Consider the following 115,343-nt stretch of genomic DNA (forward strand, 5'->3'; position numbering starts at 1 on the left):
ATTATTTTTGAGTTACAAAGTTTTAAAAGATAAATTTAGCCACTCAATTCTATATTATGGCTTGTAAATTGTTGATTTACTATGTTTTGCGTGTAATTATAGATCTAATAAGTCTGGTCTTCTGTTTTTTGTATGTTCATAAGCCATGTCTTCCCTCCATTTTTCAATTTTAGCAAAATGACCACTTAACAGTACATCAGGAACTTTCCATCCGTTGTATTCAGCAGGACGGGTATAGATTGGTGGAGATAATAGATTGTCTTGAAAAGAATCGGTTAAGGCAGAAGTTTCATCACTTAAAACGCCAGGAATTAAACGAATAATAGCGTCTGATAATACAGCAGCGCCCAATTCTCCTCCTGATAAGACATAATCACCAATTGAAATTTCTTTAGTAATGAAATGGTCTCTTACACGCTGATCGACTCCTTTATAATGACCACATAGAATAATGATGTTTTCTAGCATTGACATACTATTAGCCATACCTTGATTTAGTGTTTCTCCATCAGGAGTCATGTATATAATTTCGTCATACTCACGTTGACTCTTTAGGGCTGTAATACATGCATCTATGGGTTGTACCATCATTACCATTCCAGCACCACCACCAAATTGATAGTCATCTACACTTTTTTGTTTATTTGTAGTGTAATCTCTTAGATTATGAAGATGGACTTCAACAATCCCTTTATCAATTGCACGTTTCAATATAGAAGCTTCAAAAGGGCTTTTTAATAATTCGGGTAATACGGTAATAATATCAATGCGCATAACTATCTTTTTAAAGCTGCAAAGGTAGTCTAAAATATAGAATTTGTTAACGATCTATTTTTTCCAATTCATATGCTTTTTTCAATACTTTTCGGCCTCCTTTAATATCGCGAATAGGAGGGCTAACATTATAGAGTATAATATCTTTTTTATTATCAGCATATTTCCATCCATATAATAATGTACGTGGAAAGAAATAGATGGCATTCATTTTGGCATCGGTATCAATCATTTCTGCACCATCGCCAGAATAGGGAAGTTCATAAAAATTATAGGGTTTAAAGTTTTCAATACCACCCTCTTTATTAAACTTAATTATTTTTCCTTCAGCTTCTTTAGGAAAAGTAATTTTATAGGATCCTACAAGTACTGCCTGATTTAGCTTTTGATTAAAATTAGAGGACTTTACCTTGATGAATTTAGAATTAGTAGCAACAGTAGTGTAAAGACTATCTTTTGATATAAATGTACTGTCTGTAGTAGCTTTAAGAATGAGGTCATTGATTTTACCATCATTTTGAAAAGCATCTTTTATAGTGTAAATGTTTTTATTTCGGGTGTAAGGTAGTTTATAGGTTTCATAACCGTTTTCTATTTCTACGCTATCTTTTATGAATGTAATTGAAGTACAATATTGAGGGATATAGTTTAGAGGAGAATTTTTTACTTGATCCAAAAAAGATTGATTCACAAAACGACCCTCTAATTGAATGGAACTATTGTTTCTTTTCTGGCAAGAAAAGAATACTACTAGTCCAGTAATAATTAAAAGAGATAATTTTTTTAAATTTTTCATGAGGAGCGTTTTAATTAATGAGAAGTTGTTTTTGAGAATACATTGATAATAATTACACCAGATATGATTAATAATAAACCAATAACTGCGGGTAAGTCCGGGATTTCTTTATAAATAAAAATTCCAGCAATGGTAATCAATACTATTCCTACACCAGACCATATTGCATAAGCTATTCCAATGGGTATACTTTTTAAAGTAAGACTTAAAAAATAGAAAGCGGCTACATAACCAATTAAAACAATAATTGTTGGAATGAGTTTTGTGAACTGATCGGATGCTTTTAAGGCAGATGTGGCTACTGTCTCAAATAGAATCGCGATGAATAGAAATATGAACTTCTTCATTTTAGGTTTTTTGTTACTATACTAGGATAGCACTGATTTAGTGCAATACAATAATGCTAAAGAATTCATTTTCACTTTGGTAAGGAGTGAAATGTTCTATAGAGGTCTATTTTGGGGTTATTATTAGTTTTATCCTACATTCATCAAAAGATATGCCAATAAAGAATTTAATTTTTTTAATTATATAAAAACAGTTATTATTCAGAATTTCAATAGGATAGCATGGATCGCGTGAGTAATATTTAATAGATATGAGAATATAGTAAAAGGATGATTGCTTTTTTATAAATACAGGGGTAGCATTGAAATATTTTAGATTTAAATAAGTAAGAATACATGGTAAAAACGAACATTAGAATTAGCTTTGCAGGAATTTTAGAAACTTCTAGAAAAAGCACTTCCAATTATTTTCATTAAGATGTTTGCTAGAGGGCAATAATCTATACTGTTTTTCATGGAATCTAAAATTAATTGTAATATAGAATTGAATATTTTTTTGCTTTATGAGTTTATCTAAATCGAATGTAGCTTTCATGGCTATATGTACTGGTCTAATCGTGGCTAATTTGTATTATTGTCAACCTTTGATTATACTAATTTCAAATGAGTTTCAGATTCCTGAAGATCAGGCCGGAACAATAACATACCTTACTCAGGCAGGTTATGCAATAGGAATGTTTTTTATGGTGCCACTAGGCGATAAAGTAGAGCGTAAAAAACAAATACAATTTACGACACTAGCTGCTGTATTGGCTTTGATTTTGGCGGCTATGGCAAAAGATTTTATTGTTTTGCAAATCGCTTCATTTTTATTAGGAGCCTCCTCTATAGTACCTCAATTAATTTTGCCCTTGGCGGCTACTTTAGCGGCACCAGAACAAAGAGGAAAGGTAATTGGGACTGTAATGAGTGGTTTGTTAATTGGTATTTTAGTTTCTAGAACAGTTAGTGGATTTATAGGAGTATGGCTCGGTTGGAGAGGAATGTTTTGGATTGCATCTGGAATTTGTCTTTTAATCTTCTTTATTGTTCAGAAAAGAATTCCTGTCAATAAACCAGACTTCAAAGGATCTTATCTAGAGTTACTACGATCGCTTTTCTCCTTAATAAAGGAACAGCCCATTTTAAGAGAAGCAACAGTAATCAATATGCTTTGTTTTGCACAATTTGGGGCTTTCTGGACTACTATGGTTTTATTACTATCCTCTACACCATTTAATTATGATAGTGCAATGATTGGTTTATTTGGAATTGTTGGAGCTTCTGGAGCACTAGCAGCACCATTAGTTGGTAAACTAGGAGATAAAGGAAATCCAAGACTAGTGATAGGTTATGGATGCGTTCTATTACTAATTAGCTTTATAGTTTTTTACTTCTCATCAACGAGTGTTATTGGGATATTATTAGGGATAGTTTTCATCGATGTAGGATTGCAATCCGTTCACGTGTCAAATCAAACAAGAGTATATGCAATATTACCAGAAGCTCGAAATAGGATGAATACAATATTCATGTCTTTTAGTTTTATGGGAACAGCTGCAGGATCCGCTTTAGGCTTATGGCTTTGGGAGTTTGGGAAATGGCATGCAGTATCTATTGGAGGAGGAGTTTTGTCCTTATTAGCATTGGGAGTATATGCTCTTACTTATAAGAAAAAATAATACTTTAGAAAGAGATCTTTTGAAGTATACTTTTTTAGGCTTATAAAATATTTTATCTTTACAACATATTTATTAAAAAATTCAACAAATGGAAAACGGAATTTACGCTAAATTTAATACAACAAAAGGAGTTATTTTGGTGAAATTAACTCACGATAAAACTCCAGGGACAGTTGGTAACTTTGTAGGTTTGGCTGAAGGAAATCTAGAGAATAATGCAAAGCCACAAGGGAAACCTTATTATGATGGATTAAAATTTCACAGAGTAATTCCTGATTTTATGATCCAAGGTGGTTGCCCACAAGGAACAGGAACAGGTGGACCTGGATATCAATTTGACGATGAGTTTCATCCAAGTTTAAAACACAGCGGACCAGGTGTATTGTCTATGGCAAATTCAGGACCAGGATCAAACGGAAGTCAATTTTTTATTACACATATCGCTACAGATTGGTTAGATAACAAACATACTGTTTTTGGAAATGTAGTAGAAGGTCAGGACATTGTTGATGCAATTGCTCAAGGAGATTTGATTGATTCTCTTGAAATTGTAAGAGTAGGAGAAGAGGCAGAAAAATGGAATGCAATTGAAGCTTTCAGAACATTTGAAGGTTCAAGAGAAAAGCGTCTTTCAGAAGCAAAAAAAGAAGCAGCAGCAGCAATTGAGAAATTAGCAGCAGGTTTTGATGCTACAGAAAGCGGTTTACGTTATAAAATGATTCAAAAAGGAAGTGGTGTTAAAGCAGAGAAAGGTAAAACAGTTTCTGTACACTATACAGGTCAGTTGGAAGACGGAACTGTTTTTGACTCATCATACAAAAGAAAACAACCTATTGAATTTCCATTAGGAAAAGGAAATGTAATTGAAGGATGGGACGAAGGTATTGCTTTACTACAAGTAGGGGATAAAGCTCGTTTTGTAATTCCATCTCATTTAGGATATGGTTCTAGAGGAGCTGGAGGAGTTATACCACCAGATGCAACTCTAATTTTCGATGTAGAGTTGATGGCTGTAAAATAATAGTTACGATCATATGATATTAAAAAGCACCCTATATAGGGTGCTTTTTTTGTATCTAATTAATAATGAATGAATTAAAATGGGTTTTAAAGCAAGATAATTCTGTTAAAATGAGAATTAAGACTAGATTTTAAGTAGGATTAATTGGATAATGAGTATCATGAATTCACTGAATTGCAAAAATAAAGAGAATGAGATGTTTTACTTATAGCAAGTGTGGTTGTTGGGCATCATGTGATTATTGTTTTGTTTTTTTTAAATAAAATTGTATTAATATTCGCGTTTCGTGATTAAAAAAAAAATAAGTCCATAAAATTTTAAGAAATATTCTGTATCTTGGACTCATCATTATGTAACTATTAACCATAATGTGCTAAACTTTTTATTAATCCCTAAATTAACAATTATGAAAAATGACAAAAATTTAAAGAAGCCATTCTTTGCAAACTTTTTAGAAAATCAATTATCTGCTGAGGACAAAACAGAAGTTCAAGGTGGTGCAGGTGACATGATGGTTACATTAAAATACCCTTCTGATGGAGAAGATGGACCTGGAACACAAATTACATTGAAATACCCATCAGATAGTGATGAGTCTGGACCAATAACTGTTCCTTCAAGAGATGTTCTTCATACAATGAAGTATCCGTCTGATAGTGATGAATCAGTTTTATTATCTGATATATAATTGTCTAATCAATATCAAATCAAACCTAATTTATGAAAAGTAATAAAGATTTAAAGAAACCTTTCTTTGCAAATTTTTTAGAGAACCAATTGGAGTCTTCTGATAAAAAAGAGGTTCAAGGAGGAGTGATTACACAAAAGTACCCATCGGATAGCGATGAGTCAGGTACATTAACTCGTCCAGAATTTGATGAGGCACATACAATGAAGTATCCTTCTGATAGTGATGAGTCAGGGCCTTTTCAACCAAACTTGACATAAATTATTGATTAATAGATCAGAAATTATCAGATTTATGAAAAAAGATAAAAATCTAAAGAAGCCGTTCTTTGCAAATTTTTTAGAGAACCAATTAACAACTAATAGTAAAACAGAAGTTCAAGGTGGTGCTCCGATTATTAATGTTACATTAAAATACCCTTCTGATGGAGAAGATGGACCTGGTGGTACAACGCATCCTGATTTAGACTGTGTATTAACAGCAAAGTACCCTTCAGATAGTGATGAAGCATCATCTATCTAAATAAAGTTTAAGCAATAGTACAAATTCTTGTGCTATTGCTTTTTTTAATCTCAAGCACATTTATAAATGATTTTATGTCTTACCCATAGTAAGGACTACTATACTATTGATATTGTTCTAAATAAATTAAGAGCGTTAGGTAAAGAAGCGTATCGAATTGATACGGATCTTTTTTCCGATCAGCTTATTTTTGATTTTAATGGAGATAATAACACATTTAATTCCACCATTCAGACTGAGAATTATTCTTTTTCTTTAAAAGATGTTGAAGCAGTTTGGTATAGAAAATTGTGGGCAATAACTCCGCCATCAGAATTAGATCCCGCTTTTAGAGAAATATTTACACAAGAATATATTACAATGCGGAATATATTTTTTGAATCATTACAAGATGTTCCTTGGATGAATCCAATGATGATTGATCATGAAATTGGGAATAATAAATTGATTCAGTTAAAAATCGCAGCCCAAAATGATATTCATATTCCCGAAAGTTTGTTTACAAACGATTCGAGTAAAGTAAGAGAATTTTTTCATGAAAAATGCAACGGACAGATGATTGCAAAATTACATGGCGCTCTTACTCGAAGCATGTCTGGTGATGTTCCTTTTTTTCCTACGACTTTAATTACAGAGGATAATTTGGATCAATTGGATACTTTGCGTTATTGCCCTATGATTTTTCAAAAGTTAATTGAGAAGAGTTATGAATTGCGTATAGCTTATGTAGATGGAGTATTTTTTGCAGGAAAAATTAATACAGAAGAATCCATTCGTGGTAAAACAGATTGGCGTGTGGCCAGTGATATTACTTTTTTTTGGGAGCATTATGAATTACCTGTTGCGGTTGAGAATGCTTTAACAAAAATGATGCAACAAATGGGGCTCTTTTTTGGAGCCATTGATATGATGCGCCACAAAGATGGACGTTATATTTTCTTAGAAGTAAATCCTCAGGGAGAATGGGGCATGCTTCAACGAGATTTGAATTACCCTATAGGGGAAACTATTGCCGAGAAACTAATAGCAAGAATTGCTTAAAAATAAAGAACAACTATTAACCATTAAAGAGTACTTATTAATTGTTTTTAATAATGATTGCTCATCTTTAAATGTTTATGAAAAAAGTATTGATAATTACGCACTCTCAAGATAATGAATGTATAAATACGGTGTCAAAATATCTTGAAGAATATGGAGCAGAAGCGATCCGATTTAATGTAGATAAATATCCATTAGAATATAGCTTGAGTAGTAACTACGAGAATGGTCAATGGCAAGTATTTCTTGATTATGAAGGTAAACGTACTTCGATTCATGATATTGAATCATTATGGTACAGACGTAGTCATAACTTAGCAAGCGGCCTTAATGAAATCTTAGAAGGAGAATTCTTGTCTAGTGTGCATGGTGAATTAAGAGCTACGCTGTTTGGAATGTTTGAAAGTATGGATTGTTTCCAAATCGGAAAATTTAGCCAATACAGACGTTTAGACAGTAAAGAAGAACAAATGAAAATTGCTTCTACTATTGGTCTAATGGTACCGGAAACATGTATTACGAATAGCCCAGAAGAAGCCAAACGTTTTGTGAAAGCACATCCAAAAGGAGCCATTGCAAAAATGCAAAGCTCATTTTCAATCTTACGTGAAGGAGTAGATCATGTGGTATTTACGAATGTAATAACTGAAGATAATTTTGATCAAATCGATAGCTTACAATATTGTCCTATGCAATTTCAGGAGAAATTAGAAAAAGCAAAAGAACTACGTATTACAGTAGTAGGAGATGCTATTTTCTCATTTGCAGTAGATTCACAGAAGATTGATAATGCACAAATTGATTGGAGAAGAGAAGGATTACAGCTTTTAAATCAGTGGGAGCCGTATGAATTACCAGAAGACGTTAGTAGTAAAATACTGGAAATGATGGATATCTACCAGATTAATTATGGTGCAATTGATATTATTGTAACGCCAGAAGGAGATCACTATTTCTTAGAAATAAATTCTGCAGGAGAGTTTTTCTGGTTGGATTTTGCTGTAGAAGGTGAGATTTCAAGACAGATTGCAAAAGTCTTAACGAATAATGCTTATCGTAGATATACACCAGTTTTTGCTCCAGTTTTGAAAGAATAATAAATTAATATATTTAAGATAAAAAGACGGAATGATTTACTAGATTTGGCATCTACGTTACTTTATCCAATGAAAAATATAGAATTAATGCGTTTTTTAGTATTGTTTTTTTTGTTTGTTACTTCGGCATATGGACAACAACATTGTGGTTATGATTTTACATCACACATTGTAATCGATGTCCACGAAAATGGCAAAACAGTAAATATCCAGAATTTGAAAATAACAATTGTAGATAGTTTAGGCAATGCTGTAATTAATGAAAATAATCGATATAGTTTTAAGCAGAATAATGCACCGCTTATTTTTGTTGAGAATTACAAAATAGAAGAAGCAAAAAGTGCTAGTAGTTTAGCTATTGAAAATAAAGCTCCTCGATGGTTTTATTCTTTTGCAAAAGACAATTATATATTGGTTGTTGTGAATGAATTTCCAATTGACCGTTTTCAGGTGAAAATTGAAGATATTGACAAGGAAGAGAATGGTGGGTATTTTAATACTGTTTTTGTGCCATTAAATTCCAGTAACCTATATGTGTTGTGCTCAGATAAGAATAAAGCAAGTGCAATGCAATTCGGTAGAAGGCTAAATAAACCTGTATCTGTAGTGCTAGAAAAAGGATAAATATTTAGCTAGAATATAAAAAGAGCGGCTGTCTTGTGTAAGACAGCCGCTCTTTTGTATTTATTGTATTGGTAAAACTAGTTGAATCGAACTGATTTTTCCTGATCTTTTTTAGTTTCAAAATAAATCTCAGCAAAACTCTTATTGATGTCCTTATCTGTTTTCTTGTAGAACATTTTAGGATTAATTTGTTTTGGTGTTTCACAGCCACAAGCACCGATGAAATCTGCTAAAGCCTTCATTGTGTTTTTATGGAAGTTTGCTACACGTTCACTCTTATCTGTAATGTCAATACCTTTGTATAAGTTTCTGTCTTGAGTTGCAATTCCTACAGGACATTTACCGCTATCACAACGTAAAGCTTGGATACATCCTAAAGAGAACATCATACCACGAGCACTGTAACAAGCATCAGCTCCCAATGATAATGCTTTTGCTAAGTCGAATGCTGTAATTACTTTTCCAGATGCAAGAACTTTTATTTGATCACGTACACCATATTCTTTTAATACTTTCGTAGCAAATACTAAAGCATCAGATAACGCCATACCCATATAGTCAATAAACTCTAATGGAGCGGCTCCGGTACCACCTTCTGCACCATCAATAGTAATGAAGTCAGGAATAATACCTGTTTCAAGCATTGCTTTTGCGATATCAATGAATTCATCTTGACGACCGATACATATTTTGAATCCTACAGGTTTACCATTTGATAATTTTTTCAAATTATTAATGAAGTAAAGCATTTCGATAGCATTGTTAAAAGCGCTATGAGAAGAAGGAGAGTGAACGGTTGTGAATGGTTTTATATGTCTGATTGCAGCAATTTCTGGTGTATTTTTTTCAGCAGGCAATAATCCTCCATGTCCAGGTTTAGCACCTTGAGAAAGTTTTACTTCGACCATTTTGATATTTGGTTTTTCCGCATTTTTAGCGAATAATTCTCCAGAGAATGTTCCGTCTTCATTTCGACAACCAAAATATCCTGTACCAATTTGCCAAATTACATCTGCACCTTGTAAATGATACTCACTAACTCCACCCTCACCAGTATTATGGGCAAAGCCACCTTTCATGGCTCCTTTGTTAAGAGAAGTGATAGCTGTTTTACTTAATGCTCCGTAACTCATTGCGCCGATATTTAATATACTAGCGTTATAAGGTTGCTTACATTGATTGTTACCAATTGTAATACGGAAATTGTTATAATCAGCATGCTTTGGGTAAATTGAGTGAGCAACCCATTCGTAACCAACGCGGTTTGGATCATCCTGCATACCAAAAGAAATGGTTTGTTTATCATTCTTTGCTCTTTGGTATACGATAGAACGCTGGCGTCTGTTGAATGGTTTCCCATCTAATTCTCCTTCAAAGAAATATTGTCTAAATTCTGGACGAACAGATTCAAATAAGTAACGTAATTGCCCAATAATCGGGTAGTTTCTTCTAATGGCATGTTTGCTTTGCATGGTATCGTAAGCAACCAAGACAATAATCATTATAGGAAGTATAAGCCAAGCTGGGGATAATCTATTGTTGAAGACTAATAAAGCAAAAAGCGCAAAAAATGCAATTGTAATAGCCCATGTAATTTGCCGTACCGAAAGGTTTTGGATTTTAATACTCATTGTGAATGAAGAATTAAGTTTGAAAATTTTTAGTTTAAGTTTTATTTAGAAATATACATCAATCAATAAGCATGCCTATTGTGGCTATAGAATTATATAATTGATAATTTTTTATATTGTTTTTTTAGAATTCCCCTTTTTTAGAAGTATGGGGATTAATAGTTGAAGATTTTATTATTTGAGAATAAAACAGAGAATTTAGTCTCTCTATTGAAAGCTGAAATGCTACTACTAGTAATCATTGCAATAAATGTTGACATTTTATTTTTAGTAAAAATTTCAGCGCAAAATTAATAAATATATTCTATAAGAAACAAAATTAAATCTTAATATATTAAAAATTAAAAAGATGTCGTTTTTGAGTGTTTAAAGTTACTCATAACGAGTTACTTCCATTTAATTCCACAGCCAACACTTGGTTTTTGGATATCATTAATGGAGCGATTATAGAGTAATGCGTCAATGGCTCCTCGCAAATCACTTCCGCTTAACGGAATATTATTGCCAGGTCTTGAGTCGTCTAATTGACCTCTATAGACTAGTTTGTTTTGTTGATCGAATAGAAAAAAATCAGGAGTGCAAGCTGCGTTGTATGCTTTGGCAACCTCTTGCGTTTCATCATATAGATAAGGAAAGTCTATTTTGTGTTGAAAAGCAAATTCGGTCATTAGTTCAGGACTGTCTTGCGGATATTTCTCAACATTATTACTGCTGATGGCTATGATGCCAATACCTTGAACACGATAATCGTTTGCTATTTTTACAATTTCTTCAATGACATGAATCACAAAAGGACAGTGATTACAGATAAACATTACAAGCGTGCCTTTACTTCCTTTCAGGTCATTAAAAGAGGGAATGTCATTTGAATTTGTATCTTTTAAAGTGAATTGAGGAGCTATTGTTCCTAGTGGTAGCATTGTAGAAGCTGTTTGTGCCATTTGAATTTTATTTTTACCAATTTACAATAAATTGGAAGTAGAACCTAGTGATTAGAGTATAAAAAAAAGACTGTCTAGTAAGACAGCCTTTTTTATTAAATATCGTCAAAGCTTATATCGGTAAAGCTCTCTGTTGATGGAATACCATCTTCATTTTTTTCACCATAATATTCTTTTTTGAAATCTTTTTGGTGTCTTTCTGAGATTACCTCTTCTCCCTTGTGATTTAAAACATACGAAGTCATTTCTTCAAGAATCTCACCAAAGGCAGCAAAATCTTCTTTATATAAGTAAATCTTGTGTTTTTTAAAATGGAAAGACCCATCTTCTTCTGTGAATTTTTTGCTTTCTGTTATTGTAATATAATAATCATCAGCCTTAGTAGCTCTTACATCAAAGAAATACGTTCTTCTGCCAGCTCTCAATACTTTAGAAAAAATCTCTTCTTTTTCTAACATTTCTTTTTCACTCATAATCCTTCTGTCAATTAAAATTGTGTTAAGTAGAAATCAAAAATCTAAAAAAAAATGGAACAAAGCAACATTTAGGTTAATTCTTTTTCAGAAAGTTGTTTCAAAAATAGTTCTTTATAATACCCCTCTTGGTTTACTAATTGATTATGAGAACCTTGTTGGATAATTTTTCCGTCCTCTAGAATAATGATTTTATCAGCATTTCTAGCTGCAGAAACTCGGTGACTTACGATAATTGTAGTCTTGTCTCTACAAAATTGTAATAAGTTGTTTAAGATCATTTCCTCCGTCTCAGTATCGACAGCAGATAAGGAATCATCCAGTAATAATATCGCTGGATTTTTAATTACTGCTCGAGCAATTGAAACGCGTTGTTTTTGTCCTCCAGAAAGTGTAATTCCTCGTTCTCCTAATATGGTTTCGTATTGAAGGTTAAAGTTAACGATATTATCGTGTACAACTGCAATTTTTGCAGCTTCAATTACTTCAGTATCAGTAGCATCTTCTTTTCCGAATTTGATGTTGTTTTTGATGGTGTCAGAGAAAAGAAAAGCATCTTGCGGTACAACTCCAATGCTGTTTCTTAAATCATGTAGGTTTAAGTTGCTTATTTCCTGGTCGTCTATACTAATCTCTCCTTTATTTACTTCATACAGTCGGCTAATTAGTGATAAGATGGTAGATTTACCAGATCCAGTTTTCCCTAAAATGGCCAATGTTTCTCCTTTTTGAATTGTGAAAGAAACATTCTTTAAAGCTTCAATTTGAGTATCTTCATACGTGAAGGAAACATCGTTGAAAGCAATACGTCCTTCTATTGTTATAGGTTCGTTTGTTTTTGTTTTGATTTCAGGCTCTATTTTCAGGAATTCGTTGATACGTTTTTGGGAAGCTTCAGCTTCTTGTACCATTGACGACACCCATCCAAGAGAAGCGACAGGCCAAGTTAACATGTTTACATACAATATGAACTGAGCAATAATACCAATATTGGAAATAGAACCATTAATGTACATCATACCACCAACATATATTACTACAAGGTTACTTAAGCCAATAAGAAGTAACATCAATGGGCCAAATAAAGCATTTACTTTGGCAAGTTCCATGTTTTTTACTTTACTTTCTTCTGACAGCTCAAGGAAGTCATTTTGTTTTTGTTTCTCTATGCTGTAGGCTTTAATTACTCGGATTCCAGAGAACATTTCTTGCGAAAAAGTAGAAAGCTGCGATAAGTTTTGTTGGTATACTGTACTGCGATTATTAATCTCTGTGCTTAATTTGAATATAATATAAGAGAGAAGTGGTAGTGGTAATAGTGTATATAGAGTAAGTTTTGGTGAAACATTATACATATAGACGATTACGACAATAAAACGAATTACGGTATTTAAAGAGTACATTACAGCTGGGCCAACATACATTCTAACTTTTCCAACATCTTCACTAATGCGGTTCATTAAATCTCCAGTTCGGTTTCTCTTATAGAAATTCTGAGATAAGTTTTCATATTGACGGAATACCTCATTTTTTAAATCAAATTCTACATGACGGGACATTACAATCAAGGTTTGTCGCATTATGAACGTTAGCAAGCCAGCAATAATAGTAGTGATAATAATTATGAGAATATTCTTTAATAAGTGTGCTTTAATTACAGAAGTGCTGATACTAGGGTCTTTAGCGAAAGTTTCAATTGCTCTAATAGAGTCGCCAACTAATTGCGGAGTTACTAAAGAGAAGAATTGAGCTACAATTGTAATGATTATACCAATAAGGAAACGATATTTATATTTTATAAAATATTTGTTTAAATACTGAAGTTCTTTCATTGTTTTGTATAATGTGTGTTAAATAATTGTTGTTTTTTGTTAAAATAGGAGGTTTTGTGTAATTAAATTAAAATCATTAATAGCTTAATTTTATTATTGTATTACTAATATATTTGAAATATATTGCAATGTTTTGAATTTAATCATAAATTTGTATAACCTTTTTGAAAAAGTGATAATAATATAATCAAAATATTTCAACATGATAACAGAAATTACAACTGCGAAGGACCTGCATAAGATCGACCCAGTCTTTGGGCAGCCTTCATTCAATGACCATGAGCAAATCGTATTTTGTCAAGACAAAGATACTGGTTTAAAAGCAATAATTGGTATTCATAACACAGTTTTAGGACCTGCATTAGGAGGTACAAGAATGTGGAAATATGCGAATGAGTGGGAAGCGTTGAATGACGTTTTAAGACTTTCTCGCGGGATGACATACAAGTCTGCAATTACAGGTTTGAACCTTGGAGGAGGAAAAGCAGTTATTATTGGAGACTCAAAAATTGATAAAACACCAGAAATGATTACTAAATTTGGTGAATATATCAATTCATTAAGTGGTAAATATATTACAGCGGAAGATGTAGGAACAACAACGCAAGATATGGATTTGATCAGAGATGTTACTCCTCACGTGACAGGTATTTCTGAGTCTAGAGGTGGTTCTGGTAACCCTTCTCCTGTAACGGCTTACGGTGTTTTCATGGGATTGAAAGCTGCTGCAAAATATCAGTTTGGTACTGATGTCCTTGATGGTAAAAAAGTTCTTGTACAAGGAATTGGACACGTTGGAGAAACTCTAGTAGAGTATTTAACAAAAGAAGGAGCAATTGTACAGATTACAGATATCAACGAAGGAAAATTAAAAGAAGTTGAAGCAAAATACGGTGCTAAAATCTTTACTGGTGATGATATTTATAGTGCAGATGTGGATATTTATTCTCCATGTGCATTAGGAGCAACTCTTAATGATGATACTGTAAATAAAATTAAAGCTAAAGTTATTGCAGGTGCTGCAAATAATCAATTGGCAAATGATGCTGTTCATGGTCAAATCTTGAAAGATAGAGGTATTCTTTATGCTCCTGATTTCTTGATCAATGCAGGTGGAATTATCAATGTTTATGCAGAAATCGTAGGATATGATAAAGCAGAAGCAATGAGAAGAACAGAGAATATTTATAACACTACATTGGAGATTTTCAACTTTGCAGATGTGAATAAAATTACTACACAACAAGCAGCAATGTCAATGGCGCAAAACCGTATTGACACAAGAAAAAAAGAAAACGCTAAATAATTTCTTAGCATTTCAATATTATTCTTATTTTTGTGGAGCGAAAGATACCTTTCGCTTCACTAATTTTAAATGTTCTTACAGCAGTGTTAAATAGAAGACATATACGTGTTAAAGTGATGCAATCGATTTATGCGATGTATCAAAATAGTTCAGATAATCTTGAAAAAGAGGAGAAGTTCCTATTTCAAAGTATTGAAAATATTCAAGATTTATACCTTATCATGCTTTCTTCTTTGATAGAGATAAGAACTCTTGAAGAAGATTTTCTAGAAAAATCCAGTAAAAAACATCTTGTAACCAAAGAGGAACGTAACCCAAATAAGAAATTCGTTAATAACGAAGTGCTTCAAATTTTGGCGGAAAATAATGCGATAAGCATTGCCTTGGCGGATAAGAAAATCGATAATTGGAAATTAAACGATGATTACATCATTATACTATTAAATGAGGTTAAGAAAAGCAGCATTTATGAAAAGTATATGACTACTCGTGTTAATGACTTCAAAGAAGACAAACAATTTATTGTCGATCTTTTTACAGAAGTGATTGCTCCTAATGAAAAATTATACGAGTATTTAGAAGATCATAAGCTAACTTGGATTGATGATATTCCTTTAGTAAATACGGCTATTGTTAAGCAATTAAAACAAATCAAACAGTCTGACGATAATTCATTCTTAGTATCTAGATTATACAAAGATTCAGAAGATAAAGAATTTGTACGCAATCTGTTTAGAAAAACAATTTTGAATGCAACTGAATTATCAAGAGAATTTATTGATAAAACACCAAACTGGGATGCAGAAAGAATTGCTGAAATTGATACTATTATTTTAAAAATGGCAATCTGTGAGTTTTTAAAGTTTCCTTCAATTCCAGTAAAAGTGACAATTAACGAATATTTAGAAATTGCAAAAGAATATTCTACTCCAAAAAGTAGTATTTTTATCAACGGAATTTTAGATAATCTTATTAAAGAATATCAAAATGACAATAAATTGAACAAAACCGGCAGAGGTTTAATGTAAAACATCTAATATTTAAAAGTTATGATTAAAAAGATTTTTTGTTTAGCAACAGTTGCAACCCTGATGTTAACTGTTTCTTGTAAAAAAGAAGATGCAGCAGCTAAAGTTAATGAAGAGAACTTAAAAGTTTCTCAAGCAACTGGAGAGCAAGCAGGCAAATTACCTACAATTAAGTTTGAAGAAGAAACACATGATTTCGGAACAATTAATGAAGGTGATAAAGTTGAAACAGTGTTTAAATTCAAAAACGAAGGTGAAGCAAATCTTTTAATTATTGATGCAAAAGGTAGTTGTGGATGTACGGTTCCTGAATTTCCAAAAGAACCAGTTGCTCCAGGGCAAACAGGAGAGATTAAAGTATCTTTTGATTCTCATGGTAAACCAGGACAACAACAAAAAACAGTTACTTTAACAACAAATACTGCCAAAGGTAGTGAGCAAATTAATATTAAAGCTAGTGTAACTCCAAAAGCTGGAGGAGCAACAGCTACTAACTAAAAATTACTATGGAACAAATTACACAGTTCGCCCCATTCTTATTGATGTTTGTCGTTGTTTATTTCTTTATGATTAGACCACAACAAAAAAGACAAAAATTAGAAAAGCAATTTGAAAATGAATTAAAAGTTGGTGATAAAATCATCACAAAAAGTGGTTTACACGGTAAAGTTGCTGAAATGGCTGACCAAACATTAGTGATTGAAACAATGGCTGGAAAATTAAAAATTGAGCGTTCTGCAGTTTCTATGGAAATGAGCAGTAAGTTGAATGCACCAGTGGTTAAGAAATAAGAAAATAATGTTGTAAGTATAAAAAAAGGCTGTCTAATTCTAGACAGCCTTTTTTGTATGTAAATAATTCAAGCACATTTATCATTGTAATGCGCTTGAACTTAATTTGAATTATTTTTTAAGAGCAGTTAATTCTGCAATTTTCACAATTACCTGTGTTGCTTTTTCCATGCTCTCTACAGGAACATATTCGTATTTCCCATGGAAATTATGTCCACCAGCAAAGATATTTGGACAAGGTAAGCCTTTGTATGATAATTGACATCCATCGGTACCACCACGAATCGGTTTGATGATTGGTGTAATACCTAATTCTTTCATTGCTTGTTCAGCAGTATCAACAATATGCATTACAGGTTCAACTTTTTCTTTCATATTGTAATACTGATCATGAATTTCAGCTGTTACGATATCAGAACCAAATTGTCTTGCGTATTTTTTATTAAGCTTCTTCGTTATTTTACCAATAAGCTCTTTACGTTTTTCAAATCTTTTAAGGTTATGGTCACGAATGATTAATTCAATAACAGTCTCCTCAATACCACCTTTAATATGGTTTACGTGGAAGAAACCTTCATATCCTTTAGTTAATTCAGGAACTTCTTCAGCAGGTAAATTCTTGATGAATTTATTTGCAATCAAAATTGAATTGATCATTTTTCCTTTAGCATAACCAGGGTGTACACTTTTACCTTGGATAGTGATTTTTGCACCAGCAGCATTAAAATTCTCATATTCTAATTCACCTATCTGGCTACCATCCATAGTATAAGCCCAATCAGCACCGAATTTCTCAACGTCAAATTTATGTGCTCCACGTCCAATTTCCTCATCAGGAGTAAAACCTACTCTGATTCTTCCGTGTTTTATTTCTGGATTTTGGATAAGATGCTCCATTGCAGTAACAATTTCTGTGATACCTGCTTTGTCATCCGCTCCTAATAAAGTAGTACCATCGGTAGTGATGAGTGTTTGTCCTTTATATTGAAGTAAATCTTTGAAATAGCTTGAAGATAAAATAATATTTTGTTCTTTATTCAATACAATATCTCCACCATCATAATTCTTGATAATTTGAGGTTTTATATTAGCTCCAGTAAAATCTGGAGTAGTATCAAAATGTGAAATGAAACCAATTGTGGGAACATCATGGTCTACATTACTTGGTAGTGTAGCCATAATATAGGCATTCTCGTCAATAGTAACTTCCTGCATTCCAATTGCTTTTAGTTCTTCAACCAATTGATTGGCTAAATCCCATTGTTTTGCAGTACTTGGTGTGGTATTCGAGTTTGGATCAGATTCTGTATCAACAGTAACATAGCTTATAAAGCGATCTATAATGTGTTGCATAGTTTAATTTTTAATTTCCACAAATGTACAAATTTGAAAAATTAATCTCTTTTATATTATGCAAGTTTTTGAACTCAATTTCACTATAATTGACAAGGTAATAGGATGTATTTCTTTATTTTTGAAAAATAATTTAATCACCTACTTTTTAAAGATTCATAAATGAAAACATTATTCAGCTCCTTAGCCTTACTATCCGAGAAAGAATTGGATCGACTGGATGGAGTGTTGACGCATAAAATTCTCAAAAAAGGAGAATATCTCATTGAAGAGAATCAAATTTGCAATGAAATTGTGTTTATAAAATCGGGAGCATTACGTTCTTTTTATCGCAATAACGATGGGGATGAAATTACAAATTGCATTACTTTTGAAAATGAACTCATGGCAGCATTCTCAAGTTTTGTAACACAAAATCCTACCAATGAGAATATTCAGGCGATTTTTGATACAGAATTACAAGTTTTACATCGAGATGATCTTGAGAAATTTTATGAAAATAGTATTGAGTGGCAAAAATTAGGTAGAACACTTTCTGAAATACAATATGTAGCTTTAGAAAAAAGAATAGCTTTATTTCAGAAATTCTCAGGAAAAGAACGCTATGAAGAGCTTTTTAAGCTCCATACAAAATATATTCAATTTATTCCACTACAATATCTGGCATCCTTTTTAGGAGTTACACCAAGACATCTAAGTCGTATTAGAAAATCTATAATATAATATCATTAAAAGAAAAACAGTTGATTTTTTGTTCAAGTGGTCAGATGAATTTTGATGTTAGCGTTTTATGACATTAGTGTAAGTATCAATCCAATCTTCAGGGGTGATTTTTGATACTAATTCAGCAATTAATTCATGAGGTATTTGGTCAATTTTTTTAAATCGAATACAACTTTTTCCCATATCCAATTTAGATTTAGAGTGTTTAGCATATTCAATGGTAAACCACTCTAATAATTTTGGATCAGAATAAATACCCATATGATACAGCGCAATAAAGTTTTTTTGAGACGCAATACTAATGAAGGGAAGTGGCGTTTTAGGATCACAATGGTATCCTTCTGGATACAATGAATGTGGTACAACATAGCTCAACATTCCGTAGCCCATCGTTTCAGAATAACCTTTTGGTAGGTTCTCTAATATTGTTTTTCGGAGTTTCTGCATCGCATTTTTTCGATCCTCTGGAAGTTCGTCAATGTAATCTTGGGGTTGGGTAGCTGTTGATCGCATTATTATTAATTAAAAATAAGAGTGTATTTTTTGTTAATTCCTTATTAAAGGGTCTCAAATTTAATTAAATGATTCGATGTATTTACGATTCGATGAAATTTTATGATATTGAAGTCATTGTGAAATAATCTAACCTGCTATTTTCTATAACGTAAATCAGATATGGAGAACTTATTCTTGAAATAATAGTGCTACTTATAAAATCATTATAAAAATCAGATTATTTCAATTTCAATAGTAAATTCTTTATTTTTGCCGAAACAACACACTATCCATATGTACAAACTGATTGTTCGTCCAATTTTTTTCTGTTTTGATCCAGAAAAAGTACACTATTTTACATTCTCTCTAATTCGCTTTTTGAATAAAATACCAGGTGTTTCTTCTATTTTTAGAGGAATGTATGAGGTGAAAGATGCCCGATTAGAGCGCGAGGTTTTTGGTTTGAAATTTAAAAATCCTGTTGGGATCGCTGCTGGATTTGATAAAGATGCGAAACTATATCAGGAATTATCAAATCTTGGATTTGGTTTTATTGAAATAGGTACTCTAACACCAAAAGGACAAGAAGGAAATCCCAAGAAAAGACTATTTCGTTTGAAAGCTGATAGTGCTATTATAAATAGAATGGGATTTAATAATGGAGGAGTAGTAGAAGCGGTAGAAAGGTTGAAGAAAAACAAAGGTGTTTTAATCGGAGGGAATATTGGAAAGAATAAACTAACCCCGAATGAAGATGCGGTATTAGATTATGAAATTTGTTTTGATGCTTTGTATGATTATGTAGATTATTTTGTGGTGAATGTGAGTTCTCCGAACACACCCAATTTAAGAGCACTACAAGATAAAGAACCTTTAACGCAATTATTGCAAACACTTCAGGATAAAAACCTAACCAAACCAAAAGCAAAGCCCATCTTATTAAAAATTGCACCCGATTTGACAGATGAACAATTATTAGATATTATTGATATTATCAAATCAACGCAAATCGCAGGAGTAATTGCAACCAATACCACTATTTCAAGAGAAGGATTACAATCTGAAAATAAAGAAGAAATGGGTGGACTAAGCGGAAAACCTTTAACAAAAAGATCCACTGAAGTCATTCGATTTCTATCTGAAAAAAGTAATAAAGCATTTCCAATTGTAGGAGTAGGAGGAATACATACTGCGGAAGATGCTATTGAAAAACTAGAGGCAGGAGCAAGCTTGATTCAATTGTATACAGGGTTTATCTATGAAGGGCCAGCATTGGTGAAAGAAATCAATAAGAAGATTTTAAAAAACATTTAATGATTACCCTTCCTGTAGTAGATAATGTAACATACGATCGGGATCATCCAGAAACGATTTAGTGACTTTGTAAGGTTCGCAGTCTTTATAAGAAACCTCTGTAATACTACTTCCAGAAACCTCATAAATAGTAGCCTTAGGGAATGCTAGAAGAATGGGAGAATGTGTGGCAATGATGAATTGGGATTTGTTTTTAATCAGACGATTCATTTCACACAAAAGTGTCAACTGTCGGGTAGGAGATAGTGCTGCTTCGGGTTCATCTAGAATATAGAGACCTTCCCCTCGAAATCGATTTTGTATTAATGCCAGAAAACTTTCCCCATGAGATTGATCATGCAATGATTTTCCACCATAATATTGCTGAGAATGCAAACGATCAATTTCTGAAGCGACATTGTAAAAACTTTCTGCTCTTAGAAAAAAATGATCCTTTTCTCGGTTAGTCGACCGAATAGGCGTCATGTATTTATAAAGCTCAGAGTTTGTAACTTGAGTAGCAAAATTAAAATCTTTGGAACCTCCTTCGGCATTTAATCCACAGATAAGTGCTATAGCTTCCAAAATTGTTGACTTCCCACTACCATTTTCTCCCACAAAAAAAGTAATATTTTCATCCAACTTTAGTTCTTTAATTTCAAGAAGATTCTTTACAATAGGTAGTTTTGAAACATAAGTTTGATCTTCAATAATTGTAGAATTAATTTTAATACTATTAATATACTGCATGTAGGTTCATTATAAATTTGGATAGTTAAATTCAAAAACTATACCATGATAATTTGGAGTGTATCAAGTAGTAAAGGATTGAAAATCAAATAATATTTCAGAATAAAAATGAAACATTAGATGATTGAAGTTATTTCGTTAAAAAAATACAGAATTTTAGTATATTTTTAAAAGAAAACGATTTCGTAAAATCCAATTCTTTCTTATCTTTGAAGTTCTATGGAACCAGTAAAAATTATAGAATGCCCTCGAGATGCCATGCAAGGTATCAAGATGTTTATTCCTACGGAAAAGAAAGTACAATACATACAATCGCTTCTGCGTGTAGGTTTTGATACCTTAGATTTTGGTAGTTTTGTATCGCCAAAAGCCATTCCACAAATGGTTGATACGGCAGAAGTGTTAGCGCAATTAGACTTATCCGATACAAAGAGTAAGTTACTGGCGATTATAGCAAATACGCGTGGAGCAGAGCTTGCTTCAGAACATGCACCCATTCAATATTTAGGATATCCATTTTCAATTTCAGAAAATTTCCAGATGCGTAATACGCATAAAACGATTGCAGAATCTCTGGTAACGTTGCAGGAAATTCTAGAAATTGCAGATAAAAGCAATAAAGAAGTAGTTGCCTATTTATCAATGGGATTTGGTAATCCATATGGAGATCCATGGAATGTAGAAATTGTGGGAGATTGGACTGAAAAATTATCCAATATGGGAGTTAAAATACTGTCATTATCAGATACTGTAGGTAGTTCGACACCCGATGTTATTGAATATCTATTTTCGAATTTAATTCCGAAATATCCGGAAATTGAATTTGGAGCCCATTTGCATACGACACCCGATAAATGGTTTGAAAAAGTAGATTCAGCCTATAAAGCAGGATGCCGCAGATTTGATGGAGCAATTCAAGGTTTTGGTGGATGCCCTATGGCAAAAGATGACTTAACAGGAAATATGCCTACGGAAAAAATGTTATCCTATTTTACAACGGTAAAAGAAGATACAGGAACAAGTCCAATGAGTTTTGAATCTTCCTATAACGAGGCGACAAAATTATTTGGAGTATACCATTAATTTTTCAAATACTTTTATGGAACGCCCCATTCTGTAATCATAAATTATATTAATCATAAGACCTTTAGATTTATGAAATTATATCCACAGTTTGGGAAAAAACCTTCGGGAGAAAGATTAGAAAAAATTAAAGCCTCAGTAAATTACAAAGACGGAGCTTTCCAAAATTTAGAATTTACACCCACTTTAACAGAAGGCTATACGTATGGCGCATTACTAAAAGCCTATATATCACCTACAGCGAAACACCCAGTGCCAAAAGATGTTTTGCCTTTTGTGAAAACAGATTTAAAAACAGATATAGAGTCAAATTCTATAGTTTGGTTTGGACATTCTTCCTATTTATTACAATTAGATACTCTTACAATATTAGTAGATCCTGTATTCTCAGGAAATGCATCCCCTTTTTCTTTTTTAGTAAAAAACTATCCTGGAAGTAACGAATATAGTGTTGTCGATTTACCAGAAATTGATGTATTGATTATTACACACGATCATTATGATCATTTGGATTATAAAACCGTAACTGCATTACAGTCAAAAGTAAAATTAGTAATTACAAGTCTGGGGGTAGGATCACACTTAGAATATTGGGGGTATCCGTCGGAAAAAATTATTGAATTGGACTGGCATGATTCCTATACGATTAATGCAACAACCCAAATAACAGCTACACCAGCCCGACATTTCTCAGGAAGGGGAATTAAAAGGAACCAAACTTTATGGTCTTCCTTTATAGTAAAGAATGAAGACTATAATTTGTTTTTAGGAGGAGATTCAGGATTTGGAACACATTTCAAAGCAATAGGAAATCAATACGGACCTTTTGATTTGGCTATTCTAGAATGTGGGCAGTACAATGTTTCTTGGAGAAATATTCATACACTACCAGATGAAATAATACAAGTGGCGGAAGATTTACAGACCACAAAAATTCTTCCAGTACATTGGAGTAAATTCAAATTGGCCTTACACGATTGGAATGAACCAGTGACTGATTTATTAAAGGATAACGAATCTAAAAAGATTACTATTTTAACTCCCATGATTGGAGAGCAATTTTCGTTAGAACAAACCGATTCATTTCCGCATTGGTGGGATACGGTGAAATAAGAAGTTGTTTTTAAGGATAGTTAAAAATAAGCTCTTTTTAAAATTATAAAAATATTAACGTTAAATAACTAGTGATCTAATTATATATTCTAATCTAATTTGCTTATATTTGCATGCAATTTAACTACAAATTGCAACATGAAAGCACACAGCTCAAAAATTGTCGGTGAAGGATTAACTTACGACGATGTACTTTTAGTACCTAACTATTCAGAAGTTTTACCACGAGAAGTTAGCATTCAATCAAAATTTTCAAGAAATATTACACTTAATGTTCCTATAGTAGCCGCTGCAATGGATACTGTAACTGAAAGCGCTATGGCTATTGCTATGGCTCAAGAAGGTGGAATTGGTGTTCTACATAAAAATATGACCATCGAGCAGCAAGCTGCAGAGGTTCGTAAAGTAAAAAGAGCAGAATCAGGAATGATCATTGATCCGGTTACTTTACCATTGACAGCAACTGTTGCAGATGCAAAACAATCGATGAAAGAATTTGGAATTGGAGGTATTCCGATTGTAGATGAAAATAAAACATTAAAAGGTATTGTTACAAATCGTGATTTGCGTTTTGAGAAAAATAATGGACGACCTATTATTGAAGTAATGACCAGTGCTAACTTGGTTACTGTTGCAGAAGGTACTTCATTAGAAGAAGCTGAAGTGATTCTTCAAGGACATAAAATCGAAAAATTACCAGTAGTTAATTCAGAAAATAAATTAGTTGGATTAATTACTTTTAGAGATATTACTAAATTAACTCAAAAACCAATTGCAAATAAAGATGTATTTGGCCGCTTGAGAGTAGCAGCAGCTATTGGTGTAACAGGTGATGCAGTAAATAGAGCAGAAGCATTAGTAAATGCAGGCGTTGATGCTTTAATCATTGATACTGCTCATGGACATACACAAGGTGTTGTAGATGTATTAAAAGAAGTAAAAAGTAAATTCCCAACGGTAGATGTAGTAGTAGGTAATATTGCTACTCCAGAAGCTGCTTTGTATTTAGTAGAACACGGTGCAGATGCTGTAAAAGTAGGTATTGGGCCAGGATCAATTTGTACAACACGTATTGTGGCAGGTGTAGGTTTTCCTCAATTTTCAGCAGTATTAGAAGTTGCAGCAGCAATTAAAGGAACTGGAGTTCCGGTGATTGCAGATGGTGGAATACGTTATACAGGAGATATCCCAAAAGCAATTGCAGCAGGAGCAGATTGTGTAATGTTAGGATCACTTTTAGCAGGAACTAAAGAATCTCCAGGAGAAACAATTATTTTTGAAGGTAGAAAATTCAAATCATATAGAGGAATGGGATCTGTTGAAGCGATGAAAGAAGGTTCAAAAGATCGTTATTTCCAGGATGTAGAAGATGATGTGAAGAAATTAGTTCCAGAAGGAATTGTAGGACGTGTACCATACAAAGGAGAATTAAATGAAAGTATGTTACAATTCATAGGTGGTTTAAGAGCAGGAATGGGATATTGTGGTGCTAAAGATGTACCAACATTACAAGCGACAGGACGTTTTGTTAGAATCACAGCAAGTGGTATTAACGAAAGTCACCCACACAATGTGACCATTACCAAAGAAGCACCAAACTATTCTAGATAATATTTTAAGATATAGTAAAAAAAAATCCCTTCTGATACTTTCAGAAGGGATTTTTTTTACTCATCGATATTTCTTTTTAGAAGTTGACTATCCCAAGAGTGATCTGTGGCACTTATTTGCCCCAGTAAATCACTTTTTAGAAGTTGTTCCTGTATTTCCATTTCTTCTAGAGTACTAACCATATACGCCATTTTATCATGACGTTTTTTGGCTAATCGGCGGATAGTAGCTTCATCATATTTGATAAATTGCTGTCCCTGTCGAGTAGCAGAATATTTTCGGTGCCCTAATTCTACAAGAGCATCAACACCCATATTTACTGCAGAATAAAGTGTTTCTCTATAAATATGATCTACTCCTTGGTCAATCAATTCATAGGCATCGATTCGGTTACGGGCACGGGTCAATATTTTTAAAGTTGGAAAGTGTTTCTTTAAAGTTTCGATGACAGTAAGGTTCACCGATGGATTGTCTATAGCAGCAATAAAAAGTTTAGCCGAATCAGCTCCCGCAGCTTTTAATAATTCTAATCGTGTAGCATCACCATAATATACCTTGAAACCCATTTTACGAAGCAATTCGACACGTTCTGCATCATGATCTAAGATTGTAGCTTTAATGCCGTTGGCTTTAAGTAAACGTCCTACCGTACTTCCGAAATGACCAAAACCAGCAATCACAACTTCATTTTGTTCATCGATATAATCATCGTCTTTCTCTTTTTCCTTCTCTACATAACGAGGGATAATCCATTTTTCATTAATTAACATTAAGAAAGGAGTAAGTAACATACTGATGGCTATGATGGCCATCATTTGATTGGCTAGTATTTTGGGTAAAAGGTCCAATTGAGTAGAAAAACTTAGAATTACAAAACCAAATTCTCCTGCCTGACTTAATCCAAAAGCAAATAGAAAATTTTGCTCATTTCTTATTTTATAAACTTTACCAACAATAAATAGAACACCAAATTTAACCAGTGTTAAGGCTAGAACAAAAAGAAGGATAAAGCTCGGATTGTCAATTACCAATCGGAAGTTGATCGAAGCACCAACACCAATAAAGAATAACCCTAATAACAACCCCTTGAAAGGAGCAATATCACCTTCCAGCTCATGTCGGAATTCACTATTTGCTAAAACGACACCCGCCATAAAAGCACCCAAGGCAGGGCTGAGTCCAACTAATCCCATGATATAGGAAACACTGACCACTACTAATAGGGCAGAAGCTGTAAAGAGCTCTTGTAATCTCGTTTTGGCTACAAAACGTAATAAGGGAACAATAAGATATCTACCGGCAAAATAAACGATGGCTATTGTGCCTACAACTATTAAGGTTTGAATTCCCCCAGGAAAATCGGAGATTAATGATTTTTGGATGTTTTCTATGTCTTTATTCGCTACTGCAATTAAAGGTAAAAAAGCTAAAATAGGAATTACGGCAATATCTTGAAATAGGAGTACAGCAAAAGAAGCTCTTCCCATTGTAGTTTGCGATAATTGTTTTTCTTTTAGTGTTTGCAGTACAATTGCGGTAGAGGATAGCGATAATGTTAATGCAACAGTTATTGTGGTTTGCCAAGACCAATTAAAGGTGTAATAACAGGCAAAAAATACAATGAAAGTAGTTCCTACAATTTGGAGTGAACCCATTCCTAAAATGAAACGCCTCATTTTCCAAAACTTATAAGGATCTAATTCCAAACCAATAAGAAATAACATCATGACGACGCCAAACTCTGCAAAATGCATAATATCTTCCCCTTCTTCTCCAATGAAACCGAGTAGAAAAGGACCAATGATGATACCTGCAAAAAGATAGCCTAGGATAGAACTCATCCCTAATTTTTTAGCAATCGGAACGCAAATGACAGCCGAAACTAAATAGATTATAGCCTGATAGAGAAAGTTATTGTCCATTGGTATCTGTTTTTAGTGTGGAAAACCAATCGTTTAAATAATAATGGTCATGAATTTCTGTACTTGGTGCAGTATCGATAAGGAAAGTTAATAGCTGCTGATATAGAAGACCATTTTCCTTATAACCCTTGTCGTCCATTTCATGAGTGCCATGGACGACAAAAGGAGGTAAGTAATTCATTTTACATACCTGTGCCGTTTGATTGAAAGGTTCTAGTAGTTCAGGAATAGAAAAACGATCTTTTCCTTCTCTACAATAATTTTCACGCGGACCACCGGTTGTAATAACTTGAAAAAGTATTTTGTCCTTTAATGCATTTCCTTTTTTTCCATAAGCCCAACTGTGTTCAAGCACCATATCAATCCATTGTTTGAGCAATGGGGGACAACTGTACCAATAAATGGGATGGTGCCAGATAATAATGTCATGTTGCGCTAATAATTCCTGTTCTCTTTTGATGTCAATATCAAATTGTGGATATTCCTCATAGAGATCATGAAATGTAATATGCTCAGAATTGGGTATATGATTTACTAATGCTTTGTTTGCATTTGATTTTTCAAAAAGCGGATGTGCGAATAATATTAGAATTCGGTTTTTTTGCATCTAAAGTTTTTATACGATTCATTTAGTTTATTCCTAAATAGTTGCTTGGCGTAATCTGCAACAGCTCTTTTTTGATATCATTAGATACCACTAATGTTTCGATAAAATTATGAATAGCTTTTTTGTCTATAGCTTCATTCGTACGTGTTAAACCTTTCAAAGCTTCGTATGGATTTGGATAACCCTCTCTTCTTAGAATTGTTTGTATCGCCTCCGCTACTACAGCCCAGTTTTTCTCTAAATCCTCTGCAAATTTATCAGCATTCAATAATAATTTATTCAATCCCTTCAAAGTTGCTTCAAATCCAATTAAAGTATGGCCTAATGGAACACCAATATTTCTTAAAACAGTACTATCAGTTAAATCACGTTGTAATCTAGACAATGGTAATTTTGCAGATAAATGCTCAAAAATAGCATTAGCAATTCCTAAGTTTCCTTCTGAGTTTTCAAAATCAATAGGATTTACTTTATGTGGCATGGCAGAAGAACCGATTTCTCCCGCTTTAATTTTTTGTTTAAAATATTCCATTGATACATACGTCCAGATATCACGATCTAAATCGATAATAATAGTATTGATACGTTTTAAAGCATCAAAAAATGCAGCAAAATGATCGTAATGCTCAATTTGAGTAGTTGGGTAAGAATGGTGTAATCCTAAAGTAGCTTCTACAAAATTATTACCAAAAGCTTTCCAATCAATTGCAGGATAAGCTACATGGTGCGCATTGTAGTTACCCGTTGCACCACCAAATTTTGCAGCAAAAGGAACATTGAACAATAAACGCATTTGCTCTTCTAATCGTTCAACGAATACTCCAATTTCTTTTCCTAAACGGGTAGGAGAAGCAGGTTGACCATGTGTTCTTGCAAGCATTGGAACATTTGCCCACTCCACGCTTAATTCTTTTAGTTTAGCAATTAAACCAATTAGCGATTTAATGTACACGTTTTCAAACGCTTCTTTCGTAGAAAGTGGAATTGCCGTGTTGTTAATGTCTTGAGAAGTTAATCCGAAATGGATGAATTCTCTATAAGTTGATAATCCTAATTTTTCAAAAGCATCTTTAATAAAGTATTCTACTGCTTTCACATCGTGGTTTGTAGTCTTTTCAGTTTCTTTGATCGCAGTAGCATCTGCTTCGGAAAAATTGATATATATGTTTCGTAAAGAATCAAAAAGAGAATGATCCACACCTTTTAATTGTGGTAAAGGAATTTCGCAAAGTGCAATGAAATATTCAATTTCTACTTGAACTCTGTATTTAATTAATGCTTGTTCAGAAAAATAGGGAACGAGTGAAACAGTTTTACTTCGGTAGCGACCATCAATGGGCGAAATAGCGTTTAATTCGTTTAGTGACATAGTGTGTAAGTGTTGTTTTTTATAATAATGCGAATATAAGCTATCTGAGCGAAGAATGAAAGTGTAGCGTTTTGATATTTTTCATAAAATTTGAACCATTTTTCAGTCCTAAATGAGGTTAAAGTCAACTGTATTCTTACAAAAAAACAAAAGAGCCAATACTCAGATAACTTGAGATTAGCTCTTTCTCAATAATAGCATTTCTAGTTGTGGTATTAGTATATAATATACTGTTTATACAAAAGCACTATGCCCAGTAATTGCTTTTCCTACAATTAGTGAATTTACTTCTTTCGTTCCTTCATAAGAATATATAGCCTCTGCATCGGCTACAAATCGAGCGATATCATACTCTAGTAAGATTCCATTACCGCCAAATAATTCGCGAGAATGACCTACAATGTCCCGCATTCGGGAAGTACAAAATACTTTGGCAAGTGAGGCATGCTCGTCGGCTAAATCACCATTGTCCTGCATAACCGATAATCGGTATACCATGGCTTGCATGGCTGTTAAATCGCCGAGCATAGAAACCAATAATCCTTGTACCAATTGGAATCCTGCAATTGGACGGCCGAATTGTTCTCGTTCTCCCGTATATTTCAAGGCCAGTTCATAAGCACCTCTAGCACATCCTACAGCTTGCCATGCTACACCTGCTCTGGTCATGCGGAGTACTTTTGCTGTATCTCTAAAAGAGTTAGCCTCCTGCAGCCTATCTGTTTCAGGAACAATACAATTCGTTAATGTAATTAATCCATTTTGGACCGTACGCAAAGCCATTTTATCCCTCATTTTCTCTACAGTAAAACCAGGATTTTCCTTTTTGACAATAAAACCTTTTACTTTACTATCGTCTAAATCTCTTGCCCATATAATTGTAATATCAGAGAATGGAGAGTTACCAATCCATTTTTTCTGACCGTTTAATACCCATTCATCTCCTTCTTTTTTACAAGTAGTAGTTAATCCACCTGCAGTACCAGATCCCACTAATGGTTCAGTGAGACCAAAGGCACCAATGATTTCCATTTTTTGCATTCTTGGAAGCCATTCTTGTTTTTGTTCTTCTGAGCCACAGAGATAAATAGATCCCATTGCTAAGCCACTTTGTACGCCAAAAAAGGTAGAAATAGAACTATCAACTCGTGCCATTTCCATGGCTAGAAAGCCTTCCAATAAAGCAGAATGACCCGCACAACCATAACCTTGATAAGTAAGTCCGGCAATGTTTAATTCGGCCATTTTTGGGATAATATGCATCGGGAATTCAGCCTTATTCCAATATTCATTGGCAATAGGCTGAATTTCTTCTTGCATGAATTTTCTAACTTTTAATAATATCTCTCTTTCGTTAGGAGGTAATGTTGTCCCTAGTTCATAAAAATCACCATTAATTTCAGGGATTTCTGGTTTTTTACTACCCGATCCCATCATTTTCATCATCTTCGCTAAATCAGCATCGCTCATTTTAGAGAAAGATTCCATTAACTTGTTTAAATCTACTTTTTGTGAAAGCTCATTTAATTTTTCAAAATCAAGATGTGTGACAATATTTTTTAGTGTTGAAAAGGATTTTAATAAACTCATAACGTTTTGTTTTTTAGAAGATGTTCTAAAGTACAAAATATTTTTTGAGGACTATTAATTTTATAATAACGTTATGATTTTCAATCGTTCAATGCTTTTACAAAAAAAGTAGTTTTATGTGTCTGTTTTATTTGTGAATAGAATGAATTAATTCGTTCTGAAATATTTCTAAACCAGCCGTAGCAACATCGGTTATGATGGTGATATCATTCTTAGGATTTAGAATTGGTGAAGGATTGTTATCCACATAATAGACCGCAGCTGAAGTCTTAGCATAATCAATTAAACTTGCAGCAGGGTAAACCTGTAGTGATGTTCCTATGATTAAAATTACATCAGCCTTCTTTGTGATTTTAATTGCTTTTTCTATGGCAGGTACGGCTTCGCCAAACCAAACAATATGAGGCCTTATTTGACTTTTTTTCTCGCATAAGTCACCGATGTGAATATCTGTTTTACATTCATAGACCAGATGCTCATCAAGTGAGCTTCTGGATTTCAATAGTTCCCCGTGTAAGTGTAGGATATTAGTACTGCCTGCACGTTCATGTAAATCATCAACATTTTGAGTGATGATGGTAACATCAAACAATTGTTCCAGTTCAACTAATATTTCGTGAGCTCTGTTGGGTTTGACTGTTAGTAATTGCTGTCTTCTTTTGTTATAAAAATTGAGTACCAATTTAGGATCGTTTTTCCAACCTACAGGCGAGGCTACTTCCATGATATCATGTCCTTCCCATAAGCCATCACTATCTCTAAAAGTTTTGATACCACTTTCTGCGCTTATTCCTGCGCCCGTTAGTACAACTAAACTTTTTTTCATAAAACCATTTTTATACTTTTCCTAATGTATATAATTGTTCAAGTGTTGGAGTGGGGCTCCCTCCCTCAGGTTCTAGCGTAATTCCAAATGCTTCTGCACTGGTTACCTTATCTACTGTGAACATACGTCCGTTATCGGCAGTGAAATTGTTTAATAACCCTACGCTAGTAGGTGTTAATGGATTTAATTTCAATGCCCATACTTGATACACTTTTCCTGCTGGGGGTTCAGGTAATTGCGAAGCATCTACATAGGCTACTTGGGTTGATTTATTCCAGTATACTTTTGCAAAAGCATCTGGGGCAACTTGCTGGCCTTCTAATTGTATTACGGAATTATTCTTGTCACGAATGATTCCTAAAATCGATTCTTTTTGTTGGTTTTTTGTTTCTAAAGCCACAACGTTTTCTTGTAGGTGTACTTTTTCTGATTCTATAGTTGTAATTTGATTTGTAGCTGTATTTAATTGATAGTATTGATATCCTACACCCAATAAAAGAATGATGGCTGCTGCCCAACCTAAATATTGAGACCAATTTGTTTTAGGTTGTAAGTCAATTACTTTGGTGTTCTTCTCTAATAACTGAGCTTTTATTCGGTTATAATTTTCGGCAGAAATATGAGGAGAGAAGCTATACGATAGATTCATCATCGCACGTTCTATAGATTCAATCTCTTGTTTTATCTCTGGATTTTTCTCTGCCATTAATGCAATCTCTTTATTCTCAGCATCTGTTAATTTGCCGTAAACATAAAGTTCTAAAATTCCAGATTCGATGTATTCGTTAGTTTCCATTATACTTGTAAAAATTTTCGTAATTCATTAATGCAACTTCTGTTTTGAGTTTTTACGGTTCCTAAAGGAATTTCAAGTTCATCTGATGCTTCTTGTTGGGTATAACCTTGAAAAAAAAGCAATTCGATTAACTCGATGCATTTGGGTTTTAGTTTTTTTACAAATGCTTGAATTCCAATAGTGTCAATCTTATTTGTCATCTTATTGGTATCGTCAAGTATATGTACGAAATTATCGGTAGATAAGTTTTTATGACTATTGTTAAAACTTTTAGAACGTAATTTATCAATGGCAGTATTGCGGGCTACATTGAGAATCCAAGTAAAGAATCGTCCTTTGCTTTCATTGTAGCTTTCTATATTTTTCCATATTTTAATAAATACTTCTTGTAAAACATCTTCAGATTCTTCCTTGTCTTTTAATAGATTAAAAATGATTCCATAAAGACTTTTAGAATACATATCGTATAAAACAGTGAAGGCTTTATCGTCTTTTTTGTAGATTAGCGGAAGTAATTCTTCTTGTGTCATTTGAGGTGGGGGATAATGTATACTAATGTAGTAAATCTTATTATAATTTTAATGAAAAATGGGTAAAATAGTTAACGATTTTGATTATCTCAGTTATTTGGAGGAATTCATTACAGAAAATCGAAGTCAGAAATTTATTAATGTATTAAAACAAAGGACTAATCATTTTACAGTAGCGATTGAAGATGTTTTTCAATTGCACAATACGAGTGCAGTGATGCGCAGTTGTGAGGTATTTGGTGTGCAGAATCTTCATGTAATTGAACAACTTTATGGTAAAAAAATCGATAAAGAAATTGCAATGGGGGCACAAAAGTGGGTGGATGTAAATCGATATAATCATATTGATGATTGTATTGATGCTCTAAAAAATAAGGGCTATCAGATTATAGCGACCACACCGCATGAAAACGATTGTTTATTGGATGATTTTGATATTAGTAAACCATCTGCTTTGTTCTTTGGAACAGAACGTTTGGGTTTGTCAGAAGAAGTAATTAAAAGGGCAGATGGATTCTTGAAAATTCCAATGAATGGTTTCACAGAAAGTTTAAATATATCGGTATCTGCGGCAATTATACTTCAAAATATAATGAGTCGTTTGCGAAAATCTGAAGTGAACTGGCAGTTGAGCGAGTCTGAGATGATTGAAAAACGATTGGACTGGGCTAAGAAGTCCATAAAAGATATTGTTCGTATAGAAGAACGTTATCTTGAGAACTTGAATCAGGAATAATATATCTATAAATGTTGTTATAAGTCTTTGCAAAAAGGCTTATAGCATCTATGTACTGATATAATTAAGATTGTATTACGTAGTTTAGTTACGTTTCAAAATTTTGTACTCTTCATAACATCCGCTAATAGCGTCCATGATTTGTAAATCATTTGCTGTTTTAATGAATGCTTCAGAGTAGTTGCAACGTTCTAAGATGTCTGCAATGTCTTTTTTGCTTACACCCAATAATGCTGCTAATGTTTCGCGGTCGAATTTAGATTGTAATAGGTTTCTAACGGTATCATCCTTTTTCATCTCTTTCAGCTTCTTTAATTCAGCTGGTTTTTTACCAAAAACATTATACAGTAAATCGGCAGGGTTGAAAATAGATCCAATTACTTTAGAGAATGCACCAGGAGCATATTCTCCAGCTTCATAGCCTGCTGGTAACCCAGAGATGCTGAAACGGTAATTCTCTTTTAAAGGAATAAGTTTAGAATCGACTTCAAGGTATCCTGTTAAGTCGTAAGGTTTAATAATTACCTCTTCAAGAGCATAAGCTCTTTCTGTAATTCTAATTTTGGCAGTTTTGGCTTTCATCCAGTCATTTGTAACTCTGACTCTGATGGATTGGAAACCGATAAATGAAATGTGTAGTGTATCATTTACGCGAGCTTCAAGTTCAAAATTACCTTTTTCATTACTAATTGTTCCTTTAACAAGGTTTAAATTAATAATGTTCACGTTCCCCATGGGAAGTGAAGTGTTGTCATTCACGATTGTACCGGAAATTGTTTCCTGAGAAAAAACAGTTGCTGACAGGAGTAAAAAAAAGAAAACTACAAAATATCTCATAACCTTATTAGAAGGTCTAAAAGTAATAAAACTTATGATGATATTTTGTAGTTCAGTATTAAATTATAAGAAAATTAACAATAAATGTTAGCTTCTTCTTGGACGTCTTGGCGTTGAGCTTCTTGGTGTTTCACCACCTCTAGATCCTTCAGATCTTCTGTCTGAATATCCTTCTCTTGGAGCTCTGTCTGAAAAACCACCTTCTCTTCTTGGAGCAGAACTTCTGTTCCCAGAGAAACCACCTTCTCTTCTTTGACCTCTATCACGGTCTCCACCGCGATCATTTCTAAATCCACCACCACTTCTTCCGTTGTGATCTCTACGACTGTTGCTTCTTCCGCCACCGTCATTTTTAGAAATTTCAACGTTGATTTTTCTTCCTTCTAATTGAACGTTGTTCAATACTTCCATTACTTTATCAGTATGTTCAGGATCTGTATTGAAGAAAGAGAAACCTTCTTTTACGTCTACTTTGAAAACATCATCACGACCTAATTCTAATGTGTCTCTTAAGTAGTCTTTTAATGTCATCCAGTCAAAATTATCTCTTGACCCGATGTTTACGAAATAACGTGTAGCGCCACCGTTGTTCTCTCTAGGAGCACCAGTACTTTCACGTCTGTCATTACCACTTGCTTGGTTAGATAAATCTCTAGTTTTTTTGTAGTAGTTGATGAATCTGTTGAATTCTACAGAAACCATTTTTTTGATCAACTCTTCTTTCGTTAAGTCTTTCATTACGTCATAAATAGCAGGAAGATAGTTGTCGATCTCATGATCTACTTCAACATCTTTAATTTTGTTTGCTAAGTGAAATAATTGGATTTCGCAGATTTCAATACCAGAAGGGATCGTTTTTTCTTCAAACTTTTGTTTGATGATTCTTTCAATTGAAGAGATTTTTCTCAACTCACTTTTAGTGATAATTACAATTGAAGTTCCTAATTTTCCAGCTCTACCAGTTCTACCACTTCTGTGGTTGTATGTTTCGATTTCGTCAGGTAGTTGATAGTTTACAACATGTGTAATATTATCAACGTCAATTCCACGTGCAGCAACATCGGTTGCAACAAGCATTTGGATTTGTCTACCACGGAAAGATTTCATTACTGAGTCACGTTGTGCTTGCGATAAATCTCCATGTAATGCAGCAGCGCTGTATCCATCTTCGATTAATTTTTCTGCAACAGCCTGTGTATCTCTTTTTGTACGACAAAATACAACAGAGAAGATATCAGGGTTAGCATCAGCTAAACGTTTTAATGCTTCATAGCGATCACGAGCATTCACTAAGTAAAATTCGTGAGATACAGTAGAAGAACCAGAGTTTTTAGCTCCAACAGTAATTTCTAATGGGTTTCTCATGAATTCACGAGCGATTCTAGCAACTTCTTGTGGCATAGTTGCGGAGAATAACCAAGTGTTTTTCTCATCTGGCGATGTAGATAAAATAGCAACGATGTCTTCATAGAATCCCATGTTCAACATTTCATCTGCCTCATCTAGTACGCAAAATTGAATTTTTGAAATGTCAACCAATCTACGGTTGATCATATCTTGCATTCTTCCCGGTGTTGCAACAATAATCTGAGCTCCTCTTTTGATTTCTCTTGCTTGTTCAGTTATACTAGCACCACCATATACAGCTACCACGTTAACGCCTTTTTCGTACTTAGAGTACTGTTTAATCTCGTTGGTAATTTGTAAACAAAGTTCTCTTGTAGGAGATAATATTAATGCTTGTGTATTTCTATCATTAGCGTCAATCTTCTGGATAAGCGGAAAACCAAAAGCGGCGGTTTTTCCTGTACCAGTCTGTGCTAATGCAACAATGTCAGTGTCTTGTTCCAATAATAGGGGAATCGCTTTTTCCTGTACTTCGGTCGGATTTTCAAATCCTAGATCTAAAATCGCCCTCAGTAGCGACTCACTCAATCCTAATTGTTCAAATTTATTCATATATGTATTTAAAAATAGGGCGCAAAGGTACTGTTAAATTTTAAGAATAACTAATGCTTTTGCTACTTTTATTTTTTTATTACAATTTGATAATCAGAAAGTTACTTTTTTATAAACTGGATTAATTGCGCTGTGGCTTTGCTACGGTGGCTAATCTTACTCTTTTCTTCTAAAGAAAATTCTGCGAATGTACGGTCGAATCCTTCTGGAAAAAATACAGGATCATATCCAAATCCCTGATTACCTTTCTTTTCAGTTCCAATAGTACCTTTGATAATACCTGTGAAAAGATGTTGCTCACCATTTAAATTAAGGGCAATTACCGTTTTAAATTGCGCCTTACGATTGGGGTTGTTCTCTAGAACGCGTAGTAATTTGTCGGTATTGTCACTATAGCTTCGTTGTGGTCCTGCATATCGTGCAGAATAAACACCAGGCGCTCCATGAAGAGCATCGACTTCCAGTCCAGAATCATCTGCAAAACAATCATAACCGTAGTTTTGTGTTACGTAATTTGCTTTTAAAATAGCGTTTCCCTCAATGGTTTCTGCTGTTTCTTCAATGTCTTCTAAACATCCGATATCCTCTAGTGTTAAGATCGTAATATCTTCTGGTAGAAGCTTTTGTATTTCAATTATTTTATCTTGGTTGTTTGAAGCAAATACAATTTTCATTATAAATAGGGTAAGTAATTAAAAAAAGAATAGAAGCAAAGTTACATTTTTTGGGTAATCTTAACTTCAAATGTGTTTGTGTTTTTATGGAACTAGTTTTTAGTCACATTTGTTAAGTTGTCAGGAAAATACAAATCGGATAAATGGGAAAATTCATCTCCACGCATAAAAATATTAATATCAACATCGGAGAAACGTGTTTTTCCAGCAGCTGCTAATAATTCGTTGGCTGCATGCAAGGTGTTTTTATGGAAATAATATACACGATCTGATTTATCAGTAACCACTAAACCTTTCATTAGCATTTTATTTTGAGTGGCTACACCGGTTGGGCATTCGTTGTTGTGGCAACGTAAGGCTTGGATACAGCCTAAAGAAAACATAAATCCTCTAGCGCTATTACACATATCAGCACCAAGGGCAATGGCATGTAAAATTGAATATCCTGAAATGATTTTACCACTACCAATTATCCTTACTTTATCTCTAATGTTTAAGTCGACCAAGGTTTTGTTTACAAAAATAAGAGCTGGTTCAAATGGCATACCAACGCCATCTGAAAATTCTAGTGGTGCAGCTCCTGTACCACCTTCGGCACCATCTACAGTTATGAAATCAGGATAACAATCTTGAGCAATCATTTCATGGCAGATGTTTTCAAACTCTTTTGTGTTTCCAATACAAAGCTTGAATCCAATTGGTTTTCCGTTTGATAATTCACGTAAGTGAGCAATAAATTCAATTAGTCCTTTGATGTCTGAGAAAGCGCTATGTCCTGGGGGAGATAAAACTGTGGTATGCGGTTGGATACCTCTTATTTTTGCAATTTGTTCGGTGTTCTTAGCAGCAGGAAGTACACCCCCATGTCCTGGTTTCGCTCCCTGTGATAACTTGATTTCGATCATTTTTACATTTGGAAGTATTGCTTTTTCTCTAAATTTTTCAGCATCAAAATGACCATTTGTGTCACGACAACCAAAATAACCAGTTCCAATTTGCCATGTAATATCGCCACCAGCAGCAAGGTGATATTCTGTAAGTCCGCCTTCGCCTGTGTTTTGATAAAAATTCCCTTTTTGAGCGCCAGTGTTTAAGGCACGAACCGCATTTTCACTGAGTGAACCAAAACTCATGGCAGAGATATTTAATAAAGAGGCTGAATAAGGTTGTTTACAGTCTTTTCCTCCTACAAGTACACGAGGTGCTTCTGGATTTACTTTGGCTGGGAAAATAGAATGTTTTATTCCTTCGTAACTGTCTTGGTTAAGATTTAATTGTGTTCCGAAAGGAGAATTAGAATCGATGTTTTTTGCTCTTTGGTATACTAAAGAGCGTTGGTTTCTTGAAAAAGGTTTTCCGTCAGTTGATCGTTCAATAAAATATTGTTGAATCTCTGGGGCAATCATTTCAAAAAGATATCTGAAATAACCCAAAACTGGGAAGTTTCGTAAGATGGCATGCTTCTTTTGAGTGGTGTTATAGTAGCCTATAACGAGTAATATTGGGAGGATTATTAAAAGTAAACGCCCCAGTTTAAAATAATGGTAAATTGCAATCGTGATTAAAAACGCAATGAATCCGAATATGAAGAATTTTTGTCTCATGCTTTTAATATTTAATTTATAAAATTGCGAAATGTGTTTTAGCTAAATTTCAAACGTACGTAATTGTGTTTGATTCCTTTTTTATCAGAATCTCGTTCATCTATTTCAAGAATAGTAGTTAAGGACTTTAGCATAGGTGTTAGTTTCGAAAAACCGTAATTTCTTGGATCGAATTCAGGTTTCTTTCGTACAATCAGGTTTCCAACATCTCCTAAAAATGCCCACCCATCATCATCGGCAATATCTTCAATCGTTGATTCAATTAGCTCAATGGTTTGTGCGTCAATACGATTCAGGGATTTTTCCTCTTTCTTTTTCGGGTCAGTAGTAGTTTGTTTTGGTGTAGTCTTTTTTGTTGCACCATCAATAACCTCAATATAGATAAATCGATCACAGGCAACGATAAAAGGGTTTGGTGTTTTCTTTTCTCCAATACCAATTACTTTCATGCCCGATTCGCGAAGTCGAATGGCTAATCGCGTAAAATCACTATCGCTGGATACAATACAGAAACCGTCTACTTTGCCAGAATACAATAAATCCATAGCGTCGATAATCATGGCTGAATCCGTCGAGTTTTTCCCAGTTGTATAACCGTATTGTTGGATAGGGGTGATGGCGTGTTCTAGTAATACACTTTTCCACCCTTTGTCTGGAAGGGTAGTCCAGTCACCATAAATTCTTTTAGTCGTTGGTGTTCCGAATTTTGCAATTTCCTGCATCATTCCTTTTACATTACTATAAGGGACATTATCGGCATCGATTAATACAGCTAATTTTAATTCGTTTTTGTTGTTTGGATTCATGGAGTTAGGTTTCTGATTTTCAAAGATAAACGATGTATGCTTGAAAGTTTGTTTATGATGCGTTAATTAATTCCAATTTTACAGGATTATAGGTATGTTATTACTTTGGTGTTGCCGATCCTGAAATTAAAATAGCTTAAATGGATAAAGTAAATCTAAAATATTTATTTTGAATAGGAGAGTAAAACGCGAAAAATTGCAAGAATAGTCTTTATTTTTATGGATACTGAATTTTTATGAGCCTCTCAACATTAGAATTCTAAAAAATAAATTGGAAGGCATCAATATAATGAAATAATTATGATTAGAATAAATTAATAAGTAATTTTGTCCCGTTTTTAAAACATTGAAATTTACATTATTAAAAATATGGTAAAAGATTTATTTGAGAGAATTCAAAATAATAAAGGTCCTTTAGGGAAATGGGCTTCACAAGCTGAAGGATATTATGTTTTCCCTAAATTAGAAGGACCACTTTCTAACAGAATGCAATTTCATGGTAAGGAAGTGATAAACTGGAGTATAAATGATTATTTAGGTTTAGCAAACCATCCTGAAATCAGAAAAGTAGATGCTCAAGCTGCTGCAGATTATGGATCAGCTTACCCAATGGGAGCTAGAATGATGTCAGGACATACTACTTTACACGAGCAATTACAAGATGAATTAGCTGCTTTTGTAAATAAAGAAGCTTCTTATCTTTTAAATTTTGGATACCAAGGTATGGTGTCTATTATTGATGCTTTGGTAACTAAGAATGATATTATTGTATATGATGTAGATTCTCATGCTTGTATTATTGATGGAGTTCGTTTGCACATGGGTAAACGTTTCACTTATAAGCATAATGATATTGAAAGTATTGAGAAAAACCTTGATCGTGCAACAAAAATGGCTGAAACTACAGGTGGAGGTATTTTGTTGATTACAGAAGGTGTTTTCGGTATGCGTGGACAACAAGGTAAATTGAAAGAAATCGTTGCTTTAAAAGAAAAGTACAATTTCCGTTTACTGGTAGATGATGCACATGGTTTTGGTACTTTAGGACAAACAGGAGCAGGAGCAGGAGAAGAGCAAGGAGTTCAGGATCAGATTGATGTATACTTTTCTACATTTGCCAAATCTATGGCGAGTATTGGAGCATTTGTTGCTGCAGACAAGGATATTATTGATTTCTTGAAATATAACTTACGTTCTCAAATGTTTGCAAAATCTTTACCAATGCTTTTAGTCGTTGGTGCTTTAAAAAGATTAGACATGTTGCGTTCTATGCCTGAATTGAAAAATAAACTTTGGGAGAATGTAAATGCATTGCAAAATGGATTGAAAACTAGAGGATTCAATATTGGTGATACAAATACTTGTGTCACACCTGTATATTTAAATGGTAGTATTCCTGAGGCAATGATGCTGGTGAATGACTTGAGAGAGAATTATAATATTTTCTTATCAATTGTAGTATATCCAGTAATTCCAAAAGGTATTATTTTATTAAGAATGATTCCTACGGCTATGCACACAATGAATGATATTGATGAGACATTGGCAGCTTTTGAAGCAGTAAGAGAGAAATTAACAAATGGTACATATGCTAAATTGGCTGGAGAAAGAACAGTAGATGTAAGCTAATAAAACTATTGTTTTATATAAAAAAAGTCCCAATCATTGATTGGGACTTTTTCTTTTATTATAAATCTCGCTTTACAGTCATTCTTCTTTTGTGACGTACTGGATCAAAGTTTTTCCATAGTAATCGGATTTTTTGATTCTCTTCAAGTTGTGGATTCGTTTCGATGTATTTGATTCCTCTCTTGTCGAATACCTTGTGCATTTCTCTAAAAATAAGCGCTGTAACACCTTTGTTTTGATATTCGGGATCTACACCAATAAGATAGAATTCGGCATATTCATTCTTTTTCATAGCTCGTAACAAATGGATAAATCCAAAAGGGAAAAGTTTTCCATTGGCCTTTTGAAAAGCTCTTGAGAAAGAAGGCATTGTGATACCAAAGGCTACTAATTTCCCTTCTTCATTCACAACACAAGAAATAAAATCTGGGTGAATGAAAGAGATGTATTTTTCTTTGTAATGATCAATTTGGAATTGTTGAATGGGTACAAAACTTTGTAGTTCTGCATACGATTTATTCAGTAAACCAAACATTTCATCTACATATGGTAGAATTTCTTTCGTTGATTTAAAGTTTAATGCTTTGACTTTGTATCGTTTTTCGATTAATAAAGAAATTGGAATTACATTGTCGATAATAATATTGGCAAAATCAATTTTGTATTCATACCAACCGGCTTCTTTTTCAAATCCAAGAGTTTTTAAATGCTCTGGGTAATACGCGAAATTATAGATTCCAATCATGGTAGCAATCTCTTCAAAACCTTCAGTGAGCATTCCGGCTTTATCCATGTTTGAAAACCCCATAGGGCCTTCAATATATTCTAATTGATTTGCCTTTCCTATAGACACAACAGTGTCAATTAAAGCTTTTGTAACTTCGATATCATCAATAACATCAAACCATCCAAAACGGATTTTTGGTTTGCCTAATTCTTTTACTTCAGTCCAGTTTATAATAGCGGCAATTCGACCTACAATTTTTCCGTCTTTGTAGGCAATGAAATATTGCGCATCAACGCTTTCGAAAATAGGATTCTTTTTGTCGAAACTTTTTAATTCATCCTTGATGAAAGAGGGAACCCAATATTTGTTGTTTTTGTATAGGGAAAAAGGAAATTTTATAAAATCTAATAATTCTTTTTCAGATTTTGCTTCTTGTATTGTAATCATTTATAATGTTAGTTAGCTGGGGCGGCTTCAATTTCGTCCACTCTTTTGTTCTTTTTGTCTTTTTCGCCTTTAGACTTTTTATCAGTTTTGGTTTCTTTACCGCCTTCGATAATGATGTCTTTGTAGTTTTTGTCAAAACGCCAAGATATTCCAATTCCTCCATATAATATAGAAGGAGTATCCTTTATGTTTTTACTGATAGAAGCGTCAATTTGAATATTTTCTTTGATCAAATATGCAGCTCCACCTCTAAAGATGGCATCACCATAAAAATCACTTTTGTATCCTTGATTTTCTAAGAAACCAGACCATTTTTCATTAAATCCACGTGTTAATGTAATGATATATCCATAGCTAGGATAATCAGTTCCTATTTTGTCTGCGATAATATTCGTTACAAATACCCATTTCCCAGCAAAATGATTTTGAGTAATCAACATCACTTTTGGACTGAATTTTGGATCAGTAGGGAAGGTGTAAGGATTGTCAGAGAAATTAACGTTAGCACCTGCATATACAGAAACAGCAGGGATTAAGCTTCTCCATTTGAATTTTTGATTGGCTTTCCAGCTGTAGATATTGATTTTTTCTTTGTAGTTTTTAAAAGGATCATAGATTAAATACTTGGCTCCTATAGTGGTGCTTTTTAAAGCACTTCTTTTCGTTTCTTCATTGCCTTGTGTTAATTTGTCATTTACATATTGCATATCGGCAATAAACTCTAGTTGTTCTAGGAATGCACCATAACGAAGGGATAAGTCAAATCCAAAACCATTGGCATCATAATCTTTTACATCGTGAGATTGTTTTATGGCAAATATTCCAGCTTCCGTTTGAAAAACAGTTTTACCTACTGAGAAAGCAGACATTGAAGCTCCAGGTCTATTTGAATTAATAACATCTGTAAATTGAGCATAAATACTACTTGAGGTGATGACTGCTACGAACAGAAGAAGTGACTTAAATTGAGACATAGATTCCGATTTTATTTAAAAATGTACTACTAAAACCCAAAAGTAGTATATTTTATTATTTATTTAAGAGAGTTATTTTAATTTTAAATCACAGATTTATTAAATTTGACAAAAAATAGTATACAAATGCAACTAGCTTCATTTACAGGTTTTATTAAAACGATATTAATTCTTGTTTTTGTTTATTACGGGTTCAAAATTTTATTTAGAATTTTTGCTCCTGTTCTGATGCAACATTTAGTGAGAAAAGCAGAAAGTAACTTCAGACAAAATCAAGGCGCTAATTATCAGCAAAATAACGGAGGTGATTCTTATGATACACCGAAACCATCACGACCTAGAGAAACTAAAAAAGTTGGGGAGTATGTGGATTATGAAGAGATTGAATAAATTTCTATTCAAGACTTCACTTCATTTTCTATAAATAGTTATATCTTCACACTTTATTTATTAGTTTCAATTCATATTCCATGAAATGCCCCAAGCTAAAACTTTAGTTCTCTAAAGTGGAGTTTAGGGTTTTCGTGTAATATATAAAGTCAACAAACATATATATGAAAGTAATCAACAGATTCTATCCTCATGCGCTAGCAGTTCTTGGATTCATTTTGATCTCATTAATTTATTTTTATCCAGTTTTACAAGGAAAAAAGATATTCCAATCTGATATTGCTCAATATACTGGTATGGCCAAAGAGCAAAATGATTTCAGAAAATCAGAAGATTTAGAGCCGTATTGGACAAACTCTGCTTTTGGAGGGATGCCTACCTACCAGTTAGGGGCACATTATCCTCATGATTATGTGAAGAAGATTGATGGAATGATTCGTTTTTTACCGCGTCCAGCCGATTATTTGTTTGTTTACTTCTTAGGCTTTTATGCCTTATTATTAGTCTTAAAAATAGATCCATTGAAAGCCTTTATTGGAGCTTTAGCTTTTGGATTTTCAACCTATTTAATTATTATTCTCGGTGTAGGCCATAATGCCAAAGCCCATGCGATTGCGTATATGCCTTTAGTTATAGCAGGAGTATTGCTGGTTTTTCAGAAACACTATATTAAGGGGGGATTACTCACAATGTTTGCCGTTGCCTTAGAAATCAATGCCAATCACTTTCAGATGACTTTTTATCTATTGATTCTTCTATTGATTTTGTCAGCTTATTTTGCGGTCAAATTGATTAAAGAAAAAGATTATAGAGCATTACTGACTTCTATTGGTGTATTTGTTGTGGCAGGTATATTGGCTTTAGGGGCAAATGCAACAAATTTATTGGCAACATCAGAATATGCTAAATTCAGTACACGTGATAAAAGTGAGCTGACATTTAATCCTGATGGAACACCAATGACATCAAGTTCTGCGATGACGTATGAGTACATAACTGAATACAGTTATGGAATTGCAGAATCATTCAACTTAATAGCTCCAAAGCTTTTTGGAGGTTCAAACCATGAAAGTTTAGATGCTAATTCTAGTATGTACAACTTCATCTCTTCACAAGGAGTACCACCTGCGCAAGCAAGTGAAATTATAAAAACTATGCCTACGTACTGGGGTGATCAACCTATAGTAGCGGCACCAGCCTATATTGGAGCAATTGTTTTCTTCCTATTTATATTAGCTTTATTTGCTGAAAAGCGTAAACTTAAATATGCATTTTTAGCAGGAGCTATAGTATCATTATTATTATCATGGGGTAAAAATTTCCCATTACTAACCGATTTGTTTATCGATTATTTCCCAATGTACAATCGATTTAGAGCGGTTTCCTCAATCCAAGTGTTGTTAGAGTTGTGTATTCCTGTTTTAGCGATTATGGGACTGTATTCGTTCTTTAAATTGGATAAGGAAGCACAATGGAAGGCCTTGTGGAAATCGGGAGCGGTGAGCCTTGGTGTTGTAGCATTCTTATTTATCATTAAAGGATTCTTTAATTTCTCAGGTGGTAATGATGCCTTTTACTCAGAAAATTACGGACCAGAGTTTGTAAGAGCCTTAAAAGAAGATAGAGCCAGTATGTATACTTCGGATTTATTACGTACAGGATTCTTAATATTATTATCTGCGGGAGTTCTATGGTTTTTTGTTAAAGACAAATTATCACAAACGGTTACGATTATCATTGTAGGGGTTTTGATGGTTTCAGATTTAGTCTTAATTGATAAAAATTATGTAGACAGTAAAAGCTTCGTTAGTGCTTTTGAAGTGGATCGTCCTTTTAAAGCGACACCAACAGATTTAGAGATTTTAAAAGACACAACCCATTACCGTGTTTTTGAAGTACAAGGAAATATGTCTAGTGCAAGAGCTTCCTATTTCCATCATTCATTAGGAGGATATAGTGCAGTAAAACCAAGAAGAATTCAACAATTATTTGATTACCAAATTGCCAAAAATAACAGACAGGTACTGGATATGTTGAATGTGAAGTACGTTATTCAAACAGGAGAAAAAGGAGAGGAATTCCCTGCGACAAATCCAGGTGTTAATGGAAATGCATGGTTTGTAGAGCAAATTGTATGGGCAAATTCTGCTGATGATGAAATGAAGGCCTTGGATAAAATTAATACGAAGAAAACAGCGGTCATTAATAAAACGGATTTTGGTTCGGTGATTAAAAATGAAACGTTTACAAAAGATAGTTTGGCAACCATTACACTTGAAAAATACAAACCAAATTATTTAAAATACAACAGTACAAACACACACGATGGTTTAGCTGTTTTTTCTGAAATCTATTATAAAAATGGATGGAACGCCTTTATCGATGGTAAAGAAGTTCCCCATGTAAATGCCGATTATGTATTGCGTGCATTGGAAATTCCTGCGGGGAAACATGTTATTGAATTCAAATTTGAACCAAAAGTGATTAAAACAGGTAGTACCATAGCTTTAATCAGTACGATTGGAATGATTCTATTACTTATTGTAGGAGCTTATTTTGAACGAAAAAGATGTGGCAGCTGTAGCAAAGAAAAAACAGTCTAGTAGTTGATATATTAGGAAATATGTCGAGGTTTTACATTTAAATAATTGATTGCAATGAAGAAGGTTCTTATCATTACTTACTATTGGCCACCCGCTGGCGGACCTGGAGTACAACGATGGTTAAAGTTTGTAAAGTATTTACCTGATTTTGAAATCGAACCCATTGTTTATGTTCCAGAGAACCCGACTTACCCGATTATTGATCAAAATTTACTAGCCGAAGTCAATGATAAGACGACTATAATTAAACATAAAATTATAGAACCTTATGGATGGGCATCGTTTTTTTCTAAAAATAAAACCAAAAAAATTAGTTCAGGGATTATCCCGAAAAGCAGGAAGCAGTCTATGTTAGAACGTCTGTTTCTCTGGGTACGTGGTAATTTATTCATCCCAGATGCTCGTAAGTTTTGGATTAAACCATCCGTGCGCTATTTGAGCCAGTACATTGCAGAACACAATATTGATACGGTGATTACTTCTGGACCACCACATAGTTTACATCTTATAGGATTAGCCTTAAAGAAGAATCTAAATGTAAAATGGTTTGCAGATTTTAGAGATCCTTGGACCACCATAGGATACCATAAATCCTTGAAACTATCTGCTTCAGCGGAGCAAAAACACAAAGATTTAGAACGTGAAGTATTACAAACAGCCGATGTTATTATTGTAACCAGTAAGACAACCAAAGCTGAATTTTCTGCTATTACAGAAAAGCCTATTGAAATAATTACCAATGGATATGATATTGAAAAAGTAGATAAATATCCTTTGGATGAAAAATTCACATTAGCACATATCGGATCCTTTTTATCAGAACGTAATCCAAGAATATTATGGAAAACGTTGGCTGAATTAGTGAAAGAAATCCCAGGTTTTAAAGATAATTTTCAACTGAAATTGATAGGTGCTGTAAGTCAGGAAATTTTAGATGCGATTACAGAGTTTCGTTTAGATCCTTACTTAAATAATTTAGGATATGTTTCCCATAAAGAAGCCATTGAACATCAAAAGAAATCACAAGTTTTATTGTTGATTGAAATAAATTCAGAAGAAACAAAAAGTATTATTCCCGGTAAACTATTTGAATACATGGTTTCAGAACGTCCTATTATTGCTATAGGACCTGAGGATTCAGATTTTGCTGAAATTATACAATCAACCAATACGGGAAGCTTTTATAATTATTCCGAGAAAGAACAATTAAAAGAAGGGATTGTAAAAGCATACGAACTGTATTTGGATAAAAAATTACAATCTTATCCTGTAGGATTACAACAATATAGTCGAAAAAAACTAACGGAAAAATTAGCGAAGCTATTAAAATAATTCCATGGGAATCGTACTCAACCAATCCATAAAGAACACGGTTATTACCTACTTAGGGTTTGGTATAGGAGCAATTAATGCTTTGTTTTTGTATACCAATTTTTTAGGGAAAACACATTATGGTATTGTTGCTTTCTTACTTTCTGCATCGGGTATCATGATGCCATTAATGGCTTTTGGAGTACATAACACATTAATACGATTTTATTCAAAATATAAAACGGAAGCTGAGCGAGAAAACTTTTTGAGTTTTATGCTTTTCATGCCTTTGCTATTGATTATTCCCATTAGTATCATTACAGTCTTTGGTTATGATCAGATAGCCTTTTTACTCACAAAGAAGAATCCAGAAATCCGACCTTTTTTATGGTTAATTCCTATAATAGGACTTGCTATGGGGTATTTCGAAATTTATTATGCGTGGGTCAAAGTACACATGCAATCCGTATTTGGAAACTTTATTAGTGAAGTAGTCGTTCGTGTTATCATTCTTCTTTTGCTCTTTGCAGTACATTGGGAATGGATAGGGAAAGATACATTTATCTATGCTCTTTCAGGAGCGTATTTGGCACAATTATTAGCGATGAAGGCGTATGCAATGTATGTTAAACTGCCTATTTTTAGAGTTAAGGTACCTAAGAATATCAAAGAAATTGTAACCTATTCTCTATTCGTTGTTTTGTCTGGGGGAATAGCAGTGTTTTTAATTGAATTTGATAAAGTGATGATTGCCTCTTATATCGATATCAGTAATAACGCTCTATATTCTGTAGCTATTTTTATTGCGACAGTGATAGCTGTTCCTAGTAGAGCTATGCAGCAGATAGTGTATCCGATTACGGCAAAATTAATGGCAGAGAATAAACACAATGAATTAAATGATTTATATAAAAAAAGCGCGATCAATTTACAAGTAATTGGAGGTTTGGTGATGCTCTATGTTTTCTTGAATATCAATGAATTGTATAAGCTAATTCCACACGATTATAGTGGAGGAGTTTTGGCTGTTTTCCTGATTGGGCTATCTAAATTTTATGATGTAATACTCGGGAATAATAATGCCATTGTATTCAATTCAAAATATTACCGAATAATACTAGTTTTCGGATTAGTCTTGGTTTTTCTAATGATTGGGCTAAACATGGTTTTCATTCCACTGTATGGAATTGAAGGAGCAGCGCTAGCCACCTTATTATCGATTATGGTATACAATACCATCAAATTACTCTTTGTCGTTAAGAAAATGAATCTCTATCCATTTTCCATTAATACAGTGAAGTCGTTTGGGATAATAGCATTAGTATTTGGATTATTTTACTTTTGGGAATTTCCATTCAACCCCATTATCAATATCGGATTAAAGTCGATTCTGATTACCTTGATTTATGTTTTTCTGAATTATAAATATGCCATTTCAAATGAAATCAATCAGATATTGAATAAATATTTGAAAATGATTCAACGATAAATTTATATCTTGTTTTTTTAGATTCTACAGTAGCATAGTTTAAAAAGTAATACTATAAACCACTATTGCTACTGTTGTTGAAGCCATTCTTCACGAGTGATTTTTAACCAATGATGAGGGATACCATCTTCTAAAAAAGATTCAATTACAGTTAAACCTGCTTTTTCCAGTACATTTTTTGAAGCGACATTCTCTATGTCAACTGTGGCAAAAATTTCGTTGAGATTCAAAGTTGTAAAGCCATATTCCAAAGAAGCTTTAGCTGTTTCTGTTGCATAACCTTTGCCCCAGTGTTTTTTAATGAATCGATAACCCAAGTCGTAATAATTGTTGTGATTATTTGTTTTTTCAGTCATGTATTTAAAACCACTCCAACCCACAAATTCATTAGTTTCCTTTTCTATAACTGCCCAACGGCCAATTCCATGGTCAATATATTGTTGACGAATGAATTGAATAACGGCTTTAATTTGTTCTGTATCCTTAACAGGAGTTTGTCCTAAATACCGATGTACATCTGGATCAGAATCCAGTTCAAAAAGACCATTTTCATCCAAAGGAAGAATTTCCCTTAAAATAAGTCGTTCAGTTTCTATTTTTATTGGACTATTATTCATGTTTGAAATTTAAAAATTGCCATGATTCAAAGTTAAATAAATAATTGAATTTGATCTTTCAAGTGCGTAAATTTTATAGGCTAAAACATTATATTTGATTTTAATCTAACATTGTAATTATGTACATAAATAAAGGTTTGTTTTTGCTCCTTACAATCCTAATGATTGGAAGCTGTGGCTCAAGTTCAAAATTAGTGAGTAAGTCAACCCTTATTGGAACTTGGCAATTCGATCCCAATAGAGAAGATGCAGCTTGGGAACAAAATGAATGTTCAATAAAATCAGGAATGCGATTTGATGAAAATTTGACAATCGAATCCAGATCTTTTAAAAATAATGGAGGTGAATGTGTACTCACAAAGAAAACTACCGATAAGTATACAATAAGTGGAAATATGCTAACCTTCATCTATCCAAAAATGGCAAGTGATGGAGGAGATCTCTTGATGACTTTCAAAATATTGGTGCTCGATGCAGAGCGACTAAGAATAGAGACCTATTCTGAAAAAGATGGGAATAAGGCCGCCAACATATTTAAATCGAAAGATAATCTAACAGACGATTATATTCGAGTAAAAGAATAATGAAATGAATAAAAATTATATAAAAAGGGCTCTACAATGTAGAGCCCTTTTTATATATACTATAATTGATTAATGGTAAATTGCTACAGCAAAAGAAATACCACTGATAACTAAACAAAGTGGAGTATAATAAGCTGTATCTTTTTTTGCAAATGGCGTATTCTTTATGATTTTAAATAACCCAATAAATTTGAAATCCCCTATAGCACGAAGTAGAAATATACAACCAATAACATACGTTCCAATCGTAATACTTCTTTGTGGGATGAAAGCCTCAAAAAGGGCCAAATTTCCCAAGGTAACCAAAGCAAAAAGCAATAATCCTAGACCAACAATGAAAGTGCCAAATGCACTAGGGCGAATTACTTTTTCTTTCTGAGTACGTGTAGGTACTGCTACATTTATTCCCCATTTTCCGCCGGTGGCCCAATAAATATGTAATAAAGAAAGGAATGTAAAAATAATCGCATTAAGAACAATTAAGAAGCTCATATTAATTAAAATTTTAGAGTAAATATAAAACTATTTATACAATTTTCAATGATGAAAACAGAGGACTTTTTGTCCCATTAGTTTTTAATTTCATTTTTTAAAGTACTGGGTAATATCCCATATTTTTTCTTGAAAGCAGTAGTAAAATGGGTTGCATTTTTATATCCTACTTGCTCAGCAACCTGAGTAACCGATAAACCTTGTTCGATTAGCATTTTCTGTGCTTTAGCCATCTTTGCATCATTTAGATAACCAAAAACTGTATTCCCGAAAATGGTTTTAAATCCCTTTTTTAAAGTGAATTCATTGGTGCCAACCTGATGGGCTAATTCTAGTAAAGTGTGTGGTGAATTTAGATTGGAAAGCATGATTTCTTTTACCTGATGCATTTTGTTAATATCAGATTTTTTAAGAGAACATTTTATGGCGCAATTATTACAACATACTTGCTCTAATTGAAGGAGTAATAATTGAATGATTTGTGCTTCAAAAAACATTTTTTTATAGGCACCTTTCCGATTACAGTTGACAATATTTTCAATTGTTGTGTACATTTCTGGAGTGATGGTCAGATTCTCTTTGGCTAGGACTGCATTCGTTTTGTTTTTTACAGCAGAGGTGAATGGTTTTAAATACGATTCATTTTCGCAGATGTATTTTTTGAAAAAATCAATCTTTATATAGACTTCAAATAATTTCAAATCATCATTACTTTCCCATTCCCAATTATTCTTTACACCGTTGGTGTAGACTAGGTTGTGTTGGAATTTTTCAAAAGTTAGGGTTTCATTCCCAGCAGTGTTGATCATTTTCGTATTTCCCGACAAGACAAAGTGCATCTTTAGCAGTTCCTCATTAGTATCAAATCGAATTTTCGTTTGATTCAGAAATGAAAAATTACTATAACCGATATAAATTCCCCTAAAAAAAAAGTCTTTATAACTCCCTTTTGCCTTCAATTTCTCAAGAGATATTGGATGGGTATAAAACGCGTTTGTGTTCTTTCTGTTAAGAAATGGATATATTCTTTTTAAGAGGCCTTTTTTTCCGTAGAGTAATTTAATCTGCATGCTTCAATTATTCCTTTTGGCGTTAGTTATATTCCTTTTTACGTCGTTTTCTAATGAGTCATTCTATCTACTTTTGCACAAAATTAAACTTATTTAGATTAATTACAAATAAATAATCACATAGATTTAAAAATAATCCCACATGAATAAAAAGACCTTTATGACTTTGACTTGCTCTATGATTCTTGGAGTTAACTTGTCAAATGCCCAATCACTTCAAGATACGACACAACCAAAATCGTTAGAAGAAGTTGTCGTTGTATCTTCTCGTTCGCCAAAACAAATTAGCGACATACCAGGAACGGTATGGATTATTGATCAAGCTAAAATTCAGCAGCAAATTAGAGGTGGATCAAGTTTGAAAGAAGTATTGGGGATGTTAATTCCAAGTTTGGACATTGGAAATCAAGGTAGGACAAATTACGCTCAGAATATGAGAGGACGTAATGTCCTGGTAATGTTAAATGGTGTTTCTTTGAATAGTGCCCGTGCAGTGAGCAGACAATTTGATGCAATCGATCCCTTCAATATCGAAAGAATTGAAGTTCTATCTGGAGCAAGCGCTGTTTATGGAGGAGATGCAACAGGAGGAATCATTAATATCATTACTAAAAAAGGAACTTCAAAAGATCTTGCTTTTGAAACTAGCGTAGGAGCAAAAAGTGGTTTAAGAAATAAAAATGACCATGATACCAGAGTAGCCCAATCGATTGCTGGAGGAAATGATTTCATGAAATTCAGAGTCGGTGTTGCATTTACTCAAAGTGCAGGAGCATTCGATGCAAAAGGTAATCAAGTTATTACTGACGTAAAACAATCGGATTTACAATACAATAGATCAGTAGATGTATTAGGAGGATTTGATTTTAAACTATCCGATAATCAAGATCTTAGTTTAGATTTCCAACATTATACTTCTAAAATTAGAAATGATAAATGGCTGTCTTTTGGAACAGATTATTCCGGAATTACAAGCAACAATCCGGATCTAATTCAAGTAATGGGAGGCGCTTATTCGGATATTGTACCAAGTACTACCCGAAGAATGATTAATCTACAATATAACTTACGCAATATATTAGGAGGACAAAACTTAATGTTGCAAGCCTTCACCCGAACAGAAAATATAGATTTTGGAGCTTCATTTGCGGAAGTACCAAAAGCACCAGTAGGAATAAATATTCCACGTTTTTTGTCTTCTGCAAGAGGAAATACAGATGTTTACGGAATAAAAGCAGTAATGTTTAAAAAATGGAATAAACTTTCTGTTACCTATGGTATAGATGCCGATCGTGATAAGTTTGATGGAGATCAATCAATCTTTAATCCACAAACAAGTAGTGCTAGTGGAGGATTAGTAAATGTAACAGATGCTATGGTAGGCCGTTATCCTGTAACACAAATTACTGGAATATCAGGATTTGCACAAGCAGATTGGAAAGTATTAGACAAGTTGACACTTTCGGGAGGAATACGTCAGCAGCATACCAGTGTGAAAGCCGATGATTTTATTGGATTCAAAGAGCAAATTTATATGCATTTTGGATATGGAGCATCAGCAGATGCTGTAAAAGGAGGAAAGAACAATTATGATGTGACCTTAGTGAATGGAAGTGCATTATATAAATTCAATGAAAAACAACAAGCATGGTTTAGCTTCTCACAAGGATTTGCTGTGCCAGATGCTGCGAAGTCATATGGTTTTGGAAAATATGCACTCAATAACAACCATTGGGATTTATTAAATAGTATTAATGTGAATGAAACACCATTGAGTGGAATTAAAACCGACCAATTTGAAGTGGGATGGAGACACAACTCAATGTATGGTTTCTATGCACAAGGATCTTTATTCTATGCATTATCGAATAAGACATTAAAAATTGATAATGTCGCTTTCACCATCTCATTGTTAGACCAAAAATTAAGAAACTATGGTTTTGAAGGAGCTTTAGGTTACCGTTTCGAGAAAGGACTTGAAGTGGGAGGAAATGTATTATTGATGGCTTCAGAAACAGAAACTAAAAATGATGGTTGGAAAAATCAATCGGTTTATACTACAAACCCATCAAAATTCATGGCATTTGTAGGATGGAATGAGAAATGGTTTTCAGCAAAATTACAAGGACAACATTCATTGAATTATACTGATTTAACGGATGCAAAAATCAATGGATTTACATTGTTTGATTTAATTGGTGATGTGAAATTACCAAAAGGAACAATAAACTTTGGTGTTCAGAATTTATTGAACAGAGAATACACAACGATCTGGGGACAACGATCTGTGTTCTTTTACCAAACCCCAGTAAAAGCATTTGAATACTTGGGAAGAGGCAGAACCTTCTCATTAGGTTACACAATTAAATTTTAGAGAAAATAAATAGATAGGGTAAAATTGAAATTCGATTTTACCCTTTTCAATTTTTATTAATTTTTTAATTCTTAAAAACATGAGCTTACAATCTAACACACAAACACTAACAACACCTACAACGCTAGATTTTCATTGCAAAAACTTGTTTTGTGAAGAGAATGTAGAAGAGTACAAAAAAGCGATTGATTTAACCCATGAATCAGTAGTTGATTTTTTAAAGAATACTAAAAAACCTTTTAGCGGTATTACACCTCGTGAACTTCGCAGAGATTTTGAAAGGGTAGATTTAAATCAGCCTCTTTCAAATTACGAAGAAGTTTTATCTGAAGTGCAGCAATTGTATACACAACATGCCATTGCATTCCATTTGCCCCGTTATGTAGCCCATTTAAATTGTCCTATTGTTATTCCGGCTATTGGAGCAGAAGTAATGATTAGCGCCATCAACTCATCATTGGATACTTGGGATCAAAGCGCAGGAGGAACATTTATCGAACAAAAATTAATTCAATGGACAGCGAATGAAATTGGTTACGATGCAACATCAGATGGTATTTTCACCAGTGGAGGTTCGCAAAGTAATTTGATGGGATTATTATTAGCCCGTGATCATTATGCTATTGAACATTTAAATCATAACATCAAAAAAGAGGGATTGCCTGTTGAAGCTTCCCGTTTTAGAATATTTGTATCGGAAACAGGACATTTTAGTATCCAAAAAAGTGCTTCCTTATTGGGGCTAGGAGAGCAAGCCATCGTCAAAGTGAAAACCGATCATTCTTTCCGAATGAACTCTATACTATTAGAAGATGCTATTCAAAGAGAAATACAATTAGGAAATATCCCAATTGCAGTAGTTGCTACAGCAGGAACTACAGATTTTGGAAATGTTGATCCTTTGCCCGCTATTGGAAATTTAGCCCAAAAATATAAAATGTGGTTTCATGTAGACGCAGCCTACGGGTGTGGATTACTACTTAGTGATAAACACCGCCATCTCATTAACGGAATTGAAAATGCAAATTCGGTTACAGTAGATTACCACAAATCATTTTTCCAACCGGTGAGTAGTAGTGCCTTTATCGTTAAGGACAAACGATATTTTGGATTAATTACACATTATGCAGATTATTTAAATCCAAAAGACCAAGATGATAACGGAATTCCAAATCAAGTAAATAAATCAATTCAGACAACTCGTCGATTCGATGCATTAAAACTTTGGTTTACACTACGTACAATGGGCAAACAAGAATTGGGTAAATACATTGATAAAATCATTGCTACTTCTCAACTCGTAGCTAGAGAAATTGAGCTTGATAACCATTTCGAATTACTCAATCATACCGATTTATCAGCCTTGGTATTTCGTTATTCTGCTTGTCCCTTTAAATCATTTGATTTAAACAATATCAATCAGCATATTAAAGCGCAACTATACAATAATGGTCATGCCTTAGTCGCTGGAACCAAAGTAAATGGACAGTTTTACTTAAAGTTCACCATTTTAAATCCATTAACTCAACTAAGTGATATTCAATATATTTTAAACCTAATTAAAAAATACGGAAATGAATACATCGATTTTAACTAATACAACGACCCAATTTGCATTGGAGATCAATTATACAGCTTTATTAAACTGCTATTGCCGTGAATTCAATAATTGGAGCCGTTATATGGGCATACCAAAATATGATGCAGTATTGGCGGATCATTTTAATAAAACAGGTTATGATTCCCATATTAGAGTTGATTTTTCAGCGATTGGTTCAGAGGCTTATTTGCCTTTAAAATATTATTCAGAAAGTGGAAGACATTTATTCAACTTCCCAATTATCAAACGGGATATTGCAACCGATGAAATTATTGAGTTGAGTATATTCGACTTTATGGATTTAACGATTGAATTTGCAAAGACATTACATCCTAATATAGATGCTTCGACTACGCAAAAACGTTTGGCAAATAGTATTGAGAATCTAGAGAAATACCTTCAGTATTATGAAGACAATGATTTGTCTGCCAATGCTACTGTGATGTCTTTTATCGAAGCAGAGCAATCGTTGATTTTAGGACATATCATTCACCCGATGCCAAAGTCAAAACAAGGTTTTAATGATACCGATTTATTAAAATATTCACCAGAAACAGAAGGACGATTCCAATTGCATTATTTCCTAATTGATTCTGAAAATGTAATTGAAAAAAATGCTGACGGAGGACCTATTACACAGGAATTAAAAGAACAATTTTTAAAATATACGACATCGGAAGATTTAGATATTATTCACCTTCTAAATCAATTCCCAACCTATTCCATAGTACCAATGCATCCTTGGGAAGCAAATTATTTAATGCAACAGCCTGAAATTAAAGAGATGATTCAGGAAGAAAAACTATTTAGTTTAGGTGAATTTGGAGATTTCTTCACACCAACTTCTTCAGTTCGTACCGTATACAACGAGGATTGTGAATGGATGTATAAGTTCTCACTTCATGTGAAAATTACCAATTCGGAACGAATCAATCTTTATCCAGAATTACACCGTGGTTATGACATTAGCCGTTTATTAAAAACAGATTGGGGAATTAATCTTCAGAAAGATTTTCCTGAAATCGACTTTATCGTAGATCCGGCTTTTATTGCCGTTTCCTACAATGGTAAAATCATCAATGGTTTTAATATCAGTATTCGTAGAAATCCTTTTAAAGGAGAGAATAAGAATAAAAACGTAACACTATTGGCAGCATTATGTCAAGATGGAATTTTAGGAAAACCATCTCGATTATTCAATATTATTAGTGAAACTGCTGCAAAAACAAACAAATCAAAAGAGCAAGTAGCACAGGATTGGTTTAAGCAATACTTACACATCTGTATACGTCCTATAGTAGGAATATTAAATAAATATGGATTGGCCTGTGAGTTCCACCAACAAAATGTAATGGTGGAATTGGATAAAAATGGATTTCCTGCAAAAATATATTTTAGAGACAATCAAGGTTTCTTTTTCCGTGAAGGAAGAAAGGACGATGTAATCAAAGCAATCCCAGGTATTGCCGAGGAAAGTCAATCGATTATTGATGAGGTTTCTTTAGCACCAAAATATACCTATTATTTGGTGACGAATAATATTATGGGAATCATCAATGCTTTTGGATGTAATGGATTAATTGAGGAGAAAAAATTAATTGATTTAGTGTACAAAGAGTTTAAAAGTACAGAACATATGGATGAAACTGGTTTGGTAGAGTATATTATAAACAGCAGAAGCTGGTATACAAAAGCCAACCTAATTACGAGTTTGCAGAACATTAATGAAGCAGATGAATCGTTAGAATATCCAGCAGTATTTCAAGATAATGCAAACCCATTGAACAAATACTTTTTCTGTGAAAACTTAATCAAGCCAACGACAAAAGAAGTAGTTTATTCCCGTCATTTTCCAGAACAAGATGTTACGATTACAATTCGCCCATTTGATATAGATCGCGATTTAGAATTAGTACATGACTGGTTTAACCGTGAGCATGCAAAACCAATTTGGAAAATGGATGGACCAATAAAAAACTTAGAATTATGGTACAGAACCATTCTTCCAAGTGATGAGATGCATAGTTTCATAGGAGAAGTTAATGGAGTTCCTAATTTTAGTTTTGAACCTTATTGGCCAATGAGAGATTTAGTAGGTGCCTATTATGACTCCATTGCAACAGATTATGGGACACACTTTTTTGTAGCAGCGACAGACAAAGATAAAAAGTTCACAGTGCCTTCATTCCAAGTTGCATTAGATTGGATTTTTGAACAACCCGAAGTGAGTAAATGCATAGGTGAAGCCTCTGTTGAAGCTATAGCCATGGACAAACTGATTGCGAAATTAGGATACCGTCGTGAAAAAGAAATCACGATGCCACATAAAACAGCACATCTTACTTTTTGTACCCAAGAAAGTTATTGGGAAAAATGTCCAGAAAGTAGAGACGTTAAAATAACAAAATAATAGTTCTTAGTTAGTTAATCTCCTTTTGCCCTTTTGCCGCTATAGGAGGCGGTAGAAGGGTAAATTTAAAAATTAGAATACATTGGAAAATAAAAAAATATACGATATAATCGGTATTGGTATCGGTCCGTTTAATTTAGGTTTAGCTGCATTGCTAGAACCTGTAACTGAAGTTTCAGCTTTATTTTTAGATCAAGCAGATGGTTTTGATTGGCATCCAGGATTGATGTTGGATAATGCAACATTACAAGTGCCTTTCATGGCCGATTTAGTTACGATGGCTGACCCTAAAAGTCGTTTTAGCTTTCTTAATTTTCTAAAGGAAACCAATAGATTGTATAAGTTCTTTATAAGAGAAGATTTTTTCATTCTTAGGAAAGAATACAATGTATACTGTAAATGGGCTGTAAATCAATTATCAAGCTGTTTATTCAATAAGTATGTAGACAATATTTTGTTCGATGATCAAACGGAAGTATACCAGATTATGGTCATGGATAAATCGACACAGAAGAAAGAAACTTATTTCACGAAGAAATTAGTTTTTGGAACAGGAACACAGCCCTTTTTACCAGAATTCATGAAGGATAAAAAATATCAGAATGTAATTCACACCTCACAATATTTAGATTATAAATCGGAGATATTAAATAGTAATTCCGTTTCTATAATTGGTTCAGGACAAAGCGCCGCAGAAATTTTTCAAGATCTTTTACCAGAAACGCAAGATGGACTCTATATGAGTTGGTTCACCCGTCCAGATCGATTTTTCCCAATGGAATATTCAAAATTGACGTTGGAGTTAACTTCACCAGAATATGTTGATTATTTCTACCAAATGCCGATAGAAAAACGCAAAGCAACTTTAGCAAAACAACCCGCTTTATACAAAGGAATCAACTTTGATTTAATCAATGCTATTTTTGATACGATGTATGAAATGAGTGTAGATGATACGCCATTGAATGTGCAGTTAAGACCGAATTGTCAATTGAATAATGTATTAGAAGAAAAGGAAGATACTACATATTCCCTAGATTTCACACAAGTACAAAAAGAAGAAGACTTTACACACACGTCAGAATTTGTAATTCTAGCAACAGGTTATAAATACAAAACCCCTGTCTTTATTGAAGGTATAAACCATCGTATCAAAAGAAACGAAGATGGATTGTACGATGTAGATCGTAATTATAGTATTGATAAAGCAGGAGAAGAAATTTTTGTGCAAAATGCAGAATTACATACACATGGTTTTGTCACACCCGATTTAGGTATGGGAGCGTACAGAAATGCAATTATCATTAATACAATTGCGAAGAAAGAAGTGTATAAGGTAGAAAAACGCATCGCTTTTCAACAATTTGATCTATAGTTAAGTATATAATGAAAGATCAAAAAGAGTTTATATTACAAGGCGATTTGAAACAAGTGATGTGGCAAACATCATGGCCAGCAGTTGTCGCCATTGTACTATATGGAGTAAATAATTTCTTAGATGCAATATTTGTTGGGCGCTTAATCAATAACGAAGCCTTGGCAGCAGTAGGGATGGCGTATCCGCTTTCGCAAATTGTACTCGGCTTTGGAAGATTAATTGGAGTAGGTTCTAGTGCGGCATTGAGTATTTGGTTAGGTGCGAATGAGAAAGGAAAGCTCTATAAGCTGTTTGGCAGTTTTAATGTATTATGCCTTTTCTTCTCACTGGCTTTTACCATACCTGCCTATATATTTGCTCATGAACTATTGTATTTAATGGGGGCTCGAGGAACAATTGAAGTATTGGCAACCCAATATTTCAGAGTCACCTTGATTGGTTCTATTTTCTGGATTCATGGATTGGCCATTAACATGGTCGTTCGTGGAGAAGGAAAAATGAAAAAAGCCGCAGCAATGATTACCGTAGGATTAATAATTGATATACTACTAAAACCCATTTTTATTTCAACATTTGGATGGGGAGTAATGGGAGCAGCATGGGCAACAAATGTGGGAATGATAGTATATTCATTTTTAGGATTGTATTATTTTGCGAGTAAGAAAAACTCTTTTGAAACCAATTGGAAGTCACTATCCTATGATAAAGTGATTGGGAACAGCATCTTGAAATTGGGCTTTCCAGAGATGATTTTTTCTATTATGAACGTCTTGCAAAGCATGATTATCTTTAATGCCTTATCACAATATGGAACAGCCGATGATATCTCATTTTATACGGTAGTGAATCGTTTCTTTTTATTCTTACTGACACCATTATTTGGTTTGATGCGAGGTTTACAACCCGTGGTAGGGATGAATTATGGAGCGGGACAACATGAACGAGCAAAAAAATCATTGATTATTTATACCGTTACCGGAATCCTTATTCTAAGCCCATTTTATTTAGCCTCATTATTGTTTCCTGCAGAAGTAATAGGAACCATGTTGCCGAATACACATATAGAGATCGAACAATTGAATCATTTTAGGATTTACCTATCAACATTACCATTATTGCCTATTACGGTCTTAGCGTTGTCCTATTTCCCTGCAATAAACAATAGTAAAAAAGCAAGCTCATTGGCCTTATTACGTCAATTGGTATTCTATATCCCATTGATGATTTTACTTCCTATGTATTTTGGAATATCCAGTATTTATTGGGGAAGTGCTTTAATAGAAATAACAGTAGTGATTATTACTATAATTTTCATCAAAATGGATTTTGATGCGAAGAAGAAAGAAAAAGAATTAGTTTAAGATACAGCTTTGGAGTTTTGAATTTTTTGTACAATCCTTTTGAGTTTAGTATTAGTATAGAAAAGGAGAAACTCCTATAGTTTTTAAGTAGATTCGTCTGTATACGTTTCTAAAAACCAGTGACCTTCTTTTTTCTTAAAGTGGTAATCAATGTAGACGCCGTTGTTAATGCCTCTTTGCTTAACCGTTGCCTCATTTCCTTTTTCTTCAATCGTCTGTTTATAGTCACGATCCGTATAGAAAACATCAATAGGTTCCCATTCCGCTTTAGGAACATAATAATTGTGCATATCAAAATCAGCTTCATTCTCTACCTCCATATTCAATTGTACAATCTTTAGAGGAAATACAATTCGGCTGAGTTGAAAATCTTTATCCTTATTGAAACGGGCTAGAAAAGCATTTAGATTTTCTCCTTTATCAACAGAATCATTTGTTTTATCTGTTGATGGAGCTTCTATTGCAGATTCAGGAGCCACCACTTCTTTTTTCTGTTCTTTACATCCTAGAAGAATGAAATTCAAGAAAAGAGCGATAAGGCATATAGATTTAGTTTTCATGCTACTTCAATTTGTCTTTCAAATAAATTCCAGTAATAGATTTCTTATTCTTCACAATTGCTTCTGGTGTACCTTCCGCTAGAATCATTCCTCCATTTTCGCCACCCTCAGGACCTAAATCAATGATATAATCGGCACACTTAATTAAATCAAGATTATGTTCAATAACAATGATAGAGTGCCCTTTTTCTAGTAAGGCTTCAAATGAAGCCAATAGTTTCTTAATATCATGAAAATGCAGTCCTGTAGTAGGTTCATCAAATACAAATAAAGCTTTGTCTTTGGTTGTTCCTTTAACTAAGAAAGAAGCCAGTTTAATACGTTGTGCTTCTCCGCCCGATAGAGTAGAAGAGGACTGACCTAATTGAACATAACCCAACCCAACATCTTGTAAAGGTTGAAGTTTGCTGAATATTTTAGATTGTTTTGTTTTTTCAAAAAAGGCAATGGCATCATCAATGGTCATAGTTAAAATATCATCGATATTTTTCCCTTCAAAAGCCACCTCCAGAATCTCTTTCTTAAAACGTTTTCCATTACAAGTTTCACAAAGTAAATGAACGTCAGCCATGAATTGCATTTCAATGGTTACAGTACCATCACCTTTACAAGTTTCACAACGACCACCATCTACGTTAAAAGAGAAATGCTTCGGTTGATACCCTCTGATTTGAGATAATTTTTGTTTTGAAAACAAATCACGGATATCATCATACGCTTTGATATAAGTCACTGGATTTGAACGTGAACTTCGTCCAATAGGATTCTGATCTACGTATTCAATATGCTTAATTTGAGAGAAATTACCCGTCATTTCAGTAAATTGACCCGCTTTTTCACCAATTCCATCTAGTTTTTTCTGCATGGCAGGAAACAAGATTTTCTTAACCAATGTACTTTTTCCACTTCCAGAAACTCCAGTAATAACCGTTAAAGCTTCTAATGGGAATTTGACAGAAATATTTTTAAGATTGTTTTCGCGTGCGCCTACAATTTCAATGAAATTCTTTGTAGTTCTGCGGTGCTTGGGAACGGCAATTTCTAAATCACCATTCAGGTATTTAGCCGTTAAGGAATCCGACTTTAGGATGGCCTCAAAATCACCTTGCGCAACTAATTCTCCACCATAACTTCCGGCTTCTGGTCCAATATCAATAATCATATCGGCCGCTTTCATAATATCCTCATCATGTTCTACCACGATTACTGTATTTCCAAGATCACGAAGCGATAGTAATACTTTAATCAAACGTTCAGTATCTTTTGGATGAAGACCAATACTCGGTTCATCCAGAATATACATGGATCCTACTAAACTACTTCCTAAAGATGTAGCCAGATTGATACGTTGTGATTCTCCACCTGATAAACTGGCAGAATTACGGTTTAAAGTAAGATAAGCCAATCCAACTTCAGTTAAGAAAGAAAGACGATTATTGATTTCGACTAATAATCGTTTAGCCACTTTCATATCATATTCTGAAAGTTCCAATGCACTGAAAAATTCAGTTAGATTTTTAATCGGCAGAACGACTAGATCCGTAATATTTTTATCAGCAATTTTTACATAAGTAGCCTCAACACGTAAACGTTTCCCTTTGCAGGTAGGACATTTTGTTTTTCCACGATAACGTGAAAGCATTACTCTATTCTGTATTTTATAATTCTTTTCTTCCAATTCCTGAAAGAAATCATTTAATCCGGTGAAATAGGAGTTTCCTTCCCATACTAAAGCTTTTTGTTCATCTGTAAGCTCAAAGAACGGCTTGTGTATTGGGAAATCAAATTTATAAGCATTATTGACTAATTGATCTCTAAAGGCACTCATGCTATCGCCTCTCCAAGGGAAAATGGCATTTTCATAAATGGATAAGGCCGTATTGGGAACAACTAATTCGGTATCAATACCAATAATGTTACCATATCCTTCACAAGAAGGGCAGGCACCATAAGGATTATTAAAGCTGAAAAGATGAACATTTGGTTCTAAGAATGTAATACCATCTAATTCAAAATTATTACTGAAGTTATAGCGTTTATCAGTATTCAGTTCTTGTAAATAACAGGTTCCTTTACCTTCAAAGAAAGCGGTTTCAATAGCATCCGATAGACGGTTATAAAATTCTTCTTCTTCTTTCACGATAATACGGTCAATGATTAAGAAGATTTCCTTGGTTTTATGCTTTTTCTCATCCCATTCGTCAATACGAATCATTTCATTATCGACTAAAACTCTGGAATATCCCTGTTGTAAAAGAACACTCAGTTTATCCTTTAGCGTTCTTCCTTTTTCAAGAAGAATAGGGGAAATCAATAACCATTTGCTATCCAGTTCAAAAGTTTGAACAAGATTTACAACGTCAGAAACCGTATTCTTTTTTACTTCCAGATTCGAAATAGGCGAATACGTTTTTCCGATACGGGCAAAAAGCAATTTTAAATAATCATAGATTTCAGTTGAGGTACCTACAGTAGAACGGGCATTGGTCGTGTTTACTTTTTGCTCAATAGCAATTGCAGGAGCGATACCTTTAATATAATCTACCTTCGGTTTGTCCAGACGACCTAAGAATTGTCGCGCATAGGAAGATAAACTCTCTACATAACGGCGTTGTCCCTCGGCGTATAACGTATCGAAAGCCAAACTCGATTTTCCAGAACCCGATAAACCTGTTATAACCACCAATTTATTACGTGGAATAGCAACGTCAATGTTTTTAAGGTTGTGAATTTGAGCACCTTTTATTATAATATTCTTCTTAGGATCTAAAGTCGTAATGTCCGTTTTCATAGCAAAAAAGTCAATGTTGGCAAAGATAATCAATTATGGGCGAACTTTAAGTAGATAAGAGAAGACACTTTTATGTGGAAAAAGAAAAAATGGTCTATAAATTGCTGTCGCACAAAATTCTACAAATTGTGGAATTTGGATTTAAAAATTCTACAATTTTGAATTTATTGTACTGAAATGTGTTAAATTTTAATTTTTTATTGGGAAGTTTAAAAATAAATGCGCTACATTTGGTTAATATTAATCTTTATTTAACGCGAGCCTATACAATAAAATTACTTTTTTTAGAGAACGATTGAATTTTATACCAAAAACTAAAAAGTATTTTTTATGGCTAACGTTGTACTTCCAGACGCCGAATTGGTGAAGAGTTATGTGGCAGGTAACGAAACCGCTCTAGCAACACTAATTGAAAGGCACCAATCGAAAATTTACGGTTTTATTTATTCTAAAGTAACGGATAGAGATATATCGGACGATATTTTCCAAGATACTTTTATTAAGGTAATTAAAACGCTGAAATCAAATTCTTACAATGAAGAAGGTAAGTTTTTGCCATGGGTAATGCGTATTGCGCACAATCTTATCGTGGACCATTTTAGAAAAACAAAAAAAATGCCAATGTATAGAGAAACAGAGGAATTCTCTATTTTTTCAATCATGTCGGATAATCAGCCTAATGTTGAGGCTCGAATTATTGCAGATCAGGTTGAAGTAGATCTACAAAGACTTATTGAGGAATTACCAGCCGATCAAAAAGAAGTCTTAGTAATGCGTATTTATCAAGATCTAAGTTTTAAAGAAATATCAGAACTTACCGATGTGAGTATTAATACTGCTTTGGGAAGAATGCGCTATGCATTAATGAACTTAAGAAAGGTAATTGAAAAAAATCAAATTATATTGACAAATTAACAATATAAATATCTTTATGACGTTCTAATGAAAAAGGTAATTAATATGGCAAAAATCTACTCTAAATCATTAGCAACTAAAAAGATGTTACCAAAAAAGGAAACCATAGCATTCTTGTTAAACTATTCCAAAGCGGTTAGCTTTGTGAAAGGTAAGAACATGAATTATGAAATTATTGCTAATTAAAAAAGTCCCGATTTATCGGGACTTTTTTTTATAATATTCTTCAAGAACAGTTTTTCGTCCAATAGTTTTTGTAATAATATCTTTTTCTAAATCCCATCCACGGGCAGGAGAGTACTCTCTACCATACCAAATAATCTCAAGATGTAAATCATTCCATAATTCTTCTGGGAATAAACGTTTTGCATCACGTTCCGTTTGAACAACATTTTTCCCATTGCTCAGATTCCATCGGTACATCAATCGGTGAATGTGCGTATCAACAGGAAATGCAGGTATGCCAAATCCTTGTGACATTACAACACTAGCCGTCTTGTGTCCTACAGCTGGTAAAGATTCAAGGGCTGCATAATCCGCAGGAACCTGGCCATCGTATTTATCAATCAGTATGTGGGATAAGCCATATATTCCTTTAGATTTCATAGGAGATAAACCACAAGGTCTAATAATTTCCTTGATTTCTTCTACAGACATTTTAATCATGTCATAAGGATTATCAGCTTTTGCAAAAAGAATAGGCGTAATTTGATTAACCCTTACATCTGTACATTGTGCAGAAAGTAAGACTGCAATCAATAATGTATAAGTATCTTTATGATCGAGAGGAACAGGAATTTCTGGATATATTTCTTTTAACGTATTTATAACAAAGGCAACCTTTTCTTCTTTATTCATTTTCTTTACTTTTATTCAAAACAAATATAAGGTTATTATGACAACATTAAAAATAGGAGATAAAGCACCCAATTTTTCAGGAATAGATCAAGATGGAAAAACGCATAGCCTAAAAGATTATGCAGGGAAAAAATTAGTGGTATTCTTTTATCCCAAAGCAAATACACCTGGTTGTACAGCTGAAGCATGTAATATTAGTGATAATTATGAGCGTTTTAAACAACAGAATTATGAGATATTAGGTGTAAGTGCCGATTCGGCAGCAGCACAAGGTCGCTTTAGAAATAAATTTAGTTTTCCCTATCCGCTAATAGCCGATGAGCAGAAAGAAATGATTCAGGCGTTTGGAGTTTGGGGACCTAAAAAGTTTATGGGTAAAGAATACGATGGAATACATAGAACGACTTTTATTATTGATGAAAAAGGAATTATTATGGACATCATTGAAAAAGTAAAAACGAAAGATCATGCTGCTCAAATTCTAGGTTAGCAGTATTAATCAATAACATAAAAAAAAGCCCCGATATTTATCGGGGCTTTTTTTTAATTTGATTTTTCTTCTAAGAAAATAGTTGGATCATATCCAAATAAGTTATTTTTCTTGATAAGTTCTGCAATACCTACAGGAAGCATTTCTTCCCATCCTGGCTTTCCTTTACTAATCATTTTTAGTACTTCTCTCGAAAATACTTCTAGCGTATGTGGATCAAAATCGTCAATATCAATTACTTTTCCATTGAATTTGAAGAATTTGTACAATTCTTTCATTCGAGGATGAACTTTTAAATTTTCAGAAGTAATGATTTCTCCTTGTTCATCCTGCATCGGATATAAGAATACTTTTAAATCTCTATAGAATAGTTTACCAAAAGCTTCCAAAATACCTCCACTCAAATGACGGTAGTATTTTTCATCGAATATATCAATAAGGTTATTTACGCCCATTGCTAATCCCATGCGGGCTTTAGTATATACAGAGAAATATTCTACTACTTTATAATATTCTTGGAAATTTGAAATCATTACCGTTTGTCCTAAAGAGCAAAGTAATTCGGCACGATCCATAAAGTCACGTTCGTCAATTTCTCCGTCTGAACGAAGATTTGATAATGTAATTTCAAAAATTACCAGAGTATTGTCTTTGTTTACTTTATTTTCCTGAAGAAACATTTCATATGATTTCTCATACATATCCATATTTACTTTCGTCACAGGACGGAAACTTCCTCTTAAAGCAAGTATGTTTTTTTTGTATAAAATAGCAGCAGGAAGAATATTGTGGCCGTCTGGGCCAAACATTACGGCATCCGTCATGCCATTCTTAACCAATTGCAAACTCATTAAACGGTTATCTACATCGGCAAAACGAGGTCCAGAGAAGTTAATCGTGTCAATTTCTAACTGGTCTTTGTCTAAGTGATCGTAAAGATAACGGAGTAATTTTTTAGGGTCATTATATTTATAATAAGCACCATAAATTAAGTTTACACCTAATATACCTAATGTTTCTTGTTGTAATCGGGTATCGTTTTCTTTGAACTGAATATGAAGAATAATTTCATTGTAATCTTCATCTGGTTCAACTTGATATTTAATTCCTACCCAACCATGTCCTTTGTATTGTTTTGCATAATCAATAGTAGCTACAGTATTTGCAAAACTAAAGAAAAATTTACTTGGGTGTTTTTCGCGTTTTAAACGTTCCTCAATTAGGTTTACTTCATGAGAAAGCATTTTCTTCAGGCGGGATTCAGTAACATATCGGCCATCTTCTTCCATGCCGTAAATTGCATCACTAAAGTCTTTGTCATAAGCAGACATTGCTTTTGCAATGGTACCAGAAGAACGGCCGGCTCTAAAAAAGTGTCGAACAGTTTCCTGTCCTGCACCAATTTCAGCAAAAGTACCGTAAATGTTTTCGTTTAGATTAATACGAAGTGCTTTGTCCTTGATTGAAGGTATTTGTTCGATGACTCTATCACCTTTGAGGGTAATCTCAGTTTCTAGTTTTTCCATAGTCGTAATAATACTTTGCAAAGTTAACGATATAGGGAGGTTAATGAAAGAGAAATAATCCTATTTTTGTAAAAAAATAGTTAATTTTGAAGGTATATTTTTTAGGTACAGGTACTTCACAAGGTATTCCAGTAATAGGAAGTAATCATTCCGTTTGTAAAAGCACTGATTTTAAGGATAAAAGATTGAGAGTATCTGCTTGGATATCATGGGGAGAACACTCGTATGTCATCGATTGTGGTCCTGATTTTAGACAACAAATGCTGACTTCTAATTGTCAGAAAGTAGATGGTATTCTTTTTACCCATGAACATGCGGACCATACAGCAGGTTTGGACGATATACGTCCGTATTATTTTAAACAAGGAGCAATTCCTATTTATTTGCACGAAAGAGTATTACAATCTTTAGAACGAAGATTCGATTATATTTTTGAAGTAGAAAACCGTTATCCTGGTGCGCCGTCAGTTGATACGCATTTAGTATCAAATGATATCCCATTTGCCATTGGAGATAAAATGGTAATTCCGATTAATATTATGCATGGAGATCTACAAGTCTTTGGATATAGAATTGATGACTTTGCCTATTTAACAGATGCTAAAACTGTTGATGAGAAGGAGATAGAAAAACTAAAAGGACTTAAGGTTTTAGTAGTGAATGCATTACGGGAAGAACCGCATAATACACATTTTAATTTGCAGGAAGCGTTAGATTTTATAGCTTTGGTTCAGCCTGAAAAAGCCTATTTAACGCACATAAGTCACCTTCTAGGATTCCATGAAGAAGTTCAGAAGAAATTACCGGAGAATGTTTTTTTAGCCTACGATAATCTTGAAATAACCCTTTAATATTTAGTTTAATAAAAATGAAAAAAGCTATAGTTTACCTGTTTGTAATGTCATTGTTGTATAATATTTTTCAGTACATGAATGCAACAAAAATGTTGAAAGCAAAGGATGAAAGTATTGAAAAATTACACCAGAATTTAAAAGCTTCAAAAGATAGTTTGACAAAACTAAACAATGAGTTTGTGGAGTCCAATTATTTTTCATTAGAGAACAATGAAAATGCTTTGAACTATTTAGAAAAATACAATCTGGATGTAGTATTGCCAAAGATGAAAGACGAAATCATAGCGATGAATGAAGACCCAAAAGGGAATAAGCTGGTGCCTTATGATCAGATAAATGGAAATAAATTCATGATTAATAAAGTGAAGTTTTTAAACCACCGTTGGATTATCGCAGATTTTTCAGATGGTCAGATATGGGGAGAGGTAATTATTAAGTATTTTATTAATGCCGATGAAACTTTTAGCTTCGAAACTGTTGAATCAATTATCTACCCTAATACATAATTTAGTATTTTTACGATTAAATTATTACGAATATGAGAAAAATAGTTTTATTAGCGACATTAATTATTGGAACAGCATCATGCAATTTCACAAAAGGAAATTCTGATGAAACACCAGTAACTCCTGATAAAAAAGTAGTTTTAGGAGTAGACAAAGATGAGAAAGGTTGTGTAGGATCAGCAGGATACAGATGGTCTACTTTATTGAAAAAATGTATCCGCGTATTTGAAGAAGGTATTCGATTGAATCCTGTAAATGTAAATGAAGAAGATGCTGTTGTAAGTGCTTTTGTGATTTTTGAAGAAAATGGAAATAAAGCAGAGGTATTTTTACCAAATGAAAAGAACTCACTTATTTTTGAAAGAGAAGCAGAAGGGAAATCCTATTATAATGGAGATTGGTCTCTGTCGAATGTAAAAGGATATTTACTCAAAAAAGGAGATGAAACAATATACACCGGTGCGAATATTGTGGAAGCACAGCAAACAGGTGATGATAAAGAAGAAAATTAAAATTAATTTTGATAATAAAAAAAGGGACTTGATATCAAGTCCCTTTTTTTATTATTGTTCCAACCAATTTTTAAAATCATAAAAATTCTGTGGGGATACTCCATGTCCTATTGGATATTCTTTATAGGTAACATCAATACCGAATGCTTTTAAGGCATCTGGTGCTTTTCTAGCCCAGTCGATTGGGATAACCTGATCGACAGTTCCGTGTGATACAAACATCTTTAAAGCGCTATAATTTTTGGCATCCAATGATGCTGGAATAATATCGTTATTAAGATAGCCACTCAAGGCTACCACTCTCTGGATTTTTTCAGGATAGGTAAGCGCTACAGCATAGCTCAATATCGTACCTTGACTAAAACCAACTAAAGTAATATTATTAGGGTCAATAGGATACTCTGCAATAAGCTCATCAATAAAATTAGCAATAAGATCTCTCGATTCCATTGCCTGATCATTATCGGAGAATTTATTTTCGTCGGCATCAAAATGAATAGCGTACCAAGCATTCCCGTATGGTTTCATATCATAAGGAGCACGAGCTGAAATAACATAATATTCATCCGGTAGTTCAGTAGCAAATGAGAATAAATCTTCTTCATTACTACCATACCCATGTAATAATAGTAAAAGTGGATTTTTGTCTTTTTTGATTTTTGGTTCTCGGACTAAATGGTATAAGGATAATTCCATGGGATTAGTTTATGTTTTTAAATACTTTTTGAAACAATTCACCTACTAATGGAATTGGTCTATATTCCCCTTGTAATGCATTGATGAAACCAAATGCCCATAGGACAATGAAGAATACATAAAAGGCGGAGGAAACCATCCAACTGTCAAAATATCCAACAATATAGCCTAAGGCAAAAAAGGATAAGGATACACCCAAAGCTTGACGAATATGAAAAGCAGCAAAAGGGTTTTTAAGATCATTATTTTGTACTAAGGCAATAATGGTTCCAATAATGGTGAAATAACTAATTATAGCATGGTTTTTCCCAGCTTCGATAACTTCTTTATTCATGAGAATTATTTTAAAATCAACTGATTTTCATTATAAACTCCATAGACATTTCCTTTAGTTTTACTTCCAAGGAATGCTGAGTTTTTAGATTTTGATAGTATGTTTTGTTTCGTGAAATGGCTGTTTCCTTCTGGATTAAAGAAAGAAAGATTCGCTTTCTCACCTTCTGAAATAGTGGATACCGGTATTCCAAAAATAGTTTTTCCAGCAGTTAATTTTTCTACAATTAACTCTGTTGGCAATATGGTAGACAATGCTCCAAAAGCACTTTCTAATCCAATAGTACCATTTTTGGCCATATCAAATTCCATTTTTTTATGTTCTATATCGATAGGGTTATGATCGGTTGTAATAGCATCAATGATGCCCTCTTTTACAGCTTTTACTAAAGCTTTACGATCTGCTTCCTCTCGTAATGGAGGTGTAACTTTAAATCGAGTATCAAAACCTTCCAAAGCATCTTCTGTTAGTGTAAGGTGATGAACAGCAACACTACAGGTTACTTGTAATCCTTTTGCTTTAGCTTCTTTAATAAGTTGAGCGGACTTTGCCGTTGATATTGTTGGAATGTGTAATTTACCTCCTGTATATTCTAAAACAAATAAATTACGAGCAATTGTAAGTGTTTCGGCTAAAGCAGGTATACCTTTTAAACCTAGTTTTGTACTAGCAATACCTTCATTGGCAACACCATTTCCTTTGATTTTTTCATCTTGGCAATATGTGATTACCAAACCATCAAAATCTTGTACGTATTGTAAAGCAATCTTCAGAAGATTAGCATCGGATAGTGATTTTGTATAATCACCAAAAGCGACAGCACCTGCATTTTTCATGTCAAAAAGCTCTGCCATATCCTTGCCTTCACTTTCTTTTGTTAATGCACCAATAGGGTATACTTTTGTTGCAAAACCTGTAGCCTTTGTAAGTACAAAATGAACAGCAGATTGATTATCGATAATTGGAAATGTATTCGGTTGTGAAGCTACAGCAGTAAATCCGCTTTTTGCAGCTACAGTTAATCCATTTGCAATAGTTTCACGATCTTCAAATCCGGGTTCTCCTAGTGAACAACTACTGTCAAACCATCCATTAGATACATGAAGATTATCCAGTTTTAATTCCTTTACATTTTGTGAATTGCTAAGATTTTCACCAATTTCTTTAATGATGCCTTTTTCAATTCTAATATCCTTCACTTGATTGTGAAAAGGACTTTTAGAATCGATTATTTTGGCTTCTCTGATGATTAAGTTCATTTTACAAATTTTTGTATGAATATTTCAGTGGCTAAAAATAATAATGTCAATACTACGAACCAACGCCATATTTCGTTATTAGTTCGATCGGATTGTAATGTGTCAAAAACAGCGTCAATGCGATCAATTGTAGTATAGTTTGAAAGAGAAGGATTGCTTGCTTTTGCAATATCACTTTCTGTTCGGTTATAATTGAAACTGATGTTTTGTATGATGTTATCCTGTTTGTAAATGCTGAAGTTTCCAGCCTGTTCAGGATAATCATTGAACGTTAGTTTTACTTTGTTGTTTAATATTTGTTGTACCGGAATAAATTGTTCCGTATCGTTTTTTATGGAAACAATTTCATCTTTTGTAAGTAAAGCATCAATGAAATAAGGTTTGTTATCTCCAATGTATAAAGCAGTAACTCCTGATTTCTGATTGTTTTGTGCCATATTATAAAATGTTGGAACAATCAGTGGTGAGTTCTGAAAATTACTATTTTCTGTATTAATAGGAGCTGTAAATACATAAACAGCTTGAATTGGGTTTTGTATTCCCGTTAAAAAGGTATTTTGATCTTCAAAGGTTAAAATAGAAGGTAAAGAGCTACGAACATCAAAGGAAGCTTTTGCTTTTGGGTATTGAAAATTATCAATTTTCTTCTCAAAAACAGATTGATATAATGGATTGTTGAATGCTATCTTCGTAATTAATCGCTCAGTATTTTTTAAAGCTTGAAATTGAATGGCTCCATAACTCCCAATAAATCCATTGAGATTTGAAAGATTACTTTCTATAGAAGGAATCAGTACAATATTTTCGCCTTTTGTTGCAAAAGACTTTAAAGTAGTTTGTAATGCTTGTGGAATTTCTTTTAATTCATTCAGAATAATTGCATCTTGTTTTTCAAGAATATTGTAATCTAAGGTGTTTAATTCGGAATTAGAATATTCAAATTCTGGCTCCGTATAGATACGACTTAGAAAAGAACTTTTATCGGCTGTCCCAATACTAATGACATTCGTTTTTTGTGGTTTTGAAATACTAAAAAACAGTTGATTGTCATAATCCAAAGCATTATCAGTAATACTTACATAGCCATGAAAATCTTCTTTTGGAATTGTAAACGCAATTTCCTGTTCTTTTTTATCAAAAGAAAGAACCGTTTTAGCAATTAGCTTTTTCTGATTGTATAGCGCCACAGGAATAGACTTTGGAAGTTCTCCGTAGGCAGAGGCTTTTACTTTTATTTCATAGAAATTATCCAGTGTTTGATGTAGATAAACACTATCAATAGAAACATTATTTTTATTTTCTGCTTTCGGAATAACAAAGTAAGTAGTAGTAGAACTATCAATACTTTTTAATTGTTTTTCATTTAAATCAATCCCGTCAGTTATGATGACAATGTCTTTTTTATAGGGTGATTTTTTGGCTTTAATTTTGGCAATAAGATGATCTAATTGGAAAGGAGAAGCACTATAGTTAAGATCTTGTAATTCTTTGTGAACCGATTTAATATCTGTATTCCAATAGGTATCTGTATTGGTGATTAATGAAAAGCTTTGGTTTTCGGGAACACTTTCCAGTAAATCCTGAACGGCTCTTTTTAATAATTCACCTTTTTGTCCTTTCGCCTGCATACTGAATGAATTATCAAGCACAATGAATAATTCGTTAGTCGCATTTTTATGATCCTTTGCTTCAAAAAAAGGCTGAGCAAAAGCAATAACAATACAAGCTAAAATGAATAGTCGGGTGCAAAGGAGTAACCATTTTTTTAGTTTAGAACTTTTTCGCGTCTGAATACTCAGTTCCTGTAGGAAACGAACGTTAGTGAAATATTGTTTTTGGAAACGACGAAGTTGAAATAAATGAACCAGAATTGGAATAACCAGTAAGAAAAGAAAGTATAGGATTTCTGGGTGTTTAAAATGCATTCCAATCAAAGTTTGTCAAAAATACAATTTATTCGTGAATTGAACAAGATTAGTTTTTTCAAAAGTCTATTAATAAAAAAAGACGGCTACAAACCGTCTTTTATCTTATTCTTTATCTTTATTTTTTTTCTTTAGCGCTCTGGTTTTTTCAACACCACGATTTCTAGGTTTTGTTTTTCTAGGCTTCGTTTTTCCAGGACCACCAAGATTTACTTTCTTGTTTTTCTCTTTCTTTTCATGAAAAGCACCATCTCCTTTTTTGACTTTTTTCATTAAGAATTTGATTTTCTGCCTATCTTTTTCTGCTTCAATTAATACCGTCGAAATTTCTACTTCTTCTGGAATAGGAAGAATTTTAATTTCTTGATTCATTAATAGTTCCACTTCGATTTTTAAATCTTCTTCACGTGGAGCAATAAAGCTAATAGCAGTTCCAGTTGCATCTGCACGACCAGTTCGACCAATTCTGTGCATGTATAATTCTGGTTCTTCTGGAGACTCAAAGTTTATAACATGTGAGATGTTAGAAATATCCAAACCTCTGGCCATAATATCTGTTGTAATAAGACCTCTCAATTGACCTTCTTGAAAAGAAGCCATTGTATTTAAACGGTAATTTTGAGATTTATTAGAATGGATTACGCCAAATTGATCTGGAAAATCTTCTGCGATACGATCGTGAAGCATATCGGCAATCTTTTTATTGTTTACGAAAACTAAGATTCTTTCAAAAGTATCATCCGTAGCCAATAAACGTTTCAATAAATTAATCTTGGTATTGAAATTAGGAACGTGATATGATATTTGATTGATGTTTTCTAGCGGAGTTCCTGAAGGTGCTAATGAAACTTCTTCTGGGAAATCGAAGAAATCATTTAAGATTTCATCTACTTCATCCGTCATAGTAGCAGAGAATAAGATATTCTGACGTTTTGGTTTCATCATCGCTAAGATGGAAGTCACTTGGAAACGGAATCCTAAATTCAGCATTTCATCAAACTCATCAATGACAAGCTTCTGTGTTTCATCAAAACGAATTACATTGTCCAAAGCCAAATCCATAATACGACCTGGTGTACCTACTAGAAGGTCAATTCCTTGGTATACTTTTGTTTTCTGTGTATTGATATTCACACCTCCGTAGATACCTACAGTACGTACAGACATGTATTTTGTTAGTTTTTCAACTTCTTCCACTACCTGTACTACTAGTTCACGTGTAGGAACAATGATTACAATTTTTGGCGTTTCAGTAGGTGTAAATTTGTAAAGTTTTAATAACGGTAATAAATAGGCAAAAGTCTTACCTGTACCCGTTTGCGCAATTCCCATCATATCTCGACCCGACATAATTACAGAGAATGATTTTTCCTGAATAGGAGTAGGAGTTGTTAATCCCAAGTCATTCAGTGCTTTTTGTACGGATTTTGGAAGATTAAATTGTTCGAAAGTGCTCATAAAGTCAATATTTCGGCAAAGATACGCTTTTTTAAAGTATAAATTTAACACGATGTTTTAGGACCCTTTTCAAGGGGCAAAAAACGCTAAATGACTTTTATTTAAGAATCGCGTTCTGTTGTATACAAGTCCAAATCACGTTGCAGATTAAACCCTTTTTTTACAATAGTTAATTTTTTTGTAGGTCTTTTTAAAAAGTCATTGGATGAAGTAGCTGCTATAGTCCATAAATCATAGATATCTTGCTTTGCATTTTTCAAAACGGGAAATTTACTGATGATGACGAATTTTTTGCCTTTTACTTTTTTATAGAAAACGGGTTCATTTTTATAAAAATTTCCAATGTAATCCACGGTTTCAGTAAACTCTTCTGAAGTTAGGAAAGCCTGAATTTCATTTCGTTTCTCTTCGTTTTTATATTCTGGATTGGTTTTTAGTAAAATATGATGTCTATTTTCTTCTGTAATAAGAATATCCTTACTCAAGAATTTTCGAGCAAAACTCGCATTTTTAATAGGACTCTTTTTGTAAAAAGCACTCAATAGATCTTCATAAGTAATAGTAGAATCCAATTGAAGGGAGCTAAAATCAGTTTTCAGATATTCTCTAAAGCTTTGATTCAAGTTCAGGAAGCTGACAACTTTATATAAGTCATTTTCTTTTTTTAGATAATAACCTTTTTTATCAATGGTGATGTAACCAAAACCTAGAGTGTTTTTTAATACCTCAAATATATCAACTTCAGAAAATTCAATTTTTGAAGTACCGTTTTCTGAAATTTTTATTGTTGCAATCATAATAATGTTTGAGAATTAAGAATCTGAATTTTGGACAAAAGTAAAGTAATATTTATGGATTCGGTTCTTTATTTTAAAAATGAAAAATAGAGGGTGTTAATACATGTTTTGTTTTTTAACGTAATAACTATAATATAATTTATTTTTTAACTTAATTATGATTATTTAACATACATTTATGGAAACCCTAAACATATTTTATATGAAAAAAATTTATGCTTTATTATTAGTATTAACCATGTACTCGGCCTTTGGTCAAGATGGAAGTCTAGACACTTCTTGGAGTACGACTGTTGGTTCATGGGATTTTGTCCAAGATCCCAATGGTAATATTTACGTTGCAAACTCAACAGTTAGCAAAGTTTTGCCGAATGGTGCCGCTGCACCAGGTTTTATTTCACCATCTTATATTGAGTATACCAATCGTATATTTTACCATGATGAAGGAAGTGTATTTGTGGGTGGCCCATTTGTAAACTACAATGGGACAGGCAAAAACTATGTATTGAAATTTAATGCGGCAACAGGAGCTTTAGTCGCAGGTTTTACTGCTGCTTTACCGATTAATACTCAGGTAGTAAGCATATCACAACTGCCAAATGGACGTTTATTAGTAGGTGCTATGGCGTTTGGGATAGCAGGACCAACAATATCTAAAAGCTTTTTCTGTCTGAATCAAACAACGGGAGCAATAGATCCTACCTTTAACAATGGATCGAATGGAATTAGTACTATTGCTAGTGTATGGAATATGACAAGAGATCAGAATAATACCACCATCATAGCGGGGAATTTTTCACATTATAATGGTGCACAGCGAGATGGTATTGCGAAGATAAACCAAGATGGATCATTACAGCCGTTTACTTTTTTAGGAAAGAATTCGAATGGACTTTTTCAATCTGTAGGGGTGCATATGAGTAGCGGTGATATTGTAGTAGGAGGTGATTTTACCCATACCCCAACTGGTAGAAAAAATTTACTGCGGATAAAAAGTGACGGTAGTTTAGATACTAGTTTTAACCCACAATTAAATGGTATTTACACAGCAATACAAAAAGTATTGGTGTTATCTTCTGGAAAAGTGCTCATAATGGGATCTTTTCAATCCATTGGGGGTGTACCACGACCAGGGATTGCCCGATTAAATATTGATGGTTCATTAGATACCTGCTTTGATCCCGGAACGGGTCCTAAATATGGACTTGAATCATCTTCTATTGAATTTGCTCAATTGGATTCAAAAGAGAACTTACTCATAACGGGTGCATTTGATACATTTAATGGAATTACTGTAAATCCGAATTCAATTCTAAAATTGAGAGCTAATACTGTATTAGTTGCTAACCCAGATACAGCTACAGTAACCAAAGGAACAACAACAGTGACTGCTGTGCCAAATGTATTAGTAAATGATTTTTATAATGGAATCCAAGCATCTATATTTAATGTTACAATCAGCCAAGATGGACTATATCCTGCAGGTATAAGTTTGGATCCTTTCACAGGAGCTGTTAAAGTTGAATCAAGTGTATTAGCTGGAACTTATGTAATTAACTATAAAATATGTCCAAAAAATTCAAATTGTAACTGTGCAACTGCTACTGTGACAATTGTAGTTAAAGCTCCAATAGTCCCAATTATAGCAAATGACGATAGTGGTAGTGCATATGCTGGTTCAGCAACCAATGTATTAAATGTATTGGCAAACGACAGTTTTAATAATGGTAGTGCGAATGGATTGAATGTTTCAATAATTTCGCAAACAATACTACCACCTTGGTTAAAATTTACAACAACAATTGGTGGAAGTTCAGTGTACGGCGATATAAGTGTTTTAGCAACAGCACCTGTCGGTACATATACTTTTACCTATCAGATTTGTAATAAAAATAATTCTGCAAACTGCGATTCTGCTACAGTAACGATCACCATACTTAGTTCGGAGTTAGTAAATGGTATTCGAGCTAACGAACTTGTTAGACTTTCTGGATTACAAAGTACAAGTGATATTATTATTGCAGGATATTTTACAACATACAATAATATTAGTACTATGCGTATTGCCCGATTAAATCCCAATTTAACATTGGATACTTCATTTAATGCAATAGGTCCAGTTCCTAATAATACTACAGTGTATGATTTTAAAATCCAACCGGATAACAAAATAGTAGTAGTAGGACAGTTTACTGGATTTAGTGGTGGGACTACTGGAAAAGGAATCACTAGATTGACAAAGGATGGAGATTTGGACCCGCAATTTAATAATAGTGGTGCTGGTGCTGGTGGAGAAGGAGTAATTTACACTACATGTTTACAAAATGATGGTAAAATTCTTATAGCAGGCAAGTTTACAACGTATAATGGCGTTACAAAGAATAATATTGCTCGGTTAAATTCTACAGGTGGTATTGATATGTCTTTTGGCTCATCTACAGGGTTTATAGGTACTCCTAACTCAATGGTTATACAGCCTGATGGGAAAATTGTTGTGGTAGGGACATTTGGTTATTATCAAGGTGTATTGGCTAATGGAATTATACGACTAAATATTGATGGAAGTATTGATTCAAACTTTTTAGGTCAAACTGGAACTGGGCTTACCGGAAGTTCAGGAACCTATGGTTATGATGCTATGAAAGTATTTTTACAACCTGATGGTAAAATTATTGTTATTGGAGATTTTACAGCTTATAATAATGTTTCGCGTAGAGGTATAATAAGATTACTTTCTAATGGAGCTATGGATAACACTTTTGTTCCTGGAGTTTATAATGGTTTAATACGTACAGTGGCGCTTACACCAAATGGGCAAATGTACATTGGTGGAGATTTTACAACTTTAAATGGAACTTCCGTAAATTCAATTGTACGATTAAATACAAATGGAGTTTATGACAGTACTTTTGATACGGGAACGGGACCTGCTGGACGAGTATGGACACTTACAAGACAACCATTCGATGGGAAAGTAATTGTAGGAGGACAGTTTACGACATACAATGGTATAGCAGCAGGCAATATAACTAGAATTGCACCTGGTATTCCAGGTTCTCAATCGAGAGAAATTAACCCAGAGATGGATATCAATTTCATACAAAAAAATTCGATTGCAATTTATCCCAATCCAAGTGAAGGAGTTTTTAATATAGATTTCAAAGGTTATGAGTATGAGAAGTTTGATATGACAATTCATAATGCTTTAGGACAATTGATTTATCAAGGAGTAGTTACACCACAAAATACAAATCAGATAGATTTAAGTAAATTTGAAGGAGGAAGCTATTTTGTTAAACTTCAAAATAATAATGAAACGATTAATAAGATAATCGTTAAGAAATAAAGCCTCATGCATTTATGAAAATCCTCAGTAATTTACTGGGGATTTTTTATTTTGAATAAATGGTATATTTTGTATTTTGCAATACATATAATCCTACACTACAAATGAGTAATACTATAGAAAAAGTATCAAAAGCTATCATCCATTTTATAGAAACATACATTGAAGATGCAGTAACAAGACGCAAAGACGATATAAAAGGAATAGTAGATGGTAAAACACTATATGTTGGTATAGAAGATACTTTAATCATTGGATATGCACCCAATGGGAAAGTAGATTTAGCCTCACATGAATTTTTTGATTCTGATTTTGAAACAAATATTGGAGCATTAGAACATCCTTTTACAGAAGATCAGCTTAATAAGGAGTTGATCCCTCAATTAACAGCTCGATTATTAAAGCTTATTGAAGAAAGAAAAGACGATTCTTTTTTTGATTATAAATATGAAATAACAGTCAATTTTAAAACAACTGCCAAAGGAGTAATTAGATCGACAATTATATCCTATGTAAATGAAATTAAGAAAGAGCAACTGCAAGAAAGGGTAGTAGCGTACATTGATCAGAAAATCCTTCAAGGAAAATTTCCGACAAAAAAACTAGATACGTTCTTTTTATGTACTCATTTGCTAGATCCAAAACTATATCCAATCGTTGATTCGGATCAAGTCATCCAAATTCTAGATAAGATTTTAGAATTAAATAAAAACCGAAAAGAAGCATTAAAAGAGCATATAGAAAACATTGTATTAATACTGGCAGACTGGATAAAAAAAGTATTTCTTCCTCAATATTTCGATTTAAATCAAAATGAATGGGGTGAGAAACAATGGGTATTAAAAGAGAATAACACACAAGAAATTGTTGGGGTTGAACTATTAGCCTATACGGCAATCCTAATCATGAAGGGAGGAGCAGATCACTATAGAAGAGATGACGGAGTTGAGTTTTTAAAATATGCTGAAAAATTAGGTTATGCTGAAGCAAAATCTATTTTGAAAATAGGAACTGGACACTATGATTTTAAAGATATTCATTTTAAAGATGTTGCTGTAGAATTTACAGCAAATGACATACTCTCCACCTTTACCATATCTATAAAAGAAGAAACAGCAGAGAATTACGGCAAGGCTTTAAGTTTTATCAATAATCTGCTAAAGATGGATTTTGCGGATACTTATAGTATCATATTGAAGTCAAAAGTAAAAAACTATTTACCCATCAATAATTTAGGAAAAGCACCAACACATCGTTTTTTTGCCAATGCATTACAATATCCATCACTACATGAAGCAATAGCGCAATATGCACAATTGACAATGAAAGATTTTGGATGGTATAACGATATAGAAAACGAATTATGTGCAATGCCCGGAACCTATGCAGTATACGGTTTGGCCTTGTTGGATAAAAAATATTTCCCGTTAGTAGAGCAATTTATGACGCTAATAGATTACGAACATCAGTCGAATCAAGTTCATTTTATTGAGGTATTTATTGAAAAGTATGGAGTGAGCCCAGATAGTATAGGAGTCATAACCAAAACCTTATTGACTTGTGGTGAAATTGTAAAACGATCTAAAATGGTGAAATATTTTCAAACCACTGAAAGCATTCAATTACTCTTAGACAATTTGAAAAGTTACAAAGAGCATGAATGTATGAGTATTGTTTTTGGTATTTTCGGGGAAAAAGCGGATATCGATAAACTTGCAAAGAAAAAAGAACCTGCTATAAAAGAATTATTAAATCAAATAAGCCTATTAGTTGATGAATAATGAGATAGCAAAAGAATTGATAGCATTGGCACAATATGATCTAGCCGTGCGAGAACGACTTTATCAAGAGGGGAAGCTAATGGACGGCTATAATCCTGAAATGGAAGCAGTACATATAGAGAACGCTACCAAACTTAAAAATATTATTGCATTAATAGGATGGCCAACAATTGATAAAGTAGGAGTAGAAGCCAGTGATTCGGCATGGTTAATCGCACAACACTCCATAGGAGATCCACAATTTATGAAACAGTGTTTATCCTTAATGGAGGCGAATATAGAGCAGATTAATCCTCAAAATATAGCGTATATGCACGATAGAATTTGCTGTTACCAAGGCAGATTACAACGTTATGGTACGCAATATAATAAAGACGGTTCATTTTGCCCTGTAGAGGATAAAGACCAAGTAAATGCTAATAGAGCAAGAGTGCAATTAAAACCCATTTCTATTGAACGAATTAATGAAAAAGATACTTTAGGTGATGATCCTCAGTATAATGAATGGCGTAAAAAAGTAGGGTGGATATTGTAGACTACAAATATGCCTTTTCCCATCCTATGGAATGGCATTGTCGTTGGTCTAGTTACCAATGATCCTCTTTTTTATTAGAATAAATTGTTTCTTCAACAAATCTAATGTATCCTTTATTTTTCAAGGAATAATCAGATCAAAATTTTTCAAAAACCCCCAATCCGAATAATGCAAAATCATATTTTACAGGATCAGTAGGGTCTAAAGCGCGTAAGTTAGTATCCAATTCAAAAAGCGCCTTAGCATCATTTTGTTTTCGGGTCAGTAATTCCAATTTACGAGCTACATTTCCCGAATGGACATCTAATGGGCAAGACAATAGAGCCGGAGAAATATTTTCCCAAATCCCTAAGTCTACACCTGCATTATCTTTACGAACCATCCAACGCAAAAACATATTTATACGCTTGGCTGCAGAGCCATTTAATGGATCGGAAATGTGCTTTTGGGTACGGTTTTGATGCTCTATTTCAAAAAATACTTTTTTAAACTCATGTATGCTTTTCTGAAGACTATCCTTTTCTTGGTATTTTGTAAATACCGCTTCAAGTCCTCCATGATTTGTATAGATATTTTGTAATCCTTTGATGAAACTGTGAAAATCACCACCATTAAAGGTACGGTGTACAAATTGCGACAATCTTTCTTCCTGCTCGTCATTATGAGACATTACAAAATCATAAGGAGAATTACCCATTAAATTCATCATTTTATGGGAATTATTGATAATCATCTTACGATTTCCCCAAGCAATGGTTGCACTTAAAAAGCCAGCAATTTCAATATCTTCTTTGGTAGAAAACAAATGTGGAATCTGAACAGGATCACTCTCAATAAAATCTGGATTATTGTATAAAATCACTTTTTCATCCAAAAAGGATTTGAATTCAAGGGTATTCATTTTGTATTTGATTTATTAGGCATGGATTCTACCATCTACCATTACGAGTTTGCGGTCTGCCATATTAGCCAATTCTTCATTATGTGTTACAATAACAAAAGTTTGTCCCATTTCATCACGTAGCTTAAAAAATAATTGATGTAAGTTTTCTGCTGAGGTTGTATCCAGATTTCCAGAAGGCTCATCAGCAAAAATAATTGCAGGTTTATTAATTAAAGCACGAGCAACAGCAACACGTTGTTGTTCTCCGCCAGAAAGTTCCCCCGGCTTATGATTAATACGATGCGATAATCCTAGATATTCAAGCAAACGTTTCGCTTCAGTTTCTACTTCTTTTTCTGTTTTTCCTGCAATAAAAGCGGGAATACATACATTCTCCAATGCGGTGAACTCAGGTAACAACTGATGAAATTGAAAGATGAAACCCAAATGAGAATTTCTGAATTTGGATAATGTTTTATCATTCATTTTCAAAATATCCTCTCCATTGATGGTTAATGCAGTATCACCTTCAATAGTAGGTTGGTCTAATGTTCCTAAAATTTGTAATAAGGTAGTTTTACCAGCACCAGAAGCACCTACAATGGAAACAATTTCGCCTTTTTGAATGTGTAAATCCACTCCCTTAAGAACGTGTAATTGCTCGTAATATTTATGTATGTTTTTAACCTGTATCATCCGTAAAGCATTTTTACAAAGAAACAAAGATTTTGACGAATAATAAATCTATTAGCATGCATTCTTTCGTATATTGAATTATAAAGTTTAGTTAACTGACTTTATCGCTGTTTAATTATTAATTAAATTTGGTAAACAAAATAAGGAGTTATGAGAAAAATAATAGGTTTATCGCTAATCATGTTGACATTCTCCTGTCAATCTAAAGAAAAAGAAAGTAAAGAAATGGTAGAGAATCAATCAGAAACAGTAAGCAGTAATGCTAAAGATTATGAAGTAGCCACTTTTGCAGGAGGTTGTTTTTGGTGTACTGAGGCAGTCTTTTTACAATTAGAAGGCGTTCAAAAAGTAGTTTCAGGATATACGGGTGGAACAATAAAAAATCCTTCTTATAAGGAAATATCTACAGGTTCAACAGGACATGCTGAAGCTATAGAAATCACATTCGATCCTAAAGTTATTAAATACACTGATTTATTGGATATCTTTTTTGCAACACACGATCCTACTTCATTGAATCGCCAGGGAGCAGATGTAGGTACACAATACAGAAGTGAGATTTTTTATCATAGTGCCAAGCAAAAAGAAGAAGCAGAGGCAGCAATAAAAAGTATGGATGATCAGAATATTTTTGGAAAAAAGATTGTGACCAAATTATCTCCAGCTGTAGCTTTTTATAAAGCAGAAGATTACCATCAAAACTATTACAGCCAAAATTCAAATCAGCCGTATTGTCAGATGGTTATAAGTCCAAAGCTAGAAAAATTGAAAAAGAAGTTTCAAACGAAGCTTAAAAAATAAATTCTAATTATTTGGCATCAAAGTTGTTAATCTATTTTTAGTAAATAAAATTTTTGAAAATGGCAGAGCAAATTCAATTAGCAGCAGAAACAAAAACATCGGCAAAAACAACGAATTTATTTCTTGGATTGTTATTTGATGCGGTTGGTATGCTGTCTTATCTTATTCCTGGTGTAGCAGAAATTACAGATCTTGTATGGGCACCGATATCAGGTTTTATTTTAGCCCGAATGTATAAAGGTACAGTTGGTAAAGTAGGGGGTGCAATCTCATTTATTGAAGAACTCACACCTGGTTTGGATATTATCCCAACCTTTACATTAACTTGGATTTATACCTATTGGATTAAAAAAGAAAAATAGAGTATAATAAAATAAATTCTCAATAAATATACATCAAGGATTAAAAACAGATAAAACGGTTGTAAATAAAGACTTTACTGCCGTTTTTTTATGTTCTGATAATATTGTAAAAAGCAGTAATTAATAAAAGTAAGGTTACTGAAACGTTACTTTTAAAAACAAGAAAATAAACATTAAAGTATTGTTTTTTAGTTTTTTACATAGTTTTTCATGTTGTTTCTTAGCTCATATAGATTTAATTTTATCATTAAGAATTGTGAGTATGGAAGCGACAAAAAAATAAACCCTCACGTCAATTGCTTAAAGTCAACCATATTTAGTTATATTGGTGACATTTTATGAGGGCCATATACAAATTAGCGGTCATTGTACAGAAATAACGCACGAAAAACTAAATACGATGAAAAATCTACTGTTTTTGTTATTTACTTTTTGTCAAGTTGTTGTTTATGGACAATTCGACAGCCTAAAAATTCACAAACCTCACGGACCCGACTATTCAAAAACTATTTATCCAAAAGATGATGGACGAACTTACAATCAATATGTAGGGGAAACCATTGCTGGCTATACCCTTGTAGACGGTTGGAGAAAAGACACCATTAATGGAGGATTTAATAAGGAAATTTATAAGAATCCTTATGTTTCATCACAAGGCGAATATGTAGGCTTTAACAAAGAAAGTTATGACACAAATTTTGTGTTTTATAGGTATAGAGATGGAAAAAAATATTCAGGGAAAATTCTTGATACATTGGATATAAATTATACTCCTCCTGTGGCACGTGGTATGTTGTATGGTAAGCCATATTATGAAAGTAAAGGCATAAAAATAATTTTTCAAGCGGATTACGTTAATGGTTTAATTCAAGGAGTTGGTACTATATCTGTTTTAAGTTCAAAGGAATTAATTTCCCATTGTCATTTTGAAAACGGTGAAATTGTAGGAGAAACCGTAATTAGAGGAATTTACTCAAATAACATTTATAAGAAAAACTATGAAAAAGGAAATTCTAAGATTATAAGCCAAACAGAAACCGATAAAGATGGTAATAAGATTTCCCCTATTGATAATGTTGATAAATTCTCTTTCAAAGCAACATATCTGACACTTTTAGATCCATATAGATTTTTAGACCGAAAAGAAAAAGCGAAAGAAGTATATAGAAATAATACTAATCCAAATTTCCAAAATCCATTATTAATAGAACCTGTGGATTTAATTTTATATTATTTCTCCCATATTGGAATGCAAGAACCGCTAAAAAAATACAATACAAAGCATTTTGAAATAAGTGAATTTATATATGATGATTTAAAGGTTGTTTTCTATTCTTTTAATCAAAGTTTTCGCAAAAATTATGCTTGGGTTATCGAATGTTATGATAAGTTAGACAGATTAATTATTGTGAGGTATCAAAATGTTTATTTTAATGAAGTAAATAACTTAGATTATTCCGATTACATAAATTTTTATGGTATTGTAGGTTACGGAAATATTCTGACTACGTTTATGTACGATGACAATGGAAACATAATTAAAGCTTCAAAATACAAAGGGGTTTATGAGAACGATATTAATTTTATGTGTGATTATGATAGTGATGATTTTATGAAAAAAATATTATCTTATCCTTCTTTTAAGCCTATTTCTATTATCAATCCCAATGAGGTGAAAATTTCAGATAATAAGGATTAATTATTTGTATAAAAGTAGTTTGAACTATATTTGAGAGAAATGATTCTATTGTGCTTATTGGCAAATACACAAAATAATTTTAAAATTTCAGGGAAATTAAGCCGATTTGAAGAAAGCGGTTTCGTGAAAATGAAGAGACAAAATTGTTGCCTTAAAAATAGTAAATTTGAGTTGGATGGAACTTTTGAAGAAACTCCAAATACCTCTTTTTTTATGATTTGAATAAAAAACCAAGCCCCATACTACGGAGCATTTTCTTTTCAAATTCCCAGAAAAATTTAAATTGACCAAATATAAACCCAAAAAACACTAGTAATACCTGATAAGCAGGGAAGATAACGATTAATCGGATGGGCCAGTAAAGCCATAAAGTAAGATTATCTTTGGTAATCCCCATCCAATTGGTAACGGGTTTAGAGATATATGCTGCAGAAGAACCTGTAATTGCAAAGACGATAAAAATGATGACCAATTGAAAATTGGATTTTATTCCCCAACGTTGTTTTAATTTCTCCATAAATCTTTAAAAGAAACAAATATAGGTGATTTAAAATCGTGGAACAAAACCTGAAAGCCTTTGGTTGTACTTATTTTGGAAATAGACTAAATAATTATAAAGCATATAATTGACCTCATATCCGTAGTTAATTGAAAAGTCATAGTTAATCGGAAACTCATATAAACTTGCGCTGTAACGGAAAGGTTGATTTACTCTATTATTCCACTCATTGACCCACATTAAGTTCTTGTTTTCTAGATAATTTTGTGAGTGAAAATTTCGAGGTTTTGCAATCGAATTAATATAACTATTGAATCCAGAGTCCAAAATGATAATTTCATAGCCTATTTCATCATTAGCAATACGAATCGTATCCTTTGGAGCTGTTGGGTCATTTTTGGAAGCGATGGTAGAATGCGAAGAACCGCAACTTACCATAGCAAAAGTTAAACTGATTAATAATATATACTTTTTCATGACCTTGAAGTTAAAATTGAATAATGAAGTTCAAATACTATCGGAATTTAATTTCTCTTTTTATTGATTCGTCATAAGGGCAACCACATTGATTCAGAATGTTTTCAACATAGTTATTATAATCTTTATATCCTTCCCTCTCTAATACCTCCATAGCATAAGAGTATCTAGTGCTAGAAAATGGATTATTTAATTCTACTATAGGAAAATAAATATCCTGAAAGTCCTTGTAATCTTGAAATTGTTTATTACTCAAAACTTCTAATAATTCGTTCAGAACACTTACTCCATAAATACTAAAATCATAGTCGCCTTTAAATTTTATGACTTTATTTAAAGCTTCTTCATTCTCTTTTTTACTCTTTTCAATTAAATCTTTTGCATTTTTTTCATTCGAGAATTTTCCCATTTTATTTTGCAGAAAGAGAAAAGGATTGATTTTAACTCTTATCATATTACCCAGTTTAGTTTCTTGTTCCTCTGTGAAACTTAATGTTGCTAACTTTATTTGATTCATAAAAGTCTTTATCACTAAAGATGTGTCTTTTGGACAGTAGTACTCGTATTTATGATAATTGTTTTTATTAGATTCTTTTATTTTATCCAAATTAATTTCGGAACGTTTTTTATCAATAGATATATTTTCTTCATATTTCTCCATAGTACCATATTTTTGATTTACATAATCATAAACAGTATTGAATTGAATCTCTTTATCAATTAAATAGCTAAAAGCATTATCTGTTATCTTGAAATCTAGAAATATGCCTAAAGGAGAAAAACTATCAGTAAAATAGACAATTGAAAATTGTTTACTGTCATTTAGTAATTTTGTAATGGAAGTAATTTCTGGTCTATTTTCAAATAAACGAGAGTTTTTTCCATTGAGAAAAGTATATAAACGATCAACATAAAAAACCATATAATAGTTTTTATTTTGAACTAATTTTGGTTCTTTTTTTTCATCAAATTCAACCCTATAAACAGGCAAAATCAAAGCTTTCTTAAATAAATCTTCCTTATTGTTGATTGATTCAATCTTAGGAATAATTTTACTATTAACTTTAGAATCCTGATTGATATATTCATACATCATTTGCTTTTGATCTTCCGTTTGTGCAACAGAAACTCCTGCAAATTGTATTATAATCACTGTGAAAATTAATTTTAAATTCATCATTTAACGCCTGTTATTTGCCAAGATTGTAAGCTTAAATCAACATTAGTATATGGGATAATTTGATAACTACCTGGTACTGTATTGGCTATAGTAAATTGATTTGTTACACTGTTATATCCTACAATTGTTACCTCATGATATGGTATTGAATTTTCATCAACTATAGTTGTTAGAACAGGATAACCATTATCTATTGCAGAAGTCATCTGTTCAATTGTATTTACTCCACTCATATTAAATTGTTGTATTAAAAAAGATACTTGTTGATCATGCCCAAGTCCATCAAATAATGCCACAGCTTCTTGTAATTGGTTCATATTATGTGCTACAGCATATTCATTCATCATAAACTCAGGAGATTGTGTAGATCCAAAATAACTAGCCACAAAAGAAGCACTAGTGGGAACACATGCACCTCCATATTCCTGTTTTGGGACTGTAGTTGGCAAATTCTGTAAAAGTTTTTCAACTAAAGAATTACTATAATTATTTATTCCACTACCACCACCTGAACCACCGAAACCCCACCCTCCACTTTGCTGACCACCATTGCCATTATAGGTATTGTTTAATAATAAATATGGTATTAATGCATTAAAATTACCACCACCACCACCACCAACAGTAACTTCATCTAACCATCCTCCATCAATAGGTTTGTCTTTTCCAAAATAAATTGATTGTGTATTGTCTTTTGGAACTAAATAATGTGTAATCAAGCCTTTGTCTATTTTAAATCCATTAACATAATTACCTTTTAAATCAGTTACAATAATTCGTCCAGTGTAATGTTTGCTCCCCATACTTTCATCCCATTCCATACTAAAAACACGACTTATAACTTCTCCATCAACTTTAAAAATTATTACTCTGCTATAATATTCTGGATGAATAGTAAAAGCAGGGATTACTGTCATTTTTTCTTTTGAATCATTTATTGGTTCTTGTTTTGTGTAGTCTTGAAATACCGTTACATATTCGTTAGAGGAAGAAGTAGGTTCTCCTTTTAGTTCTTCTTTAGGTTTAAGTAACCCTATTTTATTTAAATAGGCTTTTGCTTCGTCAATACTAACAGAAGTAATAGAATTTTGATTTGCTATCTCATTTTTTTCTTGCTCGTTTGAACATGAAATAGTTATAATATTTATTAATAATAAAGTTAAAAATAGAATTGTAAATAAGGCTGATTTTTTCATTATGTTAATTTTTAAAATCCTTTATATGTTCCCAAATTAGTAATAAAAAAGAATATTTAATGAAAATTTACTGATTTATAGTGTTTAAATATAGTAGATTACGGTAAAGCCGTAGTTTGTATTAGGATAATGATTCTATCAATAGAAATACTATACGCTATTAAAGATACAAAAAAGACACCTCATTGAGGTGCCCTTTTTATTTTATGAAGTAGTTTTTTACTTATTGAATAATTTTCCCAATAACGATTTTCCCATATTCATTACATCATCTTTGATGTCACCATCACCGTTTTGATCTAGCATAGAAATGATGGAATTTGAACCACCCGATTTTCCTCCAAGTAAACCACCTAAAATACCATCTAAACCACTAGGGCTATCAACGTTATTTTCTTGTGTTTTCTTACCTAGATATCCCATCAGAATTGGAGCTGCCATTTTTAATATTTGAGAAACCTTATCAGAAGAAACACCTGTCTTTTCACTTACAGCATTTTCAACTAATCCTTGTTTTTCGCCTAAAATATGACCTAGTATACCATTTCCATCAGTATCATCTTGTGAATCACCACCTAGGAAACCAGATAAATTATCTAGAATACTTCCATCATGTTTGCCTTTCAATGCAGATAATAAACTTTCTGCTCCTCCAGGACTGGCCACGTTATTTTTCATTGCGCCCATTAATGCCGGTAACGCAGAGGTTAAAACAGAAGAGGTTTCTTGTGGATCCGTTCCTGCTTTTTGGCTTACGCCATCAATGATTTGTTTTCCTAAATCACTGTTTACTAAGTCTAATATTCCAGCCATAAATTTTGTTTTTATTAGTAAATTTAGAGAAAAAAGAGATTCAAAATGAATAAGTTAGCTTTTTTAATCTAAAAATAATACTACAGAATTAAGTTTGATTTATTTTGAAAGATCTATTTTTAATAAACTGATAATTTGTTCTGCAAGCTCAGTCCCAATTCGGTCCTGTGCTTCTTCTGTAGCAGCACCAATATGAGGTGTTAATGATATTTTTGGGTTCATCAATATTTGTACAGCAGGAGTCGGTTCTTCTTCAAATACATCCAAACCAGCAAATAGAACTTTACCACTATCTAATGCTTCTACTAAAGCAACTTCATTAATAATTCCACCACGAGCAGCATTAATAATTCCTACATTGTCCTTCATTAAAGCGATTTCTTCTGCATCAATAACATAACCTTCTTGTGAAGGAACATGTAATGTAATGAAATCAGCATGCTTGAAAACATCATCAATAGGCTCTGTAATGATTTCAACATTAATGAATTGACCATTGTAAAAATCAACTTTGATTTCAGCATTCCCAACAAATTTATCTGCTGCAATAACTTTCATTCCTAACCCCAAAGCAATTTTGGCAACTTCACGACCAATTCTTCCAAAACCAATAATACCTAACGTTTTACCACGTAATTCAATACCATTCGCATAAGCCTTTTTTAAGCTATTGAAGTTTGTATCACCTTCAAGAGGCATATTTCTATTAGAATCGTGTAAAAAACGAACCCCAGAGAATAAATGAGCAAATACCAATTCGGCAACAGATTCCGAAGAAGAAGCTGGAGTATTGATTACATGAATTCCTTTTTCTCTTGCATATTCCACATCAATGTTATCCATACCAACCCCACCGCGACCAATGATTTTCAGGCTAGGGCAATTGTCAATAATATCTTTTTGAACCTTTGTAGCGCTACGTACTAAAAGCACACTAATCTTATGCGTATTGACATAATTAGCCACCTGTTCTTGGGCTACTTTTGTTGTAATAACTTCAAATCCACCTTTTTCTAAAGCTTTAATACCACTTTTAGAAATTCCGTCATTTGCTAATACTTTCATTTTATATTCTTTGTTATGATTTGACTATTCAATTGTATTACAATTTATATAATGTCAATTGAGTGAAATGTTATACTTTCTGTTCTAATGCTTTCATGACATCTACCAATACTTGAACACTTTCAAGTGGCAACGCGTTGTACATGGAAGCTCTATATCCACCTACAGAACGATGACCATTAAGACCACTGATACCAGCTTCTTTCCAAAGAAAATCAAACAAAGACGTATGCGTTTCATCTTTCAGTAAGAATGTTGCATTCATTGTTGAGCGATCCTCAACATGAGCAGTACCTGTGAACAATGGATTTCGATCAATCTCTGTATACAATAAAGCCGCTTTGGCATTATTTATTTTCTCAATAGCAGGAATACCACCAAGATTCTTTAACCATTGTAAGGTAAGTAGAGAGGTGTAAATTGCAAATACAGCAGGTGTATTATACATACTCTCTTTATCAATATGTTGTTTGTAATCCAGAATTCCTGGAATACTTCTTCCTGTATTCCCTAAAATAGATTCCTTAACGACAATCAATGTTGTTCCGGCAGGACCCATATTTTTTTGAGCACCGGCATAGATTAAATCAAATTTTGAGAAATCCAATTGACGGGAGAATATATCAGAACTCATGTCACATACAATTGGGACATTCAGTTCTGGGAAACTTTTCATTTGTGTACCAAAAATGGTGTTATTACTTGTACAGTGAAAATAAGAAGCATCAGAAGGAACTTCATAATTCTTAGGGATATAATTATAATTGTCCGGTTTTGATGAACCTACAACAATTGTTTCTCCAAAAGCCTTCGCCTCTTTAATAGCGCCACTTGCCCATGTACCCGTATCTAAATAAGCCGCTTTACCATTTTCTTTCATTAAATTGTAGGGAACGCGTAAAAATTCAAGACTCGCTCCACCTTGTAGAAATAAAGCTTGGTATCCTTTTCCTTGTAAGCCCAATAACTCTAAGGCTAGCGATCGTACTTCCTCCATCACGGCAACAAAATCTTTGCTGCGGTGTGAAATCTCTAAAATAGATAAACCAGAGTTATTAAAATTAAGGACTGCTTGAGAAGCTTTTTCAAAAACTTCTTGGGGTAAAATGCAAGGTCCAGCGCTGTAGTTGTGTTTTTTCATTTGTGTTGTTGTATTGACCTAAAAAATTGAAATGTAAATTTCCTAAATTATACCGAAATAGACCGCTGAATATTGCTAATAATTCAATTATATTTTTGTTAAAAATGCAATTGTATCAACGTTATCTGCGTAATCCCATAAATTTGGTTTTTGTGTATGACCAAAAGGAATACTTTGAGCTATAAATCCATTACTCACAATACATTGTATTTGCTCACTTTCAGTAGTCAGACGCTCTGTTATAGCATCAGCCGAATCATAAAACTCATAAAAAATACTCGAGATAGGAGAGGCATAGCTTGCATCTTCCTTAATAGTTAAGAAACCATTGTCTAATAATTTGTAATTGCTCATTAGAAAAACGGCTTTGTTGTAATCGTAATTATTAGCATATTTTTCATAATGGATTACATCCTGATATTCAAAAATAGCTTCAAAAAAGTTTTTGAAATCATAGCCCTTAGGAACAAATAATTTAGAGACATTACGACACCCTAAACCAAAATAACGGAAAATGTCTTCCCCTAAGGCGATAAGATCTTCTTTGGATTCCGAACCATTCAATACTGCAACAGAATTTCTGTTTTTTCGAATAATGGCAGGTTTATCTTTAAAGTAATATTCGAAATAACGAGCTGTATTATTACTTCCAGTAGCTATTACAGCATCAAAATTTTCAAGCTTCCCTTTTGTAAAAGTGATGTAATCAGCCATTTTTGGTTCTACAGCAATAATGTATTTTGCTAAGAATGGTAATAAATGTTGATCATTAGAAGAAGTTTTAACCAATGCTTTGTGACCGGAAATCAATACAGATATAAAATCATGAAACCCTACTAATGGAATGTTTCCCGCTAATATAAGTCCTACCGTTTTGGGTTGTATTACATCAGAAATAGTATACTTTGATAACCACTCATTGATGTTACTTTCAGTAAGTGCTTCAGCCCAAGATTGGAGAGCAAAATAAACCTGCTCTTGCGTATACCAACCATTGTGAGATTGTGACAATTCAATCAAGGCAATGAAATCCTCATAAAAGGGATCATTGTGCAAAACAGCTGGGTTCTTAACATTATTATCTAATGAAAACTGGCTTAAAAATTCACCTAAATGAATGAAAATAGATTTTTTTTGTGCTAAGGTCATATTGATTTGCTTATGAATTGTTTTGGACGTAATTTTGTGCAAATTTAAGGTTTATAAAATAAAAATTAGCTATGGCAATCATAATAACAGACGAATGTATAAATTGTGGCGCTTGCGAGCCAGAATGCCCCAATACAGCTATCTATGAAGGGGCTGATGATTGGAGATATAAAGATGGGACGAAGCTAAGTGGCAAAATCGTTCTTCCAAATGGTGAAGAAGTTGATGCTAATGATGCCCAAACTCCTATATCTGATGATGTTTACTATATTGTTCCAGGTAAATGTACAGAATGTAAAGGGTTTCATGACGAACCTCAATGTGCGGCAGTATGTCCAGTAGATTGTTGTGTTCCTGATGATAATCATGTAGAAAGTGAAGAGCTATTGTTGAACAGACAAGCTTTTTTACACGGAGAATAAATTGTAGATTTTCTATACATAAAAAAAACCTCAAGATGATTCTTGAGGTTTTTTGTTTTGAGGCAATTATTTTATTCTGCTTTATTGTGGCATAAAAGTGTAGGTTTCTACTTTTATACCATCTGATTTTTCATCATACGTTTCCAATAAGAAATTTCCATTTCCATCAAAATATCCAAAAGAAGTAGTACCGTTTTTAGCTTTGTAAATCCAGTTGTTATTCGATGTTTTTCTTAATACACCCAATTTTCCTGCTTCTGGAGTAGAAACGATATATCCATTTTGATCCGCTTCAAAGGCATATTTTTTGCCATTCAGCATATAATAATCAAACTTATTTACTTTACGCTCTACAGTTTGTCCATTCGCTACCACTGTGGTAGTTTTAGTTACTTCTACAGGTGTTTTTTGCATATCACGATCACTTTTTTTGTTTGGTGATATGGTTTTGTCTTTTAACTGTAGGCTCTGTACTTGATCTATTTCTTCCGTTTTGATGATGGTTTCCGGTGTTCCATTATTCACTTTTAGAATTGTTGTCTTAGTTTCTTTCTGAACATTTTTGTTTTGGGCACTTAATCCAATCGTAAGAAACAGTGTAAGAATACTTAGGGCGATCTTTTTCATAACAATTATTTTAAAGGTTAGTCTAGTAAATTTAACTAAAAAATGTTAAAATAACTATTAACATAATCTTAAATAAAAATAAAATTTACCCGAATTTGTCACAAATCAAGTTTTACATTGTTTTTTGAAGGTATTAAATTTTTTGAAACCAAAAGCTTATATTTGCAGCCTGAAAAAATAGGAATTAAAAAGAATAATTAACAAACCAGAGCTGTTTTGTACAATAACAGTCAGTAATGGGAATATAATTTATATAATGAAAGCAGGAATTGTAGGATTGCCGAATGTTGGAAAATCAACGTTATTCAATTGTTTATCGAATGCAAAAGCACAAAGTGCTAACTTCCCTTTTTGTACTATTGAACCCAACATTGGAGTGGTCAATGTTCCAGATCCAAGATTGGAGAAATTGGAAGAATTAGTAAACCCAGAACGTGTTCAGCCTGCTACTGTTGATATAGTTGATATTGCCGGACTAGTAAAAGGTGCAAGTAAAGGAGAAGGTTTAGGAAATCAATTCTTAGGAAATATTAGAGAGTGTAATGCGATTATTCACGTATTGCGTTGTTTTGATAATGATAACATTGTTCACGTAGATGGAAATGTAAATCCAATTCGCGATAAAGAAACAATCGATATCGAATTGCAACTGAAAGATTTAGATACTGTTGAGAAACGTTTGGAAAAAGTAAAAAGGGCTGCAAAAACAGGAAATAAAGAAGCACAAGTTGAAGAAGCTTTATTAGAACGTATCAAAGGAACTTTATTACAAGCTAAATCTGCTAGAACAGTTGAAGTATTGAATAATGACGAAGAAGTATTAATGGAAAGTTTCCAATTGATTACTTCTAAGCCAGTATTATATGTATGTAACGTGGATGAAGAATCTGCTGCAACTGGAAATAAATATGTAGATCAGATTAAAGAATTAGTGAAAGATGAAGATGCTGAGGTTATTATCTTGGCAGTTGGAACAGAAGCTGATATTACAGAATTAGAAACATATGAAGAACGTAAAATGTTTTTAGAAGATTTAGGTCTTCAAGAACCAGGAGCATCTGTTTTAATCCGTTCTGCTTATAAATTATTAAACCAACAAACTTATTTTACAGCAGGTGTAAAAGAAGTGCGTGCTTGGACTATTAATGTTGGGTCTACAGCACCACAAGCTGCTGGAGTAATCCATACTGATTTTGAAAAAGGATTTATCCGTGCAGAAGTTATTGCTTACAATGATTTCGTAAGCTTTGGTTCTGAGGCTAAAGTAAAAGAAGCAGGTAAATTACGTGTTGAAGGAAAAGAATATATCGTTAAAGATGGTGATGTAATGCATTTCAGATTTAATGTATAATCAAATATAGAATATTAAAAAAAGGAACCTTATTGGTTCCTTTTTTTATGGAGTGCTGTTTCGATAACACTAAAAAAGTCAGTCAGAAAAGTCTACTTTTTAACGATAAATAGTACATTAGCGTAAAATAAGAACATAGTAAACTCAAATACCTCGATTTATGAAAATAGTAGCTTTTGCAGGAAGTAACAGCAAAAAATCAATTAATAAGCAATTAGCAACTTATGCAGCAAGTCTGTTTGATAATGCAGATGTAGAAGTCCTAGATTTGAATGACTATGAAATGCCGATATTTAGCATTGATGATGAAAAAGAATCAGGTCAGCCAAAAGAAGCACAAGCATTTTTAGATAAAATTGCAGAAGCCGATTTTTTAATACTGTCTTTGGCAGAAAATAATGGAAACTACTCAGCAGCATTTAAGAACGTATTTGATTGGAGTACCCGATTAAAGAAAGAAGTTTTTCAACATAAACCAATGCTTTTAATGGCAACTTCACCCGGTGGTAGAGGTGGTAAAAGTGTTTTAGAACTTGCAGAAAAAAGCTTAGCTTTTTATGGTGGTAATATTAAAGGAACTTACTCTTTACCAGAGTTTTATCAAAACTTTGATGAAGCAAAAGGAATAATAAGCAGTGAAGAATACAATAACTATTTGAAAGAAATAGTTCAAGGTATTCAAAAGCAATTATAAAAAACAAATTTTATGGAGGCATTAAATACAATAGTTTTGCCATCATTGCTGGATAATGATTTTTATAAATTCACGATGCAGCATGCTGTTATTAAATTGTTCCCGAATGCAAAAGGAAGATATGCATTCATCAATAGAGGGAAGCATGAGTTTCCGGATGGATTTGCAGTAGCCTTGCGAAGAGCCGTTGATGTAATGGCAGACTTGAAGCTAACCAAACAGGAAAAAGAATATCTAGCGGTTAATTGCCCTTATTTAGATCCTACTTATTTGGATTTTCTACAAGGCTATCGCTATGATCCAGATGAAGTGACTATAGTTCAAGAAGATGGAGAATTGACCGTTACTGTTGAGGGAAATTGGTATCGAACCATATTATGGGAAGTGCCGTTAATGTCCTTGATTTGCGAATTATATTATCAAATGCAAGGGAAGAAACGGATAGATGATGAAGCAGTTGTAGCGGTTACTCGAGAGAAAATAGAAAAGTATAAAGCACTCAATATTACTATCGCAGAATTTGGAACCCGTCGTCGACACTCCTACCAAGTACATAATTTAGTAGTAAAAGCTTTGTCGGAATATGGAAATGGAAGTTTCATTGGGACAAGCAATGTCCATTTGGCAATGCGTTACAATACAAAACCCATAGGAACTCACGCCCACGAATGGTTTATGTTTCATGCGGCAAAATATGGCTTTAAAATGTCTAATTCATTAGGATTAGAACATTGGTCGGATATTTACCGAGGCGATTTAGGAATTGCATTAACAGATACCTATACAACAGAAGTGTTTTTTGAGCAATTCGATAAAAAATTTGCAAAGCTATTTGATGGAGTTCGTCATGATAGTGGAGATCCATTGGAGTTTGCTGATAAAACAATTCGACACTATCAGAAATTTGGAATTAACCCAATGTCAAAAACGATTATTTTTTCAGATAGTTTGAACTATGAAAAAGTAGAACGTATCGCGAATTATTGCCAAGGCAAAATAGGAATATCATTTGGTATTGGAACAAACTTTACCAATGATGTAGGTTTACAATCGATGAATATTGTAATCAAAATGGTAGAAGCCTTTCCAGAAGGAGCACATTGGACAGATGTTGTAAAATTATCCGATGAAAAAGGAAAACATACCGGAACACCAAGAATGATTCATTTGGCAAAAGAACTTTTAGAAATCGATTAAGATGGATGCTAATTAAATTTTACACCAAGAAAAGTTCTTTTCGGGTGTTTTAAAAACCTGCTTTTTATTAAAAAAAGCAGGTTTTTCTTATTTTATTGGGCATGAGCCGATTAAGAGTATTGTAATAATTTTCTTTTAATAAAATTTTAATCACTCACTTTCATTTTTTGAGGATATATAGTACCTTAGCTGAAAATCCAGAAAAATACATGTCAGAACAAAATCAGTACACCGAAGACAACATACGTTCACTCGATTGGAAAGAGCATATCCGTATGCGTCCTGGAATGTACATTGGTAAATTGGGAGATGGATCTTCGCCAGATGATGGTATTTATATTCTTTTAAAAGAGGTTTTAGACAACTGTATCGATGAGTTCGTTATGGGAGCAGGGAAAACTATTGAGGTAACGATCAAGGATAAATCCGTTTCGGTTCGTGATTACGGCCGTGGAATTCCTCTTGGAAAAGTAGTCGATGTAGTTTCGAAAATGAATACGGGAGGAAAATATGACTCCAAAGCGTTCCAGAAATCTGTTGGTTTAAATGGAGTTGGAACAAAAGCCGTGAATGCACTTTCTAATTATTTTCGTGTAGAATCTGTTCGTGATAACCAACAAAAAGTAGCTGAATTTTCAGCTGGTAATTTGGTTCTTGAAGAAGATGTAGTGGAGACTACAAAACGAAAAGGAACGAAAGTTACTTTTATTCCAGATGAAGCCATATTTAAGAATTATAAATTCCGATTAGAATATGTGATTAAAATGGTTAAAAACTATTGTTACTTAAACAACGGTTTGACAATTTTATTCAATGGAGAAAAATACATTTCTGAAAACGGACTTCGAGATTTATTAGAAGAAACAATCAGTTCGGATGATTTAGAATACCCGATCATCCATTTAAAAGATACAGATATTGAGGTTGCTTTAACGCATAGTAAAACACAATATAGCGAAGAATACCACTCTTTTGTAAACGGTCAGAATACCACACAAGGAGGAACACACTTAGCAGCCTATAGAGAAGCGATTGTAAAAACCATACGTGAATTTTACAATAAGAGTTTCGAAGCATCAGATGTTCGTAAATCGATAGTAAGTGCCATTAGCATCAAGGTAATGGAACCTGTATTTGAATCCCAAACCAAGACCAAATTAGGGTCAATGGATATGGGATCTGATGATGGAACGCCTGCGGTATCAGTTCGTACTTTTGTTAATGATTTCGTTAAAACCAAATTAGATAATTATTTACATAAAAACCCTCCAACGGCAGAAGCTTTACTCCGTAAAATTTTGCAAGCCGAAAGAGAACGTAAAGAATTATCAGGAATTCGAAAACTAGCAACAGACCGTGCTAAGAAAGCCAATCTTCATAATAAAAAATTAAGGGACTGTCGTGCACATCTTCCCGATACAAAGAATCCTAGGAATTTAGAAAGTACACTTTTTATTACCGAGGGAGATTCGGCTTCTGGATCGATTACTAAGTCAAGAGACGTAAATACACAAGCTGTTTTTAGTTTGCGTGGTAAGCCGTTAAATTCATACGGAATGACGAAGAAAATTGTGTATGAAAATGAAGAATTCAATTTACTGCAAGCCGCTTTGGATATTGAAGACGGATTAGAAAAATTGCGATATAACAATATTGTAATCGCAACCGATGCCGATGTCGATGGAATGCACATTCGTTTGTTGTTGATCACTTTCTTTCTTCAATTTTTTCCTGAATTAATAAAAGAAGGACATTTATATATTTTGCAGACACCCCTTTTCAGGGTTAGAAATAAAAAAGAAACCATCTATTGTTATTCTGAGGAAGAAAGAAAAGATGCGATTGAAAAATTAAAGCCAAAGCCAGAAATTACACGATTTAAAGGTTTAGGAGAGATTTCACCAGATGAGTTCAAGAACTTTATTGGAGATACCATTCGTCTTGACCCTATTATGATGGATAAAAATACATCGATAGAACAATTGTTATCTTTCTATATGGGTAAAAATACACCCGATAGACAAGAGTTTATTATTAAGAATTTAAAAGTAGAATTAGACACAATAGAGGAAGCTTAGTAGTTATAGAGTACAAAAGAATATGAAAGACGAAGAAGACGATAACATAATTCCAAATAACGAAGAGAATAATTCTGAAGAGAATAATTCTATTGATGAAAATCAGGAAGAAGATGACTCTGATGATGTTATTGAAGTAGATGCTAGACATTTTGAAGGACAGCATTTTTACGAAAATAACGAAGAGGGAGGTGATACTATCACCAAAGTTACCGGAATGTATAAAGACTGGTTTTTGGATTATGCTTCATACGTAATTTTGGAGCGTGCAGTTCCGGCTATCGAGGACGGATTTAAACCGGTACAACGTCGTATCATGCACTCTCTAAAAGAATTGGATGATGGTCGATATAATAAAGTAGCCAATGTTGTAGGTCACACCATGCAATATCACCCACACGGTGATGCGAGTATTGGTGATGCTATGGTACAAATAGGTCAAAAAGAATTATTAATAGATTGTCAGGGAAACTGGGGTAACATCCTTACAGGTGATGGTGCAGCAGCTTCACGTTATATTGAGGCTCGTTTATCCAAATTTGCCTTAGAGGTTTTGTATTCTCCAAAAATTACTGATTGGGGAGTTTCATACGATGGACGTAGAGCTGAACCTAATAATCTTCCTGTAAAATTCCCTTTGCTTTTGGCTCAAGGAGCGGAAGGTATTGCAGTAGGACTTTCTACCAAAGTATTACCACATAACTTTAATGAATTAATCGACGCTTCGATAAAGATTCTTAAAGGAAAACCATTTACATTATATCCTGATTTTATGACTCAGGGTATTGCCGATGTCTCGAATTACAATGATGGAATGCGTGGCGGACGTGTGCGTGTGCGTGCCAAAATTGGTCAATTAGATAAGAATACACTGGTCATTACACAAATTCCATTTTCGACGAATACGACTACTTTAATCGATAGTATTTTGAAAGCCAATGATAAAGGTAAAATCAAAATCAAGAAAATTGAAGATAATACGGCGGCCGATGTAGAAATTTTGATTCATCTTTTTCCTGGAGTTTCTCCAGATAAAACGATTGATGCCCTGTTTGCTTTTACAGCTTGCGAAACTTCAGTTGCCCCTTTAGGTTGTGTGATTGAAGATAATAAACCATTGTTTATTGGGGTATCTGCAATGTTGAAAATCTCAACAAGTAGAACAGTTGATTTACTTCGACAAGAATTAGAAATTCAATTAGAAGAATTAAAAAATAAATGGCATTTCTCTACGTTAGAAAAAATCTTCATTCGTGAAGAAATGTATATTGATTTCAAACTGTACGGAGACAGAGAAGAATTATACAAATATATGTATGATCGATTTGAGCCATTCAAGAAATCATTCGTTAGAGAGATTAACGATGATGATTTACAGCGATTAACACAAATTCCAATGATTCGTATTACTCGTTTTGATTCTGACAAAGCTGATGATGTCATCGCTAGGTTAGAAGATGAAATGAAAGAAGTAGAACATAACTTGGAACACCTGACAGATTTTGCAATTGCATATTTTACCAAACTAAAAGAGAAGTATGGTAAAAATCGTGAACGCCAAACTGAGTTACGTATTTTTGATGATATTGAAGCTACCAAAGTAGTTTTAAGAAATACCAAATTGTATGTCAACAGAGAAGAAGGTTTTATCGGAACCAGCTTGAAAAAAGATGAATACTTAACGGATTGTTCGGATATTGATGATGTAATTGTGTTTTTACGCGATGGTAAAATGATCATTACAAAAGTCGACGCGAAAACCTTCGTCGGGAAAGATATTATTCATGTAGCTATTTTTGATAAAAGCGATAAACGCACAATTTACAACATGATTTACCGTGATGGAAAATCAGGTCCTTCGTATATAAAGCGTTTTAATGTTTCTGGAGTAACCCGTGATAAAGCGTATGACCTAACAGCTGGAAGTTCTGGGTCTCAAGTAGTATATTTCTCTTGTAATCCAAATGGAGAAGCTGAGGTGGTAACCATTTTATTACGTCAAGTAGGAAGTATTAAGAAACTAAAATTTGATATTGATTTTGCTTCATTGCTCATTAAAGGAAGAACATCGAAAGGGAATTTGGTATCGAAATATCCAATTAAGAAAATCGAATTAAAAGAGAAAGGTATCTCAACATTGAAACCACGTAAAATATGGTTTGATGATACCGTTCAGCGATTGAATGTAGATGGAAGAGGAGAGCTTTTAGGAGAATTCCGAGGACATGATAAATTATTGATTGCTAGTCAATCAGGTAAATTAAAGGTAATTAGCCCGGAACTAACCACTCATTTTGATGAAGATATGGTTGTTTTGGAAAAATGGATGCCTAAAAAACCAATTTCAGTATTGTATTTTGATGGGGAAAAGGAACGCTATTATGTGAAACGTTTCCTAATTGAAAATGAGAATAAAGAAGAAGTATTTATTACGGAACATCCAAACTCTCAGTTAGAAATTATTGCAACAGATTATAGACCTGTAGTTGAGGTTGTTTTTGCAAAAGCAAAAGGAGTACAGAAAGAAAATATAGTAATTGATTTGGAAAGTTTTATAGCTGTAAAAGGAATTAAAGCATTAGGGAATCAATTGACAACGGATAAATTAAAACAAGTAAATTTATTAGAATCATTACCTTATGAACCACCTGTAGAGGAGCTTCCAGAGGAAATGGAAGTAGAAGGTGATACTGATGTTAGTTTAGATGATGACGGACAAATCACATTATCATTAGACTAAAGAATTAAGAATAAAAAAAAGCGACTAGTACTAGTCGCTTTTTTTATAGAGTATATCGTTTTATTTTCTTTTGCGCATTTTCATATTAATGAATTCAACGGCTAAAGAGAATGCTATAGCAAAATATAAATATCCTTTAGGAACAGCCGATACACCTTGACCCCATATTTCAGCATGTGATAGGTGGGCACTTTCTGTAATAAGCATAAATCCAATTAAGATTAAGAAAGCTAAACCAAGAATTTGAATCGATGGATTTGCGTTTACAAAATTTCCAACGGGTACAGCAAAGAGCATCATAATACCTACAGAGATTACAACGGCTGTAATCATGATGTATAAGGCACCTTGTGGATCTCCAATACTATTTGTCATACCAACAGCTGTAAGAATCGAATCGATAGAGAATATGATGTCTATCAAGATGATTTGGATGATTACACTTCCAAATGATTTTGAACTGGAAGTTTTCATGTGTTTTTCTTCTTCCCCTTTATGATCTACTTTTTCATGAATTTCTTTGGTACTCTTATAAATTAGGAATAAACCTCCGAGAAATAGAATAATACTTTGTCCTGTAACCTGAGAAGAGAACCATGATAAATGAACCGAGAACCAAGGTTCTTTCATCGCAATTAAATGTGAAATACCAAGTAGTAAAGCAATACGCATGAACATGGCTAAAAACAAACCTACGCGAGTTGCTTTTTTACGATGTTCTTCTGGAAGTTTTCCAGTAACAATTGAAATAAAAATAATGTTATCAATTCCGAGAATAATTTCTAGAAAAGTCAACGTTAATAAAGCAATCCATGCATCTGGATTCAAGAATATTTCCATTTAAGATTCAGGTTTAGTTAATTTTATAAACAGTTCCTCGTTGTTTTTGTGTGTCGCCAACATTAGAGAATTCAAATGTATATGAATTTTCTTTGGTTGTCAAAATTTTCATATGAATAGCTCTTTTTTCATGTCTGTTTTTAGGATGCATTTTTTGAAGGATATATTCGCAATTATTAATCCAACGGATCGAAGAAGTATCTTGTTTTCCTTCAAAATAATCAATTTCCATGTTTTCAGTACGTTCGAAAATAGTTGTCTTTTTTTTGCCATCTACTTCAAAATCAAACTTGAATTTTCCAGTTTTAAAATCAGCACACTTGCGTTCTCTGTCGTAACAAGAAGTAAAAAGAAATAGAAGAGCAGGGATGATTAGTAATTTTTTCATTTAATTATTTATTAATTCGATCTAATTCGTCGTTAGTAAAATTTCTGATGCTTTTCTCTTTTGAGAATTTTTCAGTATTGTAATCGTTAGATTTATTACGGGGAATGGATAAGCTACTCCATTCCGATGTTTTTAATTGTTTGGCATAAAAAACAATCTGACCTATATGATAAGGATAGTGTGCTAATTGTCGATTGATTGCCTCAATTACACTATGGCCTTCATTTCGGATATAAACGATTGTAGATAGTTGTTCTTTCTGTAGTGAATTTATAGCAGAAAAAAGACATTCCCAGCCTTCGTTCCATTTTTCAAATAATTCTTCTTTTGTTGCAAAAGGAACCTCAAATTCTTCATCGCGATGCCTCCATTCTTTTTCTCCATCAGAAGTAAGAAAATCGGTCCATCGAGAACGCATATTTCCCCATAAATGTTTTACGATAATCGCTATGCTATTCGTGTCTTCATTGCTTGAAATAAATAATTGTTCTGGTTCCAATTGATTCATGGCTTTTTCGCCCAACGTTTTATAGTATAAAAATTGTTTTCGAACACTTTCTAAATAATATTCTGTAGCTTCCATAGATATAATTTTATATGAGAAATGAGCGTTTTATTTTGAATCAAACATACTTTTAACGACAGTTCTAACTCCGTAGAAAAGTAAAGAGGCAGATGTAATACAAATAGCGATACCAACACATAAAACAATCCAGTATAATGTGTTTCCTTGGTTTTTAAAAGCACTATGTATGACAACAGGCCCAATAAAAAGAAGAGGTAACGCCCATCCTAAATATTTGATTCCTTTGGCTAAAATTTTCTTATCTGTAGGCATAGGCTTATTTTATGATTAATGTGTGAGAGGTGTTTGTTTATAGAGAACTTTTATAATGTTCTATTGAAGCTCTTACATTTTTATGTTTTTCTAAAAGAGAAGCAGCTTCACTTTCCGTGATATTCAATTCGGCTACAATCATGCGAACAGCACGATCAACCAGTTTATGATTGCTTAGTTGCATGTCCACCATCTTATTGCCTTTTACCCGACCCAATTGAATCATAGTAGAAGTTGAGATCATATTCAATACTAATTTTTGAGCAGTTCCTGCTTTCATACGGGAACTTCCAGTAACGAATTCTGGACCCACCACTACCACAATAGGATAATCCGCTAGTTGAGCTAATGGACTTCCTGCATTACAGGTTATAGAGCCAGTAGTAATGCCATTTTTGATACAGTTTTCAAGACCACCAATAACGTAGGGAGTTGTTCCTGAAGCAGCAATTCCAATAACTACATCTTTTTCTGAAATATTATGTTTTTGAAGGTCTTTCCAGGCTTGTAATGTATCATCTTCAGCAAATTCAACTGCTTTACGGATTGCAATATCACCGCCTGCAATAATTCCATTGACCCAATCCTGAGGAACACCAAAAGTAGGAGGGCACTCCGATGCATCTACAATTCCTAATCGTCCACTTGTACCGGCTCCAATATAAAATAATCGTCCACCATCTTTCATTTGAGCGACAATTTTATGAATTAAAGCTTCTATTTGAGGTAAAGCTTTTGCAACAGCTAATGGTACAGTTTGATCTTCTTTGTTAATGTTTAATAACAAATCTGAAACAGACATTTGTTCCAAATGTTGGTGTTTAGAATCTTGTTCTGTGGTCTTTGTAAATGACATGATTGTGCGGTATAAAAGTCAATGTCAAAGTTAAGGATTTCTATGGGGTAAGTATGAATTTAAAGGAAAATGTTTTCTACTGATTGAAAAAAAATAAAAAAAAATGAAAGAAAAAAGCCATTATGTATTAAACGAATAAGACCCAACGGAGATATGCCGTAACTTGTTTTTTCAATAATTTAATCTTTAATATATCAGTATGCAAAAAGAATATTCATTAGAAAATACAACGGTACTATATTTAGAAATTGGATTGTCTAAAAAGACAGTAGAGGAGATTCTTTCAAAACTAGAAACTTTGGAAAAAGACTTATTCTTTTTATCCAATAAATGTGGTATAAATGAAGTGTCAATAATGTTGGAAACAAATACAACTTATTTATCTAAAATAATTAATACGACGAAGCGATGTAATTTTATAACTTATATTAATCAGATGCGGATAGAATATACCCTTTATAAAATAAAAACAGATCCTATATTTAGTTTATTCAAAATTAGTGCGATCTCAGCAGAAGTAGGTTTTAATAATGTAGAATCTTTTACGAAAGCTTTCCATAAGAAAACAGGATTTTATCCGTCCGAGTTCATTAAAGAACAAGGTTGTTTTAAAACCAATATTAGTAAATAAAAAAACTCCCCTTTTTCTATAGGATGAGAAAGGGGAGTAAGTTATTACACGATATAAGCTAAGATTATTCCTAAAACAATCATAGATACTTTGGCAATATTAAATTTATGCCCTTCACTACTTTCAAAGATGATAGTCGATGATATATGAAATAAAATACCGACTACAACAGCTGATATTTCAGTGTAGTATTGATTTAGAATAGGAAGATATTCTGATATAATGGTTCCTAATGGCGTCATGATTGCAAAAGTAAGCATGAAGATAAAGATTGCAGTTTTATTCAGATTTGCATTCAAGAAGAATACGGTTAGAATAATTGCAATAGGTAAATGATGAATAGCAATTCCCCAAGCTAAATGATTATGATGGCTTACAGGGAAACCTTCTAATAAAGCATGAATACATAAACTAAGGAAGAGTAACCATGGAATATGATTAATTTCTTCGTTAGGATGAACATGAACATGTCCATGTTCTGCACCTTTTGAAAAGAATTCTAAAATAATCTGAAATAGAATTCCTATCATAATAAAAATACCAATAGGAGGTTCTCCTCCATGGTCATGGTTATCATGCACAGGATTATGATATACTTCTGGTAATAAATGTAAAACGGTCAATGCTAATAAAAAGGAACCGCTAAAAGCCAAAAGCAATTTTAGATTTGTTTTCTTTTTTGGTTTAAAGAACAGCGCAATGCCATAACCTATTAAAACAGAAAATAAAGGTAAAAGGTATTCCATATTATTTGAAAATCATTATTAGTCTTTCTGAATCTTCCTTGTGGAATTTCTTTAATTTATAATCACCAAAAATATCTAATAAATCGATTTCAGCTTCTGCCATTATATTCTCAAAGTCCTGTAAAGTAAGAGCCTTTACTTTCTCTGTAAAATGATAGTCTTCGCCTTTATCGTTAAAGTCAATTTCTTTAATGATATGTCCATCTTTTTCATATCGTTTGATGTGGAAATCGATTCCATCAACAGTTTTTACTTCTGTTGGAACAAGATTATTGATTACACGGTTTACATTCATGAAATCGATTACAGCAAAACCGTATTCCGTTAAACTCTCTTTAATCGCTTTTAGCGTTGTAAGATTGTCATCATCATTTTCGAAATACCCGAAGCTAGTAAATAAATTTAATATAGCATCAAATTTTTCTTCAAAAGGCACTCGCATATCGTGCACTTTGAAATGTAATGTATCATTGGCAGACTTACTAGCTTCTTTTATACTGTTTTCAGATAAATCAGCACCAGTAACATCATAACCCAATTGGTTTAAGTAAATTGAATGTCTACCTTTTCCACAGGCTAAATCTAGAATTTTTGCATTTTCAGGGAGATTAAGATAATGAGCAATATTATCAATGAATAATTGTGCTTCAGCATAATCACGGTCTTTGTAAAGTATATGGTAATAAGGAGTGTCAAACCAAGAGGCATACCAGTTTTTTATTTCTTTTTGCATTTAGGGGAGATTAAGATAATGTGAGATGTTATCAATGAATAGTTATGTTTTAATGTAATTATGGTCTTTGTAAAGGATATGATAATTAGAGGGTAGAAAGCCAAAAGGCAGACCAATTTTTTATTTCTTTTTGCATGTTCATTTATTAAGCCGACAAATTTAGTGTATTTTTGCATCGAATAGTAGATTTTACAATGGGAAATAATTTTAAAATGGTTGCCAAAACCTTTTTTGGTTTTGAAGAGATCTTAGCCAAAGAGTTAATGATGTTAGGTGCACAAGATGTTGAGCAGGGGGTAAGGATGGTAAGTTTTGTAGGAGACAAAGGTTTTATGTACAAAGCAAACTTATCGTTGCGTACAGCGCTTAAAATCTTGAAACCGATTTATTATTTCAAAACCTATAACGAAGAGAGTCTCTATAAAGGGATTATGGGAATTGATTGGTCCAAATATTTAAATGCCAATCAAACTTTTGTGATTGATACCACAATTCACTCTGATCACTTTAATCATTCACAATACGTTTCATTAAAATGTAAAGATGCAATCGTAGATCAGTTCAGAAATAAATCTGGACAAAGACCTAGTATTGATAAAGATTACCCAGATTTAAGAATTAATATTCATATTCAAAACGATCAATGTTCTGTAGCATTAGATACTTCGGGTAATTCATTACACCAAAGAGGATATAGAACGGCAACTAATATAGCACCAATTAATGAAGTATTAGCAGCAGGAATGCTTTTATTATCAGGTTGGGATGGACAAGGAGATTTCTTGGATCCTATGTGTGGTAGTGGTACAATCTTAGCTGAAGCAGCAATGATTGCTTGTAATATTCCAGCTAATTTGAATCGTAAAGAATTTGCTTTTGAAAAATGGAATGACTGGGATAATGATTTGTTTGATATGATTGTTGATTCCTTAATGAAAAAAATAAGAGAGTTTCATTATACCATCAAAGGATACGATAAAGCCCCATCTGCAGTTAGAAAAGCACAAGATAACATCAAGAATGCAAATTTAGATGAGTATGTTACGATTTCTGAAGCTAACTTTTTCAAAACAGAAAAGATGACGCAAGGACCATTACATATGGTATTCAACCCACCTTATGGGGAACGATTGGATATAGAAATGGAAGAGTTTTATAAAAGTATTGGAGATACTTTGAAGAAAAATTATCCAGGAACAAGTGCTTGGTTTATCACTGCAAATTTGGATGCATTGAAATTTGTAGGTTTAAGACCATCAAGAAAAATTAAATTATTTAACGGAAGTTTAGAAGCAAGACTTGTAAAGTATGAAATGTACGAAGGAAGTAAAAGAACTAAATTTCAAGTTGATCAAGAGTAATAGAATAAAGAATTTACAGCCTGAATAAGGCTATTTTAAAAATTTCAATCATGAGTATAAAAACTAAAGCATTCCTTTATAACTTCGCTTGTTTTGCGGCATTGTATATGTCTATTTATTTTTTAATTATTACTTTCACTCATCTTCAAGGATTTTGGATTCCGGTGACTGCAGCAGTGGCAGCAACTCTATTGGCACCAAAATTTCAAGTGGTTCGTACTAATGATGGCGATAGAATGTTTATGAAATGGATTTTTATAAAAGGAATTAAAGAGATTAAATAAGCCCAATTTAAAGTATAAAAAAAAGCGAGTTGAATTCAACTCGCTTTTTTTATGAACGGATAAAATAGAATATCCTTTTATTTTTTCTTTTTTGATGCTTCTACTTTTTTCTTGTCTTCCTTTTTTTCTTCTTTAACTGCTTTAGGAAGTACCTTTTTCTTAAAGATAGGAATGAAATAAGAAATGGAATAATTATAACCAATTCCGAAATCACCATCGTAAGTACGATTAAAACCAGGAATATAAAGGTTGTCAAAATCACCAGGCTTCTTATTAGAAACTAATCGATTTAATCTTACACTGAATCCGATGTATAAATTGTCAAATATTTCTGTTTTTACACCCCCTACAACTTCTACCCAATGCGCAGATAATCCGCTGAATTCCTGATTAGGATATACCTGTGTAATATCCAGGAAGTTAGAACTAGGAAGAGCTCCAGGATTAGTATAAGAAGTATTATAATAGATGGAATAACGATTTAAAGTTTGACTAAAGCTACTCACACCGTAACGTAATCCAATGAAGATAATATTCTCCATGTTGAGCCAGTTTTCATAAGCATTATAATCAAATCCTACTTTAAAGTAAGTTCCTTTAGTAGTGAAGTTTAAATTAGGCTCATCTCTAGTTTTATTTTCATTTCCAATTTCACCAGCGATATAAAAACTACGGTTTAAACGATAATCTCCCACCACCTCAAAACCTTTATAATCTTTCTCATACAAGGTGCGAGCCAGTTTTGATACATCAACGCCTAAACGTAAACCATAGCGATCCGTTTTAGGAATTAGAGTTACAGTATCTTTTTTTGTTTCTTGTGCTTGCAATGTAGAAAATGAAGCCAAAAGAATATAAAGACTAAAAATATATTTTGACATGAACTTCATTTTCGTTTATAATGTTAGGTTTTTCAACAATAATACTTTTAATCCACGTAAGCGGTGTATTATCCGTTATTACTGGGGTGCCAGTCAAATTGAATACGGATTTAAAACCACAAGCTCTTGAAACATAAATTTCATTGTGATTGTATTTGAATTCAAGTTTATCTTCGTTACTCGTTGAATTAGCATCCGTACTAGCATACAATACAAAATTATATTTACTAATATCAGCATTCGTTTTTAAAGGCAATTTAATTGCATTTGTATTTAAAAACTGCATTTTTTTAGTAGGGGCATCTTCTAGAGCAATTTCAAGCTTTACAAATGTTTTTCGGGCAGAAGGATTTCCATCTTCATAAAAATCAATTACTACTTTAGGCGTTGTAGCCGTATTGGCATCACAGATATCATCTTTCTCACAATTCGATACAAGAATTGCCAGAAGGACAATAAGGGATAATGGTACTATTTTTCTCATGTTTTATTATTCGATTAGCGAATTTATAAAAACGGCTAAAACCATTTTGTATTATCTTCTTTCCAAAAGTACAACATTTTCCACATGATGCGTTTGTGGAAACATATCTACTGGACGTACTTTTGTTACCTTGTACATTTCGTCCATTAAAGCCAAATCTCTAGCCTGTGTAGCTGAATTACAACTTACATAAACGACTTTTTCAGGGGAAATTTTCAGAATCTGAGCAATTACATCTTTGTGCATTCCATCTCTAGGAGGATCAGTAATAATTACATCTGGTTTCCCATGCTGTGCAATGAAAGCTTCATTAAATACAACCTTCATATCCCCAACAAAGAAGGATGTATTGGCAATATTATTACGTTTTGCATTTTCTTTAGCATCAGCAATAGCTTCTGGTACGGCTTCTACACCAATAACTTTTTTTGCTTGTTTTGAAACAAATTGAGCAATAGTACCCGTTCCGGTATATAAATCGTAAACAACTTCATTTCCTGTTAATCCAGCAAAATCACGAGTTACTTTGTAGAGTTCATAAGCTTGATCTGAATTTGTCTGGTAAAAAGATTTAGCATTGATGCTAAATTTAAGACCTTCCATTTCTTCTAGGATATAGTCGCGACCTTTGTATAGAATTATATTTTGATCGTATAAAGTATCATTTGCTTTCCCATTAATTACATACTGTAATGAAGTAATTTCAGGGAATCGATTAGCGATAAAATCAAGTAGTAATTCTCTTTTCTCTTTATCTTCTTGGAAAAACTGGATTAATACCATTATTTCTCCTGTAGAAGCAGTACGAATCATTAGCGTACGCAAAAGACCACCATGATTACGAGCATTAAAGAAAGGCATATCATTTTCGGTAGCGAATTTCTTAACCTCATTACGAATGGCATTGGAAGGATCTTCCTGTAAATGACATTTTTTTAAATCAAGAATTTTGTCCCACATTTTTGGGATATGGAAACCTAAGGCATTACGGTCCATAATATCATCGGCAGCTCCGATTTCATTTTCGGTTAACCAACGGCTATCAGAAAAAGAGAATTCCATTTTATTACGGTAAAAAAACTGTTTTTCAGAACCTAAAATAGGTTCGAATACAGGTAAATCAACTTTACCGATGCGTTTTAGATTATTTTCAACTTCTTGATGTTTATAAAATAGCTGTTGAGCATAGTTCATATTTTGCCATTTGCATCCACCACATACACCAAAATGGTCACATACAGGTGTTACACGATGCTCAGAATATTCATGAAAACGTATTGCTTTTCCTTCATAGTAGGACTTACGTTTTTTAAAAGTTTGCACGTCAACGACATCACCCGGTACAACATTAGGTATAAAAACCACTTTTCCATCAGGCGCTTTTGCTACTGATACTCCCTTAGCACCCGCATCGAGTACCTTAACGTTATCAAAAACGATTTTGTTTGTATTTTTTCTTGCCATGGCGCAAAAATAAGGGTTTGTATAGATTTATGAATTCAAATTTCGAAATATTTTTAATAACAACTGGATTATGTTCGATTTCAACGGTTCAAACGTTTTAATTTTGTTAAAATTAATACTGATATAAAGTCTTTAAAATCTGAAATCCTTACTTTTAAGAAGTTTAAAATATGATTATCATTGAGTTCAATATTAACAATAACCCTAAATTAATAGTATTATGAAAAGACATGCAATCGCTATTTGGGAAGGTTCCCTTAAAGAAGGAAGTGGAAGCTTAACAACGCAGAGTAATGTTTTAAATAGAACACAATATTCTTTTAAAACTAGATTTGAACAAGGTAATGGAACAAATCCAGAAGAATTAGTAGGAGCAGCACATGCTGGATGTTTTACCATGCAGCTTACAGCATATATCAATGAAGCAGGTTTTGCAGTTGATCATATCGAAACAAAATGTGATATTGATTTTAGAGATGGGTCCATCGTAGGATCACATTTAGCTGTTGTAGCAAAAATCAGAGAAATTACACAAGCTAAGTTCGATGAATTGGTGGAGAAAGCAGAGAAAAACTGTCCAATTTCGAGATTATTAAATACTGAAATTACTTCAGATGCGACTTTAGTACAAAGTTAAACCTTGGAAGAATGTCATATTGAAGATGAAAAAGTCTTCTTTTAGGATTACCTAGAAGAAGACTTTTTCCTTTTATAAAATCAATAAAATGTGATACATTAGCGTATATATAAAAACCCCATACGTGAAAAATGAACCTACATTTATTAGTGCAATATCTGGCGCTAAATTTCCCGAACGTGATAAAGTATCTGGAAAAGCAATCAGAAATGCGATCCTATGTCTGATTAAAGAAGATCATCCTAATTTTGACGAAGATCAATATGTTTCTGTTTCTGAAGTCAACCTTTATAGAGAAAAATACATTGGTAAATATCTATCAAAAGAATTAGGCGAGTTGAATACTTTGGAAGACAAAGTAATGTCCTCCTTGAATTCAGAAGATTTATTAGTGAGTAAGGTTGAAGATGAACCTAACACGTTTACTTTTGGACAACGTATAGCCGACAAAGTAGCAACTTTTGGAGGAAGTTGGACTTTTATTATACTATTCACTGTCTTTATTCTGATCTGGATTGCATCAAATGTATATTTACTTTTAGACAAAGGATTTGATCCTTATCCTTTTATTTTATTAAACTTAATTCTTTCTTGTCTGGCAGCACTACAGGCTCCTGTAATTATGATGAGCCAAAATAGGCAAGAAGAAAAAGACCGTGATCGAGCAAAAAAAGATTATATGATTAATTTGAAATCAGAAATGGAGATTAGAATGCTTCATGAAAAAATAGATCACATGATTTTACATCAACAACAAGAACTTATCGAAATTCAGAATGTCCAACTAGAAATGATGAATGATATCCTGAGTAGGATGAAAAAATAATTGATTTTAGATTTATGGTTTTAAAAGATAGTGTTAAGATTCTTCATTAATTACATCAGATTTAGTAATTTGCAGGCCTTATTGGGTGATTTCTCTCCACAAAGAAGGAATTGTTAATATTGAATAAAAAACAATTACAATGTCAGTTATTGAAAACATTACCCCATCAGTTGCAATCGCTCTAGAAGATAAATATGGAGCACATAATTACCATCCACTACCAGTAGTTTTAAATAGAGGAGAAGGTGTTTATGTATGGGATGTTGATGGTAAGAAATACTACGATTTTCTTTCAGCATATTCAGCAGTTAATCAAGGTCATTGCCACCCAAAGATCGTTAATGCAATGATCGAACAAGCAAAGACATTAACATTAACTTCAAGAGCTTTCTACAATGATAAATTAGGAAAGTATGAAGAATATGTGACGAAATATTTTGGTTTCGATAAAGTGTTACCTATGAATACAGGGGCTGAGGCTGTAGAAACAGCAATCAAAATCTGTAGAAAATGGGCTTATGAGAAAAAAGGAATTCCTGAACAAGCGGCACAAATTATAGTTTGTGAAAACAATTTCCACGGTAGAACAACAACAATTATCTCATTTTCAAATGATGAAAATGCACGTAAAAGTTTTGGACCTTATACAGAAGGATTCATTCAAATTCCATATGATAATATTGAAGCTTTGGAAAAAGTATTGAATTCAACGACAAACATTGCAGGATTCTTAGTTGAGCCTATTCAAGGTGAAGCAGGAGTATATGTACCAGCTGAAGGTTATTTGGCCAAAGCAAAAGCATTGTGTGAAAAACATAATGTATTATTTATTGCCGATGAAGTTCAAACAGGAATTGCACGTACAGGTAAATTATTAGCTGTAAATCATGAAAATGTTCAACCAGATATCTTGATATTAGGAAAAGCATTATCAGGAGGAGCTTACCCAGTTTCTGCAGTATTGGCAGATGATTATATTATGAATGTAATTAAGCCAGGTCAGCACGGTTCTACATTTGGAGGAAATCCTATTGCAGCAGCAGTTGCTATTGCAGCTTTAGAAGTAGTACAGGAAGAGAATTTGGAAGAAAATGCAGAAAAACTTGGAATCCTATTCAGATCTAAGATAAATGAATACATTCAAACTAGTACAATTGCTACTTTAGTAAGAGGAAAAGGATTATTGAATGCTATTGTAATCAACGATACAGAAGATAGTTCTACAGCTTGGGATATTTGTATAGCTTTACGTGATAATGGATTACTTGCAAAACCAACACATGGTAACATTATTCGTTTTGCACCACCATTAGTAATGAATGAAGAACAACTATTAGATTGTACTTCGATTATTATTAAAACCTTAAAACAGTTTGAGAAATAGTAAAGAATCATAAGAATAAGAAAGTCGCTTTAGTAATTACTAAAGCGACTTTTTTTATATAGATTAATCGA

111 protein-coding genes are annotated in these 115,343 nt (G+C 33.1%); 53 read left to right on the forward strand and 58 right to left on the reverse strand.

Features of this window, described 5'->3' with window-relative positions; genetic code table 11:
- Positions 1 to 96 precede the first annotated feature (96 nt).
- Genes trmD through P6733_RS09760 form a run of 3 tightly spaced genes read right to left on the reverse strand, consistent with a single transcriptional unit; the run spans position 97 to position 1,917 of the window.
- Positions 97 to 774: a tRNA (guanosine(37)-N1)-methyltransferase TrmD gene (gene trmD, locus P6733_RS09750; RefSeq protein ID WP_306352673.1), complete on the reverse strand. Its 678-nt coding sequence runs from the start codon at positions 772 to 774 to the stop codon at positions 97 to 99.
- A gap of 46 nt (positions 775 to 820) precedes the next feature.
- Positions 821 to 1,570 carry a hypothetical protein gene (locus P6733_RS09755; protein WP_306352674.1) on the reverse strand — a complete coding sequence of 250 codons (750 nt, stop codon included), beginning with the start codon at positions 1,568 to 1,570 and terminating at the stop codon, positions 821 to 823.
- A gap of 14 nt (positions 1,571 to 1,584) precedes the next feature.
- Entirely contained in the window at positions 1,585 to 1,917 is a 333-nt protein-coding gene (locus P6733_RS09760) for a DMT family transporter (RefSeq protein WP_306352675.1), read from the reverse strand.
- Positions 1,918 to 2,420: 503 nt separating this feature from the next.
- On the opposite strand from P6733_RS09760, the gene P6733_RS09765 reads away from it, so the two are divergent.
- From P6733_RS09765 to P6733_RS09800, 8 genes are all read left to right on the forward strand, one after another.
- Complete coding sequence (locus P6733_RS09765; protein ID WP_306352676.1) at positions 2,421 to 3,578, forward strand: MFS transporter; 1,158 nt, start codon at positions 2,421 to 2,423, stop codon at positions 3,576 to 3,578.
- Between the two features lie 88 nt (positions 3,579 to 3,666).
- Positions 3,667 to 4,599, forward strand: a complete 933-nt coding sequence (locus P6733_RS09770) for a peptidylprolyl isomerase (RefSeq protein ID WP_306352677.1) — start codon at positions 3,667 to 3,669, stop codon at positions 4,597 to 4,599.
- Positions 4,600 to 5,005: 406 nt separating this feature from the next.
- On the forward strand, positions 5,006 to 5,287 hold the full coding sequence (locus P6733_RS09775; RefSeq protein ID WP_306352678.1) for a microviridin/marinostatin family tricyclic proteinase inhibitor: 282 nt from the start codon (positions 5,006 to 5,008) through the stop codon (positions 5,285 to 5,287).
- A 32-nt stretch (positions 5,288 to 5,319) separates the two neighbouring features.
- Entirely contained in the window at positions 5,320 to 5,547 is a 228-nt protein-coding gene (locus P6733_RS09780) for a microviridin/marinostatin family tricyclic proteinase inhibitor (RefSeq protein ID WP_306352679.1), read from the forward strand.
- A 34-nt stretch (positions 5,548 to 5,581) separates the two neighbouring features.
- Complete coding sequence (locus P6733_RS09785) at positions 5,582 to 5,809, forward strand: microviridin/marinostatin family tricyclic proteinase inhibitor (protein WP_306352680.1); 228 nt, start codon at positions 5,582 to 5,584, stop codon at positions 5,807 to 5,809.
- 66 nt (positions 5,810 to 5,875) lie between these two features.
- Complete coding sequence (locus tag P6733_RS09790; RefSeq protein ID WP_306352681.1) at positions 5,876 to 6,850, forward strand: MvdC/MvdD family ATP grasp protein; 975 nt, start codon at positions 5,876 to 5,878, stop codon at positions 6,848 to 6,850.
- A 77-nt stretch (positions 6,851 to 6,927) separates the two neighbouring features.
- Positions 6,928 to 7,947 (forward strand): MvdC/MvdD family ATP grasp protein, encoded by a 1,020-nt coding sequence (locus P6733_RS09795; protein WP_306352682.1) that lies wholly within the window; start codon positions 6,928 to 6,930, stop codon positions 7,945 to 7,947.
- Positions 7,948 to 8,016: 69 nt separating this feature from the next.
- Positions 8,017 to 8,571: a hypothetical protein gene (locus P6733_RS09800; RefSeq protein ID WP_306352683.1), complete on the forward strand. Its 555-nt coding sequence runs from the start codon at positions 8,017 to 8,019 to the stop codon at positions 8,569 to 8,571.
- A gap of 77 nt (positions 8,572 to 8,648) precedes the next feature.
- Here P6733_RS09800 and P6733_RS09805 read toward each other — a convergent pair whose 3' ends face one another.
- The 4 genes from P6733_RS09805 to P6733_RS09820 form a co-directional block, all read right to left on the reverse strand.
- On the reverse strand, positions 8,649 to 10,202 hold the full coding sequence (locus P6733_RS09805) for an FMN-binding glutamate synthase family protein (RefSeq protein WP_306352684.1): 1,554 nt from the start codon (positions 10,200 to 10,202) through the stop codon (positions 8,649 to 8,651).
- Between the two features lie 386 nt (positions 10,203 to 10,588).
- The gene (locus P6733_RS09810) at positions 10,589 to 11,143 is read right to left on the reverse strand and encodes a thioredoxin family protein (RefSeq protein ID WP_306352685.1); all 555 of its coding nucleotides are present in this window, start codon (positions 11,141 to 11,143) and stop codon (positions 10,589 to 10,591) included.
- Positions 11,144 to 11,238: 95 nt separating this feature from the next.
- Positions 11,239 to 11,616: a PUR family DNA/RNA-binding protein gene (locus tag P6733_RS09815; protein WP_306352686.1), complete on the reverse strand. Its 378-nt coding sequence runs from the start codon at positions 11,614 to 11,616 to the stop codon at positions 11,239 to 11,241.
- Positions 11,617 to 11,687: 71 nt separating this feature from the next.
- The gene (locus P6733_RS09820) at positions 11,688 to 13,448 is read right to left on the reverse strand and encodes an ABC transporter ATP-binding protein (RefSeq protein WP_306352687.1); all 1,761 of its coding nucleotides are present in this window, start codon (positions 13,446 to 13,448) and stop codon (positions 11,688 to 11,690) included.
- Between the two features lie 202 nt (positions 13,449 to 13,650).
- On the opposite strand from P6733_RS09820, the gene P6733_RS09825 reads away from it, so the two are divergent.
- The 4 genes from P6733_RS09825 to yajC all read left to right on the forward strand — a co-directional run bounded on the left by P6733_RS09825 (position 13,651) and on the right by yajC (position 16,573).
- Entirely contained in the window at positions 13,651 to 14,754 is a 1,104-nt protein-coding gene (locus P6733_RS09825; RefSeq protein ID WP_306352688.1) for a Glu/Leu/Phe/Val family dehydrogenase, read from the forward strand.
- A gap of 116 nt (positions 14,755 to 14,870) precedes the next feature.
- The gene (nusB, locus tag P6733_RS09830; protein WP_306352689.1) at positions 14,871 to 15,782 is read left to right on the forward strand and encodes a transcription antitermination factor NusB; all 912 of its coding nucleotides are present in this window, start codon (positions 14,871 to 14,873) and stop codon (positions 15,780 to 15,782) included.
- Between the two features lie 21 nt (positions 15,783 to 15,803).
- Entirely contained in the window at positions 15,804 to 16,280 is a 477-nt protein-coding gene (locus P6733_RS09835; RefSeq protein ID WP_306352690.1) for a DUF1573 domain-containing protein, read from the forward strand.
- 8 nt (positions 16,281 to 16,288) lie between these two features.
- Complete coding sequence (yajC, locus tag P6733_RS09840; RefSeq protein WP_306352691.1) at positions 16,289 to 16,573, forward strand: preprotein translocase subunit YajC; 285 nt, start codon at positions 16,289 to 16,291, stop codon at positions 16,571 to 16,573.
- Positions 16,574 to 16,684: 111 nt separating this feature from the next.
- Here yajC and pepT read toward each other — a convergent pair whose 3' ends face one another.
- Positions 16,685 to 17,926 (reverse strand): peptidase T, encoded by a 1,242-nt coding sequence (gene pepT, locus P6733_RS09845; protein WP_306352692.1) that lies wholly within the window; start codon positions 17,924 to 17,926, stop codon positions 16,685 to 16,687.
- A gap of 162 nt (positions 17,927 to 18,088) precedes the next feature.
- On the opposite strand from pepT, the gene P6733_RS09850 reads away from it, so the two are divergent.
- Positions 18,089 to 18,649, forward strand: a complete 561-nt coding sequence (locus P6733_RS09850; RefSeq protein ID WP_306352693.1) for a Crp/Fnr family transcriptional regulator — start codon at positions 18,089 to 18,091, stop codon at positions 18,647 to 18,649.
- A gap of 57 nt (positions 18,650 to 18,706) precedes the next feature.
- Here P6733_RS09850 and P6733_RS09855 read toward each other — a convergent pair whose 3' ends face one another.
- The gene (locus P6733_RS09855) at positions 18,707 to 19,162 is read right to left on the reverse strand and encodes a DUF1801 domain-containing protein (RefSeq protein ID WP_306352694.1); all 456 of its coding nucleotides are present in this window, start codon (positions 19,160 to 19,162) and stop codon (positions 18,707 to 18,709) included.
- Positions 19,163 to 19,438: 276 nt separating this feature from the next.
- Between P6733_RS09855 and P6733_RS09860 the strand changes: the two genes are divergently transcribed.
- Positions 19,439 to 20,458 (forward strand): quinone-dependent dihydroorotate dehydrogenase, encoded by a 1,020-nt coding sequence (locus P6733_RS09860; protein ID WP_306352695.1) that lies wholly within the window; start codon positions 19,439 to 19,441, stop codon positions 20,456 to 20,458.
- A 3-nt stretch (positions 20,459 to 20,461) separates the two neighbouring features.
- On the opposite strand, the gene P6733_RS09865 is transcribed toward P6733_RS09860, so the two are convergent.
- Entirely contained in the window at positions 20,462 to 21,187 is a 726-nt protein-coding gene (locus tag P6733_RS09865) for an AAA family ATPase (RefSeq protein WP_306352696.1), read from the reverse strand.
- 219 nt (positions 21,188 to 21,406) lie between these two features.
- On the opposite strand from P6733_RS09865, the gene P6733_RS09870 reads away from it, so the two are divergent.
- From P6733_RS09870 to guaB, 3 genes are all read left to right on the forward strand, one after another.
- Complete coding sequence (locus P6733_RS09870) at positions 21,407 to 22,270, forward strand: hydroxymethylglutaryl-CoA lyase (RefSeq protein WP_306352697.1); 864 nt, start codon at positions 21,407 to 21,409, stop codon at positions 22,268 to 22,270.
- Between the two features lie 72 nt (positions 22,271 to 22,342).
- Complete coding sequence (locus P6733_RS09875; RefSeq protein ID WP_306352698.1) at positions 22,343 to 23,383, forward strand: MBL fold metallo-hydrolase; 1,041 nt, start codon at positions 22,343 to 22,345, stop codon at positions 23,381 to 23,383.
- Between the two features lie 138 nt (positions 23,384 to 23,521).
- A complete protein-coding gene (gene guaB / locus P6733_RS09880) occupies positions 23,522 to 24,994 on the forward strand; it encodes an IMP dehydrogenase (RefSeq protein ID WP_306352699.1) in 1,473 nt (490 codons plus the stop codon).
- Positions 24,995 to 25,050: 56 nt separating this feature from the next.
- On the opposite strand, the gene P6733_RS09885 is transcribed toward guaB, so the two are convergent.
- The 7 genes from P6733_RS09885 to P6733_RS09915 all read right to left on the reverse strand — a co-directional run bounded on the left by P6733_RS09885 (position 25,051) and on the right by P6733_RS09915 (position 32,634).
- Positions 25,051 to 26,916 carry a monovalent cation:proton antiporter-2 (CPA2) family protein gene (locus P6733_RS09885; RefSeq protein WP_306352700.1) on the reverse strand — a complete coding sequence of 622 codons (1,866 nt, stop codon included), beginning with the start codon at positions 26,914 to 26,916 and terminating at the stop codon, positions 25,051 to 25,053.
- Positions 26,906 to 27,523, reverse strand: a complete 618-nt coding sequence (locus P6733_RS09890) for an NAD(P)H-dependent oxidoreductase (protein ID WP_306352701.1) — start codon at positions 27,521 to 27,523, stop codon at positions 26,906 to 26,908. Before P6733_RS09890 ends, P6733_RS09885 begins: the two co-directional genes overlap by 11 nt.
- Positions 27,524 to 27,545: 22 nt before the next feature.
- Positions 27,546 to 28,892, reverse strand: coding sequence for an adenylosuccinate lyase (purB, locus tag P6733_RS09895; RefSeq protein ID WP_306352702.1), 1,347 nt, complete (start codon positions 28,890 to 28,892; stop codon positions 27,546 to 27,548).
- Positions 28,893 to 29,126: 234 nt separating this feature from the next.
- Positions 29,127 to 30,482 (reverse strand): acyl-CoA dehydrogenase family protein, encoded by a 1,356-nt coding sequence (locus tag P6733_RS09900; protein ID WP_306352703.1) that lies wholly within the window; start codon positions 30,480 to 30,482, stop codon positions 29,127 to 29,129.
- A gap of 127 nt (positions 30,483 to 30,609) precedes the next feature.
- Positions 30,610 to 31,308, reverse strand: a complete 699-nt coding sequence (locus P6733_RS09905; RefSeq protein WP_306352704.1) for an SIR2 family NAD-dependent protein deacylase — start codon at positions 31,306 to 31,308, stop codon at positions 30,610 to 30,612.
- Between the two features lie 10 nt (positions 31,309 to 31,318).
- Positions 31,319 to 32,104 carry an anti-sigma factor gene (locus tag P6733_RS09910; protein ID WP_306352705.1) on the reverse strand — a complete coding sequence of 262 codons (786 nt, stop codon included), beginning with the start codon at positions 32,102 to 32,104 and terminating at the stop codon, positions 31,319 to 31,321.
- Positions 32,104 to 32,634 (reverse strand): RNA polymerase sigma factor, encoded by a 531-nt coding sequence (locus P6733_RS09915; RefSeq protein WP_306352706.1) that lies wholly within the window; start codon positions 32,632 to 32,634, stop codon positions 32,104 to 32,106. The genes P6733_RS09910 and P6733_RS09915 overlap by 1 nt, the downstream gene beginning before the upstream one ends.
- Positions 32,635 to 32,692: 58 nt before the next feature.
- Between P6733_RS09915 and P6733_RS09920 the strand changes: the two genes are divergently transcribed.
- A complete protein-coding gene (locus tag P6733_RS09920; RefSeq protein WP_306352707.1) occupies positions 32,693 to 33,370 on the forward strand; it encodes a TrmH family RNA methyltransferase in 678 nt (225 codons plus the stop codon).
- 84 nt (positions 33,371 to 33,454) lie between these two features.
- Here P6733_RS09920 and P6733_RS09925 read toward each other — a convergent pair whose 3' ends face one another.
- The 5 genes from P6733_RS09925 to P6733_RS09945 form a co-directional block, all read right to left on the reverse strand.
- Complete coding sequence (locus P6733_RS09925) at positions 33,455 to 34,207, reverse strand: carboxypeptidase-like regulatory domain-containing protein (RefSeq protein ID WP_306352708.1); 753 nt, start codon at positions 34,205 to 34,207, stop codon at positions 33,455 to 33,457.
- A gap of 87 nt (positions 34,208 to 34,294) precedes the next feature.
- A complete protein-coding gene (locus P6733_RS09930; RefSeq protein WP_306352709.1) occupies positions 34,295 to 36,166 on the reverse strand; it encodes a DEAD/DEAH box helicase in 1,872 nt (623 codons plus the stop codon).
- A gap of 101 nt (positions 36,167 to 36,267) precedes the next feature.
- Complete coding sequence (locus P6733_RS09935; RefSeq protein ID WP_306352710.1) at positions 36,268 to 36,840, reverse strand: non-canonical purine NTP diphosphatase; 573 nt, start codon at positions 36,838 to 36,840, stop codon at positions 36,268 to 36,270.
- 92 nt (positions 36,841 to 36,932) lie between these two features.
- Positions 36,933 to 38,444, reverse strand: coding sequence for an FMN-binding glutamate synthase family protein (locus tag P6733_RS09940; protein ID WP_306352711.1), 1,512 nt, complete (start codon positions 38,442 to 38,444; stop codon positions 36,933 to 36,935).
- A 38-nt stretch (positions 38,445 to 38,482) separates the two neighbouring features.
- Complete coding sequence (locus P6733_RS09945; protein ID WP_306352712.1) at positions 38,483 to 39,250, reverse strand: NYN domain-containing protein; 768 nt, start codon at positions 39,248 to 39,250, stop codon at positions 38,483 to 38,485.
- 369 nt (positions 39,251 to 39,619) lie between these two features.
- Between P6733_RS09945 and P6733_RS09950 the strand changes: the two genes are divergently transcribed.
- Complete coding sequence (locus tag P6733_RS09950) at positions 39,620 to 40,879, forward strand: aminotransferase class I/II-fold pyridoxal phosphate-dependent enzyme (RefSeq protein WP_306352713.1); 1,260 nt, start codon at positions 39,620 to 39,622, stop codon at positions 40,877 to 40,879.
- A 58-nt stretch (positions 40,880 to 40,937) separates the two neighbouring features.
- Here P6733_RS09950 and P6733_RS09955 read toward each other — a convergent pair whose 3' ends face one another.
- Together P6733_RS09955 and P6733_RS09960 are read right to left on the reverse strand one after the other, a co-directional pair.
- Positions 40,938 to 42,053 (reverse strand): GNAT family N-acetyltransferase, encoded by a 1,116-nt coding sequence (locus P6733_RS09955; RefSeq protein ID WP_306352714.1) that lies wholly within the window; start codon positions 42,051 to 42,053, stop codon positions 40,938 to 40,940.
- Positions 42,054 to 42,061: 8 nt separating this feature from the next.
- Complete coding sequence (locus tag P6733_RS09960; protein WP_306352715.1) at positions 42,062 to 43,027, reverse strand: transporter; 966 nt, start codon at positions 43,025 to 43,027, stop codon at positions 42,062 to 42,064.
- A 126-nt stretch (positions 43,028 to 43,153) separates the two neighbouring features.
- Between P6733_RS09960 and P6733_RS09965 the strand changes: the two genes are divergently transcribed.
- The 4 genes from P6733_RS09965 to P6733_RS09980 all read left to right on the forward strand — a co-directional run bounded on the left by P6733_RS09965 (position 43,154) and on the right by P6733_RS09980 (position 48,820).
- Complete coding sequence (locus tag P6733_RS09965) at positions 43,154 to 43,417, forward strand: DUF4834 family protein (RefSeq protein WP_306352716.1); 264 nt, start codon at positions 43,154 to 43,156, stop codon at positions 43,415 to 43,417.
- 164 nt (positions 43,418 to 43,581) lie between these two features.
- Positions 43,582 to 46,020 carry a YfhO family protein gene (locus tag P6733_RS09970; RefSeq protein ID WP_306352717.1) on the forward strand — a complete coding sequence of 813 codons (2,439 nt, stop codon included), beginning with the start codon at positions 43,582 to 43,584 and terminating at the stop codon, positions 46,018 to 46,020.
- Between the two features lie 48 nt (positions 46,021 to 46,068).
- Positions 46,069 to 47,352 (forward strand): glycosyltransferase family 4 protein, encoded by a 1,284-nt coding sequence (locus P6733_RS09975; protein ID WP_306352815.1) that lies wholly within the window; start codon positions 46,069 to 46,071, stop codon positions 47,350 to 47,352.
- A gap of 4 nt (positions 47,353 to 47,356) precedes the next feature.
- Positions 47,357 to 48,820 carry an oligosaccharide flippase family protein gene (locus P6733_RS09980; protein ID WP_306352718.1) on the forward strand — a complete coding sequence of 488 codons (1,464 nt, stop codon included), beginning with the start codon at positions 47,357 to 47,359 and terminating at the stop codon, positions 48,818 to 48,820.
- A 68-nt stretch (positions 48,821 to 48,888) separates the two neighbouring features.
- On the opposite strand, the gene P6733_RS09985 is transcribed toward P6733_RS09980, so the two are convergent.
- On the reverse strand, positions 48,889 to 49,437 hold the full coding sequence (locus P6733_RS09985) for a GNAT family N-acetyltransferase (protein WP_306352719.1): 549 nt from the start codon (positions 49,435 to 49,437) through the stop codon (positions 48,889 to 48,891).
- 119 nt (positions 49,438 to 49,556) lie between these two features.
- On the opposite strand from P6733_RS09985, the gene P6733_RS09990 reads away from it, so the two are divergent.
- Positions 49,557 to 50,021: a lipocalin-like domain-containing protein gene (locus tag P6733_RS09990; protein ID WP_306352720.1), complete on the forward strand. Its 465-nt coding sequence runs from the start codon at positions 49,557 to 49,559 to the stop codon at positions 50,019 to 50,021.
- Between the two features lie 69 nt (positions 50,022 to 50,090).
- Here the strand turns inward: P6733_RS09990 and P6733_RS09995 are convergent, their stop codons facing one another.
- Positions 50,091 to 50,513 (reverse strand): DUF3995 domain-containing protein, encoded by a 423-nt coding sequence (locus P6733_RS09995; protein ID WP_306352721.1) that lies wholly within the window; start codon positions 50,511 to 50,513, stop codon positions 50,091 to 50,093.
- 77 nt (positions 50,514 to 50,590) lie between these two features.
- Entirely contained in the window at positions 50,591 to 51,352 is a 762-nt protein-coding gene (locus P6733_RS10000; RefSeq protein WP_306352722.1) for a helix-turn-helix transcriptional regulator, read from the reverse strand.
- A gap of 373 nt (positions 51,353 to 51,725) precedes the next feature.
- Here P6733_RS10000 and P6733_RS10005 point away from each other — a divergent pair, with 373 nt between their 5' ends.
- From P6733_RS10005 to P6733_RS10025, 5 genes are all read left to right on the forward strand, one after another.
- Positions 51,726 to 53,957 (forward strand): TonB-dependent receptor, encoded by a 2,232-nt coding sequence (locus tag P6733_RS10005; RefSeq protein WP_306352723.1) that lies wholly within the window; start codon positions 51,726 to 51,728, stop codon positions 53,955 to 53,957.
- Positions 53,958 to 54,036: 79 nt separating this feature from the next.
- Positions 54,037 to 55,554, forward strand: coding sequence for a pyridoxal phosphate-dependent decarboxylase family protein (locus P6733_RS10010; protein WP_306352724.1), 1,518 nt, complete (start codon positions 54,037 to 54,039; stop codon positions 55,552 to 55,554).
- The gene (locus P6733_RS10015; protein WP_306352725.1) at positions 55,532 to 57,967 is read left to right on the forward strand and encodes a GNAT family N-acetyltransferase; all 2,436 of its coding nucleotides are present in this window, start codon (positions 55,532 to 55,534) and stop codon (positions 57,965 to 57,967) included. The genes P6733_RS10010 and P6733_RS10015 overlap by 23 nt, the downstream gene beginning before the upstream one ends.
- Positions 57,968 to 58,049: 82 nt before the next feature.
- Complete coding sequence (locus P6733_RS10020) at positions 58,050 to 59,342, forward strand: lysine N(6)-hydroxylase/L-ornithine N(5)-oxygenase family protein (protein WP_306352726.1); 1,293 nt, start codon at positions 58,050 to 58,052, stop codon at positions 59,340 to 59,342.
- An 11-nt stretch (positions 59,343 to 59,353) separates the two neighbouring features.
- Entirely contained in the window at positions 59,354 to 60,706 is a 1,353-nt protein-coding gene (locus P6733_RS10025) for an MATE family efflux transporter (protein ID WP_306352727.1), read from the forward strand.
- An 83-nt stretch (positions 60,707 to 60,789) separates the two neighbouring features.
- Here P6733_RS10025 and P6733_RS10030 read toward each other — a convergent pair whose 3' ends face one another.
- Positions 60,790 to 61,266, reverse strand: a complete 477-nt coding sequence (locus P6733_RS10030; RefSeq protein WP_306352728.1) for a DUF4348 domain-containing protein — start codon at positions 61,264 to 61,266, stop codon at positions 60,790 to 60,792.
- 1 nt (position 61,267) lies between these two features.
- The gene (gene uvrA / locus P6733_RS10035) at positions 61,268 to 64,057 is read right to left on the reverse strand and encodes an excinuclease ABC subunit UvrA (RefSeq protein WP_306352729.1); all 2,790 of its coding nucleotides are present in this window, start codon (positions 64,055 to 64,057) and stop codon (positions 61,268 to 61,270) included.
- Between the two features lie 330 nt (positions 64,058 to 64,387).
- Here uvrA and P6733_RS10040 point away from each other — a divergent pair, with 330 nt between their 5' ends.
- Entirely contained in the window at positions 64,388 to 64,972 is a 585-nt protein-coding gene (locus tag P6733_RS10040) for an RNA polymerase sigma factor (RefSeq protein ID WP_306352730.1), read from the forward strand.
- A gap of 45 nt (positions 64,973 to 65,017) precedes the next feature.
- Positions 65,018 to 65,158: a hypothetical protein gene (locus tag P6733_RS10045; RefSeq protein ID WP_306352731.1), complete on the forward strand. Its 141-nt coding sequence runs from the start codon at positions 65,018 to 65,020 to the stop codon at positions 65,156 to 65,158.
- A 12-nt stretch (positions 65,159 to 65,170) separates the two neighbouring features.
- Here the strand turns inward: P6733_RS10045 and P6733_RS10050 are convergent, their stop codons facing one another.
- The gene (locus tag P6733_RS10050; RefSeq protein WP_306352732.1) at positions 65,171 to 65,830 is read right to left on the reverse strand and encodes an endonuclease III domain-containing protein; all 660 of its coding nucleotides are present in this window, start codon (positions 65,828 to 65,830) and stop codon (positions 65,171 to 65,173) included.
- Positions 65,831 to 65,867: 37 nt separating this feature from the next.
- On the opposite strand from P6733_RS10050, the gene bcp reads away from it, so the two are divergent.
- Positions 65,868 to 66,320 (forward strand): thioredoxin-dependent thiol peroxidase, encoded by a 453-nt coding sequence (gene bcp / locus P6733_RS10055; RefSeq protein WP_306352733.1) that lies wholly within the window; start codon positions 65,868 to 65,870, stop codon positions 66,318 to 66,320.
- Between the two features lie 53 nt (positions 66,321 to 66,373).
- Here bcp and P6733_RS10060 read toward each other — a convergent pair whose 3' ends face one another.
- Positions 66,374 to 67,846 carry a TonB-dependent receptor gene (locus tag P6733_RS10060; RefSeq protein WP_306352734.1) on the reverse strand — a complete coding sequence of 491 codons (1,473 nt, stop codon included), beginning with the start codon at positions 67,844 to 67,846 and terminating at the stop codon, positions 66,374 to 66,376.
- An 86-nt stretch (positions 67,847 to 67,932) separates the two neighbouring features.
- Between P6733_RS10060 and P6733_RS10065 the strand changes: the two genes are divergently transcribed.
- Genes P6733_RS10065 through P6733_RS10075 form a run of 3 tightly spaced genes read left to right on the forward strand, consistent with a single transcriptional unit; the run spans position 67,933 to position 69,718 of the window.
- Complete coding sequence (locus tag P6733_RS10065) at positions 67,933 to 68,697, forward strand: MBL fold metallo-hydrolase (RefSeq protein ID WP_306352735.1); 765 nt, start codon at positions 67,933 to 67,935, stop codon at positions 68,695 to 68,697.
- A gap of 17 nt (positions 68,698 to 68,714) precedes the next feature.
- Positions 68,715 to 69,206 carry a hypothetical protein gene (locus P6733_RS10070; protein WP_306352736.1) on the forward strand — a complete coding sequence of 164 codons (492 nt, stop codon included), beginning with the start codon at positions 68,715 to 68,717 and terminating at the stop codon, positions 69,204 to 69,206.
- A 32-nt stretch (positions 69,207 to 69,238) separates the two neighbouring features.
- Positions 69,239 to 69,718, forward strand: a complete 480-nt coding sequence (locus P6733_RS10075) for a hypothetical protein (RefSeq protein WP_306352737.1) — start codon at positions 69,239 to 69,241, stop codon at positions 69,716 to 69,718.
- A 51-nt stretch (positions 69,719 to 69,769) separates the two neighbouring features.
- On the opposite strand, the gene P6733_RS10080 is transcribed toward P6733_RS10075, so the two are convergent.
- The 6 genes from P6733_RS10080 to P6733_RS10105 form a co-directional block, all read right to left on the reverse strand.
- Positions 69,770 to 70,414 (reverse strand): alpha/beta hydrolase, encoded by a 645-nt coding sequence (locus P6733_RS10080; RefSeq protein WP_306352738.1) that lies wholly within the window; start codon positions 70,412 to 70,414, stop codon positions 69,770 to 69,772.
- Between the two features lie 4 nt (positions 70,415 to 70,418).
- Positions 70,419 to 70,748: a DUF4870 domain-containing protein gene (locus tag P6733_RS10085; protein WP_306352739.1), complete on the reverse strand. Its 330-nt coding sequence runs from the start codon at positions 70,746 to 70,748 to the stop codon at positions 70,419 to 70,421.
- Between the two features lie 5 nt (positions 70,749 to 70,753).
- Positions 70,754 to 72,007 (reverse strand): dihydroorotase, encoded by a 1,254-nt coding sequence (locus P6733_RS10090; RefSeq protein ID WP_306352740.1) that lies wholly within the window; start codon positions 72,005 to 72,007, stop codon positions 70,754 to 70,756.
- Positions 72,004 to 73,932, reverse strand: coding sequence for a vWA domain-containing protein (locus P6733_RS10095; protein WP_306352741.1), 1,929 nt, complete (start codon positions 73,930 to 73,932; stop codon positions 72,004 to 72,006). The genes P6733_RS10090 and P6733_RS10095 overlap by 4 nt, the downstream gene beginning before the upstream one ends.
- A 105-nt stretch (positions 73,933 to 74,037) precedes the next feature.
- A complete protein-coding gene (locus P6733_RS10100; protein ID WP_306352742.1) occupies positions 74,038 to 75,390 on the reverse strand; it encodes a DEAD/DEAH box helicase in 1,353 nt (450 codons plus the stop codon).
- A gap of 101 nt (positions 75,391 to 75,491) precedes the next feature.
- On the reverse strand, positions 75,492 to 76,187 hold the full coding sequence (locus P6733_RS10105; protein ID WP_306352743.1) for a hypothetical protein: 696 nt from the start codon (positions 76,185 to 76,187) through the stop codon (positions 75,492 to 75,494).
- Positions 76,188 to 76,389: 202 nt separating this feature from the next.
- Here P6733_RS10105 and P6733_RS10110 point away from each other — a divergent pair, with 202 nt between their 5' ends.
- The 3 genes from P6733_RS10110 (at position 76,390) to P6733_RS10120 (ending at position 81,849) form a co-directional block, all read left to right on the forward strand.
- Complete coding sequence (locus tag P6733_RS10110) at positions 76,390 to 79,533, forward strand: T9SS type A sorting domain-containing protein (RefSeq protein WP_306352744.1); 3,144 nt, start codon at positions 76,390 to 76,392, stop codon at positions 79,531 to 79,533.
- A 104-nt stretch (positions 79,534 to 79,637) separates the two neighbouring features.
- Entirely contained in the window at positions 79,638 to 81,314 is a 1,677-nt protein-coding gene (locus P6733_RS10115; RefSeq protein ID WP_306352745.1) for a DUF6138 family protein, read from the forward strand.
- Complete coding sequence (locus P6733_RS10120) at positions 81,307 to 81,849, forward strand: DUF6624 domain-containing protein (RefSeq protein ID WP_306352746.1); 543 nt, start codon at positions 81,307 to 81,309, stop codon at positions 81,847 to 81,849. The genes P6733_RS10115 and P6733_RS10120 overlap by 8 nt, the downstream gene beginning before the upstream one ends.
- Positions 81,850 to 81,985: 136 nt before the next feature.
- Here the strand turns inward: P6733_RS10120 and P6733_RS10125 are convergent, their stop codons facing one another.
- Together P6733_RS10125 and P6733_RS10130 are read right to left on the reverse strand one after the other, a co-directional pair.
- The gene (locus tag P6733_RS10125; protein ID WP_306352747.1) at positions 81,986 to 82,750 is read right to left on the reverse strand and encodes a TIGR02757 family protein; all 765 of its coding nucleotides are present in this window, start codon (positions 82,748 to 82,750) and stop codon (positions 81,986 to 81,988) included.
- Positions 82,751 to 82,765: 15 nt separating this feature from the next.
- A complete protein-coding gene (locus tag P6733_RS10130) occupies positions 82,766 to 83,428 on the reverse strand; it encodes an ABC transporter ATP-binding protein (RefSeq protein ID WP_306352748.1) in 663 nt (220 codons plus the stop codon).
- Between the two features lie 150 nt (positions 83,429 to 83,578).
- On the opposite strand from P6733_RS10130, the gene msrA reads away from it, so the two are divergent.
- The 3 genes from msrA to P6733_RS10145 all read left to right on the forward strand — a co-directional run bounded on the left by msrA (position 83,579) and on the right by P6733_RS10145 (position 86,290).
- On the forward strand, positions 83,579 to 84,229 hold the full coding sequence (msrA, locus tag P6733_RS10135; protein WP_306352749.1) for a peptide-methionine (S)-S-oxide reductase MsrA: 651 nt from the start codon (positions 83,579 to 83,581) through the stop codon (positions 84,227 to 84,229).
- A 59-nt stretch (positions 84,230 to 84,288) separates the two neighbouring features.
- A complete protein-coding gene (locus P6733_RS10140) occupies positions 84,289 to 84,591 on the forward strand; it encodes a hypothetical protein (RefSeq protein WP_306352750.1) in 303 nt (100 codons plus the stop codon).
- Between the two features lie 400 nt (positions 84,592 to 84,991).
- Positions 84,992 to 86,290: a hypothetical protein gene (locus P6733_RS10145; RefSeq protein ID WP_306352751.1), complete on the forward strand. Its 1,299-nt coding sequence runs from the start codon at positions 84,992 to 84,994 to the stop codon at positions 86,288 to 86,290.
- A 211-nt stretch (positions 86,291 to 86,501) separates the two neighbouring features.
- Here the strand turns inward: P6733_RS10145 and P6733_RS10150 are convergent, their stop codons facing one another.
- The 8 genes from P6733_RS10150 to P6733_RS10185 form a co-directional block, all read right to left on the reverse strand.
- Positions 86,502 to 86,807: a DUF6787 family protein gene (locus P6733_RS10150; protein WP_306352752.1), complete on the reverse strand. Its 306-nt coding sequence runs from the start codon at positions 86,805 to 86,807 to the stop codon at positions 86,502 to 86,504.
- 30 nt (positions 86,808 to 86,837) lie between these two features.
- A complete protein-coding gene (locus P6733_RS10155; protein ID WP_306352753.1) occupies positions 86,838 to 87,266 on the reverse strand; it encodes a DUF6146 family protein in 429 nt (142 codons plus the stop codon).
- A 37-nt stretch (positions 87,267 to 87,303) separates the two neighbouring features.
- Positions 87,304 to 88,446, reverse strand: coding sequence for a hypothetical protein (locus tag P6733_RS10160; RefSeq protein ID WP_306352754.1), 1,143 nt, complete (start codon positions 88,444 to 88,446; stop codon positions 87,304 to 87,306).
- Positions 88,443 to 89,642 carry a C39 family peptidase gene (locus P6733_RS10165; protein ID WP_306352755.1) on the reverse strand — a complete coding sequence of 400 codons (1,200 nt, stop codon included), beginning with the start codon at positions 89,640 to 89,642 and terminating at the stop codon, positions 88,443 to 88,445. Before P6733_RS10165 ends, P6733_RS10160 begins: the two co-directional genes overlap by 4 nt.
- Positions 89,643 to 89,861: 219 nt before the next feature.
- Entirely contained in the window at positions 89,862 to 90,455 is a 594-nt protein-coding gene (locus P6733_RS10170; RefSeq protein WP_306352756.1) for a DUF937 domain-containing protein, read from the reverse strand.
- A gap of 99 nt (positions 90,456 to 90,554) precedes the next feature.
- On the reverse strand, positions 90,555 to 91,520 hold the full coding sequence (locus tag P6733_RS10175; RefSeq protein ID WP_306352757.1) for a D-2-hydroxyacid dehydrogenase: 966 nt from the start codon (positions 91,518 to 91,520) through the stop codon (positions 90,555 to 90,557).
- A gap of 70 nt (positions 91,521 to 91,590) precedes the next feature.
- Positions 91,591 to 92,661: a 3-phosphoserine/phosphohydroxythreonine transaminase gene (gene serC / locus P6733_RS10180; protein WP_306352759.1), complete on the reverse strand. Its 1,071-nt coding sequence runs from the start codon at positions 92,659 to 92,661 to the stop codon at positions 91,591 to 91,593.
- Positions 92,662 to 92,748: 87 nt separating this feature from the next.
- A complete protein-coding gene (locus P6733_RS10185) occupies positions 92,749 to 93,810 on the reverse strand; it encodes an acyl-CoA reductase (RefSeq protein ID WP_306352760.1) in 1,062 nt (353 codons plus the stop codon).
- A gap of 71 nt (positions 93,811 to 93,881) precedes the next feature.
- Here P6733_RS10185 and P6733_RS10190 point away from each other — a divergent pair, with 71 nt between their 5' ends.
- On the forward strand, positions 93,882 to 94,232 hold the full coding sequence (locus P6733_RS10190) for a 4Fe-4S dicluster domain-containing protein (protein ID WP_306352761.1): 351 nt from the start codon (positions 93,882 to 93,884) through the stop codon (positions 94,230 to 94,232).
- Positions 94,233 to 94,313: 81 nt separating this feature from the next.
- Here P6733_RS10190 and P6733_RS10195 read toward each other — a convergent pair whose 3' ends face one another.
- On the reverse strand, positions 94,314 to 94,859 hold the full coding sequence (locus P6733_RS10195) for a hypothetical protein (protein WP_306352762.1): 546 nt from the start codon (positions 94,857 to 94,859) through the stop codon (positions 94,314 to 94,316).
- A 256-nt stretch (positions 94,860 to 95,115) separates the two neighbouring features.
- Here P6733_RS10195 and ychF point away from each other — a divergent pair, with 256 nt between their 5' ends.
- The 5 genes from ychF to P6733_RS10220 all read left to right on the forward strand — a co-directional run bounded on the left by ychF (position 95,116) and on the right by P6733_RS10220 (position 102,919).
- A complete protein-coding gene (ychF, locus tag P6733_RS10200) occupies positions 95,116 to 96,210 on the forward strand; it encodes a redox-regulated ATPase YchF (RefSeq protein WP_306352763.1) in 1,095 nt (364 codons plus the stop codon).
- A 160-nt stretch (positions 96,211 to 96,370) separates the two neighbouring features.
- A complete protein-coding gene (locus P6733_RS10205; protein WP_306352764.1) occupies positions 96,371 to 96,904 on the forward strand; it encodes an NADPH-dependent FMN reductase in 534 nt (177 codons plus the stop codon).
- Positions 96,905 to 96,916: 12 nt separating this feature from the next.
- Positions 96,917 to 98,101 carry a nicotinate phosphoribosyltransferase gene (pncB, locus tag P6733_RS10210; RefSeq protein WP_306352765.1) on the forward strand — a complete coding sequence of 395 codons (1,185 nt, stop codon included), beginning with the start codon at positions 96,917 to 96,919 and terminating at the stop codon, positions 98,099 to 98,101.
- A 209-nt stretch (positions 98,102 to 98,310) separates the two neighbouring features.
- Entirely contained in the window at positions 98,311 to 100,179 is a 1,869-nt protein-coding gene (locus P6733_RS10215; RefSeq protein WP_306352766.1) for a DNA topoisomerase IV subunit B, read from the forward strand.
- A 22-nt stretch (positions 100,180 to 100,201) separates the two neighbouring features.
- A complete protein-coding gene (locus P6733_RS10220; RefSeq protein WP_306352767.1) occupies positions 100,202 to 102,919 on the forward strand; it encodes a DNA gyrase/topoisomerase IV subunit A in 2,718 nt (905 codons plus the stop codon).
- A 60-nt stretch (positions 102,920 to 102,979) separates the two neighbouring features.
- On the opposite strand, the gene P6733_RS10225 is transcribed toward P6733_RS10220, so the two are convergent.
- Genes P6733_RS10225 through murQ form a run of 5 tightly spaced genes read right to left on the reverse strand, consistent with a single transcriptional unit; the run spans position 102,980 to position 105,841 of the window.
- Positions 102,980 to 103,759, reverse strand: a complete 780-nt coding sequence (locus tag P6733_RS10225; RefSeq protein ID WP_306352768.1) for a TerC family protein — start codon at positions 103,757 to 103,759, stop codon at positions 102,980 to 102,982.
- A 13-nt stretch (positions 103,760 to 103,772) separates the two neighbouring features.
- Entirely contained in the window at positions 103,773 to 104,147 is a 375-nt protein-coding gene (locus P6733_RS10230) for a DNA topoisomerase IV (RefSeq protein WP_306352769.1), read from the reverse strand.
- Between the two features lie 4 nt (positions 104,148 to 104,151).
- On the reverse strand, positions 104,152 to 104,730 hold the full coding sequence (locus P6733_RS10235) for a DUF1572 family protein (RefSeq protein ID WP_306352770.1): 579 nt from the start codon (positions 104,728 to 104,730) through the stop codon (positions 104,152 to 104,154).
- 30 nt (positions 104,731 to 104,760) lie between these two features.
- The gene (locus tag P6733_RS10240; protein WP_306352771.1) at positions 104,761 to 104,985 is read right to left on the reverse strand and encodes a DUF6095 family protein; all 225 of its coding nucleotides are present in this window, start codon (positions 104,983 to 104,985) and stop codon (positions 104,761 to 104,763) included.
- A 37-nt stretch (positions 104,986 to 105,022) separates the two neighbouring features.
- Entirely contained in the window at positions 105,023 to 105,841 is an 819-nt protein-coding gene (gene murQ, locus P6733_RS10245) for an N-acetylmuramic acid 6-phosphate etherase (RefSeq protein ID WP_306352772.1), read from the reverse strand.
- Positions 105,842 to 106,040: 199 nt separating this feature from the next.
- Here murQ and P6733_RS10250 point away from each other — a divergent pair, with 199 nt between their 5' ends.
- Positions 106,041 to 106,472, forward strand: a complete 432-nt coding sequence (locus P6733_RS10250; RefSeq protein WP_306352773.1) for a helix-turn-helix domain-containing protein — start codon at positions 106,041 to 106,043, stop codon at positions 106,470 to 106,472.
- 44 nt (positions 106,473 to 106,516) lie between these two features.
- Here the strand turns inward: P6733_RS10250 and P6733_RS10255 are convergent, their stop codons facing one another.
- Positions 106,517 to 107,218 carry a ZIP family metal transporter gene (locus tag P6733_RS10255; protein WP_306352774.1) on the reverse strand — a complete coding sequence of 234 codons (702 nt, stop codon included), beginning with the start codon at positions 107,216 to 107,218 and terminating at the stop codon, positions 106,517 to 106,519.
- Position 107,219: 1 nt separating this feature from the next.
- Positions 107,220 to 107,951, reverse strand: coding sequence for an SAM-dependent methyltransferase (locus P6733_RS10260; protein WP_306352775.1), 732 nt, complete (start codon positions 107,949 to 107,951; stop codon positions 107,220 to 107,222).
- Between the two features lie 194 nt (positions 107,952 to 108,145).
- Here P6733_RS10260 and P6733_RS10265 point away from each other — a divergent pair, with 194 nt between their 5' ends.
- Complete coding sequence (locus P6733_RS10265; protein ID WP_306352776.1) at positions 108,146 to 109,312, forward strand: THUMP domain-containing class I SAM-dependent RNA methyltransferase; 1,167 nt, start codon at positions 108,146 to 108,148, stop codon at positions 109,310 to 109,312.
- 50 nt (positions 109,313 to 109,362) lie between these two features.
- A complete protein-coding gene (locus tag P6733_RS10270; RefSeq protein ID WP_306352777.1) occupies positions 109,363 to 109,596 on the forward strand; it encodes a hypothetical protein in 234 nt (77 codons plus the stop codon).
- 77 nt (positions 109,597 to 109,673) lie between these two features.
- Here P6733_RS10270 and P6733_RS10275 read toward each other — a convergent pair whose 3' ends face one another.
- Genes P6733_RS10275 through rlmD form a run of 3 tightly spaced genes read right to left on the reverse strand, consistent with a single transcriptional unit; the run spans position 109,674 to position 112,425 of the window.
- Positions 109,674 to 110,477, reverse strand: coding sequence for a DUF6048 family protein (locus P6733_RS10275; RefSeq protein ID WP_306352778.1), 804 nt, complete (start codon positions 110,475 to 110,477; stop codon positions 109,674 to 109,676).
- Positions 110,458 to 110,961, reverse strand: coding sequence for a DUF6452 family protein (locus P6733_RS10280; protein WP_306352779.1), 504 nt, complete (start codon positions 110,959 to 110,961; stop codon positions 110,458 to 110,460). The genes P6733_RS10275 and P6733_RS10280 overlap by 20 nt, the downstream gene beginning before the upstream one ends.
- A gap of 51 nt (positions 110,962 to 111,012) precedes the next feature.
- A complete protein-coding gene (gene rlmD, locus P6733_RS10285) occupies positions 111,013 to 112,425 on the reverse strand; it encodes a 23S rRNA (uracil(1939)-C(5))-methyltransferase RlmD (RefSeq protein ID WP_306352780.1) in 1,413 nt (470 codons plus the stop codon).
- A 220-nt stretch (positions 112,426 to 112,645) separates the two neighbouring features.
- Here rlmD and P6733_RS10290 point away from each other — a divergent pair, with 220 nt between their 5' ends.
- The 3 genes from P6733_RS10290 (at position 112,646) to rocD (ending at position 115,272) form a co-directional block, all read left to right on the forward strand.
- The gene (locus P6733_RS10290; RefSeq protein WP_306352781.1) at positions 112,646 to 113,062 is read left to right on the forward strand and encodes an OsmC family protein; all 417 of its coding nucleotides are present in this window, start codon (positions 112,646 to 112,648) and stop codon (positions 113,060 to 113,062) included.
- Positions 113,063 to 113,186: 124 nt separating this feature from the next.
- Positions 113,187 to 113,888, forward strand: coding sequence for a DUF1003 domain-containing protein (locus P6733_RS10295; protein WP_306352782.1), 702 nt, complete (start codon positions 113,187 to 113,189; stop codon positions 113,886 to 113,888).
- 139 nt (positions 113,889 to 114,027) lie between these two features.
- Positions 114,028 to 115,272: an ornithine--oxo-acid transaminase gene (rocD, locus tag P6733_RS10300; protein WP_306352783.1), complete on the forward strand. Its 1,245-nt coding sequence runs from the start codon at positions 114,028 to 114,030 to the stop codon at positions 115,270 to 115,272.
- Positions 115,273 to 115,343 lie beyond the last annotated feature (71 nt).

Origin of the sequence: Flavobacterium aerium (assembly GCF_030766725.1) — a bacterium.
In the GTDB taxonomy this organism is placed as follows: Bacteria; Bacteroidota; Bacteroidia; order Flavobacteriales; family Flavobacteriaceae; genus Flavobacterium; species Flavobacterium aerium.

What these genes read in the sequence shown, in the direction of transcription:
- trmD (WP_306352673.1), bottom strand. Translation starts at nt 774, where the DNA reads ATGCGCATTGATATTATTACCGTATTACCCGAATTATTAAAAAGCCCT.
- P6733_RS09755 (WP_306352674.1), bottom strand. Translation starts at nt 1,570, where the DNA reads ATGAAAAATTTAAAAAAATTATCTCTTTTAATTATTACTGGACTAGTA.
- P6733_RS09760 (WP_306352675.1), bottom strand. Translation starts at nt 1,917, where the DNA reads ATGAAGAAGTTCATATTTCTATTCATCGCGATTCTATTTGAGACAGTA.
- P6733_RS09765 (WP_306352676.1), top strand. Translation starts at nt 2,421, where the DNA reads ATGAGTTTATCTAAATCGAATGTAGCTTTCATGGCTATATGTACTGGT.
- P6733_RS09770 (WP_306352677.1), top strand. Translation starts at nt 3,667, where the DNA reads ATGGAAAACGGAATTTACGCTAAATTTAATACAACAAAAGGAGTTATT.
- P6733_RS09775 (WP_306352678.1), top strand. Translation starts at nt 5,006, where the DNA reads ATGAAAAATGACAAAAATTTAAAGAAGCCATTCTTTGCAAACTTTTTA.
- P6733_RS09780 (WP_306352679.1), top strand. Translation starts at nt 5,320, where the DNA reads ATGAAAAGTAATAAAGATTTAAAGAAACCTTTCTTTGCAAATTTTTTA.
- P6733_RS09785 (WP_306352680.1), top strand. Translation starts at nt 5,582, where the DNA reads ATGAAAAAAGATAAAAATCTAAAGAAGCCGTTCTTTGCAAATTTTTTA.
- P6733_RS09790 (WP_306352681.1), top strand. Translation starts at nt 5,876, where the DNA reads ATGATTTTATGTCTTACCCATAGTAAGGACTACTATACTATTGATATT.
- P6733_RS09795 (WP_306352682.1), top strand. Translation starts at nt 6,928, where the DNA reads ATGAAAAAAGTATTGATAATTACGCACTCTCAAGATAATGAATGTATA.
- P6733_RS09800 (WP_306352683.1), top strand. Translation starts at nt 8,017, where the DNA reads ATGAAAAATATAGAATTAATGCGTTTTTTAGTATTGTTTTTTTTGTTT.
- P6733_RS09805 (WP_306352684.1), bottom strand. Translation starts at nt 10,202, where the DNA reads ATGAGTATTAAAATCCAAAACCTTTCGGTACGGCAAATTACATGGGCT.
- P6733_RS09810 (WP_306352685.1), bottom strand. Translation starts at nt 11,143, where the DNA reads ATGGCACAAACAGCTTCTACAATGCTACCACTAGGAACAATAGCTCCT.
- P6733_RS09815 (WP_306352686.1), bottom strand. Translation starts at nt 11,616, where the DNA reads ATGAGTGAAAAAGAAATGTTAGAAAAAGAAGAGATTTTTTCTAAAGTA.
- P6733_RS09820 (WP_306352687.1), bottom strand. Translation starts at nt 13,448, where the DNA reads ATGAAAGAACTTCAGTATTTAAACAAATATTTTATAAAATATAAATAT.
- P6733_RS09825 (WP_306352688.1), top strand. Translation starts at nt 13,651, where the DNA reads ATGATAACAGAAATTACAACTGCGAAGGACCTGCATAAGATCGACCCA.
- nusB (WP_306352689.1), top strand. Translation starts at nt 14,871, where the DNA reads ATGCAATCGATTTATGCGATGTATCAAAATAGTTCAGATAATCTTGAA.
- P6733_RS09835 (WP_306352690.1), top strand. Translation starts at nt 15,804, where the DNA reads ATGATTAAAAAGATTTTTTGTTTAGCAACAGTTGCAACCCTGATGTTA.
- yajC (WP_306352691.1), top strand. Translation starts at nt 16,289, where the DNA reads ATGGAACAAATTACACAGTTCGCCCCATTCTTATTGATGTTTGTCGTT.
- pepT (WP_306352692.1), bottom strand. Translation starts at nt 17,926, where the DNA reads ATGCAACACATTATAGATCGCTTTATAAGCTATGTTACTGTTGATACA.
- P6733_RS09850 (WP_306352693.1), top strand. Translation starts at nt 18,089, where the DNA reads ATGAAAACATTATTCAGCTCCTTAGCCTTACTATCCGAGAAAGAATTG.
- P6733_RS09855 (WP_306352694.1), bottom strand. Translation starts at nt 19,162, where the DNA reads ATGCGATCAACAGCTACCCAACCCCAAGATTACATTGACGAACTTCCA.
- P6733_RS09860 (WP_306352695.1), top strand. Translation starts at nt 19,439, where the DNA reads ATGTACAAACTGATTGTTCGTCCAATTTTTTTCTGTTTTGATCCAGAA.
- P6733_RS09865 (WP_306352696.1), bottom strand. Translation starts at nt 21,187, where the DNA reads ATGCAGTATATTAATAGTATTAAAATTAATTCTACAATTATTGAAGAT.
- P6733_RS09870 (WP_306352697.1), top strand. Translation starts at nt 21,407, where the DNA reads ATGGAACCAGTAAAAATTATAGAATGCCCTCGAGATGCCATGCAAGGT.
- P6733_RS09875 (WP_306352698.1), top strand. Translation starts at nt 22,343, where the DNA reads ATGAAATTATATCCACAGTTTGGGAAAAAACCTTCGGGAGAAAGATTA.
- guaB (WP_306352699.1), top strand. Translation starts at nt 23,522, where the DNA reads ATGAAAGCACACAGCTCAAAAATTGTCGGTGAAGGATTAACTTACGAC.
- P6733_RS09885 (WP_306352700.1), bottom strand. Translation starts at nt 26,916, where the DNA reads ATGGACAATAACTTTCTCTATCAGGCTATAATCTATTTAGTTTCGGCT.
- P6733_RS09890 (WP_306352701.1), bottom strand. Translation starts at nt 27,523, where the DNA reads ATGCAAAAAAACCGAATTCTAATATTATTCGCACATCCGCTTTTTGAA.
- purB (WP_306352702.1), bottom strand. Translation starts at nt 28,892, where the DNA reads ATGTCACTAAACGAATTAAACGCTATTTCGCCCATTGATGGTCGCTAC.
- P6733_RS09900 (WP_306352703.1), bottom strand. Translation starts at nt 30,482, where the DNA reads ATGAGTTTATTAAAATCCTTTTCAACACTAAAAAATATTGTCACACAT.
- P6733_RS09905 (WP_306352704.1), bottom strand. Translation starts at nt 31,308, where the DNA reads ATGAAAAAAAGTTTAGTTGTACTAACGGGCGCAGGAATAAGCGCAGAA.
- P6733_RS09910 (WP_306352705.1), bottom strand. Translation starts at nt 32,104, where the DNA reads ATGGAAACTAACGAATACATCGAATCTGGAATTTTAGAACTTTATGTT.
- P6733_RS09915 (WP_306352706.1), bottom strand. Translation starts at nt 32,634, where the DNA reads ATGACACAAGAAGAATTACTTCCGCTAATCTACAAAAAAGACGATAAA.
- P6733_RS09920 (WP_306352707.1), top strand. Translation starts at nt 32,693, where the DNA reads ATGGGTAAAATAGTTAACGATTTTGATTATCTCAGTTATTTGGAGGAA.
- P6733_RS09925 (WP_306352708.1), bottom strand. Translation starts at nt 34,207, where the DNA reads ATGAGATATTTTGTAGTTTTCTTTTTTTTACTCCTGTCAGCAACTGTT.
- P6733_RS09930 (WP_306352709.1), bottom strand. Translation starts at nt 36,166, where the DNA reads ATGAATAAATTTGAACAATTAGGATTGAGTGAGTCGCTACTGAGGGCG.
- P6733_RS09935 (WP_306352710.1), bottom strand. Translation starts at nt 36,840, where the DNA reads ATGAAAATTGTATTTGCTTCAAACAACCAAGATAAAATAATTGAAATA.
- P6733_RS09940 (WP_306352711.1), bottom strand. Translation starts at nt 38,444, where the DNA reads ATGAGACAAAAATTCTTCATATTCGGATTCATTGCGTTTTTAATCACG.
- P6733_RS09945 (WP_306352712.1), bottom strand. Translation starts at nt 39,250, where the DNA reads ATGAATCCAAACAACAAAAACGAATTAAAATTAGCTGTATTAATCGAT.
- P6733_RS09950 (WP_306352713.1), top strand. Translation starts at nt 39,620, where the DNA reads ATGGTAAAAGATTTATTTGAGAGAATTCAAAATAATAAAGGTCCTTTA.
- P6733_RS09955 (WP_306352714.1), bottom strand. Translation starts at nt 42,053, where the DNA reads ATGATTACAATACAAGAAGCAAAATCTGAAAAAGAATTATTAGATTTT.
- P6733_RS09960 (WP_306352715.1), bottom strand. Translation starts at nt 43,027, where the DNA reads ATGTCTCAATTTAAGTCACTTCTTCTGTTCGTAGCAGTCATCACCTCA.
- P6733_RS09965 (WP_306352716.1), top strand. Translation starts at nt 43,154, where the DNA reads ATGCAACTAGCTTCATTTACAGGTTTTATTAAAACGATATTAATTCTT.
- P6733_RS09970 (WP_306352717.1), top strand. Translation starts at nt 43,582, where the DNA reads ATGAAAGTAATCAACAGATTCTATCCTCATGCGCTAGCAGTTCTTGGA.
- P6733_RS09980 (WP_306352718.1), top strand. Translation starts at nt 47,357, where the DNA reads ATGGGAATCGTACTCAACCAATCCATAAAGAACACGGTTATTACCTAC.
- P6733_RS09985 (WP_306352719.1), bottom strand. Translation starts at nt 49,437, where the DNA reads ATGAATAATAGTCCAATAAAAATAGAAACTGAACGACTTATTTTAAGG.
- P6733_RS09990 (WP_306352720.1), top strand. Translation starts at nt 49,557, where the DNA reads ATGTACATAAATAAAGGTTTGTTTTTGCTCCTTACAATCCTAATGATT.
- P6733_RS09995 (WP_306352721.1), bottom strand. Translation starts at nt 50,513, where the DNA reads ATGAGCTTCTTAATTGTTCTTAATGCGATTATTTTTACATTCCTTTCT.
- P6733_RS10000 (WP_306352722.1), bottom strand. Translation starts at nt 51,352, where the DNA reads ATGCACTTTGTCTTGTCGGGAAATACGAAAATGATCAACACTGCTGGG.
- P6733_RS10005 (WP_306352723.1), top strand. Translation starts at nt 51,726, where the DNA reads ATGAATAAAAAGACCTTTATGACTTTGACTTGCTCTATGATTCTTGGA.
- P6733_RS10010 (WP_306352724.1), top strand. Translation starts at nt 54,037, where the DNA reads ATGAGCTTACAATCTAACACACAAACACTAACAACACCTACAACGCTA.
- P6733_RS10015 (WP_306352725.1), top strand. Translation starts at nt 55,532, where the DNA reads ATGAATACATCGATTTTAACTAATACAACGACCCAATTTGCATTGGAG.
- P6733_RS10025 (WP_306352727.1), top strand. Translation starts at nt 59,354, where the DNA reads ATGAAAGATCAAAAAGAGTTTATATTACAAGGCGATTTGAAACAAGTG.
- P6733_RS10030 (WP_306352728.1), bottom strand. Translation starts at nt 61,266, where the DNA reads ATGAAAACTAAATCTATATGCCTTATCGCTCTTTTCTTGAATTTCATT.
- uvrA (WP_306352729.1), bottom strand. Translation starts at nt 64,057, where the DNA reads ATGAAAACGGACATTACGACTTTAGATCCTAAGAAGAATATTATAATA.
- P6733_RS10040 (WP_306352730.1), top strand. Translation starts at nt 64,388, where the DNA reads ATGGCTAACGTTGTACTTCCAGACGCCGAATTGGTGAAGAGTTATGTG.
- P6733_RS10045 (WP_306352731.1), top strand. Translation starts at nt 65,018, where the DNA reads ATGGCAAAAATCTACTCTAAATCATTAGCAACTAAAAAGATGTTACCA.
- P6733_RS10050 (WP_306352732.1), bottom strand. Translation starts at nt 65,830, where the DNA reads ATGAATAAAGAAGAAAAGGTTGCCTTTGTTATAAATACGTTAAAAGAA.
- bcp (WP_306352733.1), top strand. Translation starts at nt 65,868, where the DNA reads ATGACAACATTAAAAATAGGAGATAAAGCACCCAATTTTTCAGGAATA.
- P6733_RS10060 (WP_306352734.1), bottom strand. Translation starts at nt 67,846, where the DNA reads ATGGAAAAACTAGAAACTGAGATTACCCTCAAAGGTGATAGAGTCATC.
- P6733_RS10070 (WP_306352736.1), top strand. Translation starts at nt 68,715, where the DNA reads ATGAAAAAAGCTATAGTTTACCTGTTTGTAATGTCATTGTTGTATAAT.
- P6733_RS10075 (WP_306352737.1), top strand. Translation starts at nt 69,239, where the DNA reads ATGAGAAAAATAGTTTTATTAGCGACATTAATTATTGGAACAGCATCA.
- P6733_RS10080 (WP_306352738.1), bottom strand. Translation starts at nt 70,414, where the DNA reads ATGGAATTATCCTTATACCATTTAGTCCGAGAACCAAAAATCAAAAAA.
- P6733_RS10085 (WP_306352739.1), bottom strand. Translation starts at nt 70,748, where the DNA reads ATGAATAAAGAAGTTATCGAAGCTGGGAAAAACCATGCTATAATTAGT.
- P6733_RS10090 (WP_306352740.1), bottom strand. Translation starts at nt 72,007, where the DNA reads ATGAACTTAATCATCAGAGAAGCCAAAATAATCGATTCTAAAAGTCCT.
- P6733_RS10095 (WP_306352741.1), bottom strand. Translation starts at nt 73,932, where the DNA reads ATGCATTTTAAACACCCAGAAATCCTATACTTTCTTTTCTTACTGGTT.
- P6733_RS10100 (WP_306352742.1), bottom strand. Translation starts at nt 75,390, where the DNA reads ATGAGCACTTTCGAACAATTTAATCTTCCAAAATCCGTACAAAAAGCA.
- P6733_RS10105 (WP_306352743.1), bottom strand. Translation starts at nt 76,187, where the DNA reads ATGATTGCAACAATAAAAATTTCAGAAAACGGTACTTCAAAAATTGAA.
- P6733_RS10110 (WP_306352744.1), top strand. Translation starts at nt 76,390, where the DNA reads ATGAAAAAAATTTATGCTTTATTATTAGTATTAACCATGTACTCGGCC.
- P6733_RS10115 (WP_306352745.1), top strand. Translation starts at nt 79,638, where the DNA reads ATGAGTAATACTATAGAAAAAGTATCAAAAGCTATCATCCATTTTATA.
- P6733_RS10120 (WP_306352746.1), top strand. Translation starts at nt 81,307, where the DNA reads ATGAATAATGAGATAGCAAAAGAATTGATAGCATTGGCACAATATGAT.
- P6733_RS10125 (WP_306352747.1), bottom strand. Translation starts at nt 82,750, where the DNA reads ATGAATACCCTTGAATTCAAATCCTTTTTGGATGAAAAAGTGATTTTA.
- P6733_RS10130 (WP_306352748.1), bottom strand. Translation starts at nt 83,428, where the DNA reads ATGATACAGGTTAAAAACATACATAAATATTACGAGCAATTACACGTT.
- msrA (WP_306352749.1), top strand. Translation starts at nt 83,579, where the DNA reads ATGAGAAAAATAATAGGTTTATCGCTAATCATGTTGACATTCTCCTGT.
- P6733_RS10140 (WP_306352750.1), top strand. Translation starts at nt 84,289, where the DNA reads ATGGCAGAGCAAATTCAATTAGCAGCAGAAACAAAAACATCGGCAAAA.
- P6733_RS10145 (WP_306352751.1), top strand. Translation starts at nt 84,992, where the DNA reads ATGAAAAATCTACTGTTTTTGTTATTTACTTTTTGTCAAGTTGTTGTT.
- P6733_RS10150 (WP_306352752.1), bottom strand. Translation starts at nt 86,807, where the DNA reads ATGGAGAAATTAAAACAACGTTGGGGAATAAAATCCAATTTTCAATTG.
- P6733_RS10155 (WP_306352753.1), bottom strand. Translation starts at nt 87,266, where the DNA reads ATGAAAAAGTATATATTATTAATCAGTTTAACTTTTGCTATGGTAAGT.
- P6733_RS10160 (WP_306352754.1), bottom strand. Translation starts at nt 88,446, where the DNA reads ATGATGAATTTAAAATTAATTTTCACAGTGATTATAATACAATTTGCA.
- P6733_RS10165 (WP_306352755.1), bottom strand. Translation starts at nt 89,642, where the DNA reads ATGAAAAAATCAGCCTTATTTACAATTCTATTTTTAACTTTATTATTA.
- P6733_RS10170 (WP_306352756.1), bottom strand. Translation starts at nt 90,455, where the DNA reads ATGGCTGGAATATTAGACTTAGTAAACAGTGATTTAGGAAAACAAATC.
- P6733_RS10175 (WP_306352757.1), bottom strand. Translation starts at nt 91,520, where the DNA reads ATGAAAGTATTAGCAAATGACGGAATTTCTAAAAGTGGTATTAAAGCT.
- serC (WP_306352759.1), bottom strand. Translation starts at nt 92,661, where the DNA reads ATGAAAAAACACAACTACAGCGCTGGACCTTGCATTTTACCCCAAGAA.
- P6733_RS10185 (WP_306352760.1), bottom strand. Translation starts at nt 93,810, where the DNA reads ATGACCTTAGCACAAAAAAAATCTATTTTCATTCATTTAGGTGAATTT.
- P6733_RS10190 (WP_306352761.1), top strand. Translation starts at nt 93,882, where the DNA reads ATGGCAATCATAATAACAGACGAATGTATAAATTGTGGCGCTTGCGAG.
- P6733_RS10195 (WP_306352762.1), bottom strand. Translation starts at nt 94,859, where the DNA reads ATGAAAAAGATCGCCCTAAGTATTCTTACACTGTTTCTTACGATTGGA.
- ychF (WP_306352763.1), top strand. Translation starts at nt 95,116, where the DNA reads ATGAAAGCAGGAATTGTAGGATTGCCGAATGTTGGAAAATCAACGTTA.
- P6733_RS10205 (WP_306352764.1), top strand. Translation starts at nt 96,371, where the DNA reads ATGAAAATAGTAGCTTTTGCAGGAAGTAACAGCAAAAAATCAATTAAT.
- pncB (WP_306352765.1), top strand. Translation starts at nt 96,917, where the DNA reads ATGGAGGCATTAAATACAATAGTTTTGCCATCATTGCTGGATAATGAT.
- P6733_RS10215 (WP_306352766.1), top strand. Translation starts at nt 98,311, where the DNA reads ATGTCAGAACAAAATCAGTACACCGAAGACAACATACGTTCACTCGAT.
- P6733_RS10220 (WP_306352767.1), top strand. Translation starts at nt 100,202, where the DNA reads ATGAAAGACGAAGAAGACGATAACATAATTCCAAATAACGAAGAGAAT.
- P6733_RS10225 (WP_306352768.1), bottom strand. Translation starts at nt 103,759, where the DNA reads ATGGAAATATTCTTGAATCCAGATGCATGGATTGCTTTATTAACGTTG.
- P6733_RS10230 (WP_306352769.1), bottom strand. Translation starts at nt 104,147, where the DNA reads ATGAAAAAATTACTAATCATCCCTGCTCTTCTATTTCTTTTTACTTCT.
- P6733_RS10235 (WP_306352770.1), bottom strand. Translation starts at nt 104,730, where the DNA reads ATGGAAGCTACAGAATATTATTTAGAAAGTGTTCGAAAACAATTTTTA.
- P6733_RS10240 (WP_306352771.1), bottom strand. Translation starts at nt 104,985, where the DNA reads ATGCCTACAGATAAGAAAATTTTAGCCAAAGGAATCAAATATTTAGGA.
- murQ (WP_306352772.1), bottom strand. Translation starts at nt 105,841, where the DNA reads ATGTCATTTACAAAGACCACAGAACAAGATTCTAAACACCAACATTTG.
- P6733_RS10250 (WP_306352773.1), top strand. Translation starts at nt 106,041, where the DNA reads ATGCAAAAAGAATATTCATTAGAAAATACAACGGTACTATATTTAGAA.
- P6733_RS10255 (WP_306352774.1), bottom strand. Translation starts at nt 107,218, where the DNA reads ATGGAATACCTTTTACCTTTATTTTCTGTTTTAATAGGTTATGGCATT.
- P6733_RS10260 (WP_306352775.1), bottom strand. Translation starts at nt 107,951, where the DNA reads ATGCAAAAAGAAATAAAAAACTGGTATGCCTCTTGGTTTGACACTCCT.
- P6733_RS10265 (WP_306352776.1), top strand. Translation starts at nt 108,146, where the DNA reads ATGGGAAATAATTTTAAAATGGTTGCCAAAACCTTTTTTGGTTTTGAA.
- P6733_RS10270 (WP_306352777.1), top strand. Translation starts at nt 109,363, where the DNA reads ATGAGTATAAAAACTAAAGCATTCCTTTATAACTTCGCTTGTTTTGCG.
- P6733_RS10275 (WP_306352778.1), bottom strand. Translation starts at nt 110,477, where the DNA reads ATGTCAAAATATATTTTTAGTCTTTATATTCTTTTGGCTTCATTTTCT.
- P6733_RS10280 (WP_306352779.1), bottom strand. Translation starts at nt 110,961, where the DNA reads ATGAGAAAAATAGTACCATTATCCCTTATTGTCCTTCTGGCAATTCTT.
- rlmD (WP_306352780.1), bottom strand. Translation starts at nt 112,425, where the DNA reads ATGGCAAGAAAAAATACAAACAAAATCGTTTTTGATAACGTTAAGGTA.
- P6733_RS10290 (WP_306352781.1), top strand. Translation starts at nt 112,646, where the DNA reads ATGAAAAGACATGCAATCGCTATTTGGGAAGGTTCCCTTAAAGAAGGA.
- rocD (WP_306352783.1), top strand. Translation starts at nt 114,028, where the DNA reads ATGTCAGTTATTGAAAACATTACCCCATCAGTTGCAATCGCTCTAGAA.